Consider the following 115,343-nt stretch of genomic DNA (forward strand, 5'->3'; position numbering starts at 1 on the left):
GACGTGGTTGCGTTACGTCATCGGTCATATACAGGACTGGCCGGTGAACCGGGTCCGCGATCTGCTGCCATGGAAGGTCGAGCTTCCCTCTGCCTGAACGTCAATACGGTCTGAATGCGACGCTTACCCAGAAGCGCGAAGTCGTGGTGTTGATGTGTGATGCGACCGGTCTGTCGCAACGCCGTGCCTGCAGTCTGGCTGGTCTGTCCCTGTCGACCTGCCGCTATGACGCTCAGCGTCCGGCGGCTGATGCCCATTTATCAGGGCGCATTACTGAACTGGCACTGGAGCGCAGGCGTTTTGGCTACCGCCGCATATGGCAGTTACTGCGCCGTGAAGGGCTTCTGGTTAATTACAAGCGCGTGTACCGCCTTTATCATCTGAACGGACTGGGCGTTAAACGCAGACGTCGTCGTAAAGGGCTTGCAACAGAACGTCTGCCGCTGCTCCGCCCGGCGGCGCCCAACCTGACCTGGTCGATGGATTTCGTCATGGATGCGCTGGCTACTGGTCGCAGGATCAAGTGCCTTACCTGCGTCGATGACTTCACAAAGGAATGCCTGACGGTCACTGTTGCCTTCGGGATTTCAGGCGTGCAGGTCACGCGTATTCTGGACAGCATTGCGCTGTTTCGCGGCTGTCCGGCTACGATAAGAACCGATCAGGGCCCGGAGTTTACCTGCCGCGCGCTAGATCAGTGGGCCTTTGAGCATGGAGTGGAGCTGCGACTTATCCAGCCCGGCAGGCCGACACAGAACGGATTTATTGAGAGTTTTAACGGACGCTTTCGCGATGAATGCCTGAATGAACACGGGTTCAGCGACGTCAGTCATGCCAGGAAAACCATCAGCGAATGGCGTCCGCACTCCACGCTGAATTATCAGACGCCGTCTGAATTTGCAGCGAGCTGGAGAAAGGGTAATTCTGAGAGTGAAGGATCCGACATTACTAACTGAGTTTTGTATTTAATCCCGGGGGCAGGTCATGTGGTCTATCCTCGACACTCTTAAACTTAGCATGATCACCACTCAGTTACTGTTTTTTTTATACAGTCCATGAAAAAAACTTGCCCATGTGAATCTGAATATTGAGAAAAGTCACAGAGAGTTATTGTCTTTAACTCTCTCTTAACAATATAGACTGGCTTAAGCGGTCGTACAGATAGCGGTTAGCTTAGTTATAACTACGTAAGCTTCGATGTGAGATGAATGACAAAGCGCTGGCAGAGAATCCTGTGTACATTTATGTGTACATAAAAGAAATGTATTTTGGTGTTAAGTGTTCAATAAAAATGAACTTAATTATACATTTACTTTTATCCATTTAACTAAGGAGACGCCAGCGCAGTATACCGCAGTTAAGCGGCAGGATTCACTACACTGCCGCGCGTTTGCTCATTCTGTCAGCAATTTAGCGTTCTTCTTGCTGCTGCTGACGTTTTTTCTCCGCTTTGCGCCGTTCTGCCTTCGCCTTTGCCTGAGCAGCTTCGCCCATATCATTGCGAATCTGGGCGTGACTTATCAGGGCGAAAATCAGCGTACCGCCCGTCAGGTTACCCAACAGGGTTGGAACAGCAAAAGGCCAGAGAAACGCGGTCCAGGGCACGCTGCCGTTAAACACCAGGTAAAGCACCTCAACGGAACCCACCACGATATGTGCCAGATCGCCCAGTGCGACCAGCCAGGTCATCATCACAATGACAAACAGTTTGGCCGCTCCCGCATAAGGGAACATCCAGACCATTGTGGCAATGATCCAGCCGGAGATCACCGCGTTAGCAAACATCTCGCCCGGCGTATGTTCCATCACCTTCATGCTGATATCCGTAAAGGCCTGGCGAGTGGCTTCATCAAAAATGGGCATTTCGTTAAACGCTAAGGCGGCGAACGCGGTACCAATAAGGTTGCCCAGTAGCACAATGCCCCACAGGCGAAGCAATAAACCAAGATTGCTTGTGGTGGGTTTGTGCATAACGGGCAGAACGGCCGTCACGGTGTTTTCAGTGAAAAGCTGCTGCCGTGCCATAATCACAATCACAAAGCCAAAGGTGTAGCCAAGGTTTTCCAGTAAATAGGCGCCGGGGACGCCGTCCAGATGAACCTGAAAAATGCCCTTGGCCATCAGTGAAGCCCCCATTAACAGCCCGGCCGCAATCGCTGACCACAGCAGCGCCATGCCATCCCGCTCCAGCTCTTTTTCCCCGTCATGTCGAATCTCTTCGTGGATAGCGGCGGCACGCGAGGGCAGGGCGTCTTCATCTACTTCAATATCCTCTTTTCCCTGTTCTTTTTCTTCGCTGTCTACATCGTTAGGTCCCTGACTTATGCTTGATGAAGGCTTCATGTTTTCTCCTGGTAACAGTACAAATGCGTTATAAGCGTAGTCGTTTTTTGGGGCTTTGTTGAATAATAGGTAATCATTCTGTTTTGTCTGCACTGTTTTGGTAGAAAACGCTGATGCCAGACAGAACACCGTCATACGCAAGCATGTAATGCATTGATTTTATGTTATCTGAAACAACCGTTTTCATAGTACCACAGCATAAAATCCATTTATTCAACAAAGCCGTTTTTTGGCTAACGAAACTGTTTCTGCGACAGCGAACAAACGTGACAACCTTCTGCCGTGGTGCGCTTTTTATCCACCAGACGCGCTGAAAAGCACGAATATCTAAGCCCTGCGCAAAAGGGGAGCGCGCACAGCCTTCGGCACGCTGTAACATTGTGCTATCATTTGCGCCTTATTTGGCTGGCGCGATTTACCCCTCCATGTTGGAAATCATTAATCTGCTTTGTGTGCGTGATGAGCGCGCGCTCTTTGAGGCGCTTACGTTTCGCGTGTCGCCAGGTGACATCGTACAAATTGAAGGGCCAAACGGGGCCGGGAAAACGTCGCTGCTGCGGATCCTGGCCGGACTGAGCACGCCTGAACATGGTGAGGTGCGCTGGCAGTCGCAGCCGGTTCACCGGCAACGCGACACCTGGCATCAGGCCATGCTTTACCTGGGGCATCTGCCGGGGATCTCATCGGCGTTATCGGCGCTGGAAAATCTGCGCTTTTATCATCCAGACTGCCGCGATGAACACCTTTTTACTGCACTGGCCAGCGTCGGCCTGGCAGGTTATGAAGAGGTCGCGGCCGCGCAGCTCTCTGCCGGACAACAGCGGCGCATCGCCCTGGCCCGGCTGTGGCTGACCCAGGCAACCTTATGGATCCTGGACGAACCTTTAACCGCCCTCGATCACACGGGGGTGGAGACGTTAATGAGCCGCTTTGTGGCGCACACGCAGCAGGGGGGTTCTGTCATCGTGACCAGCCATCAGGCGCTGCCGGGGTTGACGGGGCAGATCAATACTATCCGCCTGCATGCCGTGGAGTGGCAGTAATGTTGTGTCGTCTTATTCAGCGCGAATTACGTATCGCCTGTCGTCGCGGCGCCGAAGTGATGAATCCACTGTGGTTTTTCCTGATTGTCATCACGCTCTTCCCGTTGGGTATCGGTCCCGATCCTCATCAGCTGGCACGGATCGCACCCGGCATTGTCTGGGTTGCGGCATTGCTCTCTTCGCTGCTCGCGCTGGAAAGGCTGTTTCGTGATGACCTTAACGACGGCACGCTGGAGCAACTTTTATTGTCGCCTGTACCGCTGCCGGTCACGGTGCTGGGGAAAATCATCGCCCACTGGCTGGTCACGGGCTTGCCGTTAATTCTGCTTTCGCCCCTGGCGGCCCTGTTGCTGTCCCTGGATATGCCGGGCTGGCGGGCGGTGGCACTGACGCTGCTGTTAGGAACACCGACGCTGAGTTTTCTCGGCGCGATTGGCGTGGGGCTGACCGTTGGGTTGCGTCGCGGCGGCGTGCTGCTCAGCCTGTTGGTTCTGCCACTGGCTATTCCGGTACTGATTTTTGCCAGCGCGGCCATCGACGCCGCAGGTCAGGGGTTAGCCATTGGCGGTTACCTGGCGTTGCTGGGGGCGATGCTGGTCGTGAGTGGGACGCTGACCCCGTTTGCCACCGCCGCGGCGTTGCGGATTACGCTGCACTAAATCAGCACGCATCAGACGTGTTATTCGCGTTTATTTAAAAGTGAGCAAGTAAACATGTGGAAAGGATTACATCAGCTGGCGAAGCCCGAACGGCTGTATCAGTTGTGCGGTCGGCTGGTGCCGGGGTTCGCCCTGACCAGTGCGGCGGTACTGCTGCTGGCCTGGATATGGGGATTTGGCTATGCACCGGCAGACTACCAGCAGGGTGACAGTTTTCGCATTATGTATATTCATGTTCCGGCGGCCATGTGGTCGATGGGGATTTACAGCGCGATGGCCGTTGCGGCGTTTACTGGTGTGGTCTGGCAGATGAAAATGGCCGATTTAGTCTCAGCGGCGATGGCACCGATCGGTGCGGTGTTTACCTTTATTGCGCTGGTTACCGGTTCTGCCTGGGGCAAGCCGATGTGGGGAACCTGGTGGATATGGGACGCCAGGCTCACATCAGAACTGGTGCTGCTGTTTTTATATCTGGGCGTCATTGCGCTGTATCAGGCGTTCGACGGCCATCGCATGGCCGGGCGCGCCGCAGGGGTGCTCATTCTGGTCGGCGTGATCAATCTGCCCATCATTCATTTCTCTGTGCAGTGGTGGAATACCTTGCATCAGGGATCGTCCGGCTTACTGCAACAGGCTATCGCGCCGCCGATGCGCACGCCGCTGCGCTGGGCCATCCTGGGTGACCTGCTGTTGTTTATCACGTTAACGCTGATGCGCTTACGCAACCTGATTCTGCTGACGGAACGTAAACGTCCTTGGGCGATTGCCCTGGCAAAGACAAGGAGCAAAGAATGACGCCCGCTTTTGCCTCATGGCATGACTTCATTGCCATGGGCGGTTACGCCTTTTACGTCTGGCTGGCGGTGGCAGGGGCGCTGGTGCCTCTTTGTGGCCTGATTGTACACAGCTGGTGGTCACACAGACGTTTGCTGGCGGACATTCGCCAGCGTGATGCCCGGGAGCGCCGTCTGCGCGCGGCCAGTGTTAAACGTGCCGGGACTAAAACGGCAGGAGAAGCGAAGTGAATACCCGCCGTCGTAATCGCCTGTATGTCGTCGTGGCGATACTTACCGGACTTGGACTGGCTACCGCGCTGGTAATGTATGCGCTGCGGTCCAATATCGATCTGTTTTATACGCCAGGTGAAATCCTGGAGGGGAAAGGTGATGCACACATCCGGCCGGAACCCGGACAGCGTCTGCGCGTGGGCGGCGTGGTGATGCCCGGCAGCGTCACGCGAGATCCCCGAACGCTGGCCGTCTCTTTTCAGCTTTACGATGGCCGTGGTGTGGTCAGTGTAAACTTTGTGGGCATTTTGCCCGATCTGTTTCGCGAGGGGCAGGGCGTCGTTGCACAGGGCGTCCTTGAACCCGGCAACCTGATCAACGCCAAAGAAGTGCTGGCGAAACATGATGAAAACTACACGCCACCTGAAATCACCGCCGCGATGAAGCCCGCACCACCCGTGCAACAGGCCGCGACTCACCCGGCAGGACAGACACCATGATGCCAGAACTGGGCAGTTTTTTACTCTGTCTCGGCGTCGCGTTGGCGCTGCTGCTCAGCGTGTATCCGCTCTGGGGGGCCTGGCGCCAGGATGCGCGCCTGATGGGCTTAGCGCGTCCCCTGGCCGTTGGCCTGTTCGGCTGTGTGGCGGGGGCTTTCGGGTTGCTGGTCTGGGCGTTTATCGTTAACGACTTTACCGTAAGCTATGTCGTTAACAACTCGAATTCCCTGCTGCCGGTCTATTACCGCATTGCGGCCACCTGGGGGGCGCACGAAGGCTCCCTGCTGCTGTGGGTGCTGCTGTTGAGTGGCTGGACGCTGGCCGTGGCGATCTTCAGCCGCGGCATGCCGCAGGACGCACTGGCGCGTGTGCTGGCGGTGATGGGCATGATTACGCTGGGCTTCCTGTTATTTATCATCCTCACCTCTAATCCGTTCAGCCGTACCCTGCCGGACTTTCCCGTCGATGGCCGCGACCTCAATCCCATGCTGCAGGATATTGGCCTGATCTTCCATCCGCCTTTGTTATACATGGGCTATGTCGGTTTCTCGGTGGCCTTTGCTTTTGCCATTGCCTCCCTGATGGCCGGAAGACTGGATACCGCCTGGGCGCGCTGGTCGCGTCCCTGGACCACCGCAGCCTGGCTGTTCCTGACCATAGGTATTGTGCTGGGCTCTGCGTGGGCCTATTACGAGCTGGGCTGGGGCGGCTGGTGGTTCTGGGATCCGGTTGAAAATGCGTCCTTTATGCCCTGGCTGGCTGGCACGGCGTTAATGCACTCACTGGCGGTGACCGAAAAGCGCGGCACCTTTAAAGCCTGGACCGTATTGCTGGCGATTACCGCGTTCTCCCTGAGTCTGCTCGGGACCTTCCTGGTGCGATCCGGCGTGCTGGTCTCGGTGCACGCGTTTGCCTCCGATCCGGCGCGGGGCATGTTTATTCTGGCCTTTTTGGTGATTGTTATTGGCAGCTCGCTGCTGCTCTATGCCCTCAAAGGAGGGCAGGTCCGCAGCCGGGTACAAAACGCCTTGTGGTCGCGCGAATCCTTTCTGCTGGGCAATAACGTCCTGTTGATTGCGGCCATGCTGGTGCTGCTGCTCGGTACGCTGTTACCGCTGGTCCATAAACAACTCGGTCTGGGCAGCATCTCCGTGGGCCAGCCCTTTTTTAATACGCTGTTCAGCTGGCTGATGGCACCGCTGGCCTTAATGTTGGGGATTGGGCCGTTAGTGCGCTGGCGCCGTGATGAACCCCAGAAGCTGGTACGACGTTTGCTGTTAGCACTGGCCGTCACGCTGCTGGCCTCCGTGCTGTTGCCCTGGTGGCTACAGGATAGGGTAGAGGCAATGACGGTAGTGGGCCTGCTGATGGCGGTATGGATCATCGTATTAACCCTGATGGAACTGCATGAACGTGCGACGCATCGTCATTCTTTTTTCACCGGACTGCGCCACTTGTCACGCAGCCACTGGGGCATGGTGCTCGGCCATTTAGGTGTCGGCGTCACCGTGATTGGGATAGCGTTTAGCACGCAATACAGCGTTGAACGGGATGTGCGCATGAAAGCGGGCGACAGTGTTGATATCCATCGCTACCACTTTGTCTTCCGCGATGTTCAGGATCTGCAAGGGCCCAACTACAGCGGCGGCGTGGCGGTGATTGATGTGACGCGGGACGGGCAGCCTGAAGCGATGTTGTATGCGGAAAAACGCTTTTATTCAGCGGCGCGCACCATGATGACCGAGGCGGCAATTGATGGTGGCTTTACCCGCGATCTCTATGCGGCGCTGGGTGAGGAACTCAATGACGGCAGTTGGGCGGTGCGCATTTACTATAAACCCTTTGTGCGCTGGATTTGGTTCGGTGGACTGTTTATGGCTGCGGGCGGTCTGCTCTGTTTACTGGATCCGCGTTATCGTGCGCGTAAAAAAGGCGAGCGCGAGGTGCGGGCATGAAAAAGATTCTGTTTATTCCCCTGATCCTGTTTTTACTGCTGGCCGCCGCGCTGCTTTGGCAACTGTCACGCAATGCGGCGGGCGATGATCCTACGCGGCTGGAGTCGGCGTTAATTGGTAAACCGTTGCCGGTGTTCCGGCTCGAAGCCCTGGAAACGCCCGGTAAAACCTACAACCAGCAAACGCTTATCACCGGCAAACCGCTTTTACTCAACGTCTGGGCAACATGGTGCCCGACCTGTCGGGCAGAACATCACTATCTGAATACGCTGGCAGAGCAGGGCGTGCGGGTAGTCGGGCTCAATTATAAAGACGATCGGCAAAAGGCGGTGACCTGGTTAAACACGCTGGGTAATCCTTATGCGCTCAGCCTGTATGATGGCGACGGTATGCTGGGCCTGGATCTTGGCGTATATGGCGCACCGGAAACCTTTCTGATCGATGGCAACGGCATTATTCGCTATCGCCATGCCGGAGATCTGAATCCACGTGTCTGGCAGCAGGAAGTAAAGCCTTTATGGGATAAATACAACACGGAGAGCGGCTCATGAAAGCGCTGGTGACGATGCTTTGCGGCTTGCTGTTTAGCGCCAGCCTGTGGGCGGCCATCGATACCTATGCATTTGACTCCGTCGCGCAGGAAGAACAGTACCGTGATATCACCGCCTCCCTGCGCTGCCCCAAATGTCAGAACAACAGCATTGCGGATTCCAACGCCATGATTGCGGCGGATATGCGGTTGAAAGTTTATCAGCTGATGAAACAGGGACAAACGCGTCAGCAGATCTTCGACTATATGGTGGCGCGCTACGGCAATTTCGTCAGCTACCAACCGCCCGTAACGCCATCCACCGTGATTCTGTGGCTGGGACCTGCGCTGTTTGTCGCAGGCGGCGCGGGCGTAATCGTCTGGCGCAGTCGCCAGCGTAAGACCTGTAGCGAACTGAGTGATGAAGAGCAACAGCGGCTTGAAGCCATTTTGAAATCGGACAGGGAAGCATAATGGCAGCCTTTTTAATCGCGATATTGGTACTGCTGTTCGCGGCCTGTGTGCTGTTCCTGGCCGCAGGCTGGCGTCCGCGCGCGTCCCACATAGTCACGCGTGACAGCCTTAATAAAGATTTTTATCACCAACGGCTGGTCGAACTGACGCAGGATGAGGATCAGGGCGTGATCGCCGAGCGGGACGTGATGGCGCGCGAGCTACAGCAGTCACTGTTGAGTGATATTCCGCCCACACCGGATGCACAGTCGCGCAGCAGTCGCCGTTGGGTATTGTTACCGGGCATTATTGTCTTACTGGTCGTGCCGCTGGTGTGTTATCTCAACACCGGCGGTTTTGTGCCGTTCAGCGGCTGGCTGCAGGTGCAGAAAGCGTATCCTGCGCTGCGTGCGCAGGTGCTGGATCCTCACGCGAAGCCGCTGACGCCGGAACAGCTTTCACGCTTACAGCTCGGTTTGCGCAGCCATCTGCAAACCGAGCCTGATAACCTTAGCGACTGGGCAATGCTTGGCCGTCTTGGTATGGTGCTGAATAACGCGACGACCGCCCGTCAGGCGTTCGAGCACGCGCTGCAGTTGGCACCGAATAATCAGGTATTAAAACAGGATTACGCCGAGGTTCTGGCCCGGTCGGGCGATCCACAGGAAAACCGTCAGGCAGAACTTGTGTTGCAGGATCTGCGTAAACAGGATCCGCACAATGCCCGGACGCTGAGCCTGCTGGCTTACGCTGCCTTTGAACAGCAACACTATGCTCAGGCGATTGCGGCCTGGCAAACCTTACTGAACGCGCTGCCGGCGGACGATCCCCGGCGCGACAACATTGCGCGCAGTATTGAGCAAGCCAGAACGGACGCCGGACAACAAGCGAGCCAGTTGACGGTAGATGTGACGCTTTCTCCCCAGGCAGAAAACATGTTACCGCCGGGCGGAGTCATGTATATTTCGGTTACTGACGGTATGTCGCCCGTGCCGGTGGCCGTGAAGCGTCTTGCTGCCGGGCATTTTCCCGTGTCGCTGACGCTGGATGACAGTAATGCCATGATGCAGGGGCGCCGTCTTTCGGCGCAGAAACAGATCCAGGTTCGCGTCAGGATTTCACGTAATGGCCGCGCGAACCCTGAGCCGGGTGACTGGTTCGGTGTCAGCGCCGTCGTGCCCTGGGACGGTCATCAGCATGTGACCGTTGAGATTAATGCGCAGCAGCCTTAGACCGATATTCTCTGGCTCTGTCTGAATCTGTAAACCGCACCGTGGATATCAGCTATGCTTGCTTAACGCGCTGATCTACCCAAGAAAGGCGGCAGGGTATACATCACTTATATGCACAGGGAGAAAAAAATGGATCACCGCCTGACCTGCCTGGCCTTGGCCAGTGTGCTTCTGGTGGGTTGTGCCAGTTCAAAGCCGGAGACTGATGCGCCAGCCGGGCGTAGCGATCCGTTTGAAGGCTTTAACCGCACAATGTTTAACTTTAACTACAATGTGCTGGACCCGTATGTGGTGCGTCCGGTGGCTGTGGCCTGGCGCGACTATGTGCCCGTCCCGGCACGTGCTGGCCTGAGCAACTTCCTGGGCAACCTGAGCGAACCCGCCAGTATGGTGAACGCTATTCTGGTCGGTGAGCCGCGCAATGCCGGTATTCACTTCACGCGTTTCTTCCTGAATACCGTGCTGGGCCTGGGCGGCTTTATCGACGTTGCAGGCAAAGCGAACCCTGAGCTGGCGCGCCAGGGGCCGCAACGCTTCGGTACCACGCTGGGGCACTATGGCGTGGGCTACGGTCCTTACGTGCAGTTGCCTGGCTATGGCAGCTTTACGGTGCGTCAGGACGGCGGCGATTATGTGGATACGCTTTATCCGGTGCTGGGCTGGTTGACCTGGCCGATGTCCGTGGGTAAATGGGCACTTGAAGGGGTGGAAACGCGTGCGCAACTGCTGGACTCCGATGCCATCCTGAAACAGCAGCGCGATCCTTACGCCTTTATGCGTAACGCCTATTTTGAGCGCTATGACTTCCTGGCGCGTGGTGGCAAGCTGAAGCCCGAAGATAATCCGAACGCAGCGGCAATTCAGGACGATCTCAAAGATATCGATTCTCAGTAATGTGAGGTCGCCCGGAAAAGGGCGGCTTCAGGCTGAAGTGATTTATACGAATGTTCTGTCAGGGCTCGCCAGGCGGAGCAAAAAAAAAGCGACACAGTGTGTCGCTTTTTTTATGCGGTCAACATATCAGAATTTGTAGTTGAAGCTCGCACCGTACAGCCAGGCTTTACCACTGGAATTAAAGGTGTAATTGCCTTCCTGAATGGTAACTTTCTGACCATGCATATAAGAGACGCCGACATCGACGGAAGCATCGTCATTGAATGCATAGGAGGCACCCGCACTCAGCCACAAGCGATCCTGATCCGGGATGGAGATGGAACGCTTGTCAGCCGGAACCGGGCTGTCATCAAAGGCGATACCGCTGCGGAAGGTCCAGTTTTTATCGTACTGGTAAGTGGTACCCAGGGCGATACGGTAGGCATCATGGAAGCCTTCATCTTTATAGAACAGCGTCTGACCATTCGAACCGGTCGCTTTCAGCTCCTGGAACTGGCTCCAGCTGGTATAGGCCAGGCTATAGTGAACGGCCCATTGTGGCGCGACTTTATGCCAGCCTGAAACTTCCCACATTTCTGGCAGATTCAGGGTTAATGAACCAGGGATGGTGTTACCATTTGTGGCAAATGGAATTTGAGGATTGTTGGCCAGATTAAACGCCGCAGGAAGATTACTTTTGTAATCCCCATCAAAGTCAACTTTCACCTCAGAGCGGTAGGTGAAACCAAAACGGTTATTATCATCAACCTCATAAAGTACACCGGCGTTCCAGCCGTAACCCCATTCGTTACCCTTTAGTCGGGTAATTTGGGTATCCGCAGGAATGCCCTGCGCGGAGAACGACTCTCCGGCATAACGCTCAATTTTCGCTTTAGCATAAACGGCATCAAAACCCACACCAAAGCTGAAGTGTTCATTCAGGCGGTAGGCGGTGCTGAGGTTAAGATTAACGGTCGTCAGGTCTGTTTTACCGCCGAATCCGCCTGCGGTATAACCGTTATTAAATTCTGTCGCCAGACCGTAGTTTGAGGTGGCAGAGGCCCCTACCCACCATTGGTCATTAATCGGCTGGACATAGTGCAGATCAGGGACCCACTGATTAGGCGCGATGTTTTTCGCATCCAGGCTACGTCCTGTTGGACTCTGGCCGCTGATATCCACTTGAGGATCGATATAAACCGCACCGAGTGAAAATTCAGGGCGATCCATCAGCGCCATGGTCGCCGGGTTACGGCTGGCTGAGGCCGCCGTATCACCCATTGCGCCTTCGCCTGAATAAGCACGACCTAAACCAATGGAAGAAAATTCATTTAACTGAAATCCGGCTGCGTAAACGTTAGAGGAAATAAGCGCTACCGCAGCTGCCACGGCTGACTTTGCGAACAGGTTTTTATGGTTCATGACCACAACCTCATGTGAATTATTATTTAACGTTGTGACGTCGTGTAACAAGGAACGGCGGATTGTATGGACTGATGACGGTCGGACATGTCAGGCCAGTGCGGAGAGTATAGGTCCGACCTGTACACATGTTGCAATATTGTTTTTAAATTATTTCCAATTTGATAGATGAAAATTCGATCTGCTTAACACTTCTCTGCGGGAAACGAGGCAGGCAGCAGGCGCAAAACTGATTCAGATCAAATTATATTGTGATATTCGTCACTTAGCGTCGCGTGCATAGCGGGGGAGAAATCCACAGCGTAGAATTTTTCGCAGCGAAGGCTTTTCCCTTTAGTTGTGAAACCAAGAGATTACCATGACGGATGCTCTGAAAAAATGTCGCGCGACCGAAACGGCGGCATGCTGTTGTGTGGATGTCGGTACCGTAATGGACAACACCGATTGTACCGCCAGTTGGTCAGCGTGGTTTGGCCAGCGCGCGGAAGCCGACAGCAAACTGGCTGAACTGAGCGAAAGGGCGCGTCAGGTCGAGTCCGATCCCTGTGTCATAGATGCGCGATTCACAGAAGAGACGGGCGGCGTGCGGCTTGATGTTGCTTTTACTTTTAGCTGTCAGGCAGAAACCCTGATTTTTCAGTTAGGTTTACGCTGAACCGCTTAACGCCGCTGCCCGGCGGCGTTTGTCATTTTCGTGTTTCTCATCTCACTTTTCTCTTCCTGATGTTGGCGGCGTAGCCGCTTGTGGTTAACACTGTGGATCAGGTCAGACCTCTTTTGGCAATGATGCCCCGGTCACGATGCACAGGTGGATACAATGAGCAAAGCGCAGTCACTGTTGACGCGTACGGGCGAGCGCATCGCTATCACTAACGGATTACGTACGCCTTTTCTCCGTCAGGCGACAGGATTTCATGGCATTCCCGCCGTAGAGCTGGGCCGGATGGTGGTCAGCGAAATGGTGGCCCGGAGTGAGTTACCGGTCGGGATGATTGAGCAACTGGTGTTTGGTCAGGTGGTGCAGATGCCAGAGGCTCCCAACATCGCGCGGGAAATTGTGCTGAGCAGTGGCCTCAGCGTCAGTACCGATGCGTACAGCGTCAGCCGAGCCTGTGCGACCAGCTTCCAGGCGGTGGCTAACGTCACGGAAAGCCTGCTGGCAGGCACGATTTCGGTCGGTATTGCGGGCGCGCGGATTCCTCTTCCGTCCTGCCGATTGGCGTCAGTAAAACGCTGGCTCGTGCGCTGGTGGATATGAACAAAGCAAAAAGCCTTTCCCAAAAGTTTCAGATTCTGCGCCGCCTGCGTCCCGGCGATCTGTTACCGGTGCCGCCTGCCGTGGCCGAATACTCCACAGGATTACGCATGGGCGATACCGCAGAACAGATGGCGAAAACGCACGGCATCAGCCGGGAAGAACAGGATGCGCTGGCTCTGCGTTCGCATCAGCGCGCAGCGCAGGCCTGGCAGTCGGGCGTGCTGAATCAGGAAGTCATGGCCGCCTTCGTCCCGCCCTTTAAGGCCCCCATAGACCAGGATAATAACGTGCGAATGGATGCGAAAGCGGCTGACTATGCCCGTTTACGTCCGGCGTTTGATCGCCAGCACGGCACGGTAACGGCAGCCAACAGCACGCCGTTAACGGACGGGGCGGCGGCGGTGATATTGATGCGTGAAGGCCAGGCCAAAGCGCTGGGATTACAGCCGCTGGGCTATCTGCGCAGCTACGCCTTTACCGCCATTGATGTCTGGCAGGACATGCTGCTCGGGCCCGCTTACGCCTCGCCGCTGGCGCTTGATCGTGCTGGCATCACGCTGGCTGATCTGACGCTTATTGATATGCATGAAGCGTTCGCGGCGCAGACCTTGAGTAATATCAAGCTGTTTCGTGACGAACGTTTTGCCCGCGAGGTATTAAACCGCTCGCACGCGCTGGGTGAAATCGACGATGCACGTTTTAACGTCCTGGGCGGCTCCATCGCCTATGGTCATCCTTTTGCGGCGACCGGCGCGCGCATGATCACGCAGACCTTAAATGAATTGCGTCGGCGCGGAGGCGGGCTGGGACTGGTCACGGCCTGTGCCGCCGGAGGATTAGGTGCAGCCATGGTTCTGGAGGCCGAATAATGGAACAGCGCGCGTTTACTTTGCAGATGCGGGACGATCATGTTGGCGTGATCACCATTGATGTGCCCAATGAAAAAATGAATACGCTGAAGGCGGAATTTGCGGTCCAGATTGCCAGCCTGATTAGCGAGGCACGCCAGCATCCGCAGCTGCTCGGGCTGGTACTGATTTCCGGCAAGCCTGACAACTTTGTAGCAGGTGCCGATATCAGCATGATTGATCGCTGTCAGCGTGCGGATGAAGCCGAAGCTCTGGCAAGGCAAGGGCAGGAGGTAATGGCCGCGATTGCCGCCTTACCGTTTCCCGTGGTGGCCGCCATTCACGGGGCCTGCTTAGGCGGTGGTCTTGAACTGGCGCTGGCCTGTCATTCACGCATCTGTACGCTGGATGATAAAACCCGTCTGGGACTGCCGGAAGTGCAACTGGGATTACTGCCCGGTTCGGGTGGCACGCAGCGTCTGCCGCATCTGATTGGCGTGCAAAAGGCTTTACCTCTCATCCTGACGGGGAAAAGCCTGCGCGCGAAACAGGCGAAAAAACTGGGGATTGTCGATGACGCGGTGCCGCAGGCGATCCTGCTGGATACCGCTATCGAAAGCGTTAAAAAAGGCAAACGCCGCCGCGCACCGCTTCCGCTGCGCGACCGTCTGCTGCAGGGGCCGATCGCCCGCCAGGCCTTGCTTGCGCTGGTCAGGCGGGAAACGGAACGCAAAACCCAGGGGAACTATCCGGCCGCGCAACGTATCATCGATGTGGTGCGCATTGGGCTTGAGCAAAGCAGTCAGGCAGGTTATGCCGCCGAGGCGCGCGCCTTTGGCGAGCTGGCCATGACGCCGGAATCGGCGGCGCTACGCAGCCTGTTTTTTGCCTCCACCGCGCTGAAAAAAGAGAACGGAACTGAGGCGCAGCCCCGGCCAGTCGAACGTGTCGGTGTGCTGGGCGGCGGGTTGATGGGCGGCGGCATTGCCTGCGTCAGCGCAATTCATGCCGGTCTGCCCGTGCGCATCAAAGACATCAGCCTGAACGGCATTAATCATGCGCTGCAGACCAGTTGGGCGCTGCTGAGTAAAAAAGTGCAGCGTCGTCAGCTCACCCCGGCGCAGCGCCAGCAGCAGATGGCGCGCATCAGCGGCGGTACCGACTATCAGGGGTTTACCCAACGTGACATCGTCATCGAGGCGGTGTTTGAAGATCTGGCGCTGAAACAGCAAATGGTGGCAGAGGTGGAAACGCACTGTCAGCCCCAGACGATTTTTGCGTCCAATACCTCTTCCCTCCCGATTGCCGACATTGCGGCGAAGGCCGCGCGTCCTGAGAATATTATTGGCCTGCACTACTTCAGTCCGGTGGAGAAAATGCCGCTGGTTGAAGTTATCCCGCATGCGGCGACCTCGCCTGAAACGCTCGCCAGCACCGTCACGCTGGCACGTAAACAGGGCAAAACGCCGATTGTGGTCGCTGACAGACCGGGCTTTTACGTCAACCGTATTCTGACGCCCTACATCAACGAAGCGATGCGCTGTCTGCTGGAGGGCGAACCTGTTGAACATATTGACCGCGCACTGGTGATGTTTGGCTTTCCGGTTGGGCCGGTTCAACTGCTGGATGAGGTGGGCATTGATGTCGGCAGTAAAATCTCGCCCGGGTTGCAGCAGGCTTACGGTGAACGGTTTGCGGCACCGCCTGCTCTGGCGGCTGTGATCAACGACGGACGCAAAGGGCGAAAAAATCATAAAGGGTTCTATCTGTATGGATCGTCACGTTTGCAACGTAAAAAGCCGGATCCCACCGTGTACGACGTATTGCAGATTAAACCCGCAAGCGTGCAGAGTGGGGCACACATCGCAGAGCGCTGCGTGATGATGATGTTAAATGAGGCGGTGCGCTGTCTGGATGAGCAGGTTATCCGCTCGCCCCGTGACGGTGATATTGGTGCGGTGTTTGGTATTGGCTTTCCCCCGTTTCTGGGTGGGCCATTTCACTATATTGATCGCCTTGGTGCTGGGGAAATCGTCAACAGATTAACGCGGCTTGAGCAGCAATATGGTGACCGCTTTGCACCCTGTGAAAGATTGCAGCGGGCAGCGCAACAGCAGACAAAGTTTTACACTTCTTCATAAATATGAATATCCATCCTGATTCAGGGGGTTAGTCGTGTGTCGCACCATCATGATGCGACGCCGTAATCGGGCAGGTGCTTATTTAATAAACAACCGGTTGACTATACTGAAGCCATTAGGGTAAAACACGACGTTCATTCGCAGAATGAAGCGCCTGACGCGAAGGTGTCAGGCGATGTCGACAAACAACAGCGGTGCTTTATGCAAGTTTTTATCATGCGTCACGGCGATGCGGCGCTCGACGCTGCCAGTGATTCAGTCCGGCCCTTAACGCTTTGTGGATGTGATGAATCACGCCAGATGGCGAACTGGTTAAAAGATCAGGCTGTTGACATTGAACGTGTCCTGGTCAGCCCTTATCTGCGTGCGCAACAAACGCTCGCGACAGTTCGTGAGGCGCTGCCCTTACCAGACGGGGCGGATATCCTGCCGGAGTTAACGCCTGGCGGCGATCCGGGGCTGGTGGGCTGCTATTTGCAGACGCTGGCAAACGAAGGGGTGAAATCGGTGCTGGTGATCTCTCACCTGCCGCTGGTCGGTTATCTGGTGTCGGAGCTGTGCCCTCAGGAAACGCCACCGATGTTCGCTACTTCGGCCATTGCCTGCGTGGATTTTGACCCGGCGGAAAGCCAGGGCAAGCTGCTCTGGCAGGTCAGTCCTAAAAAACTGGCAAAAGCGATGTAAACGCTGTCGGGCCATCCTCTGGCCCGACACTGAAAACGTTTGACTCACTTCACCCGTTTTCTTTCCACACGTTACGCAATCACAAAACGCGACACCGATCCTGCCAGCGTTTGCGCCTGATCGTGCAGCGCACTGGCGGCAGCGGACGACTGCTCCACCAGCGCGGCGTTCTGCTGCGTCACGTTATCCATCTCAACAATCGCGACGCCTACCTGCGCAATGCCGCGATTCTGCTCTTCCGACGCATGAGAAATTTCGTTCAACAGATCCGTCACGTTACTGACCGAGTTGACGATCTCCCCCATGGTGTTCCCCGTCTGACTCACCAGTTGCGAACCGGCATTAATACGCGCCACAGAATCATGAATCAGCGCTTCAATCTCCTTCGCCGCCTGCGCACTGCGTTGTGCCAGATTACGCACTTCGCTGGCTACCACGGCAAAGCCCCGACCTTGTTCTCCGGCCCGTGCCGCTTCTACGGCGGCATTGAGTGCCAGGATATTAGTCTGAAACGCGATACTGTTTATCACGGAGGTGATTTCTGAGATTTTGCCAGAGCTGGTGGTGATCTCATTCATGGTGCTGACCACATCCGTAACCAGCTGCCCACCGCGGCTGGCGGTGTCGAAGGTTTGCTGCGCCAGTCGACTGGAATGATGAATGTTGTCTGCGTTCTGCTTAACCGTTGCGGTCAGTTGCTCCATGCTGGCTGCGGTCTGCGCAAGGGCGGCGGCCTGGCTTTCTGTGCGGGCTGACAGATCATTATTGCCGGAGGCAATCTCCGCTGAAGCCTGACTGACGCTGGTCACGCCACTGCGGATACCGCTGATAATGCGACGCAGCTCATCGCTCATTTCACCGACTGCATGCATCAGTTCGCCCAGCTCATCCCGACGGGACGATTTCAGCACGGTGCTGAGGTTGCCACGCGCCATCTGATTAGCGACGTGCAGCAGTTCAGCGAGAGGACGCGTCAACTGGCGGGTAATAAACAGGGCGATAAGAATGCCTGCTACGATAGCGGCGATGATAATCACCGTCATCAGCCAGACGGCCTGATTCGCGTCGTGATTGGTCGCATCTAACTGCTGGGTAAACAAGGCGTTGCTCATGTCGGTCAGGATTTTGCCCGCAGCCGCCAGTTGCACAGTGGCTGCGTCACCAGCCGCCACCGACGCCATCAGCGCATTGATATCGCCCTGTTTGGTCTCAAGCTGTGCGCTGACTTTTTCAAGCGCAGCACTGTCTGCGGCGTTAAGGCGCGGTTTGACCAGAGCCATCAGCTGCACGGTTTCCGACAGGAAGTTGCTCAGGGCGTTGCGATCTTCTTCTTTGTGCTCAAGGCCAAAGAGTTTGACACGTACCGCCACGCCGCCCAGGTGTTTATTGATTTCCTGTAACGCCGCGCTCGTCTGCGGGTCACTGCTGTTGCTTGCGGCCAGTTGGCTGATAGCCCGCATCTCATCCGCCACGGACAGGTTCTGAAGCGCCTGTGCCCCGTTACGGACAGTCTGTACCGTATCGGCGCGTTTCTGCCGGTAAGTGGCAATAGCGGACGGCATCGCCGTAATCATCGCCTGCTGACTGTCATCCCAGTGAAAAACGCCCAGGTTTTTCAGATTCTGATCCACCTCTTTCAGCAGATTTTCGTTAACGTCGATGAATTTTTCATCATGCGTTTTCACGAACTGCAGTCGGGCATCTTTGGCCTGTGAAAACCGGTCATTAACGCTTTTCAGCTCCCTGAGCTTTTCGGCCCGGACGCTGATGTCGTTCAGATTTTTAATCCCGCATATCGCTACGGCCAGACTCAAAAGTAAAATCAGTCCAAAACCGAGCATCAGCTTTTTGCCCACTTTCAAATTCTCAAAAAAATGACTTAACCCGCTCATTCAAAAAGTTCCCTTGGTCAATGTGCCGAAATAATCAAACGTAATGTGCCTAAATGCTTAGACGTTATCGGCAGCGAGTAAATTGTATTCAGTATAAATAATTACATAAGCAAATAGTCTGCGTCAGTCTGAACAAAAACGGGCAGAACAGAGGACCAAAAACAGGCGCAAAAGTGAAAGAAAGCGGGCGTCGGTTAAACCGGTTTCCCCCGGCAAAGGGGGGAAGAAACGGGGCGAAACGGCGGGGTGGAAAAGACGTCTCAGGGCAGGAATATCAAGGCAGCTCTGGCGGTTGCCACTCTTCGACTTCAATCAGGACCAGCAGCGCGGCGTCGCCACCAAACATTTTGGGTGCCTGATGAAATGCCATTACCCAGGGATGCTGGGCCAGCCACAGCGGCGTTTGTTGCTTTAAAATATGTTTACCATGTCCGGTCATCACGCTGGCACAAAAAAGGTGTTCGCGACGGCAGGCGGCAATCAACGCGCCCAGTTCCTGTTTGGCCTGCATTTGTGTGAGTCCATGCAGATCGAGAAAAATTTCTGGCATGTAATCGCCCCGACGCAGCTTTTTCAGCTCGAAATGGCTTACGTCCGCACGGACGTAGCGCGTCGCCCCTTCTGTGGACAGCAGCGGCTGGAACTCATCGGAAAAATAATGGCTGTTGTCCGCTTGCTCAGACAGCAGGCGTTTAACCGGCACGTCGCGGGTTTTGACCACCGGCTTATGCACGATAGTATCTTGTTTCAGTTCTCGCGTGCCGGTCATTAACTGACGGAACAGCGCTTGATCATCCTGGCTCAGGGTCGGTTTTTTACGCATGGGTCGTGAATCATGTCTGAGGTGGCTGATTAACAGCAGAAGCCATTACCTTACCGTTTACTGTCATTAATTGTCAGCTTTTTCACCTTGCTGCGCTGAATTCTGCTCGGCTTCGTGGCAAACTATCGGCCGATTTAGTTAAAGGCCTGCGGAGGGCTATGTGGACAAAATTTTCGTCGATGAGGCAGTGAACGAACTGCACACCATTCAGGATATGCTGCGCTGGTCGGTCAGCCGCTTTACCGCGGCTGGCATCTGGTACGGACACGGCACAGATAATCCCTGGGACGAAGCCGTCCAGCTTGTTCTGCCCACGCTTTGGTTACCGCTTGATATTCCGGAAGACATGCGCAATGCCCGCCTGACCGCCAGTGAACGTCATCGCATTGTCGAACGCGTCATTCGTCGCGTTAACGAACGCATCCCGGTTGCCTATCTGACTAATAAAGCCTGGTTCTGCGGCCATGAATTCTATGTCGATGAACGCGTTCTGGTTCCCCGTTCGCCGATTGGGGAGCTGATTGAAAACCGTTTTGCCGGCTTAATTCCTGAAAAGCCGCGTCATATTCTGGACATGTGCACCGGAAGCGGCTGTATTGCCATCGCCTGTGCTTACGCCTTCCCGGACGCCGAAGTTGACGCGGTGGATATCTCCCACGATGCGCTGGCAGTGGCGGAACAAAATATCGAAGAGCATGGTTTGATCCACCATGTCACGCCGATTCGCGCCGATCTGTTCCGCGAATTGCCGCCTGTGCAATACGATCTGATCGTGACCAATCCGCCCTATGTGGATGCCGAAGATATGGACGATCTGCCGGGCGAATATCACCATGAGCCTGAGCTGGGTCTGGCGGCCGGAAGCGATGGCCTGAAGCTGGTCCGCCGTATTCTGGCCTGTGCGCCGGGTTACCTGAGCGAAAACGGCGTGCTGATTTGCGAAGTCGGCAACAGTATGGTGCACATGATGGAGCAGTATCCCGATGTGCCTTTCACCTGGCTGGAGTTTAACAACGGTGGTGACGGTGTCTTTATGCTCACCCGTCAGCAAATCGTTGATGCACAGCACCATTTCTCATTCTATAAAGACTAAAAAGAGGGGCGAGCGTTCGCCCGTCAAACCGTAACAAGGAATCTCAATGGCCGGAAACAGCATCGGACAGTTCTTTCGCGTCACCACCTTTGGCGAATCTCACGGCATTGCTCTGGGATGTATTGTTGATGGCGTGCCGCCCGGCATTCCGTTGACCGAAGCCGATATCCAGCACGATCTGGACCACCGCCGTCCGGGCACTTCGCGTTATACGACGCAGCGCCGTGAACCGGATCAGGTCAAAATTCTGTCAGGTGTGTTTGAAGGTGTCACCACAGGGACCTCGATTGGCTTGCTGATTGAGAACACCGATCAACGTTCGCAGGATTACGGCGCCATTAAAGATCTGTTCCGACCCGGCCATGCGGATTACACCTACGAACAAAAATACGGTACGCGCGACTATCGCGGCGGTGGCCGTTCATCGGCACGTGAGACGGCGATGCGCGTGGCGGCGGGCGCCATCGCCAAAAAATACCTGCACATGCAGCACGGGATCGTGGTGCGGGGCTATCTGGCGCAGATCGGCGACGTGGCCTGTGAACTTAAAGACTGGACCATCGTTGAAGAGAATCCGTTCTTCTGCCCGGACGCCGATAAGCTTGAGGCGCTGGATGAACTGATGCGCGCGCTGAAAAAAGAGGGCGATTCTGTCGGTGCCAAAGTCACGGTCATGGCGGAAAATGTTCCGCCGGGCCTGGGCGAACCGGTCTTTGATCGCCTGGATGCGGATCTCGCGCATGCGCTGATGAGCATTAACGCTGTGAAGGGCGTTGAAATTGGCGACGGCTTTGCCGTGGTGAATAAGCGCGGCAGTCAGCATCGCGATGAAATTCGGGCTAACGGTTTTCAGAGTAACCACGCAGGCGGCATTCTCGGCGGTATCAGCAGCGGTCAGACTATCAGCGCCAATCTGGCGATGAAGCCGACCTCCAGCATTACCGTGCCAGGCAAAACCATCACCCGCGACGGGGAAGAAGTGGAGATGATCACGAAAGGCCGTCACGATCCCTGCGTGGGCATTCGTGCGGTGCCGATTGCCGAAGCCATGATGGCAATTGTGCTGATGGACCATCTGCTGCGCCAGCGTGCGCAGTGTGGCGATGTCAACTCCACCGTGCCACGTTGGTAACCTGATGAAAGTGATGCTGATGCTCAGCGCGCTGTTACTCAGCGCGGCAAGCCTGGCGGCGACGCCGTGGCAGCGTATTCAGCACCCTGTCGCGGGTGCACCGAATGCGATTGGCGGCTTTGCCAACGGCTGTATTGTCGGCGCGCAGGCTCTGCCGCTTAACTCACCGGATTATCAGGTCATGCGTCAGGATCAGCGCCGCTATTTCGGTCATCCTGACCTGATTCTGTTTATCCAGCGCCTGGCCATGCAGGCGCACAATCTGCAACTGGGCAACGTGCTGATTGGCGATATGGGCATGGCTGCCGGCGGACGCTTCAGCAGCGGCCATGCCAGCCACCAGACCGGACTCGACGTGGATATCTGGCTACAACTGCCGAAAACCCGCTGGAGCGCACAGCAGTTACTGAAACCTCAGCCGCTGGATCTGGTGGCCGCCGATGGCAGGAACGTCGTTGCGCGTCACTGGCAGCCTGAAATCGCCAGTCTGATTAAACTGGCGGCGAAAGATGAAGATGTCACGCGCATCTTAGTCAATCCGGCGATTAAGAAGCAGCTTTGCACGGATGCGGGTACAGATCGAAGCTGGTTACATAAAGTACGGCCCTGGTTCGCGCACCGCGCCCATATGCACGTCCGTTTGCGCTGTCCACAGGGCAGCCCGGATTGTGAGGAGCAGGCTCCCCCGCCTCCCGGGGATGGCTGCGGGGCAGAGTTGCAGAGCTGGTTCCTGCCAAAGCAGCCGGGTTCTGCGCCTGTGAAGCGTGAACCCCCGCCGCTGCCGCCTGCCTGTCAGGCGCTGCTGGATAAACATTTACTGTAAGGGTTCCCATGGAGTGGTTCATTGCCAGCCCGCTGGCGGTTGTCCTGCTGTTTTTTATTGCACTACTGGCTGGATTTATTGATTCGATTGCGGGCGGCGGTGGCCTGCTCACGCTTCCTTCTCTTCTGGCGGCCGGGCTGTCGCCGGCGCAGGCGCTGGCGACCAACAAACTCCAGTCGGTCGGCGGCTCTTTCTCTGCCAGCCTGTATTTTGTACGGCGGGGAGCCATTACGTTGCGTGAGCAACGGCTGAATATCGCCATGACCTTTCTGGGCGCGGTGGGCGGCGCGGTGCTGATTCAGCATCTTCAGGCCGATTTCCTGCGGCAAATCCTGCCGTTGCTGCTGATCGCCATCGGTATGTGGTTTTTGTTAATGCCGCGCATTGGCGAGGAAGACCGGGTGCATCGTCTCAGGGGGCTGCCTTTTGCCCTTATCGGCGGCGGCTGTATCGGTTTTTATGATGGTTTTTTTGGCCCGGGAGCTGGCTCGTTTTATGCGCTGGGCTTTGTGACGCTGTGTGGCTTTAACCTAGCGAAAGCGACTGCGCATGCCAAACTGCTTAACTTCACTTCAAATTTTGGCAGCCTGCTGTTCTTTATCTTTGGCGGGAAAGTGGTGTGGGGCACCGGCCTGATCATGATGCTGGGCGCGGTCTGTGGCGCACGACTGGGCGCAAGGCTGGTTCTGGCGCGTGGGCAAAAGCTGATTCGTCCGATGGTGGTGATCGTTTCGGCGGTCATGAGCATGAAATTGCTCTGGGACAGCCACGGCAGTGAGGTTCTGGCCTGGCTGGCGGCGCTGAATCTGTAATACTTTACGTGAATATTGAATGACAACACATGACTACCCGCAGCTCATTACGCTGTTTGACCGCTGCTTTAGCGAAGACTTTCAGACCCGTCTAATTAAAGGCGATGATGAACCGATTTATCTTCCTGCAGACAGCGAATCACCATGGAACCGGGTGGTGTTCGCCCATGGTTTTTACGCGAGTGCGCTGCATGAAATTTCGCACTGGTGCATTGCCGGTGAAGCCCGGCGCAAGTTAGTCGATTTTGGCTACTGGTATTGCCCGGACGGGCGGGATGCGCAAACGCAAAGCCAGTTTGAATCGGTTGAGGTGAAGCCGCAGGCCCTGGAGTGGATGTTTTGCGTTGCCGCAGGCTTTCCCTTCAATGTCAGTTGTGACAATCGCGATGGCGATTGTGAGCCCGATCGCATTGCTTTTCAGCGTAAAGTTCATGCCCAGGTCATGAGCTACCTGGCGTCGGGCATTCCTGCCCGTCCCGCACGCTTTATTTCAGCCCTGGCTGAATTTTATGGCAGGCCTTCTCTGACCGCATCACAGTTTCCATGGCCGGAAGATGTGTAATGCAGAAGGGATTATTTAACAGAGGAATTGAGATGATCGCAGAATTTGAAGCGCGTATTCTGGCCCTGATTGACGATATGGTTGAGCACGCCAGTGACGATGAGCTGTTTGCCAGCGGTTATCTGCGTGGCCATTTAACCCTGGCAGTCGCGGAAGTGGAGCAACTGGATGACCACACGCCGCAGGCGCTGCAGATTCAGGTCACCCGCAGCCTGCAAAATGCCATTGCCGCAGGAGAGTTATCGCCACGGGATCAGGCGCTGGTCATTGGCATGTGGGATAATCTGTTTTTACAGGCGCGTCAGCAGACTGCCTGAGTGAGCAGGGCGGCATGCCGCCCTGGTGCTATTTCCCCGCTTTTTTGCCCTTCAGCAGCTTTCTGACCCAGTAACGATTAGGATTCAGCGCCGCCAGCGTGCTGGCATCCAGCGGCTGAGGTTCGCCGCTCAGCTGTGCCGCCAGGACTTCTGCCGCCAGCGGTGCGCTGCACAGCCCGCGCGAGCCAAGTGCGCCGAACAGATAAAGGCCGGGAAAGTACGGCGCCGCTGGGATCGCCGCTCCGCGGGCATTCTGCTGCGCCAGATCGGCATAAAGCGCAAGCGTCGCTGCGTAATCCGGCGCACAGCCCACCATCGGTAAGTGATCCCGCGTGGCACAACGTACGCCGCTGCGCGCTGCGTTCTGACTGACATCCACCACATTAACCCAGTCGCTGTGCGGCAGGCAATGCTGCAGGCGGCGGTGATTCTCCTGCTGATCCGCTTCACGAAAGGCGGTGGAGGTCTCGCCCCGGTGATAGCTGGCCCCGATACAGTGCGTCGCAAACTGGGGACTGGCGGGCGTGAGATAGCCATCGTAGCAGAGCACCGTCCTGAGCGCCGACAGCGCAGGCGATACGGGAACATGGCTGACCTGACCGGCCACCGGATACACGGGCAGCGCGTCGGTCTGGGGCAGGTCGGTGAGGTGATGGCCGTTCGCCAGCACCACGGCAGCGTGATGCACATCGGGCTGTTCGCTAAAGGTTAACGTCCAGCCCTGCGCATTCTGACTGAGCGCGGTGACGCGATGCAGCCAGTGTACACGCAATCCCAGTTGCTCGCCCCTGGACAGCAGGGAAGAGGTCAGTTCGGCCGGGGCTAACCAGCCGCCCATCGGGTAATAGATGCCGCCGCAGTGCAGCGCAACCTTCGCCAGCGCCTCGGCTTCCTGTTGCGTCACGCCATGGGCAATCTCTTCAGGTAATCCCATCGCCAGCATCTGTTCAATCTTGCTGGCACTTTTATCGTCCCAGCCGAGCTGCAGGACGCCGCTCCAGTCGTGTTCGAACGGCAGATCCAGCGCGTCATACAGGCGACGGGCAAACGTGAAGGCGGCGGGGAAAAAGGTGGCAAGCGCCGGATCGTGCTGATTAAGCAAAGGGTACAGTGCGCCCTGACGATTGCTGGATGCGCCCAGCGCGGGGGCTTCGTCGGCGCAATACAGCGTAACGCGCCAGCCGCGGCGCAGTAAAGCCAGGGCCAGCGTCGCACTGGCGATACCGCCGCCCACCAGAGCAACCTCTTTTTCAGACGGCGCAGGCCGGGCATACCAGGGTTGGCGCGGGCACTGTGCTGGTGCCTGTTCAAGCGAGCCGCACAGCATTTCCCGTTTTGGACCAAATCCTTTACGGCGCGTGACCGCAAAGCCCGCTTCCTGCAAGCCACGACGCACGAAACCGGCGGCCGTAAAGGTGGCAAATGTGCCCCCAGGCCGGGCCAGCGCCGCCATCGACTGAAAAAGTTCCTGCGTCCACATATCGGGATTTTTCGACGGCGCAAAGCCATCTAAAAACCACGCGTCGACCTGACGATGCAGACTGTCATCAAAATTATTAATTAGCGCATTAATATCGCCTAACCACAGATCCAGCGTGATGCGGCCGGCATCGAATAACAGCCGCTGGCAGCCGGGCAGGGCCTGTGGCCACTGACGCTGGAGTTGGTCGGCCCAGGGCGCAAGTACAGGCCAGTGCTGATGGGCCGCCATCAGATCGGCCTGGGTCAACGGAAATTTTTCAAAGCTGATGAAATGCAGTCGCTTCAGCGCCGCATCGGGATGATGACGCTGGAACTGGTCAAACGCCTGCCAGAGCGTAAGAAAGTTAAGGCCAGTGCCGAAGCCGCTCTCGGCCACAATCAGCAGGTCGCGTGGGTGGTTGTGAAATCGTTGGGGGAAATCATTGCCACCCAGAAACACGTAGCGCGTCTCTTCCAGACCATTGTCGTTGGAAAAGTAGACGTCGCCGAAGGCTCGGGAAACAGGTGTACCCTGTTCATTCCAGCTCAGTTGGGCATGTTCAACCGGAGACAGTTTCACAGTAAAGGCTCATTTTTCAGGGAATGGCAGGAGTTTATCGGTCGGGGGAAGATGACGCAAATTTACAAAGGAATTGGCTGATCGGACTTGTTCGGCGTACAAGTGTAAGCTAGAGTGCTCGTCAAATAACAGAAGTGTTGAGGAAGATTGAATGAAACGTGCTGTGATTACTGGCTTAGGGATCGTTTCCAGTATTGGTAATAACCAGCAAGAGGTGCTGGCATCTCTGCGTGAAGGCCGCTCAGGCATCACTTTTTCCCAGGAGATGAAATATTCCGGCATGCGTAGTCACGTCTGGGGTAACGTTAAACTCGATACCACCGGCCTCATTGATCGCAAAATTGTGCGGTTCATGAGTGATGCGTCCATCTATGCTTACCTGTCAATGGAAGAAGCTATCAAAGATTCTGGCCTGAGCAACGAAGCCTACCAGAACAACCCTCGCGTAGGTTTGATTGCAGGTTCCGGCGGCGGTTCTCCACGTTTTCAGGTTTTTGGCGCGGATGCGATGCGCAGCCCACGCGGCCTGAAAGCCGTTGGCCCTTATGTGGTGACCAAGGCGATGGCATCCGGTGTTTCTGCCAGCCTGGCCACACCGTTTAAAATCCACGGCGTAAACTACTCTATCAGTTCAGCCTGTGCGACCTCTGCACACTGTATTGGTAACGCGGTTGAGCAGATTCAACTGGGCAAGCAGGATATCGTTTTTGCCGGCGGCGGCGAAGAGCTGTGCTGGGAAATGGCCTGTGAGTTCGATGCGATGGGCGCCCTGTCGACCCGTTACAACGACACGCCAGAAAAAGCGTCACGTACCTATGACAACGAGCGCGACGGCTTCGTTATCGCAGGCGGCGGCGGTATGGTCGTGGTGGAAGAGCTGGAGCATGCGCTGGCTCGTGGCGCGCACATCTATGCTGAAATCGTGGGCTACGGTGCCACCTCTGATGGTGCTGATATGGTCGCACCGTCAGGTGAAGGCGCTGTACGCTGCATGAAGATGGCGATGCAGGGCGTGGACACGCCAATCGACTATCTGAACAGCCATGGTACCTCTACGCCAGTGGGCGATGTCAAAGAGCTGGGTGCTATTCGTGAAGTGTTTGGCGAAAACACACCGTACATCTCTGCGACCAAAGCCATGACCGGCCACTCCTTAGGAGCGGCGGGTGTGCAGGAAGCGATTTACTCACTGCTGATGCTGGAGCACGGCTTTATCGCCCCAAGCATTAACATCAGCTCGCTGGACGCCGCGGCAGAAGGCATGAACATCGTGACAGAGCCGACGGAAAAAGCCCTTACCACCGTGATGTCTAACAGCTTTGGTTTCGGCGGCACCAACGCCACCCTGACCCTGCGTAAATACCAGGCATAAGTGTGGCGAAGCGTCATGTTGCGCGCAGCATGATGCACACACATCCAAAAGGTCGGCGATTGCCGGCCTTTTTTGTTTCGGTCCATTAGTCACGTTGACGGGATGCGCTGCGTGACAGCAGTCTGACCAGACTGTCACATCCCGCCACAATTTCATCCGGCGTGAGCGCCGCAAAACCTAATATCCAGCCTTGCCGGTTTGTTTTTTCGCTATACAGCGGGCTGAGCCGGGGTAACAGTAAGCCCGCGTTTGCCGCCTGTACGGTCAAAGCGCCTTCATCCCCCTGTAACAGGTTAACAGCCAGCTGCAGTCCGCCCGGACAGGGAAAGGGGGTGAGCCAAGGCGTCAGACGCTGTTCAATCTGTTCCAGTAAGCGATCGCGACGGCACTGGTAAAGCTGACGCATGAGGCGCAGATGACTGGCGAAGTGCCCCTGCTGCATAAACGCGGCGGTCACCGCCTGGGGAAGCAGGGCGCTGTGACCATCCAGAATGCTGCGTACGCGACCCGAGGGTTCCACCAGCGCCTCGGGCACGACCATCCATGCCAGGCGCAGGGACGGGAACAGGGATTTTGAAAACGTGCCTAAGGTTATCACCCGCTGATCCCTGTCGAGTGCGTGCAGCGCGGGAGCGGGGCGCTCATCATAGTGAAACTCACTGTCATAATCGTCTTCGATGAGCCAGCTACCGTTGCGGCGAGCCCAGTCGAGCCAGGCGAGACGACGTGGCAGACTCAAGGCAACACCTGTCGGATACTGATGGGAGGGCGTCAGGTACATCAGCTTTGCCGCGCCAGGCTGAGGGACGGCGCCCTGGCCATCCACACTTATTCCTCTCACGCGGGCACCCGCAGCCAGAAAGGCGTTGCGTGCGCCCGCATAACCCGGCTCCTCCATCCACACGTTATCGCCAGGGTCGACCAGCATCAGCGCCAGTAGCTGAAGGGCCTGCTGCGAGCTGGTCAGAATCACGACCTGCTCAGGCTGGCAGTGAATGCCGCGCGACAACGCAAGGTAATCAGCCAGCGCGTGGCGCAGTGGCATATAGCCTGACGGATCGCCATAGCCCATCACGCTCTGGCCTTCGCTGTGCTGGATACGTGCGGTTAACCGCCGCCAGACCGCATGAGGAAACGCCCGCAACTCCGGAGAACCCGCTGCAAACGCACAGGGAAACGGCGCGTCCTGGCAGCCGCCTGTCGCCAGGACCTGCTGGCCGCGTCGTGACAACCGGGCCATGCGGCTGGCGCGAATGCGGGGAGCTTTGTCAGGGAGAGTGATGGCAACAAAACTGCCCCGGCCTGTTTCCCGCCGCAGATAACCCTCGCTTTCGAGCTGGGCGTAAGCCGCTTCCACCGTCACGCGTGACAGCGTTAAATCCGTGGCCAGCTGACGTGTAGAGGGCAGTTTCTGTCCGGCCTGAATGTGCGCGGTTTCTATCCACTGACGCAGCGTGGCGCACAGGCGGTCACGCAGACCGCCCGTAGTCTGATGATGAAACAGTTGCAGAAGCGGTGACGACATAATGGTCTTATCAACAGGTTCAGATGGGTCTTAGTCAGGCATCCACTTTGCCGTACACTGCCGTCATCACACAACAGGAGAAATGCCGATGTCATCCGTTTTACGTTTCCCTCCCGCCTCACCGTCGCAAAGCGTGGCGTATCTGCAGGCTAAACTGGCGTATTACACCGATGCCTGGGATCTGGCTGAGGATCTTTCCCGTCAGGTTCAGGGGATTGTGGTTGTGGATGCGCGCCAGGCAGAGGCATATCGCGGCGGTCATATCTGTGGCGCGATCTCTTTCCCACACCGGGAAATGAACGAAGCCAGCACGGCCCGCCTGGATCGTAATAAAGTGTACGTCACCTACTGCGATGGGATTGGCTGCAATGGCTCAACCAAAGCGGCGCATCAGTTAGCCTTGTTGGGCTTTCAGGTGAAAGAGCTGACTGGCGGGCTGGATTTCTGGAAGCGGGATGGTCACCCCATGGCATGGGGCGATGAGGCGGGCGAATGGCCGCAGACAACGGCTGCGGCATCCTGTGGTTGCTGACTTACAGCACCAGCCAGAGCAGAAAGGCCAGTACGATCAGCCCGACGACCGCGGCCAGTAAGGGGCGCTCAGCCAGCGGTTTCAGCACGGGCGGCAGCGAGGCGGAAATCGGTGCCCAGATGGGGTGCGGATTCAACTCACTGTCGGCCAGCGCCTGCTCATGGGCTCGCTCTGCGCGCCGTGAAAACAGGAAGTTAAGCAGATCCTGCGTCTGGGTCGGCGTCAACACCGTCTGCGGGGTAGCCTGGAACCGTTGCTGGCTGTAATCCTCCAGCATTTGCTGTTCACGCTTGTCCAGAGGATGTTTCAGTGAGCTTTCAATCAGCTGCAGCGTTGGCGCGCTGTGCTGGCTCAGCGTCTGACGCACCTGGAGATACTGAGTCAGTAACGGGTAATGGCGTGAAGGAATCGGATCGCCACTGGTCAGGTTCACCAGCTTCAGCGCCGCCGTCCAGATTTTGCCGCTGGATTCGCCGGTGGCGGCCGCCAGGCGGACGATCTGCTGATTCAGCGCCTGGTGTTCGGCGGGCAGCAGAGAGCGATCGCTGGTGCGACTCTGTTGTGGCTGGGGGATTGCCATCTGACCATTTTGCAGCATGGTTAACACCTGACGCAGCTGGTCCTGCGTCAGGGCACTCAGCACCGTCTGACCAAACTGCTGACGGATAAAATCACTGACAGCCTGACGATTGTTTCCTTTCGGCAGCAATTCGGTCAGTTGCGTCATCAGCTGACGTGTGGCATGGCCATTTTGCACCTGCGCCAGGCGGGCGTTGAGAAACTGCTCGGCAGCCGGGAAGTGGCGCGACTGCAGTTCCGCTTCACTCTTCACACCCACTTCATGGCGCAGCCCAGCCCAGAGCTCCGGCGCTTTTAACGTGCTGAGGGACATGATGCGCACAATCAAACGCTCAAGCGTCGTACGCTGGGCAGGCGACAGCGGTTGTTCACCGGCAACGCTGCCCGGACGTGAAGTGTCAGTTTGGGGATTAACAGATGAACGATCGCCGACCGGCACACCGGGGCCGCTGACAGGTTGCATGGCGGATTCCTTGGAAAACAGACTAGCGTGGGGTGCGCCGGAAACAGAATACGCTATGATAACAAAAGCCCCCTGGAAATCCACGGGGCTGATGTGTTTCAACCAAAGATTTACTTACTGATGCGCAGGCGTGGCTTTACGGCGCAGACGTTTCCATACAAACGGAACAATCAATACCGCCACGGCCAGGATCAGCAGCACTTTGGCAATCGGGCTCTCCCACAAAATCGCCATTTCACCATTGCTGATAGACAGCGCACGGCGCAGGTTCTGCTCCAGCATTTCGCCCAACACGAAACCTAAGATCAGCGGTGACATCGGAAAGTCCATTTTTCGCAGGATATAGCCAAAAACACCAAGCCCGACCATCAACAGCAGGTCAAAGGTGGTGCTGTGTACGGCGTAAACGCCAACCGCAGAAATGGCGGCAATGGCCGGTACCAGAAACCACAGCGGAATGGTCAGCATACGCGCGAACACGTTGATCATCGGGATGTTCATAATCAGCAGCATCACGTTGCCAATTAACAGCGCCGCAATGAGCCCCCAGACGATATCCGGCTGTTCGGTAAACATCGCCGGACCGGGCGTGATGTTATATAGCGTCAACGCGCCGACCATCACCGCGGTGGTGCCAGAGCCCGGAATGCACAGCGTCAGCATCGGAATAAACGATCCGCACGCCGAAGCGTTGTTGGCGGCTTCCGGCGCAGCAACACCACGAATATCGCCCTTACCAAACTGGTCGCTGCCGCTGATTTTTTTCTCTGTCATGTAGGCGATTGCGCTGGCGATGGTGGCACCGGCACCGGGCAAGACACCGACAAAGAAACCAATAAACGATGATCGCAGCGTCGCCCCGGTCGACTGGGCGGCTTCTTTCATGTTGAACATCATGCGGCCACTGGCGCGTACCACCTTTTGTCCCGTATGGGTGGATTCCAGCATCAGCAAAATTTCGCTCACCGAGAACAGGCCAATGACCACCACGACAAACTGAATGCCGTCGGAGAGGTGAACGCTGTCAAAGGTAAAGCGGTAAACGCCGGTGTTGGCATCCACGCCAACGGTCGCCATGCTTAAGCCAATCAGGGCGGACAGAAATGACTTGAGCGGATTCTGGCTCATCATGCTGCCCAGGCAGGCAATGGCAAACACCATCAGCGCAAAATACTCCGCCGGGCCAAACGCCAGCGACCAGCGCGCCAGCAGCGGGGCGAACAGGATTATGCCGATAATCGCAATGGTGGAGCCGACAAACGAACTCACGGCAGAGACAGACAGCGCTACGCCCGCTTTTCCCTGCTGTGCCATGGGGTAGCCATCCAGCGCGGTCATAATCGCGCCAGCGTCGCCCGGCACATTGAGCAGTATCGACGAGATGCGTCCGCCGTATTCGCAGCCCAGATACACCGTTGCCAGTAAAATCAGGGCAGACTCCGCAGGCAGGTGCAGCGCAAAGGCCAGCGGCATCAGAATGGCCACGCCGTTGATCGGACCCAGACCGGGCAGCAGGCCAACAATCGTTCCGATAAAGCAGCCAGTTAAGGCAATCAGCAGGTTTTGCGGTGTCATGGCAACGGCAAAACCCTGCATGAGAAAAGACCAGATATCCATTTTTCTCTCCTTAGCTCATCAGGCTGCCAGCCGGCAGGGTGACATCCAGCAGATGGTCAAAGGCGTAAAACAGCGCCCACCCCATAACCGCGCCGGACAGGACGGCGGCCCACCAGCGCGCGCCAAACAGCATGCCGATGCCGAAGGTCAGGAGCGCGGTGGATAATGGGAACCCCAGACGTTCAAACAGCCAGCCATACACGAACAGCATGACAGCCAGCGCCACCAGACGTTTCATCGTCTGCGGTACGGGCCACTGGATAGCATCGGGCTTTCTCAGCAGCAGCATGACGGCACACAGCGCCATCAGGGTGAGCAGCACCAGCGGAAAAGGCCGCGGGCCGACGGGTTCATAACTGTATTCACTCTGGATTTGCCAGGCGACGACTAACCCTGCCAGACATAACACCAGCCACAGCGTGGCAAAAATACGATCGCTCATGATGCGCTCCGGTTACTTAGCCAGACCAAAGGATTTCGCCTGCTCACGGTAAGCGGCCACCTGATTCTTCACGTATTTATCCAGTTCTGCGCCAAAGAGATTGAACTCAAACAGGCCACGCAGTTCGCGCTGTTGCCTGAATTCGGGCGTTTGCACCATTTTTTCGAACGCGTTCTGCCACTACTGGTAATCCGCGTCGCTGACCTTCGGCCCCAGATAGAAGCCACGAATAATGGGCCATTCCACGTTAAACCCTTGCTCTTTCGCCGTCGGAATCGTGGCCAGCTGATCGGGCAGACGCTTGTCGGCCATCACCGCCAGGACGCGCAGTTTATCGCCTTGCAGGTGCGGCACCATTTCGCTGAGATCGCCCGACATCACCTGAATATGATTGCCCAACAACGCGGTGACGACTTCGCCCCCGCCTTCAAAGGCGACATAGCGCATCTTACGCGGATCGATACCGGCTTCTTTCGCCACCAGCGCGGTTTTCATCCAGTCCTGACTGCCGATGGAGGCACCCGCACCGACCACCACCTTGGTCGGATCTGCCTTCATGGCCGCCATTAATTCGCCCAGATTTTTCCACGGCGCGTCTTCCCGCACGGCGATCATGCCGTAATCTGTGCCGATGGCCGCTAACCACTTCACATCATCGACCGAGTAACGACCAAATTTTCCCTGCGACAGATTCAGCAGTGAGCCGCCCGAAAAGGCGACCACAGTGCCTGCTTCAGCCGGGCGCTGAGCCACAATAGCGTTATAGGCCACAGCACCCACGCCGCCAGGCATGTAGGTAATGCGCATCGGTTTTTCGATCTGTTTGGTTTCCATGAGTGAAACCTGAATCAGCTTAAAGGTCAGGTCGAAACCGCCACCCGGTTTGGCGGGGGCAATGCATTCGGTCCTGTCGGGGGCAGCGGCATTACCTGGCGACGGCAACATGAGAGCCAACAGGGCAGAGGCGAGGGCGGTGTGGATTATTTTTTTCATCGTGCGCTCCATCTTTCTTTCAGAGTGTGATTACTACCGACAATTCGGCGTTATTGAATTGTTAAATCGGTAACCTTTCATTTACCTTTCAGCCATCAGGTTTAGTGAAAGGATGTGATATGCGTCTCTTACTGATGGAAGACACGGCCGAGCTGGCGCGATGGTTACAGAAGGCGTTAACGCAAAAAGGGTTTGCTGTGGACTGGGTCGCGGACGGCGTTTCGGCGGATCACAGCCTGCAAAGTGAAGATTATGCGCTGGTCGTACTGGATGTTTCCCTGCCGCGTCTGGACGGCATTGAGGTGTTAACCCGGTTACGTCGGCGTGGACAAAATGTCCCGGTGTTGCTGCTGACCGCACGCACAACGCTGGACGACCGCGTGCGCGGCCTGAATACCGGCGCGGATGACTATCTGACCAAACCCTTCGAACTGGATGAGCTGGATGCGCGCCTGCGTGCGTTGCTGCGTCGTGCGCAGGGACACTCGGCCCGGCACCAGACCCTGGGCCAGTTGGTGCTGAACGGTGAAGGCTACTTTTTGCTGGCAGAGAAACCGCTGGCGCTGACACCGCGTGAATCCAGCGTACTGACCACGCTGATGCAGCGTCGGGGCCGCCCGGTCTCGCGGCAGCATTTGTATGAACAAACCTTCACCCTGGCGGATGACGCCAGCCCGGAAAGCATCGAGCTGTATGTACACCGGGTACGCAAAAAGCTGGCGGGCAGTAACGTGGGCATTGTGACGCTGCGCGGACTGGGCTACAGCCTGGAAACCCTGGCATGCGACTGATCACCTCGCTACGGGGCGAGTTACTGGCCTGGCTGGGGCTGCCGCTTTCCCTGCTGTGGGTGCTTTCTGTTTACACGCACTATCAGAGCGGACTGGCGGCGGCGAATCAGGCCTACGATCGCTCTCTGCTGGCCTCTGCGCGCACAGTCGCTGAACGGCTGGTGGTGCGTAACCAACACCTGGAGGTCGACGTGCCCTGGGTGGTGCTCGACAGCTTTGAGCGCAACATGAATGATCGCCTGTTTTATCAGGTGATTTCGCCGCAGGGGAAAACGCTGTCCGGCTATGACGGGCTTCCCCCGATCCCCGTCACCAGCGCGATGTCAGAGACCTATCCCGCGCTGGTCCATTTCTATGACGGCTATTATCAAAAGCAGCGCATCCGGGTGGCGGCCTTGTGGCAGCCCGTCAGCGAGACGGGCGCGGAAGGTATGGCGCTGGTGCTGGTCGCGGAAACCATCCATTCCCGTGAGGCTTTCGCGAAAGGGCTGATGCGCACGGCTTTGCTCAGCCAGAGCGCGCTGGTGTTAATTGCCGTGTTGCTGGCAAGCCTGATGCTACGCCGGGTGTTGCGGCCTTTACGCCGTCTGTCCCGCATTGTGCTGCGTCGCGATGGTGCTGAACTGACGCCGCTGCCGTCCCTGCCGTGGTCGGAGCTACAGCCGCTTATCGTGGCATTTAACCGCTATCTGGAACGGCTGCGGGGATTGCTGGCGCGTCAGGATCGGTTCAGCGCCGACGCCGCTCACCATTCTGAAAACCCAGATCGGCACGGCGCTGGACAGCCATCAGCCCGAACAGTGGCGGGAAAGCCTGCAGAGCATGCGCTACACGCTGGATGACACCATCCTGCTTACCGACCTACTGCTGCAACTGGCGCGTATCAAAGCCCGACACGGCGAAGATAAACCCATGGTGAAAGTGGATCTGGCGACGGTGGTGCGCGAGGCGTGCCTGAGCCGCTATGCGGCTGCGCGTGCGAAACAGATTGACCTGGGTTACGAAGGTGATGCGCACGGCGACGTCAAAGGCGATGCGCTGCTGCTGGGCGAGCTGTGCGCCAACCTGCTGGATAACGCTATTACCTATACGCCGGTGCAGGGTACGGTGACGGCGCGCCTGGAGAGCGGCAGATTATACATTGAGGATTCAGGTCCGGGCATTCGCCCGGAAGAGCAGCAAAGCGCGTTACGGCCATTTATCCGGCTGGATAACGCCGCGATGCAGACGGGAGCAGGTATCGGGCTGGCGCTGGTGCACGATATTTGCGCCTGGCATGGCGCAACCGTCACGCTGGATAGCAGCCCGTCACTCGGTGGGCTGCGTGTCACTATCCGGTTTAATGCGGATCGGCCTTAAGCGATTCCCGTCGCGTTAACGGCCTGCGCAGACGCTGTGCCAGCAGAACGCCCGCCAGCGTCAGACCGCCGCCAATCCAGTGATAACTGTGCAGATGTTCATGCAAAAACAGCACCGCAATCAGGGCGGTAAAGAGCGGTGTCAGATTCATAAAAATACTGGTGATGCTGGCCCCCAACTTTTGTACGCCATGAATCCACAGCCACGGGGCCAGAATGGAGGCGAACAGGCCGGCAAAGGCCACCAGGGGAAGATTCCGTGGCGTGAGCGAGACATCCGGTGTCATCAGAAAACCGGGCAGCAACAGCATCACGCCAGCGGCAATTTGCCCATACAGACTCTGCCAGACGGGCAGGGGAATCGACCAGCGTTTTGTCATCACGCCGTAAAGCGCATAGCAGGCTGAGGCCGCCAGCATCAGGGCTTCGCCCGTACCGATGCCGCGATGCAGCAGCTGGTCAGGCTTGCCTTCACTGACCAGCCAGATTAAGCCACAGAAGGAGATCAGACTGCCGGCCAGAATCCCCACGGTCGGGGCAATCCGCAGAATAAGGACACTGAGCAGCACGGTGAGTAGCGGGATGAGCGCGGCGATAATGCCCATAAACAGGGCGCTCACGCTATGGGCGGCGTAATAGGCCAGACTCTGATACAGCGCCATGCCCAGCAGGCCCAGAATCATCAGTCGTCCCAGATGCGGCCGGATCGTCTGCCATTGCCGCAGCACGCCCGGCAGGACAAAAGGCGTCAGCACCAGCAACGCCAGCAGCCAGCGATAGAACGAAATTGCGGCAGGCTCAATCGCACCTGCCGATAATTTATTCACGATAGCGTTAACCGACCAAATCAACACCGCAAACAGCGGAAATAAAAAAACCATAACAAGGCTCCCGTCTCAGACCCGCGGCAGTGTACGCCTGTGATGCCCCTTTCTGCCAGCCTTACCCGCCACTGCACTGCGTGGTTAGGCGAATGTCAGGCTTTTGTGCCAGAATAGCGCCCTTCAATACACAGACAGGAAAGCCGTGGTGAAAATTCTCGTCGATGAAAATATGCCGTATGCCCGTGAACTCTTTAGTCGTACGGGCGATGTAGTCGCCGTACCTGGCCGACCGCTTCCTGAAGCCGAGCTGGCGGATGCCGATGGTCTGATGGTGCGTTCCGTCACCCATGTCAACGCCGCGTTGTTGCAGGACAAACCCGTTAAGTTTGTCGGCACTGCCACGGCGGGCACGGATCATATTGACGAAGCGTGGCTGCAGCAGGCGGGCATCGCCTTCTCTGCGGCCCCCGGCTGTAACGCGATTGCGGTGGTTGAATACGTATTTTCTGCCTTGCTGCTGCTGGCAGAGCGGGACGGTTTCCAGTTGCGCGATCGTACTGTTGGCATCGTGGGCGTGGGAAATGTGGGCGGACGCCTGCAGAAGCGGCTGGAAGCCTGGGGCGTAAAAACCCTGTTATGCGATCCCCCGCGCGCCGATCGGGGTGACGACGGCGAGTTTCTCTCGCTTGATGCGCTGGTGCAACAGGCCGATATTCTGACCTTTCACACGCCGCTGTTTAAATCCGGCCCCTATAAAAGCTGGCATCTGGCCGATGCCGCGCTGCTGATAGCCCTGAAACCGAAGACGATTTTGATTAACGCCTGCCGTGGCCCGGTGGTCGACAATGCCGCACTGCTTGAGGTGCTGAACCTGCGTCACGATCTGAGCGTGGTGCTGGACGTCTGGGAACCGGAGCCGGATCTCTCCCTCGCGTTGCTGGATCGGGTTGATATCGCCACGGCGCACATTGCCGGTTACACCCTTGAGGGCAAGGCGCGCGGCACCACCCAGGTGTTCGAAGCCTGGTGCGACTTTATTGGTCAGCCGCAGCAGGTGCCCCTGAGCAGCCTGTTGCCTACGCCAGAGTTCAGCCAGATCAGCCTGAATGGGCCGCTCGATCAGCCAACGCTGAAACGTCTTGTGCATCTGGTGTATGATGTGCGCCGCGATGATGCGCCCCTGCGAAAAGTGGCGGCAAAACCGGGTGAATTTGACCGCCTGCGCAAGCAGTATGAAGAGCGTAGCGAGTGGTCATCATTGCAGGTGAACTGCGATGAGGCCGCGACCGCAGAAATGCTCACTCAGTTGGGCTTTAACGCCGTATTATCCTCCACCTGATTGTCAGCCTGCGTAAAACGCGGGCACAGGTGCAGGGATAAATCTGAATCCCTGGGCGGTGACATCACCGCCTTCTGTTTTTATGTCATTGTCTGAGGTAAACCAACATGTCTGACGGCTGGAATATTGCGCTTCTTGGCGCAACAGGCGCAGTAGGGAACGCTGTACTGGAACTGCTGGCTCAACGCCAGTTCCCGGTTGGTGAATTGTATTTGCTGGCAAGCGATAACAGCGCCGGTGAAAGTAAACGTTTTGAAGGCCGCTCTTTGCGGGTTGAAAACGCCGCGGAGTTTGACTGGTCACAGGCGCAGCTGGCCTTCTTTGTTGCCGGTCGTGACGCCTCGGCCCGTTATGCGGAAGAGGCGGCGGGTGCGGGTTGCCTGGTTATCGACAGCAGTGAGCTGTTTGCCCTGTCGCCGGACGTGCCGCTGGTGGTGCCGGATGTGAATCCGCAGGTGCTGGCCGATTACCGTAATCGCAATATCATCAGCGTGGCCGATAATCTGGTGAGCCAGCTGCTGACGGCTATCAAACCGCTGGTCGATGCCGCCGGTTTAGGCCGTTTGCAGGTCACCAATCTGATCTCCGTCTCCACCCACGGCAAAGTGGCTGTGGATGCGCTGGCCGGGGAGAGCGCCCGCCTGCTGAACGGCGTACCGGCGGATGACCACCATTTTGGTCGTCAGCTGGCTTTTAACCTGCTGCCACAACAGGCCGATGCAGAGGGCAGCGTGGAGAGTGAGCGTCGCCTGGTTGATCAGGTGCGTAAAGTGTTGCAGGACGACGGTTTGCCCGTGGCGGTCAGCAGCGTTCAGGCACCGGTGTTTTATGGCAATGCCCAGATCGTCCACATTGAAAATCTGCGCCCGCTGTCGGCAGACGAAGCCAGAGCAGAGCTGGCCCTGGCCGCCGATATTCGCCTGAGCGACGAAGAGGACGTTCCCACGCCGGTAACGGATGCCTCAGGTAGCGATGCGCTGAGTATCGGCAGTGTACGTAATGACTACGGTATTCCGGAGCTGTTGCAGTTCTGGTCCGTGGCGGACAACGTTCGTTTCGGTGGCGCGCTGATGGCGGTGAAAACCGCAGAGAAGCTGGTGCAGGAGTATATGTACTGATGTCGGAAGGTCAGACAAGAAAGCTGGCACTGGGCATTGAGTACGACGGCAGCCGATACTACGGCTGGCAACGGCAGCAGGAAGTGCGCAGCGTGCAGGAAAAGCTGGAGCGGGCGCTGTCGAAGGTCGCAGACCATCCGGTGAGCGTATTTTGCGCCGGGCGTACCGATGCTGGCGTGCACGGCACCGGACAGGTGGTGCATTTTGAGACCGTGGCGCAGCGAGCGGATGCCGCTTGGACATTGGGTGTCAATGCCAATCTGCCGGACGATATTGCTGTACGTTGGGTGAAAGCCGTGCCGGACGAGTTTCATGCACGGTTCAGCGCCACAGCCCGGCGTTACCGTTACCTGATTTACAACCAGCGCTTACGCCCGGCTATCCTGGGCAAGGGCGTGACGCACTTTTACTATCCTCTGGATGTGGAAAAGATGCAGCGCGCCGGGCAGAGCCTGCTGGGCGAGAACGATTTTACCTCGTTTCGCGCCGTACAGTGCCAGTCGCGTACACCATGGCGCAACGTGATGCACCTGAACGTCAGTCGTCACGGGCCCTATGTCATTGTGGACATTAAAGCCAACGCTTTTGTGCACCATATGGTGCGCAACATTGTCGGTAGTCTGATGGAAATTGGCTGTGGTAATCAGCCAGAATCCTGGATGGCAGAACTACTGGCCGCCAAAGATCGCACGCTGGCGGCGGCCACGGCAAAAGCCGAAGGGCTTTACCTGGTGGCGGTGGATTATCCCGCGCACTTTGCTTTACCTCAGCCGCCGATGGGGCCGTTGTTCCTCGCGGATTAATCAACCTTAGCTAAAGGGATCGTTATGGAGTTCATCCATTTTGTGGTCGATTTTATTTTGCACATTGATGTGCATCTGGCCGAATTAGTCGCGCAGTATGGCATCTGGATTTACGCCATTTTGTTCCTGATTTTATTCGGCGAAACCGGCTTAGTGGTTACGCCGTTTTTGCCAGGCGACTCGCTGCTGTTTGTCGCGGGGGCACTGGCGGCATTGCCCGGTAACGATCTGAACGTCCACCTGATGGTCGCGCTGCTGGTTATCGCGGCGATCCTGGGTGATGCGGTGAACTACACCATCGGTAAACTGTTCGGTGAACGCCTGTTCAGCAACCCGAACTCGAAAATTTTCCGCCGCAGCTATCTGGATAAAACCCATGCGTTTTATACCCGTCATGGTGGAAAAACCATTATTCTTGCCCGTTTCGTGCCGATTGTGCGTACCTTTGCCCCTTTTGTCGCCGGCATGGGCCACATGTCCTATCGGCATTTTGCCCTGTTTAACGTTACCGGTGCGCTGGCATGGGTGCTGCTGTTTTCCTATGCAGGCTATCTGTTTGGCGATTTGCCAGTGGTGCAGGAAAATCTTAAGCTGCTCATCCTGGGCATTATCGTGGTATCGGTTCTGCCGGGCATTATCGAAATCTGGCGTCATCGCCGCCAGGCTAAGCAGCAAAATTAACCCTGAGCAGGCTTACCGCTCAGGGGTAAGACCAGATTTTTATCCACAGTCTTAACTGGTTGTGGTTTAATGAGCGACATTTACCGTCTGCTGAAGCGGTTTTCAGCAGCATCAAGACGACTGGACCAGGTCAGTTTTTAACAGAAAGGTCATCAATGAGCTGGATTGAACGCATTTTTAATAAAAGCAATATTACGCCTGCACGTCGTGCCAACATTCCGGAAGGAGTGTGGACGAAATGCGACAGCTGTGGCCAGGTACTTTACCGTGCCGAGCTGGAGCGTAATCTTGAGGTCTGCCCGAAGTGCGACCACCACATGCGCATGCACGCCCGTGAGCGTCTGGCGAGCCTGCTCGATCAGGGCACGCTGGTTGAACTGGGCAGTGAGCTGGAACCCAAAGATCTGCTGAAGTTCAGGGATTCCAAAAAGTACAAAGATCGTCTGGTTGCGGCACAAAAAGCGACAGATGAAAAAGATGCGCTGATCGTCATGAAAGGCCAACTGCACGGTATGCCGGTTGTCGCGGCAGCCTTTGAGTTCGCGTTTATGGGCGGTTCAATGGGCTCTGTTGTCGGGGCGCGTTTTGTTCGCGCGGTCGAGCAGGCGCTGGAAGACAACTGTCCGCTTATCTGCTTCTCCGCCAGCGGCGGTGCCCGTATGCAGGAAGCGTTAATGTCACTGATGCAGATGGCGAAAACTTCTGCGGCGCTGGCGAAAATGCAGGAACGCGGTCTGCCCTATATTTCGGTGCTGACTGACCCAACCATGGGCGGTGTTTCCGCCAGCTTCGCGATGCTGGGCGATCTGAACGTGGCCGAACCGAAAGCGCTGATTGGCTTTGCGGGTCCACGCGTTATTGAGCAGACCGTGCGTGAAAAACTGCCACCGGGCTTCCAGCGAAGTGAATTTCTGATTGAAAAAGGCGCGATTGACATGATCATTCGTCGTCCGGAAATGCGCTTTAAACTGGCAAGTCTGCTGGCAAAAATGATGAACCTGCCGGCACCGTTGCACGATGGTGAAGAGTTCGCACCTGCGACGTCCCACCCGGAGAGTAACGAGGCCTGACAGGAGACAGAAGGCGCGCCGGTCGCGCCTTCCACCCATGCACCCTATACCTTGTTGCTTTCACCAGGTATAAATTTGCAAAACGGGACATATGGACAATCTTCACCTCCCTCAAGCCACGTCGCCTTTGGCCACGTGGCTTTATTATCTTGAGCACCTCCACACTCAGGCAATTGAACTGGGCCTGGACCGTATTCGCCAGGTGGCGCAACGTCTGGACCTGCTGAAGCCTGCCCCTTTTGTTTTCACCGTTGCCGGTACCAATGGTAAAGGCACTACCTGTCGGACGCTTGAAACCCTGTTGATGGCCGCGGGCTATCGCGTGGGCGTTTACAGCTCGCCGCATCTGGTGCGTTACACGGAGAATGTCCGGGTGCAGGGACAGGAGCTGAGTGAAGCGCAACACAGCGCCAGTTTCGCTGATATTGAAGCGGGACGCGGTACTATCTCCCTGACCTATTTTGAATTCGGCACGCTGTCGGCGCTTAAGCTGTTTCAGCAGGCGAAGCTTGACGTGGTCATTCTGGAAGTCGGGCTGGGTGGGCGGCTGGACGCAACGAATATTGTGGATGCCGATGTCGCGGTGGTGACCAGTATTGCGCTGGACCATACCGACTGGCTTGGCCCGGATCGCGACAGCATTGGTCGGGAAAAAGCGGGCGTATTCCGTCAGGGTAAACCTGCGGTGGTGGGTGAACCTGCTATGCCGGTGACGATTGCCGATGTCGCCAGGGAAAAGGGCGCTCAGCTCATTCAGCTTGGCCGTGACTGGCACTATCATGCGCAGGCAGAAAGCTGGTCTCTGCGCGATGCGCACGGTGAACTGAGCGATCTACCGCTGCCGCAGGTGCCCCTGCCGAATGCGGCAACGGCGCTGGTGGCGCTGCGTGCCTCGGGGCTCAACGTCAGCGACGCACATATCCGCGCCAGCCTGCCGCTGGCGGTGCTACCCGGGCGCTTTCAGACCGTCAGTGAGTCGCCTCGCGTGATTCTGGATGTGGCGCATAACCCGCATGCAGCAGGCTACCTGGCATCGCGCCTGGCTGCCTTGCCGACGCGGGGGCACGTTCACGCCGTGGTCGGGATGCTGCATGATAAGGATATCGCCGGGACGCTGTCCGCGTTGGCCCCGCAGGTCGATTTCTGGTACTGCGCGCCGCTGCCCGGCCCGCGCGGTGCCAGTGCAGAACAACTCATGGCACACGTAACGTCTGCCCGGGCATTCGCAGATGTCGAACAGGCCTGGCAACAGGCGCGGCAGCAGGCTGAACCGCAGGACATCATCCTGGTATGCGGCTCTTTCCTGACCGTCGCGCAGGTGATGGAATCGATTGAAACGGAGAGAGGACGTGGCGAGTAAGTTTCAAAACCGTTTAGTCGGTACCGTTATTCTGGTGGCCATCGGCGTGATTGTGTTGCCGGGGCTGCTGGATGGTAAGAAAAAACACTATAAAGAAGAGTTTGCGGCGATTCCACTGGTCCCGAAACCGGACGACCAGCAGGACAGCGAAATGGTGCCGCCGGTCACCCAGTCGCTGCCAGCCCATCCGCCTGCCGGCGCGGGCAGTGCGGTAAGTCATCCTGACGGGGGCAACTCACAGGCGCAAGAGGGCAGCACGCAGCCCGAGCAAAACAGTGCGCCGAGTGTCGTATCACCGCCGCCTGTACATTCGACGACAGCGAAAGAAAAACCAGCTGAGACGACAAAACCGAAACATACCGAGCAGGCTAAACCGAAGCCGGTAGAACAGACGCAGAGCAAACCGGTCGAGAAAACCAAACCGGTTGAGCAAGCGAAGCCCGTTGAAAAAACCAGGCCGGCCGAGCAGGCAGCGCGCACCGAGGAAGCGGCCCCGGCAGAGCAACCGAAAGAGACGCAACCCTCGGGACAGGCGTATGTTGTCCAGTTGGGCGCGCTGAAGAACGCCAGCAAGGTCAACGAGATTGTCGCGAAGCTGCGCCTGTCGCGTTACCGGGCCTATACGGTGCCGTCAACGCCGGTGCAGGGACAAATCACCCGCATTTATGTGGGACCGGATGCGTCTAAAGCGAAAATGCAGGCGGCAGTGGGCGAGCTGAAAAACGTCTCGGGTCTAAGCGGCGTGGTTAAGCCCTACAGCGCGCGTTAAATCCGTGATTGGCGCTGCCGATAAGAATAACAGGCAGCGGCAATCAGCCCTGGCTAAGCGGGGCGGGCAACGGTTAGCCAGGCTTTTCAAGGGGTTAACCGGATAACAATCTCACAGGCGAAGTTCGTTTTTTTCTTCGCCTTTTTTATGGATGCAGAACCTGAAAACCCCTACGCAAACGTTTTCTTTTTCTGTTAGAATGCGCCCCGAACTGGATGCAGGGGGGCAATGGCACTGGCGCTGGAAGAGTTCATGATCTGGATTGATTACGTCATTATTGCGGTAGTTGGTTTTTCGGCTTTGGTCAGCCTGGTTCGAGGGTTTGTCCGCGAAGCCTTATCTCTTGTTACCTGGGGATGCGCGTTTTTTGTCGCCAGTCATTACTATGCCTACCTTGCTGTCTGGTTTACAGGTTTTGACGACGAACTGGTTCGGAACGGAATCGCCATTGCGGTGCTGTTCATTGCGACCCTGATTGTGGGGGCGATAGTGAACTACGTTATCGGCTCGCTGGTAGAAAAAACCGGCCTGTCGGGAACCGATCGGGTATTAGGCGTTTGTTTCGGGGCCTTGCGTGGTGTGCTTATTGTAGCCGCTTTGCTGTTCTTCCTGGATACATTCACGGGTTTTTCAAAAAGCCCGGACTGGCAGCAGTCTCAACTTATTCCCGAGTTCAGTTCTATAATCAGGTGTTTTTTTGACTACCTGAAAAGCACGTCGAGTTTTTTGCCCCGGTGAGACCATCGGGCGTACGGCTTAATGAGGAAATGACAACATGTGCGGTATTGTCGGTATCACCGGTTTCATGCCGGTAAACCAGTCGATCTATGACGCGTTAACGGTGCTCCAGCATCGTGGGCAGGATGCCGCAGGCATTTGTACGATTGATGCGCTCAACTGCTTTCGCCTGCGTAAGGCCAACGGCCTGGTCAGCGATGTTTTCGAAGCCCGTCATATGCAGCGTTTACAAGGCAACATGGGGATTGGTCATGCACGCTATCCTACAGCGGGCAGCTCCAGCGCTTCTGAAGCGCAACCGTTCTACGTCAACTCGCCGTACGGGATTTCTCTTGCACACAACGGTAACCTGACCAACGCACATGAACTGCGTAAGCAGCTGTTCGAAAAAGGCCGCCGTCATGTGAACACCACGTCAGACTCAGAGATCCTGCTGAATATCTTCGCGCAGGAACTGGATCGTTTTCAGCACTATCCGCTGGAAGCCGACAACATTTTTGCCGCTATCGCCGCCGTGCATCAGCAGGTTCGCGGCGCGTATGCGGTGGTCTCGATGATTATCGGTCACGGCATGGTCGCCTTCCGCGATCCTAACGGGATTCGTCCGCTGGTGCTGGGCAAACGCGTCATTGCGGATGGCCGTACCGAGTATATGGTGGCCTCAGAGAGCGTCGCGCTGGATACACTGGGTTTTGAATTCATCCGTGACGTCGCGCCGGGTGAAGCGGTGTACATCACGGAGCAGGGCCAGCTTTCGACCCGGCAGTGTGCCGAGAACCCCAAAAACAATCCGTGCCTGTTCGAATACGTCTATTTTGCCCGACCGGACTCCTTCCTGGACAAAATTTCGGTCTACAGCGCGCGCGTCCGCATGGGCACCAAGCTGGGCCAGAAAATTGCCCGTGAATGGGAAGATCTGGATATCGATGTGGTGATTCCGATTCCGGAAACCTCCATGGATACGGCACTGGAAATCGCCCGCATCCTTGATAAGCCTTACCGCCAGGGATTTGTGAAAAACCGCTATGTCGGTCGTACTTTTATCATGCCGGGTCAGCAGCTGCGCCGCAGCGCCGTGCGCCGCAAACTCAATGCTAACCGCGCCGAATTCCGCGATAAAAACGTCTTGCTGATCGATGACTCTATCGTGCGTGGCACCACGTCTGAGCAGATTATTGAAATGGCACGCGAAGCAGGGGCTAAAAAAGTTTATCTCGCCTCTGCGGCTCCGGAAGTGCGCTTCCCTAACGTCTACGGCATTGATATGCCGAGCGCCACTGAGCTGATTGCCCATGGCCGCGAAGTCGAAGAGATTCGTCAGATTATCAAAGCAGATGCGCTGATTTTCCAGGATCTCACTGACCTCATCGAAGCCGTACGCGAAGAGAATCCCGATATCGTTCAGTTCGAGTGCTCCGTTTTTAACGGGGTTTACGTTACTAAAGATGTGGATCAGGGCTACCTTGAATATCTGGAATCCCTGCGTAACGACGACGCGAAAGCCATTGCGCGGCAGAACGAAGTCGAAAATCTTGAACTGCATAACGAAGGCTAATCAGGTCTAATGCAAAAAAAGAGGGCGGGACTTATCCCGCCCTCTGTGTTTTTTGTCGCGCTGCGCTATTATGGTGCACTTTGCCACTGCAAGGTTGAACGATGAAACGACTCATTATTGGTATTTCCGGCGCAAGCGGTGTGATTTACGGCGTGCGGTTACTGCAGGTCTTGCAGCAGGTCAGCGACGTGGAAACCCATCTGGTCATCAGTCACGCGGCGCGTCAGACGCTGAGCCTGGAAAGTGACTACAGTCTGCGCGATGTTCAGGCGCTGGCCGATGTGGTTCATGATGTGCGCGACATTGCCGCCAGCATTTCCTCCGGGTCGTTTAAAACCCTGGGCATGGTGATTTTACCGTGTTCAATGAAAACCCTGTCGGGCATTGTGCACAGCTACAGCGATTCCCTGCTGACGCGCGCGGCGGACGTGGTGCTTAAAGAGCAGCGCAAGCTGGTACTCTGCGTACGTGAAACGCCGCTGCATATTGGCCACTTGCGGATGATGACGACCGCCGCTGAATTAGGGGCGATTATCATGCCGCCGGTACCGGCGTTTTATCATCGTCCGACAACCATTGACGAACTGGTCGATCAAACAATTAACCGGGTTATCGATCAGTTCGACATTGAACTGCCTCAGGATTTGTTTGTGCGCTGGCAAGGTGCATAAGGTTCAGCTTGTGCACTTATTTAGTGCAAAAGCGCGGGAGCGATCACTGTTCCTGCATTTGATGAACTAAAAGTTCACAACATCGCTTTTTCTCTGTGACTTCACTGATATATTCCTTTCACAAACCCAGCCTTTATGTGGCAAAAACGGCGGGCTGGGCGCGCGGCAGACCTGCATAACTGGCACGAAACGTGCACAGGTTACTGGCAGTGTTCGTTGCAAACACACATCATGCATCACATAACAATAATTTGCTGAGGGTAATCTATGAAGAAGCGTGTTCTGGCTCTTTCTTTAATGTTGGGCCTGTCCAGTGTGGCCAGCGTATTTGCAGCCGTACCGGCCTCGATTCGTGTCGGCACTGACCCAACATACCCGCCGTTTGAGTCAAAAAACGCGCAAGGACAGTTAGTCGGTTTTGATATCGATCTGGCTAACGAAATCTGTAAACGTATTCAGACCAAATGTACCTATGTGGAAAGCGACTTTGATGCGCTGATTCCGTCGCTGAAAGCTAAAAAAATTGACGCTATTATCTCCTCGCTCTCTATCACCGCGAAACGTCAGGAAGAGATTGCTTTCTCTGACAAACTCTATGCGGCCAATGCCCGTTTAGTCGCGCCTAAAGGTTCGAAAATTCTGCCGACGGTTGAATCGCTGAAAGGCAAAAACGTCGGTGTGCTGCAAGGCACCACGCAGGAAACCTATGCTAACCAGTACTGGCGTCCAAAAGGTGTGACCGTCACGCCTTATGCGAACCAGGATCTGGTGTACCAGGATCTGACTGCGGGCCGTATTGATGCCGCATTCCAGGATGAAGTACAGGCGGCTGAAGGCTTCCTGAAGCAGCCTGTCGGTAAAGACTATGCTTTTGCCGGTCCGGCCGTGAAAGATGACAAGATTTTTGGCGTCGGTACCGGTATAGGATTACGTAAAGATGACACCGAGCTGAAAGCGGCCATTGATAAAGCGTTTGAATCCATGCGCAAAGACGGTACGTACGACAAAATTGCGAAGAAATACTTTAATTTCAACGTGTACGGTGACTAACCTGTCGACTTTGCCTCTGGTAATCGCCTGACCGGATAACGCCTGGTTGCCCTGGCCGCACTGGCCCCGGCAACCTCTGCGTTGTGGTTGATGCCTTACCAGAAGCAACGCTGCCCGCCCACGTGGCGGGTTCAGCGCCGTTTCCACCCCACGACAGGATCTTTTCCATGTTGTATGGCTATTCTGATGTCATTTTAAAAGGCACGTTGGTCACGCTGGAGCTGGCACTGAGTTCCGTGCTGCTGGCGGTGATTCTCGGGCTGATTGGCGCAGGCGCGAAGCTGTCACGTCATCGCCTGCTGTCGCTTATTTTTGAGGGCTACACGACGCTGATTCGTGGCGTGCCCGATCTCGTCCTGATGCTCCTGATCTTCTACGGTCTGCAGATAGTGCTGAACCACATCACCGATGCGCTGGGTCTGGCGCAGTTCGATATCGATCCTATGGTCGCGGGCATTATCACCCTGGGCTTCATCTACGGGGCCTATTTTACCGAGACGTTTCGCGGGGCCTTCATGGCCGTGCCCAAAGGGCAAATCGAAGCCGCGACCGCGTTTGGTTTTACCGGTTCCCAGGTTTTCTGTCGCATCCTCTTTCCGGCGATGATGCGTTATGCGCTGCCCGGGATTGGTAATAACTGGCAGGTGATCCTGAAAGCGACCGCGCTGGTCTCGCTGCTGGGGCTGGAAGATGTGGTTAAAGCCACGCAGCTGGCGGGCAAGAGCACCTGGCAGCCGTTTTATTTCGCCATCGTCGCGGGTGTGATCTATCTGGTGTTTACCACGCTGTCTAACGGCGTGCTATGGTGGCTCAATCGCCGCTACACGGTTGGCGTGAAGAGGGCAGAGCTATGATTGAGATTATCCACGAGTACTGGAAATCACTGCTCTGGACTGACGGTTACCGCTTCACCGGCGTGGCGATTACGCTATGGCTGCTGATTGTTTCGGTGTTGCTGGGCGGCTGTATGGCGGTACTGCTGGCGATTGCACGCGTGTCGCCGAATCGCTTTATCAGCCTGCCGGTCTGGCTCTTTACCTATGTTTTTCGCGGTACGCCGCTGTATGTTCAACTGCTGGTATTCTATTCCGGCATGTATACGCTGGAGATCGTGAAAGGCACCGAGTTGCTGAATGCGTTTTTCCGCAGCGGACTGAACTGTACCTTACTGGCGTTTACCCTGAATACCTGCGCCTATACGACGGAGATTTTCGCCGGTGCGATTCGTGCTGTGCCTCACGGGGAAATTGAAGCCGCGCGCGCGTATGGTTTCTCAACGTTTAAACTGTATCGCTGCATTATTTTGCCTTCTGCGCTGCGCACCGCCTTGCCGGTTTACAGCAATGAGGTGATATTGATGCTGCACTCGACCGCGCTGGCCTTTACGGCAACCGTGCCTGATTTGCTCAAAATCGCCCGGGACATCAACGCGGCAACGTATCAGCCCTTTACCGCGTTTGGCATTGCGGCCGTCCTGTACCTGATTATTTCCTACACACTGATTAGCCTGTTCCGCCTGGCGGAGCGTCGCTGGCTGGCCCATGTGAAACCTTCTTCATCGCATTGAGTAAGACTATGGCTGATAACAAATTAAGCGTCACCGAACTGCATAAACGTTACGGTGAACATGAAGTATTAAAAGGCGTGTCTTTACATGCTAATGCGGGCGATGTCATCAGTATTATTGGATCGTCCGGCTCAGGGAAAAGTACCTTTTTGCGCTGTATTAACTTCCTCGAAAAACCGAGCGAAGGCACCATTACGGTCAATAACACCGCCATTTCGCTGGTCCGTGATACCGACGGTCAGCTAAAGGTGGCCGACAAAGAGCAGTTGCGCCTGCTGCGCACCCGCCTGACGATGGTGTTTCAGCACTTTAATTTATGGAGCCACATGACGGTGCTGGAGAATGTCATGGAAGCGCCGATTCAGGTGCTGGGCCTGAGCAAAGCCCAGGCGCGCGAATGCGCTGTCACCTATTTGAATAAAGTCGGCATTGATGAGCGGGCGCAGTCAAAGTATCCGGTGCACCTGTCAGGCGGCCAGCAGCAACGTGTGTCGATTGCCCGCGCGCTGGCGATGGAGCCCGAGGTGCTGTTGTTTGATGAGCCAACTTCTGCCCTTGACCCGGAACTGGTCGGGGAAGTGCTGCGCATCATGCAGAAGCTGGCCGAAGAGGGCAAAACCATGGTGGTGGTGACGCATGAAATGGAGTTTGCCCGTCACGTTTCCAGCCATGTGATTTTCCTGCATCAGGGTAAGATTGAAGAGCAGGGGCCGCCGACAGAGTTGTTCGGCAATCCCAAAAGCCCGCGCCTTCAGCAGTTCCTGAAAGGTTCTCTTAAGTAAGCCGATCCGCGCCTGTTGAGCCATCGCTTAACAGGCGCGTGGCGGTAGATTCGTCCGTGACCAGACCCGAGATCCAGCCGCCTGTTAATGCCGCCCGAATGGCGGCAAATTTGCGCTCGCCGCCTGCAAAACCGATGATTGGACGCGTTGTCCGGCTTTCCAGCGTGACGCTGGTGAGCAGCGCATCGGTCTCGCCCATCACACGTTCACCCTGTTGATTGAAAAAGTGGCCAAGCATTTCGCCAACGACGCCGCGCGCGTTGAGTGCCTGAACCTGGCTGTCGGTGATAAACCCTTCAGCATGGAGCGGACAGCCGGGTGTGACTTCGCCGATGCCGAGAAAGGTCATACTGGCCTGTAAGGCACGACTGACCACGCGTTGATAGACCTGATGCTGGCACCACATCTGTTTATCTTCCGGACTGTCGGCATACAGCGGCGCAGGGATAAAGAAATACTTGCCCTGCATTTTTTCAGACAGCTTGAGCGGCACGTCATAGCGGGTGCCGGAGTCGTCTCGCGCAATAGCACCAATCATGGAAACACATTGGTGCTGGGGCCGCTCCACCCAGGGCAGGGCATCAATAATCGCCCGCAGAGTTTTACCCGAACCGATACCAAACACCTGCGGCTGGTCATCGTTGATAAACTGCGACATAACCTCTGCGCCTTCGACCGCCAGCATTTGCTGAATAGCGTGGTCATCCAGCCCGGCAGAAGGGACTACACGACAGTGCTGCAGGCCAAAGGCTTCCTGCACCGCGTGTGCCAGGCGCAGGCAGTGCGTGACAGGATGGTCAATCTTGACGCTGACCATACCCATTTCGCGTGCGCCTGAAATCAGGCGCTGGGCAACCTGCCTGGAGAGTCCCAGCGCCCGGGCAATCTCTTGCTGTGTTAACCCGGCCACGTAATACATCCAGGCGGCGCGTGCAGCCAGTTCCTGCTTTTTCTCTTCTTTGTTCATCACGGCATTCCCTTCTCAGCGAATCGCTAGTTTATCGCGTATAGCCGGCAAAAACCTATCAGGGCAAAAGCTCAAATATTGGGCAATTGCTTTTATCGTGAGATCTGTCACAGATAATACTCGTAACCTCTGATTAACATACAGCGTTCGGGCAATTGCCCTCTGTTATGACAAATGCTTATTGAGGTGACTATGACAACATCCGTGTGGATGCATATTGGGGCAGGCTCTTTTCATCGCGCTCATCAGGCATGGTATCTGCACCGGCTGATGCAGCAAGGGGACAGTCGGTGGCACATTGCGCTGGGGAACATCCGTGAGGATGCGTCACCGCTGTTGACCCAGTTGGCTGCGCAGCACGGCGAGTATGTGCTGGAAACGGTCACGCCGCAGGGCGAACGCGACTATGAAACGATTACCTCGATTCGCAAGATTCTGCCCTGGGATAAGGCGCTTCGCGCCCTGGTGCATCAGGGCGCCGATCCTGCCACCCGGATCCTTTCTTTTACCGTGACGGAAGCCGGTTACTACCTGACGACGGAACATGCGCTGGATCTACAGCAGCCCGATATTCGCGCGGATCTGCAGGGCGAGGCGCGCACCCTTTATGGTGCGCTGGCGCGGATCCTGGCGGCGCGCGTCGCTAACGGCGGCGGCCCCGTTACCTTGCTGAACTGCGATAATCTGCGCCATAACGGTGAGCGTTTCCGCCAGGGCTTTTTGGCGTTTCTTAACGCACAAGGGAACGAGGCGCTGGCTGACTGGGTGCGGACTCACACCACCTCGCCGAATACCATGGTGGACAGGATCACACCGCGTCCTACGGCGGATATTGCCGGACGTGTGCTGGCGGCCACGGGTAAAGATGACGCGGTGCCGGTGATGGCGGAATCCTTTATCCAGTGGGTGATTGAGGATGACTTTATTGCCGGGCGTCCGGCGCTGGAGCAGGTCGGCGTTGAGCTGGTGGAGTCGGTGTTGCCCTGGGAAGAAGCCAAGATCCGCATCCTCAACGCCACCCATAGCGCGATTGCCTGGGCGGGCACGCTGATCGGCTTGCGCTACATCGACGAAAGTACCCGGCAGAAAGCGATTCATCAGATGGCCCGGGAGTATGTCTCGCAGGATGTCATCCCGTCGTTGTCTCCCAGTCCCTTAAATCTGGCTGAATACCGCGATGTCGTACTGTCGCGCTTCAGTAACCCCTGGATCAAAGACACCAACCAGCGTGTGGCGGCGGATGGCCTGTCGAAAATCCCGGCGATGGTCACGCCCACTTTGCAGGCGTGCTATCAGCGCGGAACGCCACCTGCGGCCAGCGTGGTGTTACCGGCCCTGTTTTATCTGTTTTTGCAGCGCTGGGCGAACTGCCTTACGACTATCAGGATGGTGTTCTGCAACCCGACGTGATTCAGCAGTGGTTCACCCAGCCCGATCCGTTGCGGACCTATATGACGCAGCCTTCCCTGTTTGGGGCGCTGGCGACTTCCGCCGATTTTCATGCGCGCCTAACCGCTACCGTGGCCGGGCTCACGACATGGCTGGCCCAGCCGGAACAGAAACTGGCTGTGGCATAGGGGAACGACATGTACCTGGGTATCGATATTGGCACATCCGAGCTGAAAGCGCTGATCCTGAATGCGCAGGGCGACATTGTGGCATCTGAACATGCCACCTTGCAGGTGCAGCGGCCGCATCCGCACTGGGCAGAGCAGCATCCGCATGACTGGTGGCACGCCTGCCAACAGGTGATGGCGCGTCTGCGTCAGCAGGCGCCTCAGGCCTGGTCGGCTGTCACGGCGATAGGCCTGTCCGGCCAGATGCACGGTGCGGTGCTGCTGGATGAACAGGGCGACATTTTGCGGCCCTGTATTTTGTGGAACGACACGCGCAGCGCGGCGGAATGTAACTGGCTACATCAGCACCATCCCGAGATGATGCAAATCAGCGGCAACATGATCATGCCAGGCTTTACGGCACCCAAACTGCGCTGGGTTGCGCAGCACGAGCCCGCCTGCTTTAGCCGCATCAGCAAAGTGTTGTTGCCGAAAGATTACCTGCGCTGGCGGTTAACCGGACGGTGGGTGACGGATCCCTCCGATGCCGCCGGGACATTATGGCTGGACGTGGCGACGCGCGACTGGTCAGACGCGCTACTGGCCGCGACAGGGCTGCGTCGCAAGCAGCTGCCTGAAATCGTGGAGGGCAATGCGGTCAGCGGCACGTTGCGACCTGACCTTGCCCGCGAATGGGGCCTGTCGACAGCGGTGATCGTTGCCGGCGGCGGTGGCGATAACGCTACGTCAGCGGTCGGCGTCGGTGCCATCCACCCTGGCGATGCGTTTATTTCCCTTGGGACCTCCGGCGTGATTTTTGTGGTCAACGATCGGCTACGGGCCGATCCGCAGTCCGGTGTGCATGCGTTCTGCCATGCGCTGCCTGGTCGCTGGCACCAGATGAGCGTCATGCTCAGTGCTGCAAGCTGCCTGCGCTGGGTATGTCAGCTGCTGTCGGTCAGTGAAAATCAACTGCTTGAGGACGTGGCTGAGCTGAGCCCAACACAGAAACAGCGGGCCCCACTTTTCCTGCCCTATCTCTCTGGCGAGCGCACGCCGCATAACGACCCTGATGCCACGGGCGCGTTTTATGACCTGCGCCACGAAACTCAGCGCGCCCTCCTGGGGTACGCGGTGCTGGAAGGTGTCGCGTTTGGCCTGGCCGACGGTCTGGCCGTTCTGGGCGACGGACGGCAGGACATCACGCAGTTCAGCCTGACCGGTGGTGGCGCGCGCAGCAGCCTGTGGGCGCAGCTGATTGCCGATGTGCTGGACTCTCCTGTGGTGACGCATCCGGCCAGCGCGTCCGGCGCGCTGGGCGCGGCGCGACTGGCCTGGCTGGCGACGGGCGGGGATGAAACGACCGTGTGCCGCAAACCCTCCGTGCAGGCGCGCTATCTGCCAGACCCCGAAGTTCGCGCGGTGCTGCAACAACGTCTGGCACGATTCCGCGCGCTATATCACCAACAAGTTCAGACCCGTTCACTGGCCTGATTAACCTGTAACCGAACAGAGAAGGACCATCGTTATGCATGCAACTGCGTACTGGTTTGGCTTGCCCAAACAGCTGATCTGGGGATTCGTCGCCATTGCGATTTTTATGGCAGGAGACGGTTTCGAAATGGCATTTCTGCCACGCCATATCACCGATATGGGCTTCACGCCGGGCCAGTCGGCGCTGGTGTTTACCTGTTACGGTTTAGCGGTCGCGCTGGCCGCCTGGGCCTCCGGCGTGGTGGCGGAACTGATTACGCCTCAGCGCGCCATGTTAATCGGTTTTGTCTTGTGGATTGTCATGCATGCCCTGTTCATGAGCCTGGGGCTGGGACTGCGTAATTATCCCCTTATGCTGCTGTTCTACGGCATTCGCGGCCTGGCTTATCCGCTGTTTATCTATTCTTTTATGATGCTGCTGGTCCAGGTGTTACCGCGTGAACGCCTCGCGGCGGCGACGGGCTGGTTCTGGGCAATGTATTCTGTAGGGATTGGTGTGGTAGGGAGCTATCTGCCCAGCCTGATTATTCCCTCTCTTGGTGAAACCGGGACATTATGGCTGGCGATTGCCTGGGTGGCCTGCGGTGGCGTACTGGCGTTTTTTAGTCTGCGCCATGTGCCGGTCGACCGCTCACGCGTGCACTTACCGATGCGCGAGAAAATGACGGAAATGTCCCGGGCGGTGACCATCCTGTTTACTAATCAGCATGTGTTTTACGCCTGCCTGATCCGCATTATTAATACGCTGTCGCTGTTTGGTTTTGCCATCATCATGCCGCTGCTGTTTGTGGATCGGCTGGGTTTCACCTTGTCGGAATGGTTACAAATCTGGGCGGTGTTTTTCTTTGTCACCATCTTCACCAATATCTTCTGGGGCATCATGGGCGAGCGGATTGGCTGGATCCGTCAGGTGCGCTGGTTTGGCTGTCTGGGCATGGCGCTCTCCAGTCTGGCATTCTACTATCTGCCCGTTTATGCCGGTCATAACTTCATGGTCGCCCTTATTCCGGCCGTCATGTTGGGGATTTTCGTCGCGGCGTTTGTGCCGATGACGGCCGTCTTTCCCACCCTGGAGCCGTATCATCAGGGCGCGGCGATCTCGGTTTATAACCTGTCAGCGGGGATGAGCAATTTTGTCGCGCCGGCCATCGCCTCTATGCTGTTGCCGTTTTTTGATATCGTCGGGGTGGTGTGGGCTTATACCGGCTTGTATCTGTTTGCCGGGGTGCTGACGTTTATTATCCGTGTGCCGCAGCCTCATCATGGTGCGCAACGTACAGCGCGCAAGTCAGGGTCCGCAGTAACATCGCAATAGAAGAAGGGGAGCCACAGGCTCCCCCGGCATTACCCCTTAACCACGTCCTTTAAGGCATCATGCAGGTCATACCAGCGGAAGCGAAACCCTGCGGCCTCCAGCCGTTTAGGCAGCACATGTTGTCCACCGAGCACCAGCACCGAGGATTCGCCCATCATCAGCTTAATGGCGCTGGCGGGCGTGCGCATGAAAGCCGGGCGGTGCATGGCCTCGCCCAGCGTGGCGGCAAACTGCTCGTTGCGCACCGCATAGGGCGCGACCATGTTATACGGGCCCTGGCAGTCGTCATGATCCAGAAGCCACAGGATGCCGTTGACCATGTCATCGATGTGGATCCACGGCATATACTGTTTACCGCTGCCGAGCGGGCCACCGACGCCGAGCCTGAACGGCAGTTTCATTTTGCTCAGGGCGCCGCCCTCACGCGCCAGCACCACGCCGGTGCGCAGCAGGCAGACGCGCGTCCGGTCACTTTGTGCCGTCAGTGCCAGCTGTTCCCAACGGGCACAGAGCGTATGCGTAAATTCATTCTGGCCGGGATCCTCTTCGGTCAGGACCACTTCACCACTGTTGCCGTAAAAGCCGGTCGCCGACCCCGAAATCAACACGCGCGGCGGCGTGGTGCTGGCATTGATGAGTGAGGCAATACGTTCTGTGATTTGCCAGCGGCTCTCGCACAGTTGCTGCTTATGCGGCTCGGTCCAGCGTTTATCGGCAATCGGTTCACCGGCCAGGTTGATCACGGCATCCACCCCATCCAGCGAATGCTGCTGTGCGAGGCCAGACCAGAAGGCGATATTTTCGCCAAGCGTTTCCCGTGCGGCTACGACATCGCGGATCACCACGCTGATCGTGTGACCACGCGCCTTTAACTGCGGAATAAGATGGCGGCCAATAAGCCCGGTTCCACCGGTCATTAAGATATGCATAGTGCGGCTCCGTCTGATTTTTTATTTTTTGCTTACTTCATCATAGAAGAGTCGTTCCCGGCTGGCGTGAGCCGCTTCGTAATTTCGTGCGGTGGCGGCAAACATCGGACCAGCACCGGGTTGTTTTCAGAAATAAAAATCGGTAAACATGATGCACCCCTGTCAGCGATATCGAGGTAGCAGATGAATTACCCCTCCATTACCCTGTGGTCAGATTCATCGTTTTTCAGTCCTTATGTGATGTCGGTTTACGTTGCGCTGACGGAAAAGGGGATCCCTTTTAGCGTCAGGCGCATTGATTTATCCCAAAACCAGCAGCTTGACGACACCTACCGTAGCCTGTCACTGACCTGCCGTGTGCCAACGTTACAGGTTGATGAGTTTATGCTGAGTGAGTCCTCAGCCATTTGTGAATACCTTGAAGAGCGCTTTGCCGCGCCAGAATTTGAACGGCTCTATCCTAAAGATCGCGAGAAACGCGCGCGCGCCCGGGAGATTCAGGCCTGGCTACGCAGTGATTTGCTGCCGATCAGACAGGAGCGTCCCACAGAAGTGCTGTTCGCCGCAGAGCGCTTTGCGCCGCTTTCGCCCGCTGCGCTTCAGGCGGCCGATAAGCTGATAAGTGCCGTACAGCGGCTGTTACCGGAAGGGCAGCAAAACCTTTTTGGTGAGTGGTCGATTGCAGATACCGATTTGGCTGTCATGCTTAATCGACTGGCGCTTCACGGTGATCCCCTGCCAGCCCGTTTACAGCATTATGCTGAGTTTCAGTGGCAGCGTGCATCGGTGCAGTTGTGGTTGACGGAGAGCGGTAAACATCGCTAGCGATCGGCGCTTGCTCAAGTTGTCATAAGTGATTACCTTACGACACACTATGATATAGATGTGGCAAACAGCGCGTGCATGAAGACACGCTAAACAGGAAAGGGTTACGGATGGTGGATCAAACTGCTGGTGGCGAGATCGAGTGGGTCGATATCGTAAGCGAAGAGAATGAAGTCGTTGCGCAGGCTACGCGCGCGCAGATGCGTGCACAATGCTTACGTCACCGCGCGACCTATATCGTGGTTCACGATGGTATGGGGAAAATACTGGTTCAGCGCCGTACTGAAATCAAAGATTTTATGCAGGGTAAACTGGATGCAACGGCAGGCGGCGTGGTGCAGAGCGGTGAGGATATGCTGGAATCTGCCCGACGTGAAGCGGAAGAAGAGCTGGGTATTGCCGACGTGCCCTTTGCGGAGCATGGCAAGTTCTATTTCGAAGATGAGCACTGCCGCGTCTGGGGCGGATTGTTCAGTTGCGTCTCTCACGGCCCGTTTGCGATGCAGGAAGAAGAGGTCGATGAAATCTTCTGGATGACGCCGGATGAAATCACTGCCCGTTGCGACGAGTTTACCGATGATTCACTCAAAGCGCTGTCGTTGTGGCTGAGCCGCAATAACGAAAACAGCAACTGAGTTTTCTGCTTTGCGAACGCCTTGCCGTTCGCAAAGCATCCTTCCTTCTTTTGCGGCAACGCGCTCCACAATACGATTGACGGCAGCCTTTTCCTGGTGGGCAGCGTCATTCTTCCTCGGGCGTCGGCTTTCGCTTTTCCGCCACCGCGCCAGTCTGTCTTGACGATGTCTCAGTCGGGTATTGCATTAAGACATTTGATCGTTAAGCCATTGCGAGGATCGTGGCTGACATCACGCGCCTGTGCCCGGGATCAATAAAAAATCGCCCTCTCAGTAGAAAGGGCGGTGTGGTGCGTGCGCAAAGCAAGTCACGAGGATCAGACCGGCTGCGCCTGACGCATTTTTTCGCCACGGCGGCGCAGCACTTCCATCACGATCAGGAGCAACAGAGAGGCCGCAATCATAATGGTGGCCGCCGCTGCAATGGTGGGATCGAGGTTCTCGCGGATACCGGCAAACATCTGAATCGGTAGCGTCCGCTGCGTAGGGCTGGCAAGAAACAGCGTGACGACCACTTCATCAAAGGAGGTCGCGAAGGCAAATAACGCCCCGGAAAACACGCCCGGTGCAATCAGCGGCAGGGTGAATTTACAAAACGCCAGCAGTGGTGAGGCGCCGAGACTGACGGCGGCGCGCGTCAGGTTGGTGTCGTAACTTTTCAGGACGGCCACGACCGTGATCACCACAAACGGGACGCCCAGCAGCGCATGAGCCAGAACCAGCCCGAGATAGCTGTTTAGCAGGGACAGTTTGGCAAAGAAGAAAAACATGCCCACCGCGATGATCACCACCGGTGCCACCATCGGTGAAATGATGACTGCCATCACCAGCGCTTTACCGCGAAAGTCGCCCCGTACCAGGCCCATCGCGGCCAGTACGCCCAGCACGGTGGCCAGCACGGTGGCCAGCAGGGTGGCCAGCACGGTGGCCAGCAGGGTGGCCAGCGGAGCCACCAGCAGGCTGTTCATCAGCGCGCCCAGCCATTCGTTAGAATGGAAAAACGCGTCGTACCAGCGCAATGAAAAGCCACTGAGGGGATAGCTTAAAAACGAACTGGCGTTAAACGACAACGGCACGATCACCAGCACCGGCACTATTAAAAACAGCAGGGCGGCGGCACCGTAAAAATTAAACAGGTAACGCCAGACCCGCAGCAGCGTGGAACCTTGTTGTCTCATCATTTGCTCCTTAACGCACCGCAGCTTCAGAAGAAGTGCGGGTAACGCGCGAATAGACCACATACAGTAACGTGACAATGATCAGTAACTGGCTGCCCAGGGCGGCGGCCATGCCCCAGTTCATCGTGCTGTTAGTAAAGAAGGCGACAAAGTAGCTGACCATCTGGTCGTCCGGTCCGCCCAGCAGGGCTGGCGTCACGTAGTAGCCAATCGCCATCATAAACACCAGCAACGCACCTGCGGTGATCCCGGCAAAGGTCTGTGGCACATAGACGCGCCAGAAGGCGACAAACGGATGCGCGCCCAGCGACACCGCTGCGCGGACGTAGCTGGGGGATATGCCTTTCATTACGGCATACAGCGGCAGCACGATAAAAGGCAGCAATATATGTGTCATGGAGATGTAAACCCCCACCCGGTTAAACACCAGGGTGAGCGGGCTGTCGATAAGCCCGGTGCCCATCAGCGTGCGGTTGATTAATCCGCCGGACTGTAACAGCACAATCCAGCTGGCCGTCCGCACAATCAGTGAGGTCCAGAAGGGCAGCAGCACCATAATCATCAACAGATTGGCCCGGTTAGAAGGCTGTTTCGCCAGCCAGTAGGCCAGCGGATAACCCAGCCCTACGCACAATAACGTCACGACGGTGGCCATCCATAAGGTGCGCAGCAGGACGTTGACATACAGCGCCTGATCCGGCGACTGCGCGGTGATTTCACCCGTTCTGGCATCGACTTTATGGTCAAACACCGACAGCAGGTAATAGCTGGTATAAGGCTTTGCTACGCGCTTCAGGGTTTGCCAGGTGGATAACTCGCCCCACAGGGGCTGTTTGTCGATAAGGGTGGCTTTGACGTTAAGGCCATCCTCGGGTGCTTGGCGCGGTACGGCCAGGATCAGGCGGCGAAACGCGTTATCTTCATAACTTAACCGCTTCGCAATCCCCGAAATCTGCCCCTGTTCGCGTGCCGCGCTGACTTCTTTTGCAAGCAGTGCATACAGGCTCTCATCCGGTAGTGCTTTACCGTCCCATTTCGCCAGGGCCTGGCTGGTTTGGGGTAAGGCGTCATTAAGCTCAGGATTGCTCACGCTCATGCTGAGGATAGAGCCGATAGGGAATAAAAAGCACACCACGACGAAAATCAGTAACGGGGCCACTAAAAACAGAGAGCGTTGTGTTTTTAACCAACCTGCCCGGTTGAACGAGTGGCGCAGGCTGAACGCGCGTTCTGTACGTCTGACGGGCGCTGAATCCATCACGGGGTTTTGACTCATGCCGACCTCCTGAAAAGGGGCTACCGGATCGCGTCCGGCAGCAGGTTATTTCGCGGCCCAGGCGTTAAAACGCTGTTCCAGTTCTTCACCATGCTCCAGCCAGAACGTGGCGTTAACCTGTACGGCTTTGGCCATGTTTTCGGGCGCTGTTGGCAGTTGAGCCAGACGATCCGCCGCCAGCAGTTTGCCTGCTTTGATATTGGCGGGGCCATAAGGAATATTTTCGGCATAGACCTTTTGGTTCTCAGGCTGCAGCGAGAAGGCGATGAATTTCTCTGCCAGCGCTTTATGTTTTGAGCCTTTCACAATCGCCCAGTTATCGAAGTCATACAGGTTGCCATCCCAGACGATTTTAAAGTTATGGCCTTCTGCCTGGGCGGTGCCGATACGGCCGTTATAGGCCGAGGCCAGCGTCACGTCGCCTGATACCAGCCACTGCAGCGGCTGTGCCCCGGATTCTCACCACTGAATATGGGGCTTGAGTACATCAAGCTTCTTAAAGGCGCGATCCACGCCCGCAGGTGTGGCCAGCACCTTATAGACATCTTCACGCTTCACGCCATCCGCCATCAGCGCGATTTCCAGGGTATATTTTGCGCTCTTACGCAGCGCACGTTTGCCCGGGAATTTTTCTACATCCCAAAAATCGGCCCAACTCGTGGGGGCGGTTTTCAGTTTGTTGCCATCGTAGGTCAGTACCGTTGACCAGACGAAGAAACCGGCACCACATTCGCTGACGCTGCCTTTGGCAAAGTCCGCTTTATTGCCAATCTTGCTCCAGTCCAGGGTTTCAAACAGACCTTCTTCACAACCGCGCTCCAGTTCCGGAGTTTCCAGTTCGACGACGTCCCAGCCGATCTGTTTGGTTTCGACCATGGCGCGGATGCGGGCCATCTCACCGTTATATTCGCCTGCTTCGATGCTGTCTTTTCCCTCGGCCATGAACGGCTTATAGAACGCTTTATCCTGTGCGTCTTTATTCGTCCCGCCGAAGGACACTACCGTGAGGGTTTCCGCCTGTGCCTGCAGCGCCACGGCTGCCAGCACCATTGCCGCTATTTTTTTCATCATCCCCGAACTCCTGAATTATTCTTGTCAGGCAGAACTCACTGCCTGGTGTTTGCGTTGCAATCCTGATGCCATCAGTTCAGCTGACTGCGGAACGGGCAGCCAGCTCAATTTAGTGTTGACCGAGAATGCGATTCAGCAGATTTAATGCCGTGCGGAACTGCGCATCCGGGATGGTCAGCGGATAAAGGAAGCGAATCACGTTACCGTGGACACCGCAGGTGAGCAGAAGTAAGCCTTCGTCCAGTGCCGCCTGCTGGATGGCTTTGGCGATGTCCGCGCGCGGTTTTCCTGTGCTGTCGCAGAACTCAGCCGCTATCATCGAACCCCGCCCACGCACGTCCGCCAGCGCGTTACAACCCGCGCCTTTCAGCGTTTCGGCCAGTTGCCCGCCCAGTTGCAGGGCGCGCTCGCACAGGTTCTCCTCACGAATCACCTCCAGTACGGCCAGTGCGGCTGCAATGGCAGGAGGGCTTCCCGCATAGGTGCCACCCAGCCCGCCGGGTAACGGGGCATCCATAATCTCAGCCCGTCCGGACACGGCCGACAACGGCATCCCGCCGGCCAGGCTTTTCGCCATGGTGATCAGGTCAGGCTGCACATCGGAATAGTACTCACTGGCAAACAGTTTCCCGGTGCGGGCAAAACCACTTTGAATCTCATCGGCAATCAGCAGGATGCCGTGTTCATCGCACAGCTTACGTAGCGCGGTGACGAAGCCCGCCGGTGCGACATTGAAACCGCCTTCACCCTGGATCGGCTCATAAATGATCGCTGCGACCTGCTGCGGGCTGATATCGCAGCGAAAAATCGTTTGTACACTCTCCAGCGCGTCCTCGACGCTACAGCCATGCAGTGCATTCGGGTAGCGGGCATGAAATACTGAGCCAGCAAAAGGGCCGAAACCGGTTTTGTACGGGGTCACTTTGCCGGTCAGCGACATCGTCATGTTGGTGCGCCCGTGAAACGCGCCGGTAAACGCGATGATGCCGGGACGGCCGGTCGCCGCGCGGGCAATTTTTACCGCGTTCTCAACCGCTTCCGCGCCGGTGGAGAAAAAGGTGGTTTTAGCAGGGCCGTTGACTGGCACCCGCGCATTCAGTTTTTCCGCAAGGGCGATGTAATTTTCATAGGGCACGATCTGAAATGCAGTATGGGTAAAACAGTCGAGCTGTTCTTTGATGGCGGCGATGACCTTAGGATGACGGTGTCCGGTGTTCAGTACGGCAATGCCGGCACTGAAATCGATGATTTCGCGGCCCTCGTGATCCCACAGCGTGGCGTTTTCAGCTTTCACCGCATAGAAATCGCACATGACGCCCACGCCGCGTGGCGTGGCATTGAGACGACGGACCTGCACTTCACTGTTACTCATAACGCGACCTCGTGGTGTTTGTTTCCATATTGTTACAGTGGAATTTGCCTTCTTGGTTTTAGCGTTTTCAGGGTTTTATAATCCAGAGCCAGTTTTTTTTATTTTGAGGTACCAATTTTGCGAAGCTTACTCGGTGACCTGCTTGCACAACGGCTGGCCGCGCTGTCCGGCGGTACGCTGAATAAGCGACTGTATGACGCGCTGCAGGCGGCGATTCAGGATGGATCCATTGCCACCGCAACACGGCTGCCCGCCAGCCGCGACCTTGCTCGCGAACTCGCGGTCTCACGCAATACCGTACTGGCCGTGTATGAACAGTTGCAGTCAGAGGGGTACTTACAAACCCGCACAGGCAGCGGCACGTTTGTCAGTGCGGTGCTGCCTGAAGAGGTGCCAGACGGGCCGCTGGTCAGGCCGGTTTCGCCGCCAATGAAGCCCGTCAGGCTGTCCCGTCGGGGATCGCGATTACTGGCAAACAGCGGTGCCGGAAGTCATCAGTGGGGGGCGTTTATGCCCGGCGTACCGGATGTCAGTCACATGCCGCACGACATCTGGCGCAAAATCCAGCTTCGTCTGAGCCGACGCCTGCCCGTTGAGAACCTGAGCTATGCCAGCCACGGCGGCTGCACCGAGCTGCAACAGGCGCTGGCCGATTACCTGCGGGTGATTCGTTCCGTCAACTGCAGCCCCGAGCAGGTACTGGTGACCGCAGGCACGCATCAGTCGCTGGATCTGCTGGCAAAGATGCTGTGCGATCCGGGTGACCGGGCGCTGGTAGAGGAACCTGGCTACTGGGGCATTCGTAACGTGCTGGCGGTGAACGGCGTTACGCTGATCCCTACGCCGGTTGACGAGCAGGGGCTGGTGCTGCCCCCGGAGCAGCCTGACAGCCCTGCGCCGCGTTTAATCTGCGTGACGCCTTCCCATCAGTATCCACTGGGTGCGGTGATGAGCCTGCAACGGCGGCATGAGTTACTGGAGCGTGCGAAGCGCAGCGGCAGTTGGGTGGTGGAAGATGACTACGATGGCGAGTTCCGTTTTTCCGGCAGCCCGATACCCGCGCTGCAAGGGCTGGCGGCGGATGCGCCTGTCATATACCTGGGGACGTTCAGCAAAACGTTGTATCCTGGCATTCGACTCAGTTACATGGTGGTGCCTAAATCCATGGCTACGCGTATGAAAATGGCGCACTCCGAGCTCTATCGCGGCGGTTATGGGCTGGTGCAGCTCACGCTGGCCGCGTTTATCCGCGAAGGGCACTATGCGGCTCATGTACGGCGGATGCGGCAGATCTACAGTCGTCGCCGCGCGGCGCTGGTCGCCGTGATCAGCCAGTCGCTGGGGGCCGACTGGATTGTGCATCACAGCAATGCGGGGCTGCATCTGGTGCTAAGACTGCCCGACAGCATCGACGATGTGGCGTTCAGCGCTGAGCTTGAACAATGCGGTGTGCTGACGCGCCCGCTGTCTTCCTACTACCTGCAAGGCACGCCGCAGCGTGGGTTACTTTTGGGCTATGCCTGCGTTGACGAAGCGGATATCCCCAGTGCGTTCGCGCCTGTCCTTGCCCGTCTGGAACACCACCTGCAAATCGCCTCAGTTTCCCCCTGATGCACCACAAGTGTGCAACCTCTTACCTTGCCTGATTCTGTGATCTCATTCACGTTAATGTAATGTTAAATTTAAAAAGGCAATAAAATACAAAGGCCTGCATGAAGGTTTTGCAAGCCTGTTCGTTTTATTTTGTCAAATTCTGCTTGTGCGAATCAGCGGCGTTATGGTAGTGCTAAAAAAAGGCCCGCCAGGATTCGCATGTCAAACGGATGATGCATGAATCGTGCCGAAACCCTTTCCATCCTGTTTTCGAGAATACGCCATGAGAAATTTTGTCAGTTTCAGGAATATCAAAAAGAGTTACGACGGCGACAAGCTGGTGGTGCGCAACCTTAATCTGGACGTGGCAGAAGGGGAGTTTTTGACGCTGTTAGGGCCCTCAGGATCGGGGAAAACCACCAGCCTGATGATGCTGGCGGGCTTTGAAACGCCCACCGATGGCGAGATTCTGCTGCGTGATAAACCCCTGCACACGCTGCCGCCCCATCAGCGTGATATCGGCATGGTGTTTCAGAATTATGCGCTGTTTCCCCATATGACCGTGGCGGAGAATCTGGCATTTCCCCTATCCATACGTCGCCTGAGCAAAGCGGATATCAAAGTACGGGTTAAGCGCGTGCTGGATATGATTAAACTGACGTCGCTGGCCGATCGCTATCCTGCCCAGATGTCGGGTGGCCAGCAGCAACGTGTAGCGCTGGCGCGGGCACTGGTTTTTGAACCCAGGCTGATCCTGATGGATGAACCGTTAGGGGCACTGGATAAACAGCTGCGTGAGCATATGCAGATGGAAATCAAGCAACTGCACAACCTGCTTGGGCTGACCATCGTTTACGTCACGCATGACCAGAGCGAAGCAATGACCATGTCAGACCGGGTCGCGGTGTTTAATGATGGCATGATTCAGCAGATGGACAGCCCGAGTAAACTTTATGAGCAGCCAGATAATGCCTTTGTTGCACAGTTTATCGGCGAAAATAACTGCCTGTTAGCCACACAATCGGGTCAAAAGGGCGAGTATTATCAGGTGGCGCTGGATAATGGCGTTCATCTGGACGCGCTGAAAGTCCGACCCAGTTCGCCTGGCAAACGTATCCAGCTCAGCATCCGGCCCGAACGCATCAACGTGAACGCACCAAAACCGGGCGACCAGTCTGTGCAGGCTACCATTCAACAGTTTATCTATCTGGGTGATCATGTCCGCATGCTGACCGACGTGGCCGGGCAGGGGAATTTTATGGTGAAACTGGCCTCATCCGATGTCGCGCCTGATTGGAAACCGGGGAGCGAGGTTATGCTTTCCTGGCAGCCACAGCATTTACGTGCGCTGGATGTGACATTGCAATAAAAAAAGAGCATGCGGGCTGCATGCTCTTTGTTCTCACTACCGGTCAGGCGGTTTGTTACTGGCCTTCCGCCTGGAGTGACTGAATCGCTGTCAGGGCAATGGTATAGACGATGTCGTCCACCAGCGCACCGCGCGACAGGTCGTTAACGGGTTTACGCATCCCTTGCAGCATCGGTCCGATAGAAATCAGATCGGCTGAGCGCTGTACCGCTTTATAGGTGGTGTTACCGGTATTCAGATCCGGGAAGATAAATACCGTTGCGCGACCCGCGACCTGCGAGTTTGGCGCTTTCGATTTCGCGACGTCTTCCATAATCGCCGCGTCATACTGCAGCGGACCGTCAATGACGAGATCCGGGCGTTTTTCCTGTGCCAGACGGGTAGCTTCGCGCACTTTTTCGACGTCGCTTCCTGCCCCGGAGTTACCGGTCGAGTAGGAGATCATCGCCACGCGCGGATCAATACCGAAGGCTTTGGCGGAATCGGCAGACTGGATAGCAATTTCAGCCAGCTGTTCAGCGGTAGGATCCGGGTTAATCGCGCAGTCGCCATAGACCAGCACCTGCTCCGGCAGCAGCATAAAGAATACCGACGAGACCAGAGAGCTGTTCGGGGCGGTTTTAATCAGCTGTAACGGCGGACGAATGGTATTGGCCGTGGTATGCACCGCACCTGAAACCAGGCCGTCTACCTCGCCACGCTCCAGCATCATGGTACCGAGCACCACGTTGTCTTCCAGCTGTTCCTGCGCCACCACTTCGGTCATGCCTTTGTTTTTACGCAGTTCAACCAGACGCGGAACGTAGTTCTGGCGAACCACTTCAGGGTCAACAATCTCAATGCCTTTACCCAGCTCAACGCCCTGTACTGCGGCCACGCGCTGAATTTCATCCGGGTTACCTAACAGCACACAGGTCGCAATGCCGCGATCGGCACAGATCGCGGCCGCTTTCACGGTGCGAGGCTCATCGCCTTCTGGCAGGACGATGCGTTTACCGGCTTTACGTGCCAGCTCGGTCAACTGATAACGGAATGCCGGCGGGGACAGACGACGGCTGCGTTCAGAGGTAGCGGTCAGCGACTCAATCCAGTCTGCATTGATGTAGCCTGCGACATATTCCTGCACTTTCTCAATGCGCTGTGTGTCGTCTACCGGCACTTCCAGATTGAAGCTTTGCAGACTCAGTGATGTCTGCCAGGTATTGGTTTTGACCATAAAGACCGGCAGACCGGTCTGGAACGCGCGTTCGCACAGTTTGGCGATCCGCTCGTCGATCTCGTAGTTACCGGTTAACAGAATAGCCCCAATCTCTACGCCGTTCATGGCGGCCAGACAGGCGGCAACCAGTACATCCGGACGGTCTGCGGAGGTGACCAGCAGCGAGCCTGGACGGAAGTGCTCAAGCATATGAGGAATGCTGCGGGCACAGAAGGTTACCGACTTCACGCGGCGCGTCTGAATTTCACCTTCATTAATGATGCGCGCGTTCAGGTGGCGGCACATATCAATCGCGCGGGTCGCGATCAGATCAAAGCTCCACGGCACGCAACCCAGGATGGGCAACGGGCTGTTGGCAAACAATTGGTCGGGATTGATATTGGCAATGCTGGCCTTCGTGGAATCATCGAAGATTTCAGACAGGTCGGGACGCGTCCGGCCCTGTTCGTCGACCGGCGCGTTCAGCTTGTTAATAATGACGCCGGTGATGTTTTTATTCTTCGCACCGCCAAAGCTGCTTTGCGTCAGTTCGATACGTTCTTTAAGCTGGGCCGGCGAGTCATTACCCAGCGCGGTCACAAACACAATTTCAGCGTTCAGCGTTTTGGCAATTTCGTAGTTAAGGGCGCTGGCAAACTGATGTTTGCGCGTGGGCACCAGGCCCTCCACCAGCACCACTTCTGCATCCTGCGTATTTGCATGATAGCGGGCAATGATTTCTTCCATCAGCACGTCCTGCTGATTGGATCCCAGCAAGGATTCAACGCGTGACATGGGCAGCGGTTCTGCCGCAGGAATACCGGAATTTTTGCGTACGATGCTGGTGGTTTGGTCGGGCGCATTGCCACCGGCGCGTGGTTGAGCAATGGGTTTGAAAACGCTCAGTCGAACGCCTTTACGTTCCATGGCGCGAATAACGCCAAGGCTAACGCTGGTCAAGCCGACGCTGGTGCCGGTCGGAATGAGCATAATTGTACGTGACACGATTGCACCTCTCAGAGTTCACTGGGTGTCAAAATAACACCGTCAGCCTGAGCTGACGGAGAAAGGATATCAGGCGGTAAGACGCGCGGCGTCCCTGGCGATGACTAACTCTTCATTCGTTGGGATAACCAGTGCCGGACGCGAGCCCTCTTTGTTGATGAAGCCCGCTTTACCAAAACGCGCGGCCAGGTTGCGGTCATGATCGAGTTCAAAGCCCAGCAGAGCCAGTTTCTTCAGCGTTAACTCGCGGACCATCGCCGCATTTTCACCGATACCACCGGTGAAGATCACGCCATCAAGACGGCCGTCCATCAGCGCAGTATAGCTGCCGATGTATTTGGCGAGGCGATGGCAGAATACGTCCATTGCGCGTTTGGCATCGTCTTTCGTGGCGTAATTATCTTCAACGTAGCGGCAGTCGCTGGTGACTTCGGTCAGTCCTAACAGACCGGACTCTTTGGTCAGCATCTTGTTGATAGCATCCACGTTCATGCCCAATGTATCGTGCAGGAAGAAGATAATGGCCGGATCAATATCCCCGCTGCGGGTGCCCATCACCAGGCCTTCCAGCGGCGTCAGCCCCATGGAGGTATCCACACATTCTCCGTTACGGATGGCAGAAACCGATCCACCGTTACCGAGGTGACAGGTGATGATATTCAGGGTTTCCAGCGGCTTATTCAGCATTTTTGCCGCTTCGTGGGTCACATAGTAGTGGCTGGTACCGTGCGCACCGTAGCGACGCACGCCGTGATCTTTGTAGAGCGCATAGGGCAGCGCATAGAGATAGGATTCTTCCGGCATTGTCTGATGGAAAGCGGTGTCAAAAACCGCCACATTCTTGTCAGACAAATGGGGGAAGTTTTTCATCGCTTCATCAATGCCGATCAGGCCCGCAGGATTATGCAGCGGTGCAAAAGAAGCGGCATCTTTGATACCCTGAACGACAGCGTCAGAGATCACGACCGATTGCGTCAATTTTTCACCGCCGTGGACGATGCGATGACCTATTGCAGCGATTTGTGCCGAAAGCTCTGGTTTTTGTGCCAGAATTGTTTTAACAATGAAATTCAGTGCTTCGCTGTGGGCAGCGCCAGCATCTAAAGGTGCTTCCTGTTTTTGGCCGTCAAGCTTCCACTTGATCCGCGCTTCGGGCAGGTGAAAACATTCAGCCAGACCTGACAGAAATTCGTCTCCGGTGGTGGGATTCAGAATGGCAAACTTAAGGGATGAGCTGCCGCAGTTCAGGACCAGTACTAACTTACTCGACATGGAAGTACCTATTTGTTAAAAGTGGCTAAAAAAAACGCAATCAGACATACAGCGTAGCCTATTGAAGCTGCCAGATTAATGACAAAAGTCATACCCGGGTCAAAATAATGCGTTATACGCAAAAAAAGTTGAGTTTTTACGCATAAATTTTAAATCACGCTTAAAACGGGTCTTATCGCCTCTGTGACAAAGAAGGTTGCGACACTGACGCGACTAAAACGGCGTCAGAATAGCCGGAGTCACCTTTAAAGACAAAAAGATTTGAAGGATGTTACGTAAAGTTGTGTCGTTATAGTTATTTTTCAAAAAATACAGCATTAGTTGAGGCGAGCCATGGCGAATCAATCTAACACGGGCTGGTTCCGGATGTTTCAGCGCGGACAGCATTATATGAAGACGTGGCCCAATGATAAACGTCTGGCACCAGTCTTTCCCGAAAACCGGGTATCAACGGCCACGCGTTTTGCCATTCGCTTTATGCCCCCGCTGGCGGTGTTTACACTGACCTGGCAGATCGCGATGGGTGGGCAACTGGGCCCTGCCGTCGCGACAGCGCTTTTCGCCTGCAGTTTACCGATGCAGGGATTGTGGTGGCTGGGCAAACGTTCGGTCACGCCACTGCCGCCGACGCTTCTGCGCTGGTTTCATGACGTGCGCACCAAACTGGAAGCCGCAGGGCAGGCGATTGCGCCGGTTGAAGGCACGCCAACGTATCAGGCGCTTGCCGATCTGCTGAAGCGCGCCTTTAAGCAACTGGACCGGACTTTTCTGGACGATCTCTAACCTGCAGCGTGCCGAAATATTGCATGTGAATCTGTGGTTAAATCAATGAAAAGCGATGTGGCAACCTCCGCATCGCTCCCCCTGTGTCATCATCCTTCCCTCGTATAAAACCTGAACAGCCTCTGGGCTGAGGGAGAGAAAGATGGAAATGACCCATGCACAACGCTTAATTCTGGCGAACCAGTACAAAATGATGGCGATGCTGGAGCCTGAGAATGCGGAGCGCTTTCGGCGTTATCAGACCATTATTGAGCGCGGCTACAGCCTGCAGATGCGTGAACTGGATAAAGAGTTCGGCGAACTCTCTGAAGCCACCTGCCGTACGCTCATCGACATCATGGAAATGCACCATGCGCTACAGATTTCCTGGTCTAATCTGAAAACCGAAGGAGAGATCGATACCCGGCGCCTGGCGTTTCTGGGATTTGATGCGGCTACGGAATCCCGCTACCTTGGCTATGTACGCTTTATGGTGAATACGGAAGGGCGCTACACGCATTTTGATTCCGGCACGCACGGCTTCAATGCACAAACACCGATGTGGGAAAAGTATCAACGCATGCTGGCTTTATGGCAGACTTGTCCCCGCCAGTACCATTTAAGCGTAAACGAGATTGCGCAAATCATTAACGCCTGATGAGGAGTGACGTGTGGAGTACAGTGGTTTTTTGTTTGATTTAGACGGCACCTTAGTGGATTCATTACCGGCGGTTGAACGTGCCTGGTCTAACTGGGGCGCACGTCATGGCATTGCGGCTGATGAAATTCTGGACTTCATTCACGGTAAACAGGCAATCACCTCACTGCGTCATTTTATGGCCGGTCAGTCAGAGGCCGCGATTCAGGCCGAGTTCCTGGCACTGGAAAAAACGGAAGCGGAAGATACGGACGGTGTGAAGGCGTTACCAGGTGCCCTGGCGCTGCTCACTCAGCTTAATGAACTGCAGATCCCCTGGGCAATTGTTACTTCAGGTTCTGTGCCAGTGGCTCATGCCCGCCACAAAGCGGCGGGCCTGCCTCTGCCTGCGGTCTTCATTACGGCTGAGCAGGTAGCAAAGGGTAAGCCTGAACCCGATCCCTACCTGCTGGGTGCCGAAAGGCTGAAACTGTCTCCAGCCGACTGTGTTGTGGTTGAAGATGCGCCTGCTGGCGTGATCGCCGGGCTGTCGGCGGGCTGTGCCGTCATTGCTGTCAATGCGCCAGACGAGACACCGCGACTGGATGACGTGGCGCTGCGCCTGACTTCACTGGCGTCACTAATCATTACCAGACAGCCAGCGGGTAAGTTTGCCTTTCACAGCCAGCCTTAAGTGCAGAGTGGCGGCATCGGGCCGCCCGAATCAGAGCGGTGTATCTTGCGAGATTTCGTCCAGAGACAGGCTAAAGCTTGGGATAAACACCTCAACAAAATAGCTCATTTCAGGCGAGCGACGCTGAGTCAGGGTTTTTTCCAGCCGCGCCTTGGCGAGTAAGAATTCATTGTTGCCTGCCGACAACTCTTCCAGGCATTTAACGTAGGCGCAGAGTGCGTCGGCCTGCTTCACTACCGCTTTCTCATCTTCACTGTGCAGATGTTCATCAATCAGCGGGCGATAAACGTCCTGCAACTCGTCGGGCAGCATCTCAATCAACTTCTGCTGCGCGATTTTCTCAATCTTTTTGTATTCATGGGCAATTTGCGCGTTGTAATACTTCACCGGCGTAGGCAAATCGCCCGTGAGCACTTCACTGGCATCATGGTACAGCGCCATCATCGCGATGCGCTCGGCATTCAGGTTACCGTTAAACTTTTTGTTCTTGATGATGGCCAGCGCATGGGCGACCATCGCCACCTGTAAACTGTGTTCAGAGACGTTTTCGGTCCGCACGTTACGCATCAGTGGCCAGCGGTTAATCAGTTTGAGGCGTGAGAGGTGGGCGAAGAAATGGCTTTGAGTCATGGTCGTTCCTGTTTACGACAGGGGGAGAGGTCAACTCTCCCCAAAATGACATCAGTATAGATGCAACAGGACTACTGGCGGTAGCCTTGCAGGAAACGGCCAAACTTATTGATGGCCATTTCCAGGTCATCGACGCGCGGCAGGGTTACGATACGCAGATGATCGGGCCACGGCCAGTTAAACGCGGTGCCCTGCACCAGCAGCACTTTTTCCTGTAACAGGAAGTCCAGCACCATCTTCTGGTCGTCCTGAATATTGAATTTTTTGGCATCAATTTTCGGGAACATGTACAGCGCTCCCTCCGGCTTCACACAGCTGACGCCGGGAATATCGTTGATCAGTTCCCAGGCACGCTGACGCTGTTCGTAGAGACGACCACCCGGTGCGATGAACTCACTGATGCTCTGATATCCCCCCAGGGCGGTCTGAATTGCGTGCTGCGCCGGAACGTTGGCGCACAGGCGCATGGAAGCCAGCATTTCCAGCCCTTCTATATAGCCTTTTGCGTGCTTTTTCGGGCCATTCAGCACCATCCAGCCCTGACGGAAGCCCGCCACGCGGTAGGTTTTTGACAGGCCGTTAAACGTGACCGTTAACAAGTCCGGTGCCAGTGCGGCAATAGAGTGGTGCTGTGCGGCATCGTAGAGAATCTTATCGTAGATCTCGTCAGCAAATATAATCAGGTTATGCTGACGGGCTATCTCAACCACATCCATCAGCAGCTCTTTGCTGTATACCGCGCCGGTAGGGTTGTTGGGGTTGATGATAACAATGCCGCGAGTGCGTGGCGTAATTTTGCTACGAATATCATCCAGATCCGGGAACCAGCCGGCGGACTCATCACATAAATAGTGCACGGCTTTTCCGCTCGACAGCGACACGGCTGCCGTCCAGAGCGGATAGTCCGGTGCCGGAACCAGCATTTCATCTCCGCTGTTCAGCAGCGCCTGCATCGCCTGAACGATCAGTTCTGAGACACCGTTTCCAATGTAGATATCTTCTACTGTGACATCGCGCATATCCCGCGCCTGATAATGCTGCATGATGGCCTTTCGGGCGGAATAGATCCCTTTGGAATCGCAATAACCTTGTGCACTGGGCAGGTTACGGATCACATCCACCAGAATTTCATCGGGCGCTTCAAAGCCAAACGGCGCGGGGTTACCGATGTTCAACTTGAGAACTTTATTACCTTCTTCTTCCAGGCGCTTGGCCTCTTTTAAAACCGGCCCACGAATGTCATAACACACATTGTCCAGTTTGCCGGATTTATCAATTTGAAAAGTCATTTTTGGCCGCCTTAATATGCAGAATCCTTTTGCCTGCCGCTGAAAACAAACCTGCACAATGTACTCTCCTCACGAACACAAAAGAAGGGCGCGAGGTGGTTTTGGCGTCTTCAGCATCTTTGTCTCCGTCCAGACGACGTAATGCATATTGCTTATGACCCTGTATGGTTTAAAAGTCTGCTTGAGTCATCATTGATGGTTTTTTATGCTGCTTGATAAAAGGGCTTTGTTTGGCGCGTTGCTGTTTTTTTTATGCCGACAGGGAACGTAATCGACATAGTGAAATCAGAACAGGCCTAATGCGTCATAAATGAAATAGTTTAATTATGCTTTATTGATGCATAAATTTTGCACGATAGTGCATAGCGTAAGTAGGGTGTGACAGCCGTGCATTAATCGTTAATACGGTTAACTATTTTATCTCTAAGGACTTTTTTTCGTTTTTTGAAGCCAGGCTAAAAAACAGAGAGCATCTTTAGTACAGGTTTACCTGTCTAAAAGTCTTATTCACTGTTTTTGGGCGGGTTGAATGCGCACAGGACGTGCAGGACGTGTTGGAAAATGCGATCCGATCAAAATTTGCAATGCTTTTCATAAAAACATTTCCATTTTGCGGTCAAAAATGATTAAGTATAATTTACTATTTGATGTGATTAAACGCGATACAGCGTGTGTGTATGACAGACCCATTTACCCCGGCGTAATGACTTTTTTGGGGTTGAAAAAGACAACTACACAGCTTCCCGCAATTTTGCATCCAGTGCCTTCGGTACAGAAGTTGTCTCTGTCTTCAGGTGACGGCTTCCGTGTTTTACAGGAACGTGCCGTGCGCCTTCGTAAGTAAATTTTATGTCGGCCCTGTGTTGGGACGGCATGAAGCATCATTACCGCTTATCGCTTTGATAAGCTTGTAATAACACCAGGATAGTAGTTCTTAAAACTCTAATAAGTGAAGAAAAACATGACTAATGCAAATCGTCCGATACTTAATCTCGATCTCGATCTGCTTCGAACTTTTGTTGCTGTTGCGGATTTAAACACCTTTGCAGCCGCGGCTGCTGCGGTATGCAGAACGCAATCGGCAGTAAGTCAGCAGATGCAGCGTCTGGAACAACTGGTCGGTAAAGAGTTGTTTGCCAGGCATGGCCGCAACAAATTATTAACAGAACATGGCATTCAGCTTCTGGGTTATGCCAGAAAAATTCTGCGTTTTAACGATGAAGCCTGCACATCGCTGATGTACAGCAATATTCAGGGCGTTCTGACAATCGGGGCGTCAGACGATACCTCCGATACCATTCTGCCGTTCCTGTTAAACAGCGTTACCTCTGTTTATCCCAAACTGGCCATTGACGTTCGTGTGAAACGCAATCCATTTATGATGGAAATGCTGAATCAGGGCGAAGTCGATCTGGTTGTTACCACCTCCAGTCCGGGTAACTTTACACATCAGGTACTGCGGACATCGCCAACCCTGTGGTATTGCGCAGCGGACTATGTGTTCCAGCGTGGGGAAGCGATCCCTCTGGTATTGCTGGATGAACCCAGCCCTTACCGTGATATGGCGATTGACCATCTGAACGAAGCAGGCATTCCCTGGCGCATCTCTTACGTCGCTTCAACGCTGGCAGCGGTGCGTGCTGCCGTTAAAGCTGGTTTAGGCGTGACCGCGCGTCCGGTGGAGATGATGAGCCCGGAACTGCGCGTAATGGGTGCAGCAGAAGGATTACCGGTGCTGCCAGATACTCAGTATCTGCTGTGCCGCAACGCGGACAACGACAACGAACTGGCGCTGGCCATTTTCAACGCCATGCAGTCTACCCACGATCCCTACAACATGATCGGCAATGCCGATGGTGCCTTACTGCTGGACGATGAAGAGTAAATCCCGTCTTCTTTCGCAAAAAATGCGAAATCTGCCGGCACGTTAATCTGAGTAAATGCGCCTTTTGTTCTGTAACCGGAACAAGAGGCTTTTTTTTGCTGCTTTTCTGACCCGTGGTTTTCTTTTTCAGTCCTGTTCTGTCAATTACCTGTTCATACTCTGGCCAACAGGGCGAGTGGGGAAGGGAAAGCACGAAGTGGAGATTTGTTGATGCGAAGCAGGCTGATAACTGATTAAATTTAACACAAAAATGATAATTCTGTGTTCTGGATCAACAAAATAGCCCTTCTAAAAGCAAGGCAATCCCGCCGAATCCTGTCAAACTATGCGCGTTGATAACCCGATCCACACGTTGAAATACCCGCTACACTGAAATTACCCCTACAGACTGAAGCGATTTAGCTGGAAACACGCGCGTCATATGTTAATAATATGATGCAGGTGTAAAATAATGTTTGGATACTTTTGTCAAAGTTGACAAAAGGTTATAGAAAGGAGTAAAAAACCACATAAAATTGCTGCTTATTGCACAGTAACAGCAAAATTTGTAAGGTTTTTATCCTTCCCTTTGAATCGATGTGGTGAGTTTGCTGCCAGAACCAGAGCAGGATGCCAGCGCCACTTTTGATGAGTAAGCAATGAGTATGTCAACTACCACCGAAATCATCGCTCAGCATTGGGCATTCATCGTTTTTATCGTCATCGCATTTGGCCTCTGTGCGTTTATGTTGACCGGAGGATGGCTGTTAGGCGGCAGAGCTCGTGCCCGTCATAAAGACACGCCTTTCGAATCCGGTATTGAATCCGTGGGTGATACTCACATCCGCTTATCCGCCAAATTCTACCTGGTGGCGATGTTCTTCGTTATCTTCGACGTCGAAGCTCTCTTTTTATACGCATGGGCGACCTCAATCCGTGAAAGTGGATGGGTCGGCTTTGTGGAAGCCGCAATTTTCATTTTGGTGCTCCTGGCGGGCCTGGTTTATCTGGTGCGCATTGGCGCGTTGGACTGGACTCCTGCACGCCGCCGAATCGTGGTTAAAACTCCCACGGTAAGTCACACCAATCCTCACAAGCAGTAAAAGAGAGGCAATAAGATGGACTATACGCTCACCCGCATAGACCCGAACGGTGGTGAGAACGACCGTTACCCTCTGCAAAAGCAGGAAATCGTCAGCGATCCGCTGGAGCAGCACGTTCATCGCAGCGTTTACATGGGCAAGCTCGAACATGCCCTGCACGACATGGTGAACTGGGGACGTAAGAATTCCCTGTGGCCCTACAACTTTGGTCTTTCCTGCTGCTACGTTGAGATGACCACCTCCTTCACCGCCGTGCACGATGTGGCGCGTTTTGGTGCTGAGGTTATGCGTGCCTCACCGCGTCAGGCCGACTTTATGGTTATTGCCGGTACGCCGTTCACTAAAATGGCCCCGGTGATTCAGCGTTTGTACGATCAGATGCTGGAGCCGAAATGGGTCATTTCCATGGGGGCCTGTGCCAACTCAGGCGGCATGTACGATATCTATTCTGTCGTGCAGGGCGTGGATAAATTCCTGCCGGTTGACGTTTACATTCCAGGTTGCCCACCGCGCCCTGAAGCCTACATGCAGGCTCTGCTGTTACTGCAGGAGTCGATTGGTAAAGAGCGTCGTCCTCTGTCCTGGGTGGTCGGCGATCAGGGCGTTTACCGTGCCAATATGCAGTCTGAGCGTGAACGTAAGCGTGGCGAGCGTATTGCAGTAACCAACCTGCGTACACCAGACGAAGTTTAAGTTAACCGTATGGATGGAATCAGTGCCTGCAGCGACAATACACAAATTAATGCATGGCACCATCCTGACGCCTTCATTTGAGCGCCTGTTAGCAGGCCGGAATGGTGAGTAACGTATGACAGATTTGACCACGCAAGATCTCGCTCAGCCGCTATGGCAAACCCGGGATCATCTGGATGACCCGGTAATTGGCGAATTGCGTAATCGTTTTGGGCCGGATGCCTTTACTGTTCAGGCAACACGTACCGGGATTCCGGTGGTATGGGTTAAGCGTGAACAGCTACTGGAAATCATCACTTTCCTGCGTAAATTACCCAAGCCTTACGTCATGCTCTATGACCTGCATGGTATGGACGAACGTTTACGCACCCACCGCGCCGGGTTACCTGCCGCGGATTTTTCCGTTTTCTACCACCTGCTTTCGATTGAACGCAATCGCGACATCATGCTCAAGGTGGCATTGTCTGAAAACGATATGCACGTGCCGACCATCACGAAAATTTTCGCCAATGCGAACTGGTATGAGCGCGAAACCTGGGAGATGTTCGGCATCACTTTTGACGGTCACCCGCACCTGACCCGCATCATGATGCCGCAGACGTGGGAAGGGCACCCGCTGCGTAAGGATTACCCTGCGCGCGCCACCGAATTCGATCCTTTCACGCTGACCAAACAGAAAGAAGATCTGGAAATGGAAGCGCTGACGTTCAAGCCAGAAGACTGGGGCATGAAACGCAGTACTGCCAGTGAAGACTTCATGTTCCTTAACCTGGGTCCTAACCACCCCTCCGCGCACGGTGCGTTCCGCATCATTTTGCAGCTGGATGGTGAAGAGATTGTCGACTGCGTTCCGGATATTGGTTATCACCACCGTGGTGCCGAGAAGATGGGCGAGCGTCAGTCCTGGCACAGCTATATTCCCTACACTGACCGCATCGAATACCTCGGTGGCTGCGTCAACGAAATGCCTTATGTGCTGGCGGTAGAAAAACTGGCCGGCATCGTGGTGCCCGATCGCGTTAACGTAATCCGCGTGATGCTTTCAGAGCTGTTCCGCATCAACAGTCACCTGCTGTACATCTCCACCTTTATTCAGGACGTCGGGGCCATGACGCCGGTGTTCTTTGCCTTTACCGACCGTCAGAAAATTTATGACGTGGTGGAGGCGATTACCGGTTTCCGTATGCATCCGGCCTGGTTCCGTATTGGCGGCGTCGCACATGACCTGCCGAAAGGCTGGGAACGCCTGCTGCGTGACTTCCTGGACTGGATGCCAAAACGTCTGAAAGAGTATGACAAAGCGGCGCTGCGCAACACCGTACTGATGGGCCGTTCGCAGGGCGTAGCCGCCTATAACATGGAAGAAGCGCTGGCCTGGGGCACAACCGGTGCCGCGCTACGTGCAACGGGTCTCGATTTTGACGTGCGTAAATGGCGCCCCTACTCAGGCTATGAAAACTTCGATTTTGAGGTTCCTGTGGGCGCCGGCATCAGTGATGCCTATACGCGCGTACAACTGAAAATGGAAGAGATGTGGCAGTCGCTGCGTATCCTGGAGCAGTGCCTGAACAACATGCCGGAAGGGCCGTTTAAGGCGGATCATCCGTTAACCACGCCGCCACCGAAAGAGCGTACGCTGCAGCACATTGAAACCCTGATCACCCACTTCCTGCAGGTTTCCTGGGGCCCGGTCATGCCGGCCAACGAATCTTTCCAGATGATTGAGGCGACCAAAGGGATCAACAGTTACTACCTGACCAGCGACGGCAGCACGATGAGTTACCGCACGCGTGTGCGTACACCGAGCTTCCCGCACCTGCAGCAGATTCCATCGGTAATCCGTGGCAGCCTGGTATCCGACCTGATCGTATACCTCGGTAGTATCGACTTTGTTATGTCAGACGTGGACCGCTAATTATGCACGATCAACACATTGCTATTAAAACGATCGACCCTAACGAGGTCTTCGTGCTGAGTGCGGAAGAGCACCATGCGATTGAGCACGAAAAACACCATTACGAAGATGCGCGCGCTGCCTCCATTGAAGCACTGAAAATTGTGCAGAAGCAGCGCGGCTGGGTGCCTGACGGTGCGATCCATGCGATTGCAGAAGTGTTAGGAATTCCTGCCAGCGACGTAGAAGGCGTGGCAACGTTCTATAGTCAGATTTTCCGTCAGCCTGTTGGCCGTCACGTGATTCGCTACTGCGACAGCGTGGTGTGCCACATCACCGGTTTTCAGGGGATTCAGGCGGCACTGGAAGAAAACCTGAATATTAAGCCTGGCCAGACGACAACCGACGGTCGCTTTACCTTACTGCCGACCTGTTGCCTGGGTAACTGTGATAAAGGTCCAACCATGATGGTGGATGAAGATACCCACGTTCATCTGACGCCGGAAGGCATCGCCTCTTTGCTGGAGCAGTATCAATGACAATCAAACAGATCATTCGTACTGCTGAAACCCATCCCCTGACCTGGCGCATGCGCGAGGATCAGCAGCCGGTATGGCTTGATGAGTATCGCAGCAAAAACGGCTATGCCGGTGCGGAAAAAGCCCTGAAAGGGATGGCACCTGACGAAATCGTCTCACTGGTAAAAGATTCCGGTCTGAAAGGGCGCGGCGGTGCCGGGTTCTCGACGGGCCTGAAGTGGAGCCTGATGCCGAAAGATGAATCCATGAACATCCGTTACCTGCTGTGTAACGCCGATGAAATGGAGCCTGGCACATATAAAGACCGCCTGTTGATGGAACAGATGCCGCATCAGCTGGTGGAAGGCATGCTAATCAGTGCGTTTGCCCTGAAAGCTTACCGGGGCTACATCTTTCTGCGCGGCGAATACATTGAAGCCGCAGTGCATCTGCGTCGTGCGATTGCGGAAGCCACTGAAGCAGGCCTGTTGGGCAAAAACATTCTGGGTACCGGTTTTGATTTTGAACTGTTCGTCCACACCGGTGCGGGACGTTATATCTGCGGTGAAGAAACGGCACTGATTAACTCCCTGGAAGGTCGCCGTGCCAACCCACGTTCTAAGCCGCCTTTCCCGGCAAGCGCGGGCGTGTGGGGCAAGCCGACCTGCGTGAACAACGTTGAAACGCTGTCGAACGTGCCGGCTATTCTGGCCAACGGCGTCGAGTGGTACAAAGGTCTGTCAAAAAGCGACGACGCCGGTACGAAACTGATGGGCTTCTCCGGCCGGGTGAAAAACCCTGGGGTGTGGGAACTGCCATTTGGCATCACCGCACGCGAAATCCTTGAGGATTATGCCGGCGGTATGCGCGACGGCCTGCGTTTTAAAGCCTGGCAGCCGGGTGGCGCGGGGACCGACTTTTTAACGGAGCAGCACCTCGATCTGCCCATGGAATTTGCCAGCATTGGTAAAGCCGGCAGCCGTCTGGGTACCGCTCTGGCAATGGCCGTGGACCATGAAATCAACATGGTTTCACTGGTGCGTAACCTGGAAGAGTTCTTTGCCCGCGAATCCTGCGGTTGGTGTACGCCATGCCGTGATGGCCTGCCGTGGAGCGTGAAGATTCTGCGCGCGCTGGAGCAGAAAAAAGGCCAGCCGGGGGACATTGAGACCCTGGAGCAGCTTTGCCGCCAGCTTGGCCCGGGCAAAACCTTCTGTGCCCACGCGCCGGGTGCGGTCGAGCCGCTGCAGAGCGCCATTAAATATTTCCGTGAAGAGTTTGAAGCCGGCATTGCGCCGCAGGTGTTTGGCAATACCCGATCTATCGGCGGTATTCAGCCAAACCTGCTGAAAGCGCGCTGGTAATTCGCCGTTATCCACGGGAGCTGGCCCTGTGCCGCCGTCCCTGTTGCAGTGTGCAGGGGCAAGAATTTGATTAACGCTCGTTTCTGACGAGCCTGACGGAAGCATGTCACTATGGCTACAATCCATGTAGACGGTAAAGAATATGATGTGAACGGAGCGGACAACCTGCTACAGGCATGTCTGTCTCTGGGCCTTGATATTCCTTATTTTTGCTGGCATCCGGCGCTGGGAAGCGTGGGTGCCTGCCGCCAGTGTGCGGTGAAGCAATTCCAGAACGCTGAAGACACCCGCGGCCGCCTTGTCATGTCCTGTATGACACCGGCGTCCGATGGCACCTTCATCTCAATTGATGATGGCGAAGCGAAAGAGTTCCGTGAAAGCGTGGTGGAGTGGTTAATGACTAACCACCCACATGACTGTCCGGTATGTGAAGAGGGCGGTAACTGTCATCTTCAGGATATGACGGTCATGACAGGCCACAGCTTCCGTCGCTATCGCTTCACCAAACGTACTCACCGCAATCAGGATCTCGGTCCGTTCATCTCGCACGAAATGAACCGCTGTATCGCCTGCTACCGCTGCGTGCGTTACTACAAAGATTATGCCGACGGTAAAGATCTGGGCGTGTATGGTGCGCACGATAACGTGTATTTTGGTCGTCCGGAAGACGGCACGCTGGAAAGCGAGTTCTCCGGTAACCTGGTCGAAATCTGCCCGACCGGCGTGTTCACCGATAAAACTCACTCCGAACGCTATAACCGTAAATGGGATATGCAGTTCGCGCCAAGCATCTGTCAGCAGTGCAGCGTAGGCTGTAACACCAGCCCCGGTGAGCGCTACGGCGAACTGCGTCGTATCGAAAACCGCTATAATGGCAGCGTTAACCACTACTTCCTGTGCGATCGTGGTCGCTTTGGCTACGGTTATGTCAATCTGAAAGATCGTCCTCGCCATCCGGTCCAGTTGCGTGGCAACGACAGCGTGAAGCTGAATGCCGAGCAGGCCGTTAACGCCGGAGCCGATGTCCTGCGTCAGGCGAAGCGCGTCATTGGTATTGGTTCGCCGCGTGCCAGCATCGAAAGTAACTTTGCTCTGCGCGAACTGGTCGGTGCGGAAAACTTCTCTACCGGTATGCCCGCGGGCGAACAGGCGCGTCTTGAACTGCTGCTGAAAGTGCTGCGTGAAGGCGGCATTTATACGCCTTCACTGCGCGAGATCGAGAGCTACGACGCGGTGCTGGTGTTAGGCGAAGACCTGACACAGGTTGGCGCACGCGTGGCCCTGTCAGTGCGTCAGGCAGTAAAAGGCAAAGCCCGCGAAATGGCCGCTGCGCAGAAAGTCGCAGACTGGCAGATCGCCGCGATCCTCAATATCGGTCAGCACACTAAGCATCCGTTATTTGTCACCAACGTTGATGAAACCCGTCTGGACGACATCGCGGCGTGGAGCTACCGTGCCCCGGTTGAAGAACAGGCGCGTCTTGGCTTTGCGATTGCCCACGCGCTGGACGACAGTGCGCCAGCCGTCAGCGATTTCGACAGTGCGCTGAACGGTAAGCTGGATGTGGTGGTACAGGCGCTGGCCGGTGCCAAAAAACCGCTAATCATTTCCGGCGTGCATTCAGGCAGCAGTGCCATGATCGAAGCGGCCGCGAACGTGGCCAAAGCCCTGAAAGCGCGCGGTGCAGACGTCGGTATCACCCTGCTGGCTGGTCATGCTAACAGCATGGGCCTGGGCCTGATGGGGGGCAATACGCTGGATCAGGCACTGGAACAACTGCAGAACGGCGAAGCCGATGCGGTCGTGGTGCTGGAAAACGATTTGTATCGCCATGCGCCAAAAGCGCAGGTCGATGCGGCGCTGAACCATGCGGCTAACGTGATTGTGGTCGATCATCAGCGCACCGCCACGGTGGAAAAAGCCGGACTGGTGCTTTCCGCTGCCAGTTTTGCCGAAAGCGACGGTACGTCAATTAACCATGAGGGCCGCGCACAGCGCTTCTTCCAGGTGTACGATCCTGCCTACTACGATAACAGCATTGTGATGCTGGAAAGCTGGCGCTGGTTGCACTCGCTGCACAGCGCGCTGGAAAGCCGTCACGTTGACTGGACGCAACTGGACCATGTCATTGATGCCGTTGTGGCAAGTCTGCCACAACTGAAAGGGATCAAGGATGCGGCGCCGGATGCCAGCTTCCGTATTCGTGGTCAGAAGCTGGCGCGTTCTCCGCATCGTGCCAGTGGGCGTACTGCTGCGCGCGCGAATATCAGCGTGCACGAGCCGCGTCAGCCGCAGGATCAGGACACAATGTTTGCCTTCTCGATGGAAGGAAACAACCAGCCGAGCGCCCCGCGTTCGCAAATTCCGTTTGCGTGGGCACCAGGCTGGAACTCACCGCAGGCGTGGAACAAATTCCAGGATGAAGTGGGCGGGAAACTGCGTCATGGTGATCCCGGTGTGCGTTTGTTCGAAGCCAGCGATGCGCAGCTTGCCTGGTTCAGCAGCGTGCCAGAAGCCTATGCCACGCAAGGTCAGTTCCGCGTCGCGCCTTACTACCAGTTATTCGGAAGTGAAGAAATGACGCAGCGTGCGCCGGTTATCCAGCAGCGCATGTCGGCACCAACCCTGGTTCTGAACCCGGAAGATGCCGCGAAGCTGGGCGTGAATAACGGTGCAGCGGTGGAATTAACCTGTGCAGGTGAAACCGTACGTTTGCCAGTGCGTTTCTCGGCTTCTTTGCAGGCAGGGCAGGTTGGGCTTCCACTCGGTATGCCGGGTGTCCCGCCCTTCCTGGCGAATGCAAAAATTGATTCTCTGCAGGAGGCGGCGCAATGAGCTGGTTAACACCGGATGTTATCGACATTCTGATCGCCATTGGTAAAGCGCTTGTGATTTTGCTGGTCGTGGTGGCCTGCGGTGCGTTTATGAGCTTCGCCGAGCGTCGTTTGCTCGGCCTGTTTCAGAACCGCTATGGGCCGAACCGTGTGGGCTGGGGCGGATCGTTGCAGCTGGTTGCTGACATGATCAAGATGTTCTTTAAAGAGGACTGGGTTCCCCCGTTCACCGATCGCTTTATCTTTACGCTGGCGCCGGTCATCGCGTTTGTTTCCCTGCTGCTGGCCTTTGCTATCGTCCCGGTTTCACCGACCTGGGTGGTGATCGATCTCAATATCGGGTTGCTGTTCTTCCTGATGATGGCGGGCCTGGCTGTGTATGCCGTGCTGTTTGCGGGCTGGTCGAGTAATAACAAATACTCGCTGTTAGGTGCGATGCGTGCCTCTGCGCAGACCTTGAGTTACGAAGTGTTCCTGGGTCTGTCACTGATGGGCGTGGTAGCGCAGGCGGGTTCGTTCAACATGACCGATATCGTCAACAGTCAGACGCATCTGTGGAACATCATCCCGCAGTTCTTTGGGTTTGTGACCTTCTGTATCGCGGGCGTGGCCGTTTGTCACCGCCATCCGTTTGACCAGCCCGAAGCCGAGCAGGAACTGGCTGACGGTTACCACATTGAATATGCCGGTATGAAATTTGGTCTGTTCTTTGTCGGCGAATATGTCGCGATTACCACCGTTTCAGCGCTGATTGTGACGCTGTTCTTTGGTGGCTGGCACGGGCCTTTCCTGCCGCCGTTCATCTGGTTCGCCCTGAAAACGGCGTTCTTTATGATGATGTTCATCCTGATTCGTGCTGCGCTTCCGCGTCCACGCTATGACCAGGTGCTGTCGTTCGGCTGGAAAGTGTGTCTGCCGTTGACGCTGTTGAACCTGCTGGCGACCGCCGCAGTGATTCTTTATACAGCGCAGTAAGGGGTAACAAATGACGTTAAAAGATATTGTCGTAGGCTTCGGCACGACAGTGCGCAGTATCTGGATGATTGGCATGCACGCCTTCGCGAAACGCGAAACCCAGATGTATCCAGAAGAGCCGGTCTACCTGCCACCGCGTTACCGTGGCCGTATTGTGTTGACCCGCGATCCTGATGGTGCAGAGCGTTGTGTTGCCTGTAACCTGTGTGCGGTAGCCTGTCCGGTAGGCTGTATTTCGCTGCAAAAAGCGGAAACCAAAGACGGCCGCTGGTATCCAGAGTTCTTCCGTATCAACTTCTCACGCTGCATTTTCTGCGGCCTGTGCGAAGAGGCCTGCCCAACCACCGCTATCCAGCTGACGCCGGATTTCGAACTGGGCGAGTTCAAGCGTCAGGATCTGGTATACGAAAAAGAAGACCTGTTGATCTCGGGGCCGGGTAAATATCCGGAGTACAACTTCTACCGTATGGCAGGTATGGCAATTGACGGTAAAGATAAGGGTGACGCAGAGAACGAAGCGAAACCTATCGACGTCAAAGGCTTACTACCTTAAGGAGCAGGGCATGGAATTTGCGTTTTATCTTTGCGGACTGGTGGCGGTGGTGACGACGTTGCGCGTGATCACCCACACTAATCCGGTACATGCGTTGCTGTACCTGATCGTTTCGCTGTTATCGGTGGCTGGCGTCTTCTTCTCTCTGGGTGCCTACTTTGCAGGTGCGCTGGAAATTATTGTGTATGCCGGTGCCATCATGGTGCTGTTCGTGTTCGTTGTGATGATGCTTAACCTGGGCAAAGCCACGCAGAAACAGGAGCGTGAATGGTTAAGTCCGTCGTTATGGATTGGTCCGGGCCTGGTTTCGTTGCTGCTGCTGGCAGTGATGATCTACGCCATCATGACGGCACATGACCAGGGTATTGACGGCAAAATTATCGATGCGAAAGCGGTGGGCATTAGTCTGTTTGGCCCGTATGTGCTGGCGGTTGAACTGGCATCAATGCTGCTGCTGGCCGGCCTGGTTGTGGCTTTCCACCTGGGCCGCGAAGAGCGCCAGGGCGAAGTCCTGAGCAACCGTTCAAACGATGCCGCGCAGGCGAATAAGGAGCAAGCATGATTCCCTTACAACATGGATTGATTCTGGCGGCGGTGCTGTTTGTGCTGGGGCTGACCTCGCTGGTGTTGCGCCGTAATCTGCTGTTTATGCTGATAAGCCTGGAAATCATGATCAATGCCGCGGCGCTGGCGCTGGTTGTTGCAGGCAGCTACTGGGGAGAGGCTGACGGTCAGGTGATGTATATTCTGGCTATCAGTCTCGCCGCAGCGGAAGCCAGTATTGGGCTGGCCCTGCTGCTTCAGCTCTATCGTCGTCGTCAGACGCTGAACATTGATACTGTGAGCGAGATGCGCGGATGAACCTTCTCTATTTAACTGTCTTATTTCCGCTAATCGGCTTTCTGCTGTTAGCGTTCTCCCGTGGCCGCTGGTCAGAAAACCTGTCCGCGACCGTGGGCATGGGATCGGTCGGGCTGGCCGCGCTCACCACGGTGTTTGTGGGTTTCGACTTCTTTGCCCACGGGCAGCAGGTCTTCACTCAGGCGCTGTGGACCTGGATTCATGTCGGCAATTTTAATATTCAGGTCAATCTGACGCTGGATGGCCTGTCGCTCACCATGCTGTCGGTGGTGACCGGTGTCGGCTTCCTGATCCATATGTTCGCCTCGTGGTATATGCGTGGAGAAGAGGGATATTCACGCTTCTTCGCTTATACCAACCTGTTTATCGCCAGCATGGTTGTTCTGGTCTTGGCGGATAACCTGATGCTGATGTATCTGGGTTGGGAAGGGGTAGGGCTGTGCTCCTATCTTCTGATCGGCTTCTATTACAGCAATCCGGAAAACGGCAAGGCGGCGATGAAGGCATTCATCATCACGCGCGTCGGTGATGTCTTCCTGGCATTTGCGTTGTTCATCCTTTACAACGAACTGGGTACGCTTAACTTCCGCGAAATGGCGGAACTGGCTCCGGCACACTTTGCGGCGGACAACCACATGCTGCAATGGGCCACGCTGATGCTGTTGGGTGGCGCAGTAGGTAAGTCTGCGCAGCTGCCGCTTCAGACCTGGCTGGCCGATGCGATGGCAGGTCCAACGCCGGTTTCCGCGCTGATTCACGCCGCCACCATGGTGACGGCAGGGGGTTACCTGATTGCCCGCACCCACGGCCTGTTCCTGTTGACGCCTGAAGTGCTGCATCTGGTCGGCATTATCGGTGCGATTACGCTGGTACTGGCGGGTTTTGCTGCTCTGGTCCAGACGGATATCAAACGTGTACTGGCTTACTCCACCATGAGTCAGATCGGCTACATGTTCCTGGCGCTGGGTGTGCAGGCGTGGGATGCCGCCATTTTCCACCTGATGACCCATGCCTTCTTTAAAGCCTTGCTGTTCCTGTCCTCAGGTTCGGTTATCCTGGCCTGCCACCACGAGCAGAACATCTTTAAGATGGGCGGACTGCGTAAAAGCATCCCACTGGTGTACACCTGCTTCCTGGTCGGCGGTGCTGCCCTGGCCGCATTGCCGCTGATTACCGCCGGTTTCTACAGTAAAGATGAAATCCTGTTTGGTGCACTGGCGAACGGCCATTTGAACCTGATGGTCGCGGGTCTGGTAGGGGCGTTCCTGACCTCAATCTACACCTTCCGCATGATCTTTATCGTCTTCCACGGCGAAGAGAAAATCCATGCACACGCGGGCAAAGGCATTACCCATCATCTGCCACTGATTGTGTTGCTGGTGCTCTCAACGTTTGTGGGTGCATTAATTACCCCACCGCTGGCGGGCGTTTTACCGGCCAATGAGTTTGGTGAGAACGGTAAAGTCACGCTGGAGATCGCGTCCGGCCTGGTCGCGGTTGCGGGCATCGTTATCGCCGCTGCACTCTGGCTGGGCAAGCGTCAGCTGGTCAGCAGCGTGGCCAACAGTGCGCCGGGCCGTTTCTTCGGCACCTGGTGGTTCGCCGCCTGGGGCTTTGACTGGCTCTACGACAAAGTCTTTGTCAAACCGTATCTGGGCATTGCGTGGTTGTTAAAACGCGATCCTCTTAACGGCCTGATGAACCTGCCTGCGTTGCTTTCACGTATCGCCAATAAAGGTCTGGTGGTCAGTGAAAACGGGTATTTGCGCTGGTATGTCGCGTCGATGAGCGTTGGTGCCGTCGTTGTGCTGGCGCTGCTGCTGGTAATTTAAAGATTGATGAGCGGGTAGGTGTGAAAACTTACCCATTAAGAATGTCAAAGATTGTCTGATGTAAGGGCGTAATCGGCGCAGTCCGTTTTGCCACCGCCAGCGCACAGCAACCGGAGCGTACTGAAGTACGTGAGGATTGCGAGCACTGCCGGGGGCGAAACGGGTAAGTGAGATAGCCCGAGCCAGGACAAAAAAAAGGGAAGTATGCCGTGTTATTACCTTGGCTAATTTTCATACCCTTCTTCGGTGGTTTCGTCTGCTGGCTCACCGAGCGCTTCGGCGCGAAGGTGCCTCGCTGGATCGCACTGATCACCATGGGGCTGACGTTGGCGCTCTCGCTGCAACTCTGGTTGCAGGGGGGCTATTCACTGACGCAGGCAGCGGGTATTCCGCAGTGGCAATCGAGCTTCTCAGTACCCTGGATTCCCCGTTTCGGCATTAATTTCCATTTAGCGCTTGATGGCCTTTCGCTGTTAATGGTGGTGCTGACCGGACTGCTCGGCCTGATGGCAGTGCTGTGTTCCTGGAACGAAATTGAAAAGTATCAGGGCTTCTTTCATCTGAACCTGATGTGGATCCTGGGCGGCGTTATCGGCGTGTTCCTCGCCATTGACATGTTCCTGTTCTTCTTCTTCTGGGAAATGATGCTGGTGCCGATGTACTTCCTCATCGCGCTGTGGGGACATAAAGCATCGGACGGTAAAACCCGTATTACCGCCGCGACCAAATTCTTTATTTATACTCAGGCATCCGGTCTGGTGATGTTGATTGCGATTCTGGCGCTGGTGTTTGTTCACTACAACACCACGGGCGTCTGGACGTTCAACTACGAGCAGTTGCTGAAGACGCCAATGTCGCACACCGTGGAGTACCTGCTGATGCTGGGCTTCTTCATCGCGTTTGCGGTGAAAATGCCGGTTGTCCCGCTTCATGGCTGGCTGCCTGATGCGCACAGTCAGGCTCCGACCGCAGGTTCAGTTGACCTGGCGGGTATCCTGCTGAAAACCGCCGCCTACGGCTTACTGCGCTTCAGCCTGCCGCTGTTTCCAAACGCCTCGGCAGAGTTTGCACCGATCGCGATGTGGTTAGGGATCATCGGGATTTTCTACGGTGCCTGGATGGCGTTCTCGCAGACGGATATCAAACGCCTGATTGCTTACACCTCTATTTCGCACATGGGCTTTGTCCTGATTGCGATTTACACCGGTAGCCAGTTGGCCTTCCAGGGCGCGGTTGTACAGATGATCGCGCACGGCCTGTCAGCAGCGGCGCTGTTTATCCTGTGCGGACAGCTTTACGAACGTCTGCATACCCGTGATATGCGTCAGATGGGCGGTTTGTGGTCGCGCATCAAATGGATTCCAGGGTTATCCCTGTTCTTTGCTGTCGCCAATCTGGGTATGCCAGGTACGGGTAACTTCGTCGGGGAATTCATGATCCTGACCGGCAGTTTCCAGATCGTTCCGGTCATTATCGTGATTGCGACCTTTGGCCTGGTTTTCGCCTCGGTCTATTCGCTGGTGATGATGCAACGTGCCTACTACGGTGAAGCGAAATCGAAAGATCCGCTGCCGGGCATGTCGGCGCGTGAATTCCTGACCATTGGGGTGCTCGTGGTCCTGCTGGTGCTGCTGGGTGTTTATCCTCAGCCGATTCTGGATACCTCACATGCTGCAATGAGCAATATTCAGCAGTGGTTTACCGCTTCAATTTCAACTACAAGGCCGTAATTCGCCATGACAATAACTCCTCAACAATTGATCGCGTTGCTGCCGCTGTTAATCGTCGGATTGACGGTGGTGGTTGTGATGCTGTCCATTGCCTGGCGACGCAACCACTTTGTTAACGCCACGCTAACAGTGGTTGGCCTGAACCTGGCACTGCTGTCACTGTATTTTGTCGGTCAGGTTGGCGCGATGGATGTCACGCCGCTGCTGCGTGTAGACGCGTATTCGATGTTCTATACCGCCCTGGTGATGCTCGCCAGCCTGGCAACCTGTACTTTTGCCTATCCGTGGCTGGCCACGTTCCCGGACAACAAGGACGAGTTTTATCTGCTGGTTCTGATTGCTGCACTGGGCGGTATTGTGTTGTCAGCGTCTAACCACCTTGCATCATTGTTTATCGGGATTGAACTGCTGTCACTGCCGTTGTTTGGTTTGATTGGTTACGCCTTCCGTCAGAAACGTTCGCTGGAAGCGGCCCTGAAATACACCATCCTGTCGGCGGCGGCATCGTCTTTCCTGCTGTTTGGTATCGCGCTGATTTACGCTGACTCGGGCAACCTGGGCTTCGTCAGCCTGGGTAAAAGTCTGACGGACAGCATGATTCAGGAGCCGCTGCTGCTGGTCGGTCTGGGCATGTTGATTATCGGTCTGGGCTTTAAACTGTCACTGGTGCCATTCCATCTGTGGACGCCGGACGTTTATCAGGGCGCACCCGCACCGGTTTCTACTTTCCTTGCCACCGCCAGCAAAATTGCGATCTTCGGCGTTATCATGCGCCTGTTTATGTACGCGCCGGTGACCGACAGCGAAGCCGTACGGACGGTACTGGCCGTGATTGCCTTTGTCTCCATCCTGTTCGGTAACCTGATGGCGATTTCGCAAAGCAATATCAAGCGCCTGCTGGGTTACTCTTCCATTGCGCATCTGGGGTATCTGCTGGTCGCGCTGATTGCGGTGAAAGATCATCAGCTGTCGCTGGAAACCGCAGGGGTTTACCTGGCCGGTTACCTGTTCAGCAGCCTCGGCGCGTTTGGTGTGGTAAGCCTGATGTCCAGTCCTTATCGTGGCCCGGATGCCGATTCGCTTTACTCCTATCGCGGGCTGTTCTGGCACCGTCCGATTCTGTCGGCCGTGATGACCGTGATGATGCTGTCGCTGGCGGGTATCCCCATGACGCTGGGCTTTATCGGTAAATTCTACGTGATTGCCTCTGGCGTGAGCGCCAACCTGTGGTGGTTGACCGGTGCGGTGGTAGTCGGCAGTGCGATTGGTCTTTACTACTATCTGCGCGTTACCGTCAGTCTTTATCTCAGCCCGCCTGAATTGCTGAGCCGCGATACGCCAGCAAACTGGGCCTTCACCGCCGGTGGCGTGGTTGTCTTGATCTCCGCGATTCTGGTGTTGGTGCTGGGCGTTTATCCGCAGCCGTTAATCAGACTGGTGCAGATGGCCCAGCCGCTGATGTAATGTCACGCTGTTGCGATCAATCAGGCCTTCGGGCCTGATTTTTTTTGTCTGAAAATCGACACAGGTGATTTTTGCATAGCCTTCGCAATATCACGTCGCGTCCGCTTTTCTCTTCGTTTTCATTCTGCATCTTCATTCTGTTTCCACAGTTTCGTGCTGAAATGGGCGAACAGATAAGGGGGAGCATTGCTTATGGATCGCCGACATTTTCTGCTGGGGTGTACCGCAACGCTGCTGACGGCAAAAAGCACACTGTCATTCGCCGCGCGGGCCGCTGTCGCCCAAACCGTTATTCCCCTCTGGCCCGGCTCGCCACCCGGCGGTGGCGGGCCAGAAGGGCCGGTTGAGACATCGCCTTCAGGCGCAGAGCGTCATATCGCCGTACCCACCTTAACCGTCTTACGACCGGGCATGGGGAACGGTCATGTTGTCCTGATCGCCGGCGGTGGCGGCTATAAACGGATAGAAATGGCAAAAGAAGCCTGGCCCGCGGCTCGCTGGTTAACGGCGCGCGGCTACACTGCGGCGATATTGCGTTATCGTCTGCCGTCCGAACACTGGGGCGATGGTAACCGGGTTGCCCTGCAGGATGCGCTGCGTGCCCTGCAACTGGTCAAAGCGCAGGCAACAGGGTTAACGGTGCTGGGGTTTTCGGCCGGTGCGCATTTGCTCGGGATGGCCATCAGCCCGATGGGCGCGCGCATGGGGGCGGTGACAGAGGCACAGGACAGCGCACCTGTTCAGGTTGACGGTGCCGCGCTGATTTATCCCGTCATTACGCTGGAAGCGCCTTATACGCACACATCCACTCACCGCATTTTGCTGGGGGCGCATCCTACGGCGGCAGAAGAAGCCGCCTGGTCGGTGCAGAATACGGTGACAGCAGCATCACCGCCTTTTTTTCTGGTGCAGGCCGAAGATGACCCGATATCCGATCCCCACAACACGCTGATCATGGCGCGAGCCTGTCAGCAACATCACGTAAATGTGGAGATGATCCGCTACCCAACCGGCGGGCACGGTTTTGGTATGGGGAAACCCGGCACACCCACCATGGCCTGGCCTGCGCGTTATCAACACTGGCTGCAAAGCCGCTAGCAGGCTACAGTGATGGGTCGGTTATTGAATGAGGATGAGACATGCATATCAGTTGGCTGGATCTGCACCAGCAGGCATTAAGCGTCCCGCAGCTTTATGCAGTACTGGCGTTGCGCTGTGAAGTCTTCGTCGTGGAGCAGCAGTGCGCCTATCTGGATGTGGATGGTCAGGATTTGCAGGGGGAGAATCGTCACCTCCTCGGCATGGCGCAGGATGACCTGCTGGCCTATGCGCGCATCCTGTCGCCCCGGCGCGCCGAGACAGAGGTAAAAATTGGGCGCGTCATCATCTCCAGCAAAGCCCGTGGCCTGAATTTAGGTAACCAGTTGATGGTGCAGGCGATAGCCAGCTGTGAACAGCACTGGCCAGGGCATGCACAGTTTCTTTCTGCCCAGGCGCATCTGGCGGGGTTTTATCAGCGTCACGGTTTTGTGGCGGTCAGCGACAGCTACCTTGAGGACGATATTCCTCATATTGATATGCGCAGAGCAGGGGGAAATAAACCGCGCTAACGACCTGACGGTTTTATTCCTCCCTCAGCCTGTCGCGTGTTCTTTTCACGTACGCAAAAAAAATGCATCCCGGCGCCAGGCCTGAGATGCATTATGCCGTGAGATGGCCGTGTTAGCTGACGGTCATCTGGCGATCGTCAACGTATTTACGCTGGTCTGGCGGGGGCGGCACATACTGATAGAGCCACGTTTCGCTCAGCGTTTCGTCTTTGGTGCGCAGGAACAGACGCATCTCAACGGGTTGTACGCTGTCGCTGTCAGGATACCAGTCAAAGAGGATACGGTACCCTTTGATCGGCTCAACATACAGAATCTCAACCTGCTTAAAGGTGCCGGAGGACACGGTAATCACCGGTTCAATGCCCTTTGGTGCGGCGGCCTGCAAATCGCCGCCGATAAAGTCGACAGCAAAACGACGGCACCACACATCCGGGAAGTGCTCGCCTGGCGCCCAGCCTTCGGGGAAGCCGCCGATGCCGGTGCGGGTTGCATCCACGCGCGCCAGTTGGCTCTGTACGGGCGGCAGTGCGCTCCAGTAGAGTTTGTACGAAAAGCTGAACGCGTTGCCCGCTTTGATCGGTTCGGCGGGCTGCCAGAAGCAGACGATGTTATCGAGCGTTTCACCGGTCGTGGGGATTTCCATCAGGTTGATGGCACCTTTACCCCACTTACCAACCGGTTCCACCCACAGGCTTGGCCGCTTGTTATACCAGCCAATCACGTCCTGATAATTCTCAAAGTCATGATCAAGCTGAAGCAGACCAAAACCACGCGGGTTTTCATCTTCGTAGGCGTTGAACTGCAGGCGCTGAGGGTTATTCAGCGGACGGGCAATCCATTCCCCTTTCCCGCTCCACATTGCCAGACGATCGGAGTCGTGAATCTGGGGATGGTAGGTGTTACACATCCGACGCTCGTTGGTGCCGCAGCTGAACATACTGGTCATCGGCGAAATGCCTAACTGACGAATATCCTTGCGGGCAAAGAGATGATTCTCAATGTCCATCACCACGCGTTCGGCTTCGCAGTGAATCACAAACTTGTATGCGCCAGTGATGCTGGCCCCATCCAGTAAGGCATAGCAGGTGAAGGTTGTGTCTTCGGCTTTCGGCGTTTCAAACCAGAACGCCGTAAAGTCCGGAAACTCTTCCTGACCATTGCTGAAGGTGTTAATGGCGACGCCACGCGCGGACAGGCCGTACTGGTAAGTATCATCGACAGCACGGAAGTAGCTGGCACCGAGAAAGGAGACGATATCGCGGCGGGCCAGTTCGGGTTTTTTAAAGGCACGGAAGCCCGCAAACCCCAGATCGGTTTTGCCTTCCAGCTGTTTAGTGTCGACTTTCGCATCGTTGTAGTTAAACAGCTCGGTGCGGAAGTGGATTTCGCGTGCCTCACGGCTGGCACTGTCGACGGAAAACATGCGGATGCGGCGTTTAAAGCCCATGCCGACGTGGAAAAACTGCACATCAAGCTCGCGATTCGGAATGTTGTTCCACAGCGAGTGATTAGCATCGTACTGAATATCGTTGTAAGCCTGCGGCGTCAGGTTAGCCAGCGTTTGCGGCAGCGGGCCCGGTGGACCACCCCACGGCTTTTTGGCCAGTGCGGCCGCGTTCTTTTTTAACTCGTCGAAATCGAAGCGCACTGCGATTCCGTCAGCAATGCCATCATCTGCCCAGGCGGATTGCGCGAATAGCGTTGATAAGCCTGTCATACCGCTCACCGCGGAGAAGGCCATTGACGCTTTCATAAACATTCTTCGATTCATGCCGGAGATCATTCCTTAGCTTTTCGAGTTTGTTGTGACTGTCGTGTCGAAGCACAGAGCCTGATTATTACAGGCAACAGCAGGGTACGACAGTCGGCTTAGAGAAAAATTCAGTTCGCTGAAAATTTATCAGATAAATCAAATAAACGAAGCGAAATTGCTTTAAGCAAGTCATCTCTTACACTTCTTTGCGTAATCACAGCCTGCCATAAGTTGACGCGCGTGCGCTTTCCTTGCGCCGATTTTCAGGTGATTCCTGGTAAGGGGCCGCGCAAAGCCCTCATTTATGGCTATAGTTAACCAGGTGCATTGCAATTCACATGGAGGAAATGATGGTAAAACAGACTGAATCTTTCGACACGGGCTATGACGACGATATCGCACTGCTGACTGAAACGCTGGAAGAAGTGCTGAAGTCATCAGGTGATCCGGCCGATCAGAAATATATCGAACTGAAAACCAAAGCTGAACGCGCGCTGGAAGATGTTAAATCACGTGTCAGCCAGACCTCAGATAGCTATTACTACCGTGCCAAACAGGCCGCGTACCGTGCTGATGATTACGTCCATGAAAAACCGTGGCAGGGCATTGGCATCGGTGCTACTGCAGGGCTGGTATTAGGCCTGCTGCTGGCGCGTCGCTAATCTCAATCGCCTAAAACGGGCAGGCGCTGTCCTGTCCGTTCTCCCTTTCTGGTTCTTCCGCACTTCTGTCACCTGCCTGAAAATGCCGTTACCCGGTTAATTCCTGCCCGCAGATTGTGTTTTGTTCAGGGGCTTTCTAAAGTAAAGCGACAGGCACAAGGAGAATGAATGTGATAAGAGTTGAAATGCTGTCCACGGGCGATGAAGTGTTACATGGACAAATCGTCGATACCAACGCCGCCTGGCTGGCTGATGTGTTATTTCAACACGGGCTGCCGATGACCAGCCGGACTACGGTGGGTGACGCAATGTCGTCGCTGGTGGAAACGCTAAAGGCCCGCAGTCTTGAGGCGGACGTGCTCATCGTGAATGGTGGACTGGGTCCAACCACTGACGACCTTAGCGCCCAGGCCGCGGCCAAAGCGAGCGGGGTCGGGCTGGTGATGCAGGAAGCCTGGCTGGAAACGATGGAAGCCTGGTTTGCCAGCCGCGGACGGGTTATGGCTGAGAGCAACCGTAAACAGGCAGAAATTCCCGCTAACGCCGAAATGCTGGATAACCCGGTCGGCACCGCCTGTGGCTTTGCACTGCAACTCAATCGCTGCTGGATGTTCTTTACGCCAGGCGTTCCCTCTGAATTCAAGGTGATGGTCGAACAACAAATCATTCCGCGTCTGAAAGCGAAGTTTGACCTGCCTGAACCGCCCGTTTGCCTGCGGCTGACCACCTTTGGCCGGGGAGAAAGCGACATTGCGAATGAACTGGAACCCTTGCCGCTGCCGGAGAACGTGCTGATGGGCTACCGTTCTTCCATGCCGATTATCGAAATCAAACTTACGGGGCCAGCCGAACAGCGCGTCGCGATGGAGCAGGTCTGGCAGCAGGTACGTTTGTTGCTGGCCGAGTGTACGATATTTGAAGGCACTGAGGGGCTGCCTGCACTGCTGGCGCGGGAACTGCATCAACGTCACTGGCGGCTGGCGATCAGCGAACAGTACACCGCAGGGTTACTTCACTGGCAACTGGCTTCGGCTGACGTGCCCCTTAGCGCCAGCGAAATTCTGCCGCAGCAGGACGAGAGTCTGGATGTTCAGGTCATGCGCACCCAGGCGCTGGCGACGCGCTTGCAGACTCAGCTTGCCCTGTCCGTCGGCAGCCTGAGCGAAGACGCGATCTCTGTGGCGCTCCATACACCGGAAGCGACCTGGGGACAACGTGTTAAATTCAATAGTGGTCGTCACAACCTGGAAACCCGTCAGAAAGTGGTGGCGATGATGGCAATGAACATGCTGCGGCGCTGGTTACACGGCAGCGAGGTCAGCACAGGGCACGGCTGGATTGATGTGCTTGAAACTATTAAGCATTAAAAATACGGACCGGTGCCAAACGGCACCGACCGCCTTCTTTTCTGTTCCCCGCCTTTCCTCAACTAACACGTTGTTTAGCGCCGTAGCCCCGTCGCCAGCACGGTAAAGGTCGCCGTGACTTTAGCCAGCGTGGCCTGGGGCTCGGCGCTGGCGGCCACCCACAAGGCGGCAGTAAACGCCGCACCATTCAGCAAGCGGGCAGCGGCTTCAACATCCACAGGCTTCAGCACGCCGCTCGTGACCATCTCCTCCAGTGCATGCTGGGTTGCGGTCAGGCAGGCGTTCTGGCTGGGCCACAGGGAGGGATCGCCAAGAAAGGCCGGGCCATCCAGTAATACAATACGCTGCACTTCGGGGTCCAGCGCCATCTCGATATAGGCGATACCTTCCGCCAGCAACTGGTTCCAGCTGTCGCCCGCACTGGCCGCGCGCGCTTTTGCACGCTGGGCGATTTCACTGTCGACTTCCGCGACCACAGCGGCGAGAAGGCCACGTTTATCGCCAAAATTGTGATAAAGCGCACCGCGCGTTAAACCAACGCTCGCCGTCAGCTCATCCATGGACGCGGCAGCAAACCCCTTTTCGGCAAAGGCTTTACGTGCGGCGGCAATCAGTTTAAGGCGATTTTCTTCCATCGTGACCGCACGAGGTCGTCCTGCCATGGTTCTCTCCTTTTCGTATACGTCGCGTATCTGAAATTGACATGCGGGGCGTATGTGTGTTTTATTTCACATACGGGAAGTATATTAAATCATGTCGTCATGAGGCGCATGATTTCCTGATAACAACTCACCAGAGGGTAAAACAATGAGCAATCGTGAAGCAGTTTTCCCGGCGGGCCGTCATGCGCTGTATGAAAGGCATGGCTATTCCGCTGCGATCCGCTCGGGCGACCTGCTGTTCGTCTCGGGTCAGGTTGGCAGTCGCACGGACGGATCGCCTGAACCGGATTTTGCTGCTCAGGTGCAACTGGCCTTTGAGAATCTGCGCCAGACGCTGGCGGCGGCAGGCTGTTCGTTCGATGATCTTATTGATGTCACCACGTTTCATACCGACCCTGAAACGCAGTTCGCTACCATTATGGAAGTGAAAAAAGCGATATTTCCGCAGCCACCTTATCCTAACTGGACGGCGGTCGGCGTTAACTGGCTGGCAGGATTCGATTTTGAAATCAAAGTCATTGCCCGTATCCCCTGATTCAGCACCCGGCGAAAAAAACCGTCATCCGGTTGGGATGACGGTTTTTTTAAACGCTCTGGGGCTTTGTTGAATAATAGGTAATCATTCTGTTTTGTCTGCACTGTTTTGGTAGAAAACGCTGATGCCAGACAGAACACCGTCATACGCAAGCATGTAATGCATTGATTTTATGTTATCTGAAACAACCGTTTTCATAGTACCACAGCATAAAATCCATTTATTCAACAAAGCCACGCTCTGGCTCAACCACTAGAGTTCAAGCTCGATTTCACCTTTCGCCTTACAGCAGCAGGGCAGGATCTCCCCCTGTTCAATAAAGGCCAGCGGGGTTTCCGCGTAGTCGACCTCGCCGCGCAGTAACCGCATACGGCAGGAGCCGCAGTAACCTTCCCGGCACTGAAACTCCACGCACAGGTTGTTGGCTTCCAGCATGGTCAACAGATTAGGATGATCGTCTGCGCACTCCAGTCGGGTGCCGGAACTGCGCAGAATAACAACAGAACGGCTCATCGTTATAACTGGAAGTCGTCGAAGTCGTTTTCGCCCACTTCTGAATCAATCTGACCCACCAGGTAAGAACTGACTTCCACTTCCTGCGGGGCAACCTGAACGTTATCGGACACCAGCCAGGCGTTGATCCAGGGAATCGGGTTCGAGCGCGTTTCAAACGGCAGATCGAGGCCAACCGCCTGCATACGAATGTTGGTGATGTATTCGATATACTGGCACAGGATATCTTTGTTCAGACCGATCATGGAGCCGCCGCTGAACAGGTAATCTGCCCACTCTTTCTCCTGTAAGGCCGCTTTCTTAAACAGCTCGAAGCACTCTTCACGGCATTCGGCGGCAATTTCTTTCATTTCAGGATCGTCTTCACCGGTGCGCAGCAGATTCAGCATGTGCTGGGTGCCGGTCAGATGCAGAGCTTCATCGCGTGCAATCAGCTTGATGATTTTGGCGTTGCCTTCCATCAGTTCTCGCTCAGCAAACGCAAAAGAGCAGGCAAAGCTGACGTAGAAGCGGATCGCTTCCAGCGCATTGACGCTCATCAGGCAAATATACAGCTGCTTTTTCAGCGCGCGCACGTTAACCGTAATGGACTTACCATTGACCTGATGCGTACCTTCACCCAGCAAATGCCAGTAGTTAGTCATCTCAATCAGGTCATCGTAGTATTTAGAGATGTCCTGCGCACGCGCGAGAATCTGCTGGTTGGTGACGATATCGTCAAACACCACAGACGGATCGTTCACGATGTTGCGAATGATGTGGGTGTACGAGCGAGAGTGGATCGTTTCGGAGAACGCCCAGGTTTCGATCCAGGTTTCCAGTTCCGGAATCGAGATCAGCGGCAGCAGTGCCACGTTCGGGCTGCGTCCCTGAATCGAGTCCAGTAACGTCTGGTATTTCAGGTTGCTGATGAAGATATGCTTTTCATGATCGGGCAGGGCCTGGTAGTCGATGCGATCGCGCGAGACATCGACTTCTTCAGGACGCCAGAAGAACGAAAGCTGCTTTTCGATCAGTTTTTCAAAGATATCGTATTTCTGCTGATCAAAGCGCGCCACGTTAACGGACTGACCGAAAAACATAGGCTCTTTCAGCTGGTCATTTTTGTTTTGTGAAAAAGTGGAGTAAGCCATAAAAAACTGTCCATGGTAGACGAGGCTCAGCACCGGCCTCGCGGAAAAATGTGGGCGGGAAAGGCTTCCGCCCGACCGTCAGATCTTACAGGCGCCGCTTTCGCAGCCATCATCCTGAATAGAAGGTGCCAGATCGTCCTGCGCATCTTCCGCACCATCACGGGTGTTTTGGTAGTAGAGCGTTTTCACGCCAAACTTGTAGGCGGTCAGCAGATCTTTCAGCAGTTGCTTCATCGGCACTTTGCCATTCGGGAAGCGCGACGGATCGTAGTTGGTATTTGACGAAATCGCCTGATCGATGAATTTCTGCATTACGCCAACCAGTTGCAGGTAGCCATCATTGGACGGCATATCCCACAGCAGTTCGTACTGATCTTTAAGACGCTCATATTCCGGCACCACCTGACGCAGGATACCGTCTTTAGACGCTTTAATACTGATATGGCCGCGCGGCGGTTCGATACCGTTGGTGGCGTTTGAAATCTGCGACGAGGTTTCAGACGGCATCAGGGCAGAAAGCGTCGAGTTGCGCAGGCCGTGGGTTTTAATCTGCTCGCGCAGGGTTTCCCAGTCCAGGTGCAGCGGCTCGTTGCAAATCGCATCCAGATCTTTCTTGTAGGTATCAATCGGCAGCACGCCCTGTGCATAGGTGGTTTCATTGAACCACGGGCAGGCGCCTTGCTCTTTAGCCAGCTCATTTGAGGCTTTCAGCAGGTAGTACTGAATGGCTTCAAAGGTTTTGTGCGTCAGGCCATTCGCGCTGCCGTCGGAGTAGCGCACGCCGTGCTTCGCCAGGTAGTAAGCAAAGTTAATGACGCCAATGCCCAGCGTACGACGACCCATCGCACCCCGTTGCGCGGCCGGAATCGGGTAATCCTGATAATCCAGCAGTGCATCCAGCGCGCGTACGGCCAGCGTGGCCAGCTCTTCCAGATCGTCCAGGCTGTCAATCGCACCAAGGTTAAATGCTGACAGCGTACAGAGCGCAATCTCACCGTTTTCGTCGTTGACGTCATTGAGCGGTTTAGTTGGCAGCGCAATTTCCAGACACAGGTTCGACTGGCGTACTGGCGCAATACTGGCGTCAAACGGGCTGTGTGTGTTGCAGTGGTCAACGTTCTGGATGTAGATACGGCCGGTAGAGGCGCGTTCCTGCATCATCAGCGAGAACAGATCCACCGCTTTCACACGCTGCTTACGAATGCTGCTGTCTTGTTCGTATTTGGTGTAAAGACGTTCAAATTCGTCCTGATCGGCAAAGAACGCATCGTACAGGCCAGGTACGTCTGACGGACTAAACAGCGTGATGTCCTTGCCCTTCAGCAGGCGCTGGTACATCATTTTGTTGAGTTGCACACCGTAGTCCATGTGACGCACGCGGTTACCTTCCACCCCACGGTTGTTTTTCAGGACTAACAGGCTTTCCACTTCCAGATGCCACATCGGATAGAACAGCGTTGCTGCGCCGCCACGGACGCCGCCCTGCGAACAGGATTTCACCGCCGTCTGGAAGTGCTTGTAGAACGGGATACAACCGGTATGGAAAGCTTCACCGCCGCGAATCGGGCTGCCCAGCGCGCGGATACGACCCGCGTTAATACCAATACCTGCGCGTTGTGAAACGTATTTCACAATAGCGCTGGAGGTCGCGTTGATGGAATCCAGGCTGTCGCCACATTCAATCAGGACACAGGAGCTGAACTGACGGGTTGGCGTACGTACTCCCGACATGATTGGCGTCGGCAGGGAGATTTTAAACGTGGAAATCGCATCGTAGAAACGCTTGATGTAATCCATCCGGGTCGCACGCGGATAGCCTGAGAACAGGCAGGCGGCTACCAGAATGTACAGGAACTGGGCGCTTTCATAGATCTCACCGGAGACGCGGTTCTGAACCAGATATTTGCCTTCCAGCTGTTTCACGGCCGCGTAGGAGAAATTCATGTCGCGCCAGTGGTCGATGAAGCCGTCCATCTGCTCGAACTCTTCACGGCTGTAGTCTTCCAGCAGATGGCGATCGTATTTGCCCAGGTCAACCATCTTAACGACCTGATCGTACAGCGCGGGCGGCTCAAACTGGCCGTACGCTTTTTTACGCAGGTGGAAGATCGCCAGACGGGCGGCAAGATACTGATAGTCAGGGGCATCGCGAGAAATAAGGTCTGCAGCGGCCTTGATGATCGTTTCATGGATGTCAGAGGTTTTGATGCCATCATAAAACTGAATGTGGGAACGCAGCTCTACCTGTGAAACCGACACATTGTTCAGCCCTTCAGCTGCCCAGTCGAGGACACGGTGAATTTTGTCGAGATCAATGCGCTCCTGGCGGCCATCGCGTTTAGTAACGAGCAGACTTTGGTTCATGTCGCGTTTTTACCTTTGCGTGAGTATCCAATAATTAAAAGAAATCCCGATTTATACACAGCATATTCATTGTGAATAATGTTGTGGATAAACACTACATCTTGGGGTTGTCGAAGATAAGTATAACAATATGGAGGCTTATTCTAGTATTTTGCTGGCGCTTAACAAGAGGAAAAAATGATGTCTGCGGGGGTTGTATTTTCTGCGGGTTTTCTTAGGCCGCGTCTCGTAAGGCCGCAGGTCTTGTCAACCAGTCTGAGAAAATATTGCGATTTATGATCGACCGCTGATTTTTCAAACATTGCGCGACTTTTTCCAGCATTGGTCTATGCGAAATCCTGTTTTGAGCCATAGCCGTCGTGCCAGAGGGCTTAACGCGTAGCGGCAGGGAGGATAGCGTTTTGTGATGACAGTGGGATGACAGCAGCGTGGGCAAAGCCGCACGCTGCACAGGAATTAAGCCTCGCCGTGATGCGTGTGGATCATGTAGTTCACGTCCACACCTTTGCCCAGACGGAACCGATCGGTAAGCGGGTTGTAGTGCAGGCCCGTCATGTCGCGTTCACGCAGTGGGGTTTCATCCACCCAACCCAGCAGCTCAGAGGGACGGATAAATTTCTTCACATCATGCGTCCCACGCGGCACCATGCGCAGGACATATTCCGCACCGAAAATCGCCATTAGCCAGGCTTTGGGATTACGGTTAATGGTCGAGAAGAACACCTCGCCACCGGGTTTAACCAGCTGCGCGCAGGCGTGCACCACCGAACGTGGATCCGGCACGTGCTCAAGCATCTCCATACAGGTCACCACATCGTACTGGCCTGCATGCTGGCTGGCATGCTCCTCGACCGTTTGTTGCACATAGTCGAGCGTCACGCCGCTCTCCAGCGCATGCAGTCGTGCCACTTCAAGTGGCTCCGCGCCCATATCCAGCCCGGTGACGATTGCACCTTCCCGGGCAATGCTTTCCGCCAGGATACCGCCACCACAGCCGACATCGAGCACTTTTTTACCGAACAGCCCGTGACTGTGTTGCGCAATGTAGCCCAGCCGCAGGGGATTAATACGGTGCAGCGGTTTAAATTCGCCCTCCAGATCCCACCAGCGCGAGGCAACGGCCTCGAACTTGGCAATTTCCTGTGCATCGACATTGTGCTGAGGGTTCTGTGGTTGTGCATTCATTGAATCGTGACTCCTGACAAAATGTGACATCAGTATAAACGCTTAACTTATCATGGCGCACCTTATCAACATGAGTAAAAGCACCTTAATAAGGTGGTTAACGTTCACCAGTGAATTGCGGTGTGATATACTTTCGCACCTTTAAAATCCGGGATTAGTAGAGGGATAGCGGCTCCATGAGCGACCTTGCGAGAGAAATTACACCGGTTAATATCGAAGAAGAGTTAAAAAATTCTTACCTCGATTACGCCATGTCGGTCATTGTTGGCCGAGCTTTACCCGATGTGCGTGATGGCCTGAAGCCAGTACATCGCCGCGTACTCTACGCGATGAGCGAACTGGGTAATGACTGGAACAAACCCTATAAAAAATCTGCCCGCGTCGTCGGTGACGTTATCGGTAAATATCACCCGCATGGTGATTCTGCCGTTTACGACACCATCGTACGTATGGCCCAGCCTTTCTCCCTGCGTTACATGCTGGTGGACGGTCAAGGCAACTTCGGATCCATCGACGGCGACTCCGCTGCGGCGATGCGTTATACCGAAGTGCGCATGTCTAAAATCGCCCACGACCTGTTAGCTGATCTGGAAAAAGAGACCGTTGATTTCGTACCGAACTACGACGGTACCGAGCAGATCCCTGAAGTTCTGCCCACCAAAATCCCTAACCTGCTGGTCAACGGATCGTCCGGTATTGCCGTCGGTATGGCCACTAACATTCCGCCGCATAACCTGCGCGAAGTGATTAACGGCTGCCTGGCTTATATTGAAGATGAAAACATCAGCGTTGAAGGGCTGATGGAACACATTCCGGGGCCTGATTTCCCGACGGCGGCCATTATCAACGGGCGTCGCGGCATTGAAGAAGCCTATCGCACCGGTCGCGGTAAAGTTTACATCCGTGCCCGTGGTGAAGTGGAAGTGGATGCCAAAACCGGACGTGAAACCATCGTCATTCACGAACTGCCCTATCAGGTGAACAAAGCGCGCCTGATAGAAAAGATTGCCGAGCTGGTGAAAGAAAAGCGCGTCGAAGGAATCAGTGCGCTGCGCGATGAGTCTGATAAAGACGGCATGCGTATCGTCATTGAAATCAAGCGTGACGCCGTTGGTGAAGTGGTTCTCAATAACCTCTATTCCCTGACTCAGTTGCAGACCTCTTTCGGTATCAACATGGTCGCTCTCCATCAGGGCCAGCCGAAGATTATGGCGCTGAAGGAGATTCTCGAAGCCTTCGTTCGCCATCGCCGTGAAGTGGTGACACGCCGTACTATTTTCGAACTGCGCAAGGCGCGCGATCGGGCACATATCCTTGAAGGTCTGGCGATTGCGCTGGCTAACATCGATCCGATTATCGAACTGATTCGCCGCGCACCAACGCCAGCGGAAGCAAAAGCGGGTCTGATCTCGCAATCGTGGGCGCTGGGCAATGTGGCCGCGATGCTGGAACGTGCAGGCGACGATGCGGCCCGTCCAGAGTGGCTGGAAGCGCAGTTCGGTATCCGTGATGGTCAGTATTACCTGACAGAACAACAGGCGCAGGCCATTCTGGACTTACGTCTGCAGAAGCTGACCGGCCTTGAGCATGAGAAGCTGCTGGACGAGTACAAACAGCTGCTGGATCAGATTGCAGAATTACTGCACATCCTGTCCAGCTCAGAACGTCTGATGGAAGTCATTCGCGAAGAGCTTGAGCTGATGCGCGATCAGTTCGGCGACGACCGCCGCACTGAAATTACGGCTAACAGCGCCGACATCAACATCGAAGACCTGATCAATCAGGAAGATGTTGTGGTGACATTGTCGCATCAGGGCTATGTGAAATATCAGCCGCTGAGCGACTATGAAGCCCAGCGCCGTGGCGGTAAAGGCAAGTCTGCCGCCCGAATCAAAGAAGAAGACTTTATCGATCGTCTGCTGGTGGCGAATACCCACGACACGATCCTGTGCTTCTCCAGCCGTGGCCGGCTCTACTGGATGAAAGTCTACCAGTTGCCTGAAGCCAGCCGTGGTGCACGTGGGCGTCCTATCGTTAACCTGTTGCCGCTGGAAGCCAACGAACGTATTACGGCGATTCTGCCGGTACGTGAATACACCGAAGGCTTTAATATCTTCATGGCTACCGCCAGCGGGACCGTGAAGAAAACGGGTCTGCAGGAGTTTAGCCGCCCACGTAGCGCAGGCATTATCGCGATTAACCTGCGTGATGACGATGAGCTGATCGGTGTGGCGCTGACGAACGGCAACGATGAGGCGATGTTGTTCTCTGCGGCCGGTAAGGTGGTGCGCTTTGCAGAATCCGCGGTACGTGCCATGGGCCGAACGGCTTCGGGCGTACGGGGCATTAAGCTGGCGCAAAACGATCGCGTAGTTTCGCTGATCGTGCCGCGTGAAGAGGGCGCTATTCTTACGGTTACGCAGAACGGCTACGGTAAGCGTACCGCGAACAGTGAGTACCCGACCAAATCCCGTGCAACGCAGGGCGTGATTTCCATCAAAGTAACTGAGCGTAATGGCCCGGTTATTGGTGCGGTACAGGTTGTCGACAGCGATCAGATCATGATGATCACCGATGCCGGCACACTGGTAAGAACCCGTGTCTCCGAAGTCAGCATCGTGGGCCGTAATACCCAGGGTGTGATCCTGATTCGTACAGCCGAAGACGAGAATGTTGTCGGTCTGCAGCGCGTAGCGGAACCGGTGGAAGAAGAAGAGCTGGATGCTATCGATGGCAGCGTGGCGGAAGGGGACGATGATATCGTACCTGAAGTCGACAATGACGACGATGATGAACCGGCAGTGGACGACGACGAGTAAGTTACCCGTCGTACGTTAAACCGCAACGGCAGGTCAGGGGTAACCCGGCCTGCCGTTTTTTTTGGCTGTGAAGACAGCGAGAGGAGAGGTGGGCGGCAGGTCAAACATTCTCAAACTGCGCCCTGAGCCCGGAGTCGACTGGCTTTTTCGCTGCGATAAAGCTAGTGTATGAACATCAAAAATCCAACAATGCGACTAACCTTGCCACCTGCGAGTCACCTTTGAAATATCTAGTTTCTTTCCGCACGACGCTGCGCATTTCGCGCAATCTGTTTCGCGCGCTGGCACTGCTCATCTGGTTGCTGGGCGCTGTTTTGACGACGTTCTATATTATCAGCGTCCTGCATGACAAAGAGAATAAGGTACGTCAGGAGTTTGCCAGTAACTACGGCACCATTGACTGGTACGTCCGTCATTCTGCGGGCATGATGCGTGAACTCAAATATATTGCTGAAAACCGGCTCGCCAGACCTGCACCCATCGGTCAGTCCCAGGCGGACAATCTGATTCAGCCGCAGTTTATGCCGTTATATTCCGGTGACGACTGTGCCTCCATGAGCACCACCTGGCGCAACTCGCTTGATTCCTTAGGCAACTACATTAACTACTGGAAAAGCAATTTCGCCTCCTCCTACGAGCTGAACCGGGTCTTCCTGATTGGCGGCGATAACAGGTGCCTGGCTGACTTTACCGTCAGCAATAACAATAATAATGTCAGTCGCGATCGCAGTCTGAAGCTTCTGCGGGAAAACCTGCAGCGTTACCGTAACAGCCCGGAAGAGGACCAGCGTAATCCGGCTTACTGGGTGAGCAGCTCCGCTCAGCCTGGTGTAGGCAGCTTCTCTGTGGTGATGCCGGTCTATGTGGCCGATAAACTGCAGGCTTTGCTGGGCGTAGAGCAAAATATCCGCCTTGATGAATTTATCCAGCCCGGCAGCCTGCCGGTGACCGCGACCATAACCGACGAAAATTATACGCCGTTGCTGACGTCACGCCGGGGAGGCGTAGGTTTCTCGCTAAACGAATTACCCGACGATAAAACCTGGTTTGGTTATCTGGACGGTTATCGCCAGCTGGTGCTCAAGAAACCCTTACCGCCATCAGAACTCAATGTGATCTGGTCGGTGTCAACGGATGTCCTGGTCGATCAGCTCAGGCTCATGATGATTAACGCGGTGCTGCTCAATATCATGAGTGCGGTACTGCTGTTTACGCTGGCCTGGTTATTTGAGCGGCGCATGTTTTTGCCTGCGGAAGAGAATGCACACAGGCTGGAAGAGCATGAGCAGTTTAACCGTAAGATCGTGGCGTCAGCACCGGTCGGGATCTGTATTCTGCGCACCAGCGATGGCACCAACATTCTGAGTAATGAGCTGGCGCATAACTATCTTACGTTGCTGACGCAGGAAGACCGCAAGCGGTTAAATGAAATTATCGGCGGCCAACAGGTCAACTTTGTGGATGTCCTGACGGGCAGCAACACCAATCTGCAAATCAGCTTTGTGCATTCCCGATATCGCAATGAAAACGTCGCCATCTGCGTGCTGGTTGACGTGTCCGCGCGCGTTCGTATGGAGCAGTCATTGCAGGAGATGGCGCATGCCGCTGAACAGGCCAGCCAGTCGAAATCGATGTTTCTGGCCACGGTCAGCCATGAACTGCGCACGCCGTTATACGGCATTATTGGTAATCTGGATTTATTACAGACACGACAGTTGCCCAGCGGTATCGACTCGCTGGTCACCGCCATGAACAACTCCTCCAGTCTGCTGTTAAAAATCATCAGCGATATTCTCGATTTCTCGAAAATCGAGTCGGAACAGTTGAAGATTGAACCGCGTCCTTTCTCCCCGCGTGAAGTGATTACCCATATTGTCGGTAACTATCTGTCGCTGGTGGTGAAAAAACGCCTGACACTGTACTGCTATATTGAACACGATGTTCCGCAGTTCCTCGATGGCGATCCCCTGCGTCTGCAACAGGTGATTTCTAACCTGCTCAATAATGCGATCAAATTTACGCATACCGGATGCATCATCCTGCATGCATACGTCACCCAGGGCTATCTGGCCTTTCGTATGCGTGATACCGGCGTCGGGATTCCGGCAAAAGAGCTCACCCGGTTATTCGATCCGTTCTTCCAGGTCGGAAATGGCGTCCAGCGTAATTTCCAGGGCACCGGGCTGGGCCTGGCGATTTGTGAAAAGCTGATCAACATGATGGACGGTGATATTGAGGTGGAGTCAGAGCCGGGAATGGGAAGCCAGTTTATCGTGCGTATCCCCATCTACAATGGTAAGCAGCCGTCCATTCCACTGCTTGACGGGCTTCAGGATAAGAAAATCTGGCTGGCAATGCGCAATGAGTACCTGGCCCAGTATCTGGACAGGCTGTTGAAGCAACATGGCTTCCAGGTCGCCGATATGCTGGCAAACCCTGGCAGTGATGATGTGGTGTTAACCGACTATGCAATGGAAACATTCCCCCAGGTGCGTGCGGTTATCACGTTTGACGGCGCGCATGTGGATATGCCGCGTGAGCCGCAGGCAGGGCGCTGGATCCACAGCACGGCAACCCTGCATGAACTGCCGACTTTACTGGCGCGTATTTACCGCATTGCCGTGGAAACCGAGAGCACGGACGCGCTTTCTCTGAGCGGGCCGGTCGAAGAGAAAATCCATAATGACGACATTATGGTGCTGATCGTTGACGATCATCCTATCAACCGCATGCTGCTGTCAGAGCAGCTTGGCACGCTGGGTTATCAGGTGAAAACCGCCCAGGATGGTGTTGACGCCTTAAATGTCTTAAGCCGTAATACAATTGATATTGTGCTGACCGATGTGAACATGCCCAATATGGACGGTTATCGTCTGGCTCAGCGCCTGCGTCAGTTAGGGCATGTGTTCCCGGTGATAGGCGTCACGGCGAACGCGCTGGCCGAAGAAAAGCAGCGTTGTATGGACGCAGGGATGGACAACTGCTTGTCGAAGCCCGTGACGCTGGATGTGCTGAAATCAACGCTGGGTATCTATGCGGAGCGGGTACGTAAAGCCCGGCAGGGATAAAAGAGAAGCGGAAGGAGGCGGTGCGAGTGCACCGCCTGAAAACTTACTCTTTGTCGATCTGGGTCGCGCTGACCGATGACAGATAGTTGAGCAGGGCAATATCGTTATCCACACCCAACTTCATCATGGCCGATTTTTTCTGGCTACTGATGGTCTTAATACTGCGGTTCAGCTTCTTCGCAATTTCCGTTACCAGGAAGCCTTCAGCGAAGAGACGTAATACTTCGCTCTCTTTAGGCGAAAGACGCTTATCGCCATAACCGCCGGCACTGATTTTCTCCAGCAGTTTCGCCACGCTTTCCGGCGTATATTTCTTGCCTTTCTGCAGCGCAGCCAGCGCTTTAGGCAGATCGGTTGGCGCACCTTGCTTCAGAACGATACCTTCGATATCCAGATCCAGCACGGAGCTGAGGATGGCCGGGTTGTTGTTCATGGTCAGAACAATGATCGACAGATCAGGATAATGGCGTTTGATATATTTGATCAGCGTAATACCGTCACCATACTTTTCACCCGGCATAGAGAGGTCGGTGATCAGCACATTGGCATCAAGCTTGGACAGGTTGTTAATCAGTGCTGTTGAGTCTTCAAACTCACCCACAACGTTAACCCACTCAATTTGTTCCAGAGATTTTCGGATACCGAAAAGAACAATTGGGTGATCATCGGCAATAATTACATTCAGGTTATTCATCTTATTGGTTACCTTGCTGCAGCAGTTGATTGACATAAGCGTCAATATTACTGGTGGTATTTTTAATGTTTGAATCGTCACACACTTTGATGTGGTGTTCTAATTCTTCACAAAGCTGTTTGCCCGGTGTCAAATTAAGCATAGCAAACACGCCTTTAAGGCGATGGGCAGTCTGAGCAAGCGAGGCATAATCGTTTATCGCTGACTCAGTATACAATCTCTTTACATCATCCGGTACTGTCTCAGTAAACAGCTGGAAATAGCCTCCACTTAGCAGTGGCGTGCTGGCGTCATCTTCTTCAGTGTTATCCTCCATTACATCGTGGGACAATTGCTTCTCAATCAGTGCCAGTAATGCATCCAGTAGTGCATTACTGAGATTGAAATTGACGCGATACTGTTGATCGTTCAGCGCATGATGGCCCGGTTCGTCTTCTGCCAGTAACAATGCCCAGCCACTCAGTTTGCCCGGATCGTCGGTGATCTGTACGTCGTGATCCTGACCCGAAATACGTTCATCAGGCGTCAGGCAGCGCGCGCCCCAGTTTTCCAGATGGCGACAAACAATTTTGTGGACATCTTCAACGGCGATCTCCACCAGCGCGGTTACGCCTTCCAGGATTTTCTCTTCCTCCTCATCACGCTGTTCCTCTAGCGTGAGGGGCAGTTGAATGTTATAGCGTGTGCCGATATCGGCTTTCGCCACAATCTCCAGGCTACCGCCCATTTGTTTACACAACTGCTTGCACAGGAAAAACGCCATACCGGACGCCTGACCATAACGATCCTGACTGGTATCGCCCAGGAACGGGAAGTCCACGTTGGCCAGTTCATCCACGGTCAGTCCGGCACCGGTATCCACCAGTTCAATATAGACCCGGTCAGGCTGGTTCTCTGCCGTCTTCACCGCCAGGGTAATCTTGCCCCAGCGGGTGGTAATCAGCGCATAATGCATCAGCGTGGTGAGGATTTTGCGCAATGCACGTCGATCGCCAAAGCGCATCTCGTCATTTGCCAGATGATTATTCACCACCAGGGACAGGCCTTTGCGGCGCAGCAGCGGCAGGCTCTCCAGCGTAATTTCGTCCAGTAACTCTTGCAGGTTAAATACCGACGCATCAGGTGACCAGTCATGCGCTTCAAGACGATTGAGCAGCACGATATCGTCCACCAGACGAGCCAGTGACTGGCTCTCGTCCAGAATATCCAGCACGCTTTCGTCGTTATCACGCTGACTCAACTGCACCAACTGCGAGACGATTTTTTCCAGCGGCTGGTTTAACGCATGGCCAAGGTGATGCAGCAACTGCTGACGCATCTGGTGGTTGCGATCCAGCACCTGCTGTGCTTTTTGCAGTTTCTTGTTGACCAGTAATTCCCGATCCTGATCGCGCATCATAAACAGCTGTGTATGCGGCGATAAAACGCTACGCGCATGGCGTATTTCGTACACTTCGTTGTTGATCGTAGCCTGTAATACACCCTGATGCTGATCGGACATATTGATGATCTTTTGCAGGTTCAGGTGAGGCAAAAGATGCTCGGCGATCTTATTACTTAACAAGGTACGGTTACTCGCAAAGTCGTACACCAACAGGCCCACAGGTAAGCTGGCCACAATCTCCTGATTGAGTACGCGAAGGGAGTCCAGTTCAGCACTCTGGTTTTCACTGGGACGAAGCGATTGTTTGCGTAGTAACAATACGCCACTCAGTGAAAGTAAAAACAGCACCAGGTTAATCAGTAGTGGCCACATCAGGTTATGCGCACTGTCGAGCAGCAGGCGAACAAGGGGGACCCGGTAAACCAGCTGCAGCGAGGTGCTGGGCAGGGCTGCGGCTATCTCAATGTCGTGGCTGACCAGCGAAACCTGGGTTGTCTCAAGGCCTTCCTGGTTTGTACTGGTGTTATTGGTAAAGCTGGCATCCTGACGCAACTGGAAGTTCTCTACCGGCATATTAAGCGGGATTAAGTCATTCACAGGCAAATCAAACGCGACGACAGTAGCCAGATGGCCGGGCTGATTGAACGTCGTACGCAGGGTAAAGTAGTGATCGTTCTGGAAAGCAAGATGACGCAGAGGCGAAAAGCTTTCGCGTTCATCCAGCGCATTCGCCTGCTGCAGCATTTCAGCACGGCGCGCATCCACTAATGAACTTAACGCATTCTTTTTATAGCGAGTGGCCAAATCATTCAGCGGCAGGGTCGATATCATAATCAGGCTGTTGTCCTGACCATTTAAGAAATACATCGACCAGGTCGGCGATTCGGCACCCCACAGCGTATCAAGATAACTGGACATCCGCATCGTCATATCCAGCGTGCTGCTGTCATGCGAACCAAAGATCAGCGCTTCGGTTTTACGTCGGGTTTTTTCGAGGTAATAGACATCAGGACGCAGACGCGTCTCTTGTAAATTGCTGGCAGGGACGGAACCTGCCGCACTGGCCGAGAGGTTTTCATAAATTTGCCAGGTCACAAAACGATAGGTATCAATACGTTTTTGTACGTCGTGCGCCATATCGGCCATGGCATAGCGTTTATCGGTTAGCCAGGCATTAATTGAATTTTGCACCATACAACCCAGCGCCAGTAACAGTACCAGGTTAAATACGATAAAAAAGCGGGTGACATTGCTGGATGTCAGAGGAAACTTATACAACATAGCGTCTCAGATACCTGATTTATCGCGCAACGTTGCGCGCACTGACAGCCACAGCCAACAAGAGCAGTGCAATCAGTAAAAATGCACCGCTAAGGCTAATCCATTGAGAGATGAACCCGATCAACGCCGGACCAGAAAGAATACCTGCATATCCCAACGTTGTCATGGCTGAAATCGCCAGGTTAGCGGGCATTGCATGCTGATTACCCGCCGCGTTAAATAACATAGGCACGGTATTGGATAAACCAAATCCCACCAGTAAGAAAGCCAGTAATGACGCTTCCGGCCAGGGCAGCAGGACGGCGAGCGCCAGGCCCGACGCCGCGGCCAGCGCGCCCATGACCATCACTGGATAGCGGCCAAAACGTTGAATAATCTTATCGCCAGTAAAGCGTCCTGCCGTCATCGCTACAGAGAATACGGCATAGCCCAGGCCCGCATGTGCCGTCGACATTGACGGATTTTGCAGCAGCAACAGGGCACCCCAGTCCAGTACTGCGCCTTCTGCCAGAAACAGGATAAAGCACAGTACGCCCAGGAAGGCGTCAGTCTGAATCAATGGTGCGGTCGTATCTACAGTCACGGTGCGGTCGACGGAAGTCACGTTGCCCGCAGCATCGCTGAGCTGGGCATTGATGACCGTTTGACCCTCGGCGAGTGCCTGCATATCACTGGCCGGTACGCTGGTTGACCAGGTGCCGTCAGTCTGCACGACGGCGGTGTAGGTTTTGCCGTTGAGCGTCACCGTTACTGCGCGGCCCGCCTCACTGGTGTCCGAGGTACCGCTAATGGTCTGGCGTACCTGAGTTTCGCCGTCGTTAATGACATTGTCACCCGCAAAGTCATTGATAGTGAGTGACGGCGGTGTCAGCTCCAACTGCACGGTGCCAGTGGCCGTGACGGTTTCCGAACCATTGGTCGCGTTGACCGTAATGGTGACCGGCCCGTCGGTGGTGCCGAAATCGGCGACGGACAGCGCTCCCGTCGTCCAGTTGCCGTTCGCATCCAGCGTGGTGGCGTAAGGGGTCCCGTTGATGACAATGCTGACCTCGCCGGTAGCACCCAGGTTTTGCGATGTTCCGCTCAGCACGACACCATTTGCCTGATCGACCGTACTGATGATGTTGTCACCCGATACGGTGCCCAGCGTGACCAGCGGTCCCGGCGGTGGCGTCAGATCAACCGGAACTGACAGTTCCTGCGTCACCGGGTTACCGGCCTGATCGCTGACAGTCAGCGTCAGTGTGGTAGTCGGCTGCGTAAAGTCACGCATTTGTTCAGGCGTCAGTGTGAGGCTCCAGCTTCCGTCTGCCCCAACGATGCCCGTGCCCAGCACCGTGTCCGCAAGGGAAACGGTCAACGAAGTCCCGATTTCAGCCCCTGTTACTACGCCACTCAGAACCTGCGGCTGAACACTTTCGGCGTAATCCAGTCCGTCATCCCCTGCAAAGGCCACCGTGGTGATCACAGGTGCGGTAGTATCAATGGTCAGCGTCTCTGTAAGGGTGGCACTGTTGCCAGCCGCATCCGTCGCGACCACAGAAAGACTGTAATTTCCGTCGGTATAACCTTGCAGATCGGCTGTGCTCAGGGCTAATGTCCAGCTGCCATCTGCCTGTACCACCGCATCGAAGCTTGTCCCTCCTAAGGTGACCACAACCGTCTGCCCTTCACCGGGTTCCCCTGTGCTACCGGTCAGGGTGACGCCATTCGCGACATCCGCTGAATTAATAAAACCGTCACGTGCGAGCGGGGCCACGGTTGGCACTGGTGTCGTCAGATCGGCCGTGAAGTTAAACTGGGCAGTACCCGGGTTGCCGGTAGCATCAACGACGTTAACGGTGACGGTATACGGACCGCTCCCTAACGAATTTAACGCATTAGGCGGAATCGTCACGCTCCAGTTGCCATCGTTATCGACCGTGCCGGGATAGCTGATGCCGTCCAGATTCACGATAATGCTGACGGCCTGATTTGCGCCGCTGCTGCCCGTCGTTCCCGTCAGCGTGACGCCAGCGGCGGCCTCACTGATGCTCAGCACATTGTCGCCACCAAACTGTGTGGCCGCAAAAGTCGGCACGGGCGCCGTCACCGCGGTCACCACGTTTAATGTGGTGTTGTCGGTGTTCCCCGCACTATCGGCTGCACTCACCGTAATGACATGGCTGCCGTTAGGAATTTGCGCCATCTGATCCGGGGTCAGCGTGAGCGACCAGCTTCCGTCATTCTGCACGACCGCATTCAGCGGTTCGTCATTGTTGAAGCCGCTGATCACCACCGTGACGGTTTGCCCCGCGCCACTGATGCCGGTGGTACCGGTCAGGGTCTGGTCCTGTGTCGCCTCAGTGGCATTCAGCGCACCATCGCCAAACGGCAGATTGAGACTCACATTCGGCAGCGTTTGCACAGCGACAATGATGTTGTCAACGGTGCTGGCCGTATTGCCATTCACGTCGGTGACGGTGATCGTCACCGGCCAGGTCCCATCCGGCAGCGTTTGCAGGACGCTCGCGGGCAGATCCAGTGACCAGGTGCCGTCGCCGTTAATGGCAGCCGCATAGAGCGTCCCGTTGACCGTAACGGTCACGGCGGCGGCGTTATCATTATTCAGATCGCCACTCAGGCTACCGCCAGCCTGCGCCTCGGCCGCGTTAATGCGTCCATCGCCAAACGGCGTATCAAGCGTAGGCGCGGCAATCGGTGCGGTTGCCGTCGTGAAATCCTGTGTGGTCGTCACCGAGGTATTGCCTGCCCGATCGGTCGTCACGATACTCAGGGTATGGCTGCCATCGGCCAGCCCCGCCATGACTTCCGGTGTCAGGCTGGCTGTCCAGTTACCCTGGGCGTCAACGGATACCGTCAGCGGTGTGCCGTCCACAGTCACGTTCACGGTTTGCCCGTCGCTCAGTGGTGTGGTGCCGTTAATCAGCTGTACTGACGCAGCTTCACTGGCATTGATGACGTTGTCGCCAAACAGCGTTTCCGCAACCGTTGGCGTCGCTGGTGGCGTCAGTAAGATCTCAACGCCGACGGATGCTTCTGCCGGATTGCCCGCCACATCACTGGCCGTCACCTGCACCTGCGTCACGCCATCGGGTAAACCGCTGAGCGCGTCCGGTG

The 115,343-nt window shown here is 55.5% G+C and carries 96 protein-coding genes and 6 pseudogenes (1 of these 102 running past the window's edge); 71 read left to right on the forward strand and 31 right to left on the reverse strand.

From position 1 onward, the window contains the following. Both F7Q90_RS00005 and F7Q90_RS00010 read left to right on the forward strand, forming a co-directional pair. The coding region (locus F7Q90_RS00005; protein ID WP_151160719.1) for a transposase domain-containing protein at positions 1–97 on the forward strand (97 nt) is incomplete at its 5' end. Positions 98–119: 22 nt separating this feature from the next. Further along, positions 120–956: pseudogene (locus F7Q90_RS00010) on the forward strand (IS3 family transposase); the annotation flags it as partial. Between the two features lie 454 nt (positions 957–1,410). On the opposite strand, the gene F7Q90_RS00015 reads toward F7Q90_RS00010, so the two are convergent. Both F7Q90_RS00015 and F7Q90_RS00020 read right to left on the reverse strand, forming a co-directional pair. Further along, positions 1,411–2,343 carry a formate/nitrite transporter family protein gene (locus tag F7Q90_RS00015; protein ID WP_006120103.1) on the reverse strand — a complete coding sequence of 311 codons (933 nt, stop codon included), beginning with the start codon at positions 2,341–2,343 and terminating at the stop codon, positions 1,411–1,413. 73 nt (positions 2,344–2,416) lie between these two features. Next, positions 2,417–2,722 (reverse strand): hypothetical protein, encoded by a 306-nt coding sequence (locus F7Q90_RS00020; RefSeq protein WP_044242238.1) that lies wholly within the window; start codon positions 2,720–2,722, stop codon positions 2,417–2,419. Between the two features lie 46 nt (positions 2,723–2,768). On the opposite strand from F7Q90_RS00020, the gene ccmA reads away from it, so the two are divergent. The 10 genes from ccmA to mlaA all read left to right on the forward strand — a co-directional run bounded on the left by ccmA (position 2,769) and on the right by mlaA (position 10,615). Further along, entirely contained in the window at positions 2,769–3,386 is a 618-nt protein-coding gene (gene ccmA / locus F7Q90_RS00025) for a cytochrome c biogenesis heme-transporting ATPase CcmA (protein ID WP_006120102.1), read from the forward strand. Beyond that, complete coding sequence (gene ccmB, locus F7Q90_RS00030) at positions 3,386–4,045, forward strand: heme exporter protein CcmB (RefSeq protein ID WP_006120101.1); 660 nt, start codon at positions 3,386–3,388, stop codon at positions 4,043–4,045. Before ccmA ends, ccmB begins: the two co-directional genes overlap by 1 nt. A 54-nt stretch (positions 4,046–4,099) precedes the next feature. Continuing rightward, positions 4,100–4,840 carry a heme ABC transporter permease gene (locus F7Q90_RS00035; protein ID WP_006120100.1) on the forward strand — a complete coding sequence of 247 codons (741 nt, stop codon included), beginning with the start codon at positions 4,100–4,102 and terminating at the stop codon, positions 4,838–4,840. Beyond that, positions 4,837–5,070, forward strand: a complete 234-nt coding sequence (gene ccmD / locus F7Q90_RS00040; RefSeq protein ID WP_006120099.1) for a heme exporter protein CcmD — start codon at positions 4,837–4,839, stop codon at positions 5,068–5,070. The genes F7Q90_RS00035 and ccmD overlap by 4 nt, the downstream gene beginning before the upstream one ends. Further along, positions 5,067–5,552, forward strand: a complete 486-nt coding sequence (gene ccmE, locus F7Q90_RS00045; RefSeq protein WP_006120098.1) for a cytochrome c maturation protein CcmE — start codon at positions 5,067–5,069, stop codon at positions 5,550–5,552. The genes ccmD and ccmE overlap by 4 nt, the downstream gene beginning before the upstream one ends. Further along, positions 5,549–7,507, forward strand: a complete 1,959-nt coding sequence (locus tag F7Q90_RS00050; RefSeq protein WP_006120097.1) for a heme lyase CcmF/NrfE family subunit — start codon at positions 5,549–5,551, stop codon at positions 7,505–7,507. Before ccmE ends, F7Q90_RS00050 begins: the two co-directional genes overlap by 4 nt. Further along, positions 7,504–8,058 (forward strand): DsbE family thiol:disulfide interchange protein, encoded by a 555-nt coding sequence (locus tag F7Q90_RS00055; RefSeq protein WP_006120096.1) that lies wholly within the window; start codon positions 7,504–7,506, stop codon positions 8,056–8,058. Before F7Q90_RS00050 ends, F7Q90_RS00055 begins: the two co-directional genes overlap by 4 nt. After that, the gene (locus tag F7Q90_RS00060; protein ID WP_006120095.1) at positions 8,055–8,510 is read left to right on the forward strand and encodes a cytochrome c-type biogenesis protein; all 456 of its coding nucleotides are present in this window, start codon (positions 8,055–8,057) and stop codon (positions 8,508–8,510) included. Before F7Q90_RS00055 ends, F7Q90_RS00060 begins: the two co-directional genes overlap by 4 nt. Further along, positions 8,510–9,721, forward strand: coding sequence for a c-type cytochrome biogenesis protein CcmI (gene ccmI / locus F7Q90_RS00065; protein WP_006120094.1), 1,212 nt, complete (start codon positions 8,510–8,512; stop codon positions 9,719–9,721). The genes F7Q90_RS00060 and ccmI overlap by 1 nt, the downstream gene beginning before the upstream one ends. A gap of 129 nt (positions 9,722–9,850) precedes the next feature. After that, positions 9,851–10,615, forward strand: a complete 765-nt coding sequence (gene mlaA, locus F7Q90_RS00070; RefSeq protein WP_006120093.1) for a phospholipid-binding lipoprotein MlaA — start codon at positions 9,851–9,853, stop codon at positions 10,613–10,615. Positions 10,616–10,741: 126 nt separating this feature from the next. On the opposite strand, the gene fadL is transcribed toward mlaA, so the two are convergent. Then, positions 10,742–12,016, reverse strand: a complete 1,275-nt coding sequence (gene fadL, locus F7Q90_RS00075) for a long-chain fatty acid transporter FadL (RefSeq protein WP_006120092.1) — start codon at positions 12,014–12,016, stop codon at positions 10,742–10,744. 358 nt (positions 12,017–12,374) lie between these two features. Between fadL and F7Q90_RS00080 the strand changes: the two genes are divergently transcribed. The 4 genes and pseudogenes from F7Q90_RS00080 to sixA all read left to right on the forward strand — a co-directional run bounded on the left by F7Q90_RS00080 (position 12,375) and on the right by sixA (position 16,947). Continuing rightward, positions 12,375–12,671 (forward strand): YfcZ/YiiS family protein, encoded by a 297-nt coding sequence (locus F7Q90_RS00080; protein WP_006120091.1) that lies wholly within the window; start codon positions 12,375–12,377, stop codon positions 12,669–12,671. A gap of 162 nt (positions 12,672–12,833) precedes the next feature. Beyond that, a pseudogene (gene fadI / locus F7Q90_RS00085) lies at positions 12,834–14,143 on the forward strand (acetyl-CoA C-acyltransferase FadI). After that, entirely contained in the window at positions 14,143–16,263 is a 2,121-nt protein-coding gene (gene fadJ / locus F7Q90_RS00090) for a fatty acid oxidation complex subunit alpha FadJ (RefSeq protein ID WP_006120088.1), read from the forward strand. The pseudogene fadI and the gene fadJ overlap by 1 nt, the downstream one beginning before the upstream one ends. Positions 16,264–16,464: 201 nt before the next feature. Next, a complete protein-coding gene (gene sixA, locus F7Q90_RS00095) occupies positions 16,465–16,947 on the forward strand; it encodes a phosphohistidine phosphatase SixA (RefSeq protein WP_006120087.1) in 483 nt (160 codons plus the stop codon). A gap of 71 nt (positions 16,948–17,018) precedes the next feature. Here the strand turns inward: sixA and F7Q90_RS00100 are convergent, their stop codons facing one another. Further along, complete coding sequence (locus F7Q90_RS00100; RefSeq protein WP_006120086.1) at positions 17,019–18,839, reverse strand: methyl-accepting chemotaxis protein; 1,821 nt, start codon at positions 18,837–18,839, stop codon at positions 17,019–17,021. Positions 18,840–19,113: 274 nt separating this feature from the next. Continuing rightward, positions 19,114–19,662: an endonuclease SmrB gene (smrB, locus tag F7Q90_RS00105; protein WP_006120084.1), complete on the reverse strand. Its 549-nt coding sequence runs from the start codon at positions 19,660–19,662 to the stop codon at positions 19,114–19,116. Between the two features lie 160 nt (positions 19,663–19,822). On the opposite strand from smrB, the gene prmB reads away from it, so the two are divergent. From prmB to F7Q90_RS00135, 6 genes are read left to right on the forward strand one after another with little or no spacing between them, the layout of a single operon-like run. Beyond that, complete coding sequence (prmB, locus tag F7Q90_RS00110; RefSeq protein ID WP_006120083.1) at positions 19,823–20,755, forward strand: 50S ribosomal protein L3 N(5)-glutamine methyltransferase; 933 nt, start codon at positions 19,823–19,825, stop codon at positions 20,753–20,755. A 46-nt stretch (positions 20,756–20,801) separates the two neighbouring features. Continuing rightward, on the forward strand, positions 20,802–21,887 hold the full coding sequence (gene aroC / locus F7Q90_RS00115) for a chorismate synthase (RefSeq protein WP_006120082.1): 1,086 nt from the start codon (positions 20,802–20,804) through the stop codon (positions 21,885–21,887). A gap of 4 nt (positions 21,888–21,891) precedes the next feature. Then, entirely contained in the window at positions 21,892–22,710 is an 819-nt protein-coding gene (mepA, locus tag F7Q90_RS00120; RefSeq protein ID WP_006120081.1) for a penicillin-insensitive murein endopeptidase, read from the forward strand. A gap of 8 nt (positions 22,711–22,718) precedes the next feature. Then, positions 22,719–23,522, forward strand: coding sequence for a sulfite exporter TauE/SafE family protein (locus F7Q90_RS00125; protein WP_006120080.1), 804 nt, complete (start codon positions 22,719–22,721; stop codon positions 23,520–23,522). A 19-nt stretch (positions 23,523–23,541) separates the two neighbouring features. Continuing rightward, entirely contained in the window at positions 23,542–24,084 is a 543-nt protein-coding gene (locus tag F7Q90_RS00130) for an elongation factor P hydroxylase (RefSeq protein WP_006120078.1), read from the forward strand. A gap of 32 nt (positions 24,085–24,116) precedes the next feature. Continuing rightward, on the forward strand, positions 24,117–24,401 hold the full coding sequence (locus F7Q90_RS00135; protein ID WP_006120077.1) for a YfcL family protein: 285 nt from the start codon (positions 24,117–24,119) through the stop codon (positions 24,399–24,401). Between the two features lie 28 nt (positions 24,402–24,429). On the opposite strand, the gene mnmC is transcribed toward F7Q90_RS00135, so the two are convergent. Continuing rightward, on the reverse strand, positions 24,430–26,442 hold the full coding sequence (mnmC, locus tag F7Q90_RS00140) for a bifunctional tRNA (5-methylaminomethyl-2-thiouridine)(34)-methyltransferase MnmD/FAD-dependent 5-carboxymethylaminomethyl-2-thiouridine(34) oxidoreductase MnmC (RefSeq protein WP_006120076.1): 2,013 nt from the start codon (positions 26,440–26,442) through the stop codon (positions 24,430–24,432). 151 nt (positions 26,443–26,593) lie between these two features. Between mnmC and fabB the strand changes: the two genes are divergently transcribed. Further along, entirely contained in the window at positions 26,594–27,814 is a 1,221-nt protein-coding gene (fabB, locus tag F7Q90_RS00145) for a beta-ketoacyl-ACP synthase I (RefSeq protein ID WP_006120074.1), read from the forward strand. Positions 27,815–27,899: 85 nt separating this feature from the next. On the opposite strand, the gene pdxR (F7Q90_RS00150) is transcribed toward fabB, so the two are convergent. Then, positions 27,900–29,339, reverse strand: a complete 1,440-nt coding sequence (gene pdxR / locus F7Q90_RS00150; RefSeq protein WP_006120073.1) for a MocR-like pyridoxine biosynthesis transcription factor PdxR — start codon at positions 29,337–29,339, stop codon at positions 27,900–27,902. An 88-nt stretch (positions 29,340–29,427) separates the two neighbouring features. On the opposite strand from pdxR (F7Q90_RS00150), the gene F7Q90_RS00155 reads away from it, so the two are divergent. Next, positions 29,428–29,871 carry a rhodanese-like domain-containing protein gene (locus F7Q90_RS00155; protein ID WP_006120072.1) on the forward strand — a complete coding sequence of 148 codons (444 nt, stop codon included), beginning with the start codon at positions 29,428–29,430 and terminating at the stop codon, positions 29,869–29,871. A gap of 1 nt (position 29,872) precedes the next feature. On the opposite strand, the gene flk is transcribed toward F7Q90_RS00155, so the two are convergent. The 4 genes and pseudogenes from flk to F7Q90_RS00175 all read right to left on the reverse strand — a co-directional run bounded on the left by flk (position 29,873) and on the right by F7Q90_RS00175 (position 33,917). Further along, a complete protein-coding gene (gene flk / locus F7Q90_RS00160) occupies positions 29,873–30,913 on the reverse strand; it encodes a flagella biosynthesis regulator Flk (RefSeq protein ID WP_006120070.1) in 1,041 nt (346 codons plus the stop codon). Between the two features lie 114 nt (positions 30,914–31,027). Next, positions 31,028–32,530 (reverse strand): tripartite tricarboxylate transporter permease, encoded by a 1,503-nt coding sequence (locus F7Q90_RS00165; protein ID WP_006120069.1) that lies wholly within the window; start codon positions 32,528–32,530, stop codon positions 31,028–31,030. A 10-nt stretch (positions 32,531–32,540) separates the two neighbouring features. Beyond that, positions 32,541–32,972: a tripartite tricarboxylate transporter TctB family protein gene (locus F7Q90_RS00170; RefSeq protein ID WP_006120068.1), complete on the reverse strand. Its 432-nt coding sequence runs from the start codon at positions 32,970–32,972 to the stop codon at positions 32,541–32,543. 12 nt (positions 32,973–32,984) lie between these two features. Further along, positions 32,985–33,917 (reverse strand): annotated as a pseudogene (locus tag F7Q90_RS00175) (Bug family tripartite tricarboxylate transporter substrate binding protein). A gap of 167 nt (positions 33,918–34,084) precedes the next feature. Between F7Q90_RS00175 and tctD the strand changes: the two are divergent. Together tctD and F7Q90_RS00185 are read left to right on the forward strand one after the other, a co-directional pair. Beyond that, on the forward strand, positions 34,085–34,756 hold the full coding sequence (tctD, locus tag F7Q90_RS00180) for a transcriptional regulator TctD (protein ID WP_006120067.1): 672 nt from the start codon (positions 34,085–34,087) through the stop codon (positions 34,754–34,756). Beyond that, positions 34,747–36,115: pseudogene (locus F7Q90_RS00185) on the forward strand (sensor histidine kinase). The gene tctD and the pseudogene F7Q90_RS00185 overlap by 10 nt, the downstream one beginning before the upstream one ends. Here F7Q90_RS00185 and F7Q90_RS00190 read toward each other — a convergent pair. Next, positions 36,096–36,995, reverse strand: coding sequence for a DMT family transporter (locus F7Q90_RS00190; RefSeq protein WP_006120066.1), 900 nt, complete (start codon positions 36,993–36,995; stop codon positions 36,096–36,098). The pseudogene F7Q90_RS00185 and the gene F7Q90_RS00190 overlap by 20 nt on opposite strands. 148 nt (positions 36,996–37,143) lie before the next feature. Between F7Q90_RS00190 and pdxB the strand changes: the two genes are divergently transcribed. The 14 genes from pdxB to hisP all read left to right on the forward strand — a co-directional run bounded on the left by pdxB (position 37,144) and on the right by hisP (position 50,441). Further along, on the forward strand, positions 37,144–38,277 hold the full coding sequence (gene pdxB / locus F7Q90_RS00195) for a 4-phosphoerythronate dehydrogenase PdxB (protein WP_006120065.1): 1,134 nt from the start codon (positions 37,144–37,146) through the stop codon (positions 38,275–38,277). Between the two features lie 107 nt (positions 38,278–38,384). Then, the gene (locus tag F7Q90_RS00200) at positions 38,385–39,395 is read left to right on the forward strand and encodes an aspartate-semialdehyde dehydrogenase (protein WP_006120064.1); all 1,011 of its coding nucleotides are present in this window, start codon (positions 38,385–38,387) and stop codon (positions 39,393–39,395) included. Beyond that, positions 39,395–40,198: a tRNA pseudouridine(38-40) synthase TruA gene (gene truA / locus F7Q90_RS00205; protein WP_006120062.1), complete on the forward strand. Its 804-nt coding sequence runs from the start codon at positions 39,395–39,397 to the stop codon at positions 40,196–40,198. The genes F7Q90_RS00200 and truA overlap by 1 nt, the downstream gene beginning before the upstream one ends. 24 nt (positions 40,199–40,222) lie before the next feature. Beyond that, positions 40,223–40,879, forward strand: coding sequence for a DedA family protein (locus F7Q90_RS00210; RefSeq protein WP_006120061.1), 657 nt, complete (start codon positions 40,223–40,225; stop codon positions 40,877–40,879). Between the two features lie 155 nt (positions 40,880–41,034). Then, positions 41,035–41,949, forward strand: coding sequence for an acetyl-CoA carboxylase, carboxyltransferase subunit beta (accD, locus tag F7Q90_RS00215; protein ID WP_006120060.1), 915 nt, complete (start codon positions 41,035–41,037; stop codon positions 41,947–41,949). 91 nt (positions 41,950–42,040) lie between these two features. Continuing rightward, on the forward strand, positions 42,041–43,309 hold the full coding sequence (gene folC, locus F7Q90_RS00220; RefSeq protein WP_006120059.1) for a bifunctional tetrahydrofolate synthase/dihydrofolate synthase: 1,269 nt from the start codon (positions 42,041–42,043) through the stop codon (positions 43,307–43,309). Next, a complete protein-coding gene (gene dedD / locus F7Q90_RS00225) occupies positions 43,299–44,078 on the forward strand; it encodes a cell division protein DedD (protein ID WP_006120058.1) in 780 nt (259 codons plus the stop codon). Before folC ends, dedD begins: the two co-directional genes overlap by 11 nt. Before the next feature lie 252 nt (positions 44,079–44,330). Further along, positions 44,331–44,816: a colicin V production protein gene (gene cvpA, locus F7Q90_RS00230; protein WP_006120057.1), complete on the forward strand. Its 486-nt coding sequence runs from the start codon at positions 44,331–44,333 to the stop codon at positions 44,814–44,816. Between the two features lie 37 nt (positions 44,817–44,853). Next, entirely contained in the window at positions 44,854–46,371 is a 1,518-nt protein-coding gene (purF, locus tag F7Q90_RS00235) for an amidophosphoribosyltransferase (protein ID WP_006120056.1), read from the forward strand. Positions 46,372–46,472: 101 nt separating this feature from the next. Further along, on the forward strand, positions 46,473–47,042 hold the full coding sequence (locus F7Q90_RS00240) for a UbiX family flavin prenyltransferase (protein ID WP_006120055.1): 570 nt from the start codon (positions 46,473–46,475) through the stop codon (positions 47,040–47,042). A gap of 267 nt (positions 47,043–47,309) precedes the next feature. Next, the gene (gene argT, locus F7Q90_RS00245; RefSeq protein ID WP_006120054.1) at positions 47,310–48,092 is read left to right on the forward strand and encodes a lysine/arginine/ornithine ABC transporter substrate-binding protein ArgT; all 783 of its coding nucleotides are present in this window, start codon (positions 47,310–47,312) and stop codon (positions 48,090–48,092) included. 167 nt (positions 48,093–48,259) lie between these two features. Beyond that, positions 48,260–48,946 (forward strand): histidine ABC transporter permease HisQ, encoded by a 687-nt coding sequence (locus F7Q90_RS00250; protein WP_006120052.1) that lies wholly within the window; start codon positions 48,260–48,262, stop codon positions 48,944–48,946. Continuing rightward, positions 48,943–49,659: an ABC transporter permease gene (locus F7Q90_RS00255; protein WP_006120050.1), complete on the forward strand. Its 717-nt coding sequence runs from the start codon at positions 48,943–48,945 to the stop codon at positions 49,657–49,659. The genes F7Q90_RS00250 and F7Q90_RS00255 overlap by 4 nt, the downstream gene beginning before the upstream one ends. Before the next feature lie 8 nt (positions 49,660–49,667). Beyond that, positions 49,668–50,441 carry a histidine ABC transporter ATP-binding protein HisP gene (hisP, locus tag F7Q90_RS00260; RefSeq protein ID WP_006120049.1) on the forward strand — a complete coding sequence of 258 codons (774 nt, stop codon included), beginning with the start codon at positions 49,668–49,670 and terminating at the stop codon, positions 50,439–50,441. Here the strand turns inward: hisP and F7Q90_RS00265 are convergent. Further along, positions 50,434–51,408 (reverse strand): sugar-binding transcriptional regulator, encoded by a 975-nt coding sequence (locus F7Q90_RS00265; protein ID WP_006120048.1) that lies wholly within the window; start codon positions 51,406–51,408, stop codon positions 50,434–50,436. The genes hisP and F7Q90_RS00265 overlap by 8 nt on opposite strands. Positions 51,409–51,600: 192 nt before the next feature. Between F7Q90_RS00265 and dalD the strand changes: the two are divergent. From dalD to F7Q90_RS00280, 3 genes and pseudogenes are all read left to right on the forward strand, one after another. Further along, positions 51,601–52,985 (forward strand): annotated as a pseudogene (dalD, locus tag F7Q90_RS00270) (D-arabinitol 4-dehydrogenase). 9 nt (positions 52,986–52,994) lie between these two features. Continuing rightward, a complete protein-coding gene (gene xylB, locus F7Q90_RS00275) occupies positions 52,995–54,458 on the forward strand; it encodes a xylulokinase (protein ID WP_006120047.1) in 1,464 nt (487 codons plus the stop codon). Between the two features lie 34 nt (positions 54,459–54,492). Further along, complete coding sequence (locus tag F7Q90_RS00280; protein WP_006120046.1) at positions 54,493–55,773, forward strand: MFS transporter; 1,281 nt, start codon at positions 54,493–54,495, stop codon at positions 55,771–55,773. Between the two features lie 29 nt (positions 55,774–55,802). On the opposite strand, the gene F7Q90_RS00285 is transcribed toward F7Q90_RS00280, so the two are convergent. Beyond that, positions 55,803–56,702, reverse strand: coding sequence for a TIGR01777 family oxidoreductase (locus tag F7Q90_RS00285; RefSeq protein ID WP_006120044.1), 900 nt, complete (start codon positions 56,700–56,702; stop codon positions 55,803–55,805). A gap of 183 nt (positions 56,703–56,885) precedes the next feature. Here F7Q90_RS00285 and yfcF point away from each other — a divergent pair, with 183 nt between their 5' ends. Beyond that, positions 56,886–57,527, forward strand: coding sequence for a glutathione transferase (yfcF, locus tag F7Q90_RS00290; protein WP_006120042.1), 642 nt, complete (start codon positions 56,886–56,888; stop codon positions 57,525–57,527). 110 nt (positions 57,528–57,637) lie between these two features. Beyond that, complete coding sequence (gene yfcD, locus F7Q90_RS00295) at positions 57,638–58,162, forward strand: NUDIX hydrolase YfcD (protein ID WP_044242236.1); 525 nt, start codon at positions 57,638–57,640, stop codon at positions 58,160–58,162. A 317-nt stretch (positions 58,163–58,479) separates the two neighbouring features. Here yfcD and F7Q90_RS00300 read toward each other — a convergent pair whose 3' ends face one another. The 4 genes and pseudogenes from F7Q90_RS00300 to F7Q90_RS00315 all read right to left on the reverse strand — a co-directional run bounded on the left by F7Q90_RS00300 (position 58,480) and on the right by F7Q90_RS00315 (position 63,059). Beyond that, complete coding sequence (locus tag F7Q90_RS00300) at positions 58,480–59,340, reverse strand: ABC transporter permease (protein ID WP_006120040.1); 861 nt, start codon at positions 59,338–59,340, stop codon at positions 58,480–58,482. A 10-nt stretch (positions 59,341–59,350) separates the two neighbouring features. After that, a complete protein-coding gene (locus tag F7Q90_RS00305) occupies positions 59,351–60,616 on the reverse strand; it encodes an ABC transporter permease (protein WP_006120039.1) in 1,266 nt (421 codons plus the stop codon). Positions 60,617–60,661: 45 nt separating this feature from the next. Continuing rightward, positions 60,662–61,687 (reverse strand): annotated as a pseudogene (locus F7Q90_RS00310) (ABC transporter substrate-binding protein). A gap of 109 nt (positions 61,688–61,796) precedes the next feature. After that, entirely contained in the window at positions 61,797–63,059 is a 1,263-nt protein-coding gene (locus F7Q90_RS00315; protein WP_006120038.1) for a 4-aminobutyrate--2-oxoglutarate transaminase, read from the reverse strand. A 117-nt stretch (positions 63,060–63,176) separates the two neighbouring features. Between F7Q90_RS00315 and pdxR (F7Q90_RS00320) the strand changes: the two genes are divergently transcribed. Further along, complete coding sequence (pdxR, locus tag F7Q90_RS00320; RefSeq protein WP_006120037.1) at positions 63,177–64,670, forward strand: MocR-like pyridoxine biosynthesis transcription factor PdxR; 1,494 nt, start codon at positions 63,177–63,179, stop codon at positions 64,668–64,670. 265 nt (positions 64,671–64,935) lie between these two features. Beyond that, positions 64,936–66,021, forward strand: a complete 1,086-nt coding sequence (locus F7Q90_RS00325) for an ABC transporter ATP-binding protein (RefSeq protein WP_006120036.1) — start codon at positions 64,936–64,938, stop codon at positions 66,019–66,021. A 55-nt stretch (positions 66,022–66,076) separates the two neighbouring features. Here F7Q90_RS00325 and pta read toward each other — a convergent pair whose 3' ends face one another. Beyond that, on the reverse strand, positions 66,077–68,224 hold the full coding sequence (gene pta, locus F7Q90_RS00330; protein WP_006120035.1) for a phosphate acetyltransferase: 2,148 nt from the start codon (positions 68,222–68,224) through the stop codon (positions 66,077–66,079). A 69-nt stretch (positions 68,225–68,293) separates the two neighbouring features. Continuing rightward, a complete protein-coding gene (gene ackA / locus F7Q90_RS00335) occupies positions 68,294–69,496 on the reverse strand; it encodes an acetate kinase (RefSeq protein ID WP_006120034.1) in 1,203 nt (400 codons plus the stop codon). Positions 69,497–69,829: 333 nt separating this feature from the next. On the opposite strand from ackA, the gene yfbV reads away from it, so the two are divergent. The 3 genes from yfbV to F7Q90_RS00350 all read left to right on the forward strand — a co-directional run bounded on the left by yfbV (position 69,830) and on the right by F7Q90_RS00350 (position 71,589). Beyond that, a complete protein-coding gene (gene yfbV / locus F7Q90_RS00340; protein WP_006120033.1) occupies positions 69,830–70,279 on the forward strand; it encodes a terminus macrodomain insulation protein YfbV in 450 nt (149 codons plus the stop codon). A 142-nt stretch (positions 70,280–70,421) separates the two neighbouring features. After that, complete coding sequence (locus F7Q90_RS00345) at positions 70,422–70,916, forward strand: YfbU family protein (RefSeq protein ID WP_006120032.1); 495 nt, start codon at positions 70,422–70,424, stop codon at positions 70,914–70,916. A 13-nt stretch (positions 70,917–70,929) separates the two neighbouring features. Further along, positions 70,930–71,589, forward strand: coding sequence for a sugar phosphatase (locus F7Q90_RS00350; RefSeq protein WP_006120031.1), 660 nt, complete (start codon positions 70,930–70,932; stop codon positions 71,587–71,589). Positions 71,590–71,619: 30 nt separating this feature from the next. Here F7Q90_RS00350 and yfbR read toward each other — a convergent pair whose 3' ends face one another. Both yfbR and F7Q90_RS00360 read right to left on the reverse strand, forming a co-directional pair. Next, a complete protein-coding gene (gene yfbR, locus F7Q90_RS00355; RefSeq protein ID WP_006120030.1) occupies positions 71,620–72,219 on the reverse strand; it encodes a 5'-deoxynucleotidase in 600 nt (199 codons plus the stop codon). Positions 72,220–72,290: 71 nt separating this feature from the next. Beyond that, the gene (locus F7Q90_RS00360; protein ID WP_006120029.1) at positions 72,291–73,508 is read right to left on the reverse strand and encodes a pyridoxal phosphate-dependent aminotransferase; all 1,218 of its coding nucleotides are present in this window, start codon (positions 73,506–73,508) and stop codon (positions 72,291–72,293) included. A gap of 961 nt (positions 73,509–74,469) precedes the next feature. Between F7Q90_RS00360 and lrhA the strand changes: the two genes are divergently transcribed. The 16 genes from lrhA to F7Q90_RS00440 all read left to right on the forward strand — a co-directional run bounded on the left by lrhA (position 74,470) and on the right by F7Q90_RS00440 (position 92,803). Then, positions 74,470–75,393 (forward strand): transcriptional regulator LrhA, encoded by a 924-nt coding sequence (gene lrhA, locus F7Q90_RS00365; protein WP_006120028.1) that lies wholly within the window; start codon positions 74,470–74,472, stop codon positions 75,391–75,393. 638 nt (positions 75,394–76,031) lie between these two features. After that, a complete protein-coding gene (locus tag F7Q90_RS00370) occupies positions 76,032–76,475 on the forward strand; it encodes an NADH-quinone oxidoreductase subunit A (RefSeq protein WP_006120027.1) in 444 nt (147 codons plus the stop codon). Positions 76,476–76,490: 15 nt separating this feature from the next. Continuing rightward, complete coding sequence (locus F7Q90_RS00375; protein ID WP_006120026.1) at positions 76,491–77,168, forward strand: NuoB/complex I 20 kDa subunit family protein; 678 nt, start codon at positions 76,491–76,493, stop codon at positions 77,166–77,168. Positions 77,169–77,283: 115 nt separating this feature from the next. Beyond that, the gene (gene nuoC, locus F7Q90_RS00380; protein WP_006120025.1) at positions 77,284–79,083 is read left to right on the forward strand and encodes an NADH-quinone oxidoreductase subunit C/D; all 1,800 of its coding nucleotides are present in this window, start codon (positions 77,284–77,286) and stop codon (positions 79,081–79,083) included. A gap of 2 nt (positions 79,084–79,085) precedes the next feature. Next, a complete protein-coding gene (gene nuoE, locus F7Q90_RS00385) occupies positions 79,086–79,601 on the forward strand; it encodes an NADH-quinone oxidoreductase subunit NuoE (RefSeq protein WP_006120024.1) in 516 nt (171 codons plus the stop codon). A gap of 2 nt (positions 79,602–79,603) precedes the next feature. Then, the gene (gene nuoF / locus F7Q90_RS00390; protein ID WP_170317973.1) at positions 79,604–80,944 is read left to right on the forward strand and encodes an NADH-quinone oxidoreductase subunit NuoF; all 1,341 of its coding nucleotides are present in this window, start codon (positions 79,604–79,606) and stop codon (positions 80,942–80,944) included. 111 nt (positions 80,945–81,055) lie between these two features. Next, on the forward strand, positions 81,056–83,779 hold the full coding sequence (gene nuoG, locus F7Q90_RS00395; RefSeq protein WP_006120022.1) for an NADH-quinone oxidoreductase subunit NuoG: 2,724 nt from the start codon (positions 81,056–81,058) through the stop codon (positions 83,777–83,779). Next, a complete protein-coding gene (nuoH, locus tag F7Q90_RS00400; RefSeq protein ID WP_006120021.1) occupies positions 83,776–84,753 on the forward strand; it encodes an NADH-quinone oxidoreductase subunit NuoH in 978 nt (325 codons plus the stop codon). The genes nuoG and nuoH overlap by 4 nt, the downstream gene beginning before the upstream one ends. 10 nt (positions 84,754–84,763) lie before the next feature. Further along, entirely contained in the window at positions 84,764–85,306 is a 543-nt protein-coding gene (nuoI, locus tag F7Q90_RS00405) for an NADH-quinone oxidoreductase subunit NuoI (protein ID WP_006120020.1), read from the forward strand. 10 nt (positions 85,307–85,316) lie between these two features. Then, positions 85,317–85,868: an NADH-quinone oxidoreductase subunit J gene (gene nuoJ, locus F7Q90_RS00410; protein ID WP_006120019.1), complete on the forward strand. Its 552-nt coding sequence runs from the start codon at positions 85,317–85,319 to the stop codon at positions 85,866–85,868. Further along, complete coding sequence (nuoK, locus tag F7Q90_RS00415; protein ID WP_006120018.1) at positions 85,865–86,167, forward strand: NADH-quinone oxidoreductase subunit NuoK; 303 nt, start codon at positions 85,865–85,867, stop codon at positions 86,165–86,167. The genes nuoJ and nuoK overlap by 4 nt, the downstream gene beginning before the upstream one ends. Further along, positions 86,164–87,999: an NADH-quinone oxidoreductase subunit L gene (gene nuoL / locus F7Q90_RS00420; protein WP_006120017.1), complete on the forward strand. Its 1,836-nt coding sequence runs from the start codon at positions 86,164–86,166 to the stop codon at positions 87,997–87,999. Before nuoK ends, nuoL begins: the two co-directional genes overlap by 4 nt. A 209-nt stretch (positions 88,000–88,208) precedes the next feature. Next, positions 88,209–89,729, forward strand: a complete 1,521-nt coding sequence (nuoM, locus tag F7Q90_RS00425) for an NADH-quinone oxidoreductase subunit M (RefSeq protein ID WP_006120016.1) — start codon at positions 88,209–88,211, stop codon at positions 89,727–89,729. 6 nt (positions 89,730–89,735) lie between these two features. Then, positions 89,736–91,193 (forward strand): NADH-quinone oxidoreductase subunit NuoN, encoded by a 1,458-nt coding sequence (nuoN, locus tag F7Q90_RS00430; RefSeq protein WP_006120015.1) that lies wholly within the window; start codon positions 89,736–89,738, stop codon positions 91,191–91,193. Positions 91,194–91,385: 192 nt separating this feature from the next. Next, positions 91,386–92,291, forward strand: coding sequence for an alpha/beta hydrolase (locus F7Q90_RS00435; protein ID WP_006120014.1), 906 nt, complete (start codon positions 91,386–91,388; stop codon positions 92,289–92,291). Positions 92,292–92,332: 41 nt separating this feature from the next. Beyond that, the gene (locus F7Q90_RS00440) at positions 92,333–92,803 is read left to right on the forward strand and encodes a GNAT family N-acetyltransferase (protein ID WP_006120013.1); all 471 of its coding nucleotides are present in this window, start codon (positions 92,333–92,335) and stop codon (positions 92,801–92,803) included. A gap of 112 nt (positions 92,804–92,915) precedes the next feature. Here F7Q90_RS00440 and F7Q90_RS00445 read toward each other — a convergent pair whose 3' ends face one another. Beyond that, positions 92,916–94,574, reverse strand: a complete 1,659-nt coding sequence (locus tag F7Q90_RS00445; protein WP_006120012.1) for a glucan biosynthesis protein D — start codon at positions 94,572–94,574, stop codon at positions 92,916–92,918. A 332-nt stretch (positions 94,575–94,906) separates the two neighbouring features. Between F7Q90_RS00445 and elaB the strand changes: the two genes are divergently transcribed. Both elaB and F7Q90_RS00455 read left to right on the forward strand, forming a co-directional pair. Next, on the forward strand, positions 94,907–95,218 hold the full coding sequence (gene elaB, locus F7Q90_RS00450) for a stress response protein ElaB (protein WP_085980097.1): 312 nt from the start codon (positions 94,907–94,909) through the stop codon (positions 95,216–95,218). Between the two features lie 170 nt (positions 95,219–95,388). Next, the gene (locus tag F7Q90_RS00455) at positions 95,389–96,585 is read left to right on the forward strand and encodes a nicotinamide mononucleotide deamidase-related protein YfaY (RefSeq protein ID WP_006120010.1); all 1,197 of its coding nucleotides are present in this window, start codon (positions 95,389–95,391) and stop codon (positions 96,583–96,585) included. A gap of 74 nt (positions 96,586–96,659) precedes the next feature. On the opposite strand, the gene F7Q90_RS00460 is transcribed toward F7Q90_RS00455, so the two are convergent. Then, positions 96,660–97,247, reverse strand: a complete 588-nt coding sequence (locus F7Q90_RS00460) for a TetR/AcrR family transcriptional regulator (RefSeq protein ID WP_006120009.1) — start codon at positions 97,245–97,247, stop codon at positions 96,660–96,662. Between the two features lie 145 nt (positions 97,248–97,392). Here F7Q90_RS00460 and F7Q90_RS00465 point away from each other — a divergent pair, with 145 nt between their 5' ends. After that, positions 97,393–97,782, forward strand: a complete 390-nt coding sequence (locus F7Q90_RS00465; RefSeq protein WP_006120008.1) for a RidA family protein — start codon at positions 97,393–97,395, stop codon at positions 97,780–97,782. Between the two features lie 252 nt (positions 97,783–98,034). On the opposite strand, the gene yfaE is transcribed toward F7Q90_RS00465, so the two are convergent. From yfaE to ubiG, 4 genes are all read right to left on the reverse strand, one after another. Next, the gene (gene yfaE / locus F7Q90_RS00470; RefSeq protein WP_006120007.1) at positions 98,035–98,295 is read right to left on the reverse strand and encodes a class I ribonucleotide reductase maintenance protein YfaE; all 261 of its coding nucleotides are present in this window, start codon (positions 98,293–98,295) and stop codon (positions 98,035–98,037) included. Between the two features lie 2 nt (positions 98,296–98,297). Further along, the gene (gene nrdB, locus F7Q90_RS00475) at positions 98,298–99,428 is read right to left on the reverse strand and encodes a class Ia ribonucleoside-diphosphate reductase subunit beta (protein ID WP_006120006.1); all 1,131 of its coding nucleotides are present in this window, start codon (positions 99,426–99,428) and stop codon (positions 98,298–98,300) included. A gap of 78 nt (positions 99,429–99,506) precedes the next feature. Further along, positions 99,507–101,792 (reverse strand): class 1a ribonucleoside-diphosphate reductase subunit alpha, encoded by a 2,286-nt coding sequence (nrdA, locus tag F7Q90_RS00480; RefSeq protein WP_006120005.1) that lies wholly within the window; start codon positions 101,790–101,792, stop codon positions 99,507–99,509. A gap of 456 nt (positions 101,793–102,248) precedes the next feature. Then, positions 102,249–102,977: a bifunctional 2-polyprenyl-6-hydroxyphenol methylase/3-demethylubiquinol 3-O-methyltransferase UbiG gene (gene ubiG / locus F7Q90_RS00485; protein WP_006120004.1), complete on the reverse strand. Its 729-nt coding sequence runs from the start codon at positions 102,975–102,977 to the stop codon at positions 102,249–102,251. 176 nt (positions 102,978–103,153) lie between these two features. Between ubiG and gyrA the strand changes: the two genes are divergently transcribed. Beyond that, a complete protein-coding gene (gene gyrA, locus F7Q90_RS00490; RefSeq protein ID WP_033740609.1) occupies positions 103,154–105,796 on the forward strand; it encodes a DNA topoisomerase (ATP-hydrolyzing) subunit A in 2,643 nt (880 codons plus the stop codon). A 221-nt stretch (positions 105,797–106,017) separates the two neighbouring features. Next, complete coding sequence (gene rcsC, locus F7Q90_RS00495; protein WP_006120002.1) at positions 106,018–108,864, forward strand: two-component system sensor histidine kinase RcsC; 2,847 nt, start codon at positions 106,018–106,020, stop codon at positions 108,862–108,864. 43 nt (positions 108,865–108,907) lie between these two features. On the opposite strand, the gene rcsB is transcribed toward rcsC, so the two are convergent. The 3 genes in view from rcsB to F7Q90_RS00510 are tightly spaced (at most 19 nt apart) and all read right to left on the reverse strand, a layout consistent with a single transcriptional unit that may run on beyond the window. Continuing rightward, a complete protein-coding gene (gene rcsB, locus F7Q90_RS00500) occupies positions 108,908–109,558 on the reverse strand; it encodes a response regulator transcription factor RcsB (RefSeq protein ID WP_006120001.1) in 651 nt (216 codons plus the stop codon). 1 nt (position 109,559) lies between these two features. After that, entirely contained in the window at positions 109,560–112,223 is a 2,664-nt protein-coding gene (rcsD, locus tag F7Q90_RS00505; RefSeq protein ID WP_006120000.1) for a phosphotransferase RcsD, read from the reverse strand. A gap of 19 nt (positions 112,224–112,242) precedes the next feature. Next, positions 112,243–115,343, reverse strand: partial view of an Ig-like domain-containing protein gene (locus F7Q90_RS00510; RefSeq protein ID WP_237166064.1) — the 3' portion only. 4,456 nt of this gene lie beyond the right edge of the window; 3,101 of the gene's 7,557 nt are visible here — the last part of the coding sequence; its start codon lies off the right edge, out of view; it ends in the stop codon at positions 112,243–112,245.

The organism is Pantoea stewartii subsp. stewartii, from assembly GCF_008801695.1.
In the GTDB taxonomy this organism is placed as follows: Bacteria; Pseudomonadota; Gammaproteobacteria; order Enterobacterales; family Enterobacteriaceae; genus Pantoea; species Pantoea stewartii.

What these genes read in the sequence shown, in the direction of transcription:
- F7Q90_RS00315 (WP_006120038.1), bottom strand. Translation starts at nt 63,059, where the DNA reads ATGAGTAACAGTGAAGTGCAGGTCCGTCGTCTCAATGCCACGCCACGC.
- nuoN (WP_006120015.1), top strand. Translation starts at nt 89,736, where the DNA reads ATGACAATAACTCCTCAACAATTGATCGCGTTGCTGCCGCTGTTAATC.
- F7Q90_RS00360 (WP_006120029.1), bottom strand. Translation starts at nt 73,508, where the DNA reads ATGACTTTTCAAATTGATAAATCCGGCAAACTGGACAATGTGTGTTAT.
- yfbR (WP_006120030.1), bottom strand. Translation starts at nt 72,219, where the DNA reads ATGACTCAAAGCCATTTCTTCGCCCACCTCTCACGCCTCAAACTGATT.
- xylB (WP_006120047.1), top strand. Translation starts at nt 52,995, where the DNA reads ATGTACCTGGGTATCGATATTGGCACATCCGAGCTGAAAGCGCTGATC.
- F7Q90_RS00240 (WP_006120055.1), top strand. Translation starts at nt 46,473, where the DNA reads ATGAAACGACTCATTATTGGTATTTCCGGCGCAAGCGGTGTGATTTAC.
- F7Q90_RS00020 (WP_044242238.1), bottom strand. Translation starts at nt 2,722, where the DNA reads ATGTTACAGCGTGCCGAAGGCTGTGCGCGCTCCCCTTTTGCGCAGGGC.
- yfbV (WP_006120033.1), top strand. Translation starts at nt 69,830, where the DNA reads ATGGCGAATCAATCTAACACGGGCTGGTTCCGGATGTTTCAGCGCGGA.
- nuoE (WP_006120024.1), top strand. Translation starts at nt 79,086, where the DNA reads ATGCACGATCAACACATTGCTATTAAAACGATCGACCCTAACGAGGTC.
- F7Q90_RS00345 (WP_006120032.1), top strand. Translation starts at nt 70,422, where the DNA reads ATGGAAATGACCCATGCACAACGCTTAATTCTGGCGAACCAGTACAAA.
- nuoJ (WP_006120019.1), top strand. Translation starts at nt 85,317, where the DNA reads ATGGAATTTGCGTTTTATCTTTGCGGACTGGTGGCGGTGGTGACGACG.
- flk (WP_006120070.1), bottom strand. Translation starts at nt 30,913, where the DNA reads ATGCAACCTGTCAGCGGCCCCGGTGTGCCGGTCGGCGATCGTTCATCT.
- F7Q90_RS00445 (WP_006120012.1), bottom strand. Translation starts at nt 94,574, where the DNA reads ATGAATCGAAGAATGTTTATGAAAGCGTCAATGGCCTTCTCCGCGGTG.
- ccmI (WP_006120094.1), top strand. Translation starts at nt 8,510, where the DNA reads ATGGCAGCCTTTTTAATCGCGATATTGGTACTGCTGTTCGCGGCCTGT.
- folC (WP_006120059.1), top strand. Translation starts at nt 42,041, where the DNA reads ATGGACAATCTTCACCTCCCTCAAGCCACGTCGCCTTTGGCCACGTGG.
- nuoK (WP_006120018.1), top strand. Translation starts at nt 85,865, where the DNA reads ATGATTCCCTTACAACATGGATTGATTCTGGCGGCGGTGCTGTTTGTG.
- F7Q90_RS00265 (WP_006120048.1), bottom strand. Translation starts at nt 51,408, where the DNA reads ATGAACAAAGAAGAGAAAAAGCAGGAACTGGCTGCACGCGCCGCCTGG.
- F7Q90_RS00305 (WP_006120039.1), bottom strand. Translation starts at nt 60,616, where the DNA reads ATGAGTCAAAACCCCGTGATGGATTCAGCGCCCGTCAGACGTACAGAA.
- F7Q90_RS00100 (WP_006120086.1), bottom strand. Translation starts at nt 18,839, where the DNA reads ATGAGCGGGTTAAGTCATTTTTTTGAGAATTTGAAAGTGGGCAAAAAG.
- truA (WP_006120062.1), top strand. Translation starts at nt 39,395, where the DNA reads ATGTCGGAAGGTCAGACAAGAAAGCTGGCACTGGGCATTGAGTACGAC.
- ccmA (WP_006120102.1), top strand. Translation starts at nt 2,769, where the DNA reads ATGTTGGAAATCATTAATCTGCTTTGTGTGCGTGATGAGCGCGCGCTC.
- F7Q90_RS00135 (WP_006120077.1), top strand. Translation starts at nt 24,117, where the DNA reads ATGATCGCAGAATTTGAAGCGCGTATTCTGGCCCTGATTGACGATATG.
- gyrA (WP_033740609.1), top strand. Translation starts at nt 103,154, where the DNA reads ATGAGCGACCTTGCGAGAGAAATTACACCGGTTAATATCGAAGAAGAG.
- F7Q90_RS00280 (WP_006120046.1), top strand. Translation starts at nt 54,493, where the DNA reads ATGCATGCAACTGCGTACTGGTTTGGCTTGCCCAAACAGCTGATCTGG.
- F7Q90_RS00015 (WP_006120103.1), bottom strand. Translation starts at nt 2,343, where the DNA reads ATGAAGCCTTCATCAAGCATAAGTCAGGGACCTAACGATGTAGACAGC.
- rcsD (WP_006120000.1), bottom strand. Translation starts at nt 112,223, where the DNA reads ATGTTGTATAAGTTTCCTCTGACATCCAGCAATGTCACCCGCTTTTTT.
- rcsB (WP_006120001.1), bottom strand. Translation starts at nt 109,558, where the DNA reads ATGAATAACCTGAATGTAATTATTGCCGATGATCACCCAATTGTTCTT.
- yfcF (WP_006120042.1), top strand. Translation starts at nt 56,886, where the DNA reads ATGAATTACCCCTCCATTACCCTGTGGTCAGATTCATCGTTTTTCAGT.
- purF (WP_006120056.1), top strand. Translation starts at nt 44,854, where the DNA reads ATGTGCGGTATTGTCGGTATCACCGGTTTCATGCCGGTAAACCAGTCG.
- F7Q90_RS00125 (WP_006120080.1), top strand. Translation starts at nt 22,719, where the DNA reads ATGGAGTGGTTCATTGCCAGCCCGCTGGCGGTTGTCCTGCTGTTTTTT.
- yfcD (WP_044242236.1), top strand. Translation starts at nt 57,638, where the DNA reads ATGGTGGATCAAACTGCTGGTGGCGAGATCGAGTGGGTCGATATCGTA.
- F7Q90_RS00190 (WP_006120066.1), bottom strand. Translation starts at nt 36,995, where the DNA reads ATGGTTTTTTTATTTCCGCTGTTTGCGGTGTTGATTTGGTCGGTTAAC.
- tctD (WP_006120067.1), top strand. Translation starts at nt 34,085, where the DNA reads ATGCGTCTCTTACTGATGGAAGACACGGCCGAGCTGGCGCGATGGTTA.
- F7Q90_RS00440 (WP_006120013.1), top strand. Translation starts at nt 92,333, where the DNA reads ATGCATATCAGTTGGCTGGATCTGCACCAGCAGGCATTAAGCGTCCCG.
- hisP (WP_006120049.1), top strand. Translation starts at nt 49,668, where the DNA reads ATGGCTGATAACAAATTAAGCGTCACCGAACTGCATAAACGTTACGGT.
- nuoH (WP_006120021.1), top strand. Translation starts at nt 83,776, where the DNA reads ATGAGCTGGTTAACACCGGATGTTATCGACATTCTGATCGCCATTGGT.
- F7Q90_RS00435 (WP_006120014.1), top strand. Translation starts at nt 91,386, where the DNA reads ATGGATCGCCGACATTTTCTGCTGGGGTGTACCGCAACGCTGCTGACG.
- nuoI (WP_006120020.1), top strand. Translation starts at nt 84,764, where the DNA reads ATGACGTTAAAAGATATTGTCGTAGGCTTCGGCACGACAGTGCGCAGT.
- accD (WP_006120060.1), top strand. Translation starts at nt 41,035, where the DNA reads ATGAGCTGGATTGAACGCATTTTTAATAAAAGCAATATTACGCCTGCA.
- argT (WP_006120054.1), top strand. Translation starts at nt 47,310, where the DNA reads ATGAAGAAGCGTGTTCTGGCTCTTTCTTTAATGTTGGGCCTGTCCAGT.
- F7Q90_RS00370 (WP_006120027.1), top strand. Translation starts at nt 76,032, where the DNA reads ATGAGTATGTCAACTACCACCGAAATCATCGCTCAGCATTGGGCATTC.
- F7Q90_RS00255 (WP_006120050.1), top strand. Translation starts at nt 48,943, where the DNA reads ATGATTGAGATTATCCACGAGTACTGGAAATCACTGCTCTGGACTGAC.
- nrdB (WP_006120006.1), bottom strand. Translation starts at nt 99,428, where the DNA reads ATGGCTTACTCCACTTTTTCACAAAACAAAAATGACCAGCTGAAAGAG.
- fadL (WP_006120092.1), bottom strand. Translation starts at nt 12,016, where the DNA reads ATGAACCATAAAAACCTGTTCGCAAAGTCAGCCGTGGCAGCTGCGGTA.
- F7Q90_RS00130 (WP_006120078.1), top strand. Translation starts at nt 23,542, where the DNA reads ATGACAACACATGACTACCCGCAGCTCATTACGCTGTTTGACCGCTGC.
- F7Q90_RS00050 (WP_006120097.1), top strand. Translation starts at nt 5,549, where the DNA reads ATGATGCCAGAACTGGGCAGTTTTTTACTCTGTCTCGGCGTCGCGTTG.
- ccmB (WP_006120101.1), top strand. Translation starts at nt 3,386, where the DNA reads ATGTTGTGTCGTCTTATTCAGCGCGAATTACGTATCGCCTGTCGTCGC.
- F7Q90_RS00460 (WP_006120009.1), bottom strand. Translation starts at nt 97,247, where the DNA reads ATGGCAGGACGACCTCGTGCGGTCACGATGGAAGAAAATCGCCTTAAA.
- F7Q90_RS00055 (WP_006120096.1), top strand. Translation starts at nt 7,504, where the DNA reads ATGAAAAAGATTCTGTTTATTCCCCTGATCCTGTTTTTACTGCTGGCC.
- smrB (WP_006120084.1), bottom strand. Translation starts at nt 19,662, where the DNA reads ATGCGTAAAAAACCGACCCTGAGCCAGGATGATCAAGCGCTGTTCCGT.
- F7Q90_RS00170 (WP_006120068.1), bottom strand. Translation starts at nt 32,972, where the DNA reads ATGAGCGATCGTATTTTTGCCACGCTGTGGCTGGTGTTATGTCTGGCA.
- fadJ (WP_006120088.1), top strand. Translation starts at nt 14,143, where the DNA reads ATGGAACAGCGCGCGTTTACTTTGCAGATGCGGGACGATCATGTTGGC.
- nrdA (WP_006120005.1), bottom strand. Translation starts at nt 101,792, where the DNA reads ATGAACCAAAGTCTGCTCGTTACTAAACGCGATGGCCGCCAGGAGCGC.
- cvpA (WP_006120057.1), top strand. Translation starts at nt 44,331, where the DNA reads ATGATCTGGATTGATTACGTCATTATTGCGGTAGTTGGTTTTTCGGCT.
- elaB (WP_085980097.1), top strand. Translation starts at nt 94,907, where the DNA reads ATGGTAAAACAGACTGAATCTTTCGACACGGGCTATGACGACGATATC.
- nuoL (WP_006120017.1), top strand. Translation starts at nt 86,164, where the DNA reads ATGAACCTTCTCTATTTAACTGTCTTATTTCCGCTAATCGGCTTTCTG.
- F7Q90_RS00465 (WP_006120008.1), top strand. Translation starts at nt 97,393, where the DNA reads ATGAGCAATCGTGAAGCAGTTTTCCCGGCGGGCCGTCATGCGCTGTAT.
- ackA (WP_006120034.1), bottom strand. Translation starts at nt 69,496, where the DNA reads ATGTCGAGTAAGTTAGTACTGGTCCTGAACTGCGGCAGCTCATCCCTT.
- F7Q90_RS00200 (WP_006120064.1), top strand. Translation starts at nt 38,385, where the DNA reads ATGTCTGACGGCTGGAATATTGCGCTTCTTGGCGCAACAGGCGCAGTA.
- F7Q90_RS00165 (WP_006120069.1), bottom strand. Translation starts at nt 32,530, where the DNA reads ATGGATATCTGGTCTTTTCTCATGCAGGGTTTTGCCGTTGCCATGACA.
- F7Q90_RS00210 (WP_006120061.1), top strand. Translation starts at nt 40,223, where the DNA reads ATGGAGTTCATCCATTTTGTGGTCGATTTTATTTTGCACATTGATGTG.
- mlaA (WP_006120093.1), top strand. Translation starts at nt 9,851, where the DNA reads ATGGATCACCGCCTGACCTGCCTGGCCTTGGCCAGTGTGCTTCTGGTG.
- mepA (WP_006120081.1), top strand. Translation starts at nt 21,892, where the DNA reads ATGAAAGTGATGCTGATGCTCAGCGCGCTGTTACTCAGCGCGGCAAGC.
- lrhA (WP_006120028.1), top strand. Translation starts at nt 74,470, where the DNA reads ATGACTAATGCAAATCGTCCGATACTTAATCTCGATCTCGATCTGCTT.
- ubiG (WP_006120004.1), bottom strand. Translation starts at nt 102,977, where the DNA reads ATGAATGCACAACCACAGAACCCTCAGCACAATGTCGATGCACAGGAA.
- F7Q90_RS00375 (WP_006120026.1), top strand. Translation starts at nt 76,491, where the DNA reads ATGGACTATACGCTCACCCGCATAGACCCGAACGGTGGTGAGAACGAC.
- sixA (WP_006120087.1), top strand. Translation starts at nt 16,465, where the DNA reads ATGCAAGTTTTTATCATGCGTCACGGCGATGCGGCGCTCGACGCTGCC.
- F7Q90_RS00325 (WP_006120036.1), top strand. Translation starts at nt 64,936, where the DNA reads ATGAGAAATTTTGTCAGTTTCAGGAATATCAAAAAGAGTTACGACGGC.
- nuoG (WP_006120022.1), top strand. Translation starts at nt 81,056, where the DNA reads ATGGCTACAATCCATGTAGACGGTAAAGAATATGATGTGAACGGAGCG.
- F7Q90_RS00285 (WP_006120044.1), bottom strand. Translation starts at nt 56,702, where the DNA reads ATGCATATCTTAATGACCGGTGGAACCGGGCTTATTGGCCGCCATCTT.
- aroC (WP_006120082.1), top strand. Translation starts at nt 20,802, where the DNA reads ATGGCCGGAAACAGCATCGGACAGTTCTTTCGCGTCACCACCTTTGGC.
- ccmD (WP_006120099.1), top strand. Translation starts at nt 4,837, where the DNA reads ATGACGCCCGCTTTTGCCTCATGGCATGACTTCATTGCCATGGGCGGT.
- nuoC (WP_006120025.1), top strand. Translation starts at nt 77,284, where the DNA reads ATGACAGATTTGACCACGCAAGATCTCGCTCAGCCGCTATGGCAAACC.
- pdxR (WP_006120073.1), bottom strand. Translation starts at nt 29,339, where the DNA reads ATGTCGTCACCGCTTCTGCAACTGTTTCATCATCAGACTACGGGCGGT.
- fabB (WP_006120074.1), top strand. Translation starts at nt 26,594, where the DNA reads ATGAAACGTGCTGTGATTACTGGCTTAGGGATCGTTTCCAGTATTGGT.
- yfaE (WP_006120007.1), bottom strand. Translation starts at nt 98,295, where the DNA reads ATGAGCCGTTCTGTTGTTATTCTGCGCAGTTCCGGCACCCGACTGGAG.
- F7Q90_RS00300 (WP_006120040.1), bottom strand. Translation starts at nt 59,340, where the DNA reads ATGAGACAACAAGGTTCCACGCTGCTGCGGGTCTGGCGTTACCTGTTT.
- F7Q90_RS00080 (WP_006120091.1), top strand. Translation starts at nt 12,375, where the DNA reads ATGACGGATGCTCTGAAAAAATGTCGCGCGACCGAAACGGCGGCATGC.
- F7Q90_RS00035 (WP_006120100.1), top strand. Translation starts at nt 4,100, where the DNA reads ATGTGGAAAGGATTACATCAGCTGGCGAAGCCCGAACGGCTGTATCAG.
- F7Q90_RS00155 (WP_006120072.1), top strand. Translation starts at nt 29,428, where the DNA reads ATGTCATCCGTTTTACGTTTCCCTCCCGCCTCACCGTCGCAAAGCGTG.
- F7Q90_RS00060 (WP_006120095.1), top strand. Translation starts at nt 8,055, where the DNA reads ATGAAAGCGCTGGTGACGATGCTTTGCGGCTTGCTGTTTAGCGCCAGC.
- F7Q90_RS00250 (WP_006120052.1), top strand. Translation starts at nt 48,260, where the DNA reads ATGTTGTATGGCTATTCTGATGTCATTTTAAAAGGCACGTTGGTCACG.